Raw genomic sequence first — 115343 nt, forward strand, 5'->3', positions numbered from 1 at the left:
TGGGTTGCCGACCAGGCCGCAATCGTGCGCGATGAGCTCCGCGCCGCCCGCCACGCGCGCCAGCATCTCGGGAATCGGACGGGTGTCGCCGGTGTAGGCAAAGCTGCCGGCCAGCGCCACGCCATACGAGGTGCCGGCCATGTGATGGCGCGTGGCGAATACGTCGAACCACTGCCCGTCCAGCCAGAAGCCGCGCGTGCACGGCACCAGTTGGAAGGCCTCCCAGAAATTCGCGCCGCCTTCGGCCAGCACGTTCGGGTAATCCGCCACCCGCGCCTGCAACCAGGTCATCAGGCCCGCATGGATGAACACGCGCGTGCGGCCCCGCCACCGCTCGTCGAACCACAGGCGGAAAAACAGCCGCTCCATGCCACCCACGTGGTCCATATGGGTGTGGGTGATGTAGAGCGCGCGCGGCGGCTCGCCATAGGCGGCCAGATAGCGGTCCAAGGTGTCCGGGCCGCAGTCGATCAGCAGCACCGGCGCGCCATCGCGCTCCAGCACCACCGCCGACGAACCCAGCTCCACCGCATGCGCGGCACCGACACCAAGAAAATGCAGAGTCCAGTTCATGCGCGCAGGGTACGCTCGTAGCGGTACATCAGGGGCTTCCAAAGGGTTTCCTCGAACACCGCCTCGCCCTGTGCCGCCGCGCCCAGCTTGACCAGCGAGCGGCGCAAACGCTGCAGGTTGGCCAGCTGCCACGCCTCGCCAGGCCGACGCTGGCGCCCGCGATCGAAGTCGATCAGGTAAAGCGCCTCGGCCGCCACCAGCACATTGTGCGCATTGAGATCGGCGTGCCAGATGCCCGCACGGTGGAAACGCGCCACCAGCGCGCCCACCAGTTCGGCCATCTCGCCATCGAGCAGGCCGGCGGCCAGGCATTCGGCCAGCGTTCGCGTGCCGGCAATGCGACGGGTGATCAGGTCGGCGGTATAAAACAGGCCCTCGCGCCGATAGCGACACGCCACCGCCTGCGGCCCCGGCAAGCCCAGCGAGGCGATGAGCCCAAGCAGCCGGAATTCGGCGAAGCAGCGCGTGCGGTCGGCGCCAGTCCACAGATAACGGTCACCCATCAGCGTGGCCACCAGGCCGCCGCGGCGGTAATGCCGCAGCACGCACTCGCCGGCAGGCGTGGCGATCACCGCGATGCCGCCACGGCCCCCGCTCTGCTGACGCAGCGCCCCCAGCACCCGCCAGGTTTCGGGCTCGAACCAATCGGCCTCGACTTGTGGCGACACTGCGGCGTCGAACAGAATCGCACCGGCGGTGTCCTCGCGGATTCGTTCCTGCATCGCCATGTCGCGTTCCGACGCCCTGCCTCAGCCAACCAGTCCTGCGATTCTAGCCCAATGACCCAACCCGCCTCGATCTGCCTGCTGCGCACCTCCGCCATCGGCGATGTCACCCATGTGGTGCCGCTGGTGCGCACGCTGCAGGCGGCATGGCCACAGACCGAGCTGACCTGGATCGTGGGCAAGCTGGAGCGTCGCCTGGTCGGCGACCTGCCCGGCGTGAACTTCGTGACCTTCGACAAAAGCGCCGGCCTGGCCGGCATGCGCGCGGTGGGCCAGGCACTGCACGGCCAGCGTTTCGACGCCCTGCTGCAGATGCAGGTGGCGCTGCGTTCCAACCTGCTGAGCCTGTTCATCCGTGCGCGCCAGCGCATCGGCTACGACAAGGCACGCGCCAAGGACGGCCATGGGCTGGTCATCAACCAGCGCATTCCCGCACGCACCGGCGAGCACGTGCTCGATGCGATGGGCAGCTTCTGCGAACCGCTGGGCCTGAAGCAGACCCAGGTGCGCTGGGACATCCCGATTCCCGAGCAAGCCCATGCCTGGGCCGCCGAACAACTACCCGGCGAACAACCCACCCTGCTGGTCAGCCCTACCTCCAGTCACGTGCTGCGCAACTGGCGCCCCGAGCGCTACGCAGCCGTGATGGACCATGCCGCCGCGCGCGGCTGGCGTGTGGCGCTGGTGGGCGGCCCCTCGCCGCTGGAGCGCGAGATGGCCGATGCCGTGCTGGCCGCCTGCCGCCGCGCTCCCATCGACCTCACCGGCAAGGACACGCTCAAGCAGCTGATGGCGATGCTGGCGCGCGCGCCCATGCTGCTGACCCCCGACTCCGGCCCCATGCACATGGGCAACACGGTGGGCTGCAAGGTGCTGGGCCTGCACGCCGCCAGCAACCCCCACCGTTCCGGCCCCTACTCCGACCGCCGCTGGTGCGTCGACAAATACGACGAAGCCTCGCGCAAATATTTCGGCAAGCCCGCCAGCGAGATTCCCTGGGGCAGCAAGATCGAACGGCCCGGCGTGATGGACCTGATCGGCGTGGATGAAGTGATCGATCGCTTCGAGGCGTGCGCGGCCCACTTGGGCCTGTAGCAACGCACCGGGTGCGCTCCCACAGGGATGCTTACGGCGCCCGGTAATCCTGGTACGACTTCTCTTCCACCAGCTGCGAGCCCAGCTTGAGGTTGATCTCGCGTTTCACGGCGGCGCGTTCGTCATTGCGGAAGTAGACCGCGCGGGCCAGCTCGATGAACTCGGCGTCGAAGGCCTGCGCTTTTTCCTTCAGGCGGATGCGGTCTTCGATGTCCCACAGGGCCTCGTTGACGGCGAGCAGGCGGGCGCGCTCATCGGCGATGTCGGTTTGCGAGGCGGGATGGGCGGACCAGGTCGCGTTGAGCAGGTCCAGCTCGGTGCGCACGTTGGCCAGCTTGGCCGGATCGGAGATCTGCTGCGACTTGATTTCAAGAATGGTGATCTTGTCGATCAGCTCGCCGTAGGAAACCGGAACTTGGATAAGGCTCATGGGAACTCCGCAGGGCCGGGGCACGCCATGACGGGTTTGTCACTGCGCCGGGCCGATAAAACGCACATGATAAGCGCTGTCTTGTCCCATGGTTCAGTCGGTCCCATTAGACTGATGCCGCAGCCGATCCCCAAGGAGAGAGAGTCCATGCTTAATTCACGTTTTCTCATGTTGCCGCTGGCCGCCCTGCTCGCCGTCAGCTCGTTTGGCGCCAGCGCCCAGCAGACCCGCAGCAACGGTAACGTACTGATTCGCAACGATGGCATTTTCATTCGCTGTGACCAGTGCGGCACCGTCGAGGCCATCGACCAGAACATCAGCCAGGGCAGCGACCACAGCGTGGCCGGCACCATCATCGGCGGCATCGCCGGCGGCGTGCTGGGCAACCAGGTGGGCAGGGGCAAGGGCAATACGCTGGCCACCGTGGCCGGTGCCGTCGGCGGCGGCTACGCCGGCAACCGTATCGGCGCCAACAGCGGCGGCGCCAACCAGAGCTTTACCCTGCGCATCCGCATGGGCAACGGCGGCTATGCCAACGTCACCGTGCCGGACGCCAGCGCCATCCGCGTGGGCGACCTGGTGCAGATCGACCCGAAGGGCAATATCACCCGCATCCAGTAAGCGCGTTGCCTGGCGACGTCGAAGAGCCGATCCGCAAGGGTCGGCTTTTTTATGGGCGCGCGGGCGAGGTCCGCAACCGCGACGCCAGTTCATTGAAGAATGCCGCCGGCAAGATGGCTCTTACCGGCACCGTCCACCAGTGGGGCTGGGCGAACGCGAGGCATTTGACGGCGTCCTTCTCGGTCATCAGCACCGGCCTGCCATCGGCGAATGCCAGATCGGCGGGCACGAACGCGTGATGGTCGGGGAACGCATGCTCGATCACCTGCATGCCCTGCGAGCGCAGGCTGGCGAAGAAGCGTTGCGGATGCCCAATGGCCGCCACGGCGTGCACGGTCTGTCCGGCAAAGTCCGCCAGCGGCTTGACCGCGTCGTTGACCAGCGCGCGTGCCAGCGCTCCCTGCAATTGCATCGGCACGTCGCCCGGCGCGAGCACGCCGCCGTTGCAGATGCGAAAGTCCACCTGCTGCAGCCGGGACAGCGGTTCGCGCAATGGGCCAGCCGGCAACAAGCGGCTGTTGCCGAAGCGACGCACGCCGTCGATCACGCATAGTTCGATATTCCGCGCCAACGCGTAATGTTGCAGGCCATCGTCGGCGATGATCACGTCGCAACCCGCCTCGATCAGCAGCTTCGCCGCCTGCGGACGCTTGCGCCCCACGGCGACAGGCACGCCGCTGGCATGGATAAGGCAAGGCTCGTCACCCACCACGGCGGGATCGGGCGACAGGCCCAACAGCACGGGCTGTTTTTGGGTTCCGCCATAGCCGCGGCTCACCACCCCTGGCGTATAACCGCGTCGGCGCAAGGCCTCGGCCACGGCGATGGTCAGCGGCGTCTTGCCGGTACCGCCCACGCTGAGGTTGCCGATCACTACCACCGGCACGGGCAGGCGCACGCTGCGCAGTACGCCGCTTCGGTATAGCCCACGCCGCAGCGAAGTCGCCGCGCCGTAAAGCAGGGCCAGCGGCTTCGTCCACCAGGGCGCCCGGCTCGCGCCGTACCAGGCCGATTCGAGGCGGTCGGCCAAGGCCATCGTGCCGCCTCAGTCGCCGCTGTGGCTGTGGAACTGCATGCGATGCAGGGCGGCGTAGTGACCGTCCCGGGCCAGCAGCTCGGCATGCGTGCCGCGTTCCACGATGCGGCCCTGGTCCATCACCGCGATCTGGTCGGCATGCTCGATGGTGGACAGGCGATGCGCGATCACCAGCGTCGTGCGATCGCGCATCAGGCGTTGCAGTGCCTGCTGGATCAGGCGCTCGGACTCGGTATCGAGCGCGCTGGTCGCTTCGTCCAGCACCAGGATCGGCGCGTTCTTGAGGATCGCGCGGGCAATCGCCAGGCGCTGGCGTTGGCCCCCCGAAAGCAGATTACCGCCCTGCCCGATCTGGCTGTGGATGCCCTGCGGCATGCGCTGGATGAATTCCATCGCATTGGCGGCCTCGGCAGCGGCGACGATCTGCGCCTCGCTCGCGCCCGCCAGCTCGCCATAGGCAATGTTCTCGGCCACGCTGCCGTCGAACAGCACCACGCTCTGCCCCACCCAGGCGATCTGCCGGCGCAGCGACGGCAGCGTGAAGCTCTCATAGTCGAAACCGTCCAGCAGGATGCGGCCGCTGGTCGGCGCATTGAAGCGCGGCAGCAGGCTGACCAGACTGCTCTTGCCGCTGCCGGAACGCCCCACCAGGGCAGTCACCGTACCGGGGGCGCAGTACAGGTCGACGCCGCGCAGCGCCTCGAACGAATTGCGCGGATACACCAGGCGCACGTCCTCGAAGCGAAGGTCGCCCTTGGCGCGCTCCAGCACCCGTGTGCCGGTATCCACCTCGGGAGGAAGGTCCATGATCTCGAACAGGTTCTCGGCGGCGGAAATGCCGCTCTGGATATTCGACTGGATATTGGCCAGGCGCTTGAGCGAGGGCATCATGCCGCCCATCGCGGTCAGCACGGCGATGAATACACCGGCGGAGATCTTGTCGATCTCGCCCGGGCGGGTCGCCAGAAACACCATCACCGCCAACGCCAGCGCAGCCACCGTCTGGATGGCCGAACTGGAGGTGGCGTTGGTCGCCGCCACCTTCAGGTTGAGGCGGCGCGTGCGATTGGTGACATCGTCGAAACGCGACTTGGCGTAGTCCTGGCCGCCGTAGATGCGGATCTCCCGGTGCGCCTCGACCGACTCCTCCACCGTGCCGGTGACCGATCCCATCATGCTCTGGATGCGGCGGCTGATCGACCGGTAGCGCCGGCTCACCACGGAGGCGATGAGCGTGATCAGCGGCACCATGATGAACAACACCAGCGTCAGGTAGGGGCTGGTGCTGATCATCACGTACAGCATGCCCAGCACGGTGATGCCTTCGGTCACCACCACCTTCACCGCATCGGTGGACGCCGACGCCACCTGTTCGCTGGTGTAGGTAATGCGCGACACCTGGTGGCCGGAATGCTCTTCGCCGAAGAACGTCGCGGGCAGGCGCAGGTAAGCGGCAAACACGTCGCGCTGCATCGCCTGCACCACGTTGCGGCCGACATAGGAGACCCCGTAGCTGCTCGCGAAAGTGCCCAGGCCGCGCACCAGGAAAATCAGCACGATCCAGATCGGCATCCAGAAGATCAGGAACGGATCCTTCTCGGCGAACAGCTTGTCGATCATCGGAGGAAGCAGCTTGGTGAACGCCGCCAGGCCGCCGCCGTCGATGGCCATGCCGATCACGGCGATCACGCCGACCACCCAGAAGCGCTTGGTGTAGCCCAGCAAGCGCTTATAGATCTGCCTTGTATGTGCGTCCCAGATCGCGACTTTATTGCCGCTCATTGAGCCTTGTCCGCCTGGGTGGGCGTGGTCGCGATGGACAGCTTGGTGAAGCCCAGCTGGCCCAGCGCATCCATGGCGGTCACCACGTTCTGGTGCGGCGTCATGGCGTCGGCGCGAATGGTCACCTGGCGCTCGCGGTCGTCGCCGGCGACGTTGGCGATGGCCTGCTTGAGCGGCTCGACGCCCTGGCCCAGCACTTCATCGCTGCCCACGTAGAAATGGCCATCGCGGTCCACCACCACGGTGAGCGCCGGCGCCTGCATGTCGCGCTCCTCGGCGCTGGCCTTGGGCAGCGTCACCTGCATCCGCGAATGCTGGACGAAGGTGGTGGTGAGCACGAAGAACATCAGCAGGGTCAGCAGCACGTCGATCAGCGAGATCACGTTGATCTCGACATCGTCTTGCCGACGGTCGTTACCAATACGCATGCGTCAGCCCGCGCTCGACTCGGTCGGGGTGCGGCTGGCCGCACGCGGGCGCGCGGCCGGCTGCTGGGCCACGGTCAGTTCGTCGAGCAGCTCGGTGGCCTGCTTTTCCATTTCCACGCAATAGCCGGCCACCTTGGAACGGAAATAGCGATGCAGCACATAGGCGGGAATGGCCACGATCAGGCCGGTGGCGGTGCAGATCAGCGCTTCGCCGATGCCGCCGGCCATCTTCATCGGGTCGCCCACGCCGCCCTTCATCACGTCCATGAACATGCGGATCAGGCCGATCACCGTGCCCAGCAGGCCCAGCAGCGGGCCGATCAGGGCGATGGTGCCGAGCGTGTTGAGGTAGCGCTCCATGCGGTGCACCACATGACGGCCGGTGTCTTCGATGCGCTCTTTGATCAACTCGCGCGGACGGTTGCGCACGGCCAGCGCCGAGGCCAGCAGCTCGCCCAGCGGGGAACCATTGGCGAGCGCCGTGAGATGACTGGGATCGAGCTGGCCCGAACGGGCCCAGGTGCGCACTTCCTCGCCCAGGCCGGGCGGCAGCACCGAACGGCGGCGCAGGGTCCAGCAACGCTCCAGCACGATCGCCAGTGCGACCGCCGAACAGATCAGGATGGGCAGCATCGCCCAGCCACCAGCCATCAGGATTTCCAGCACAACGACTCCGCGCCACTTCGATCGTTAGGAAGGGCGCATCATAACAGTCTCGCCCGGCCGTTCCGCGGCACCGGTGGCAGTTGTGAAGCGCCCCGGATTCCTGGCTCGGGCACCCGCTTCATCCCGCTTGCCAACGTCTCATTCGCGCCAGTAGCGAGACTGGCGCAGGCGCCACTGGGCAGCCACCCGGGGCGGCCCATCCGGCGGGAAATCCACCTGGACGGCTCCTGCCGTCGCGGTGTCCAGCCACGGCACGCCAGCCTTTTCGTAGCGCTGCACGACCAAGGGATGGGGGTGGTGGAAACGGTTGCGCCAGCCTGCCGACACCAGGGCCAACACGGGCGAGCTGGACTGGATGAACGCGAGGCTGGACGACGTCCGGCTGCCATGGTGCGGGACGGATAGAACCAGCGGCGGTCCCGGCGGAATCGCCGCGGCCACCTTCGGTTCGATCGCGGCCGTGATATCGCCCGTCAGCAGCGCCCGGCCACCCTTGCCCTCCACCAGCAAGACGCAGGAACGGTCATTGGCCGGCCCGCCCGCCGAACCGGAGGGCAACACGCGCAAGGTGACGCCGTCCCATTGCCAGGCCCTGCCGGGCACGCAGGCGGCCATCGCGATGGGCAACCGTTCCGGCTCGCCCGAGATGCGCTCTGCGTCGGGAAAGGCGGCGGCCACCGCAGGTACGCCGCCCGCATGATCGTTGTCCGCATGGCTGGCGACCAGCAGGTCCACCCGCCCGATGCCCAGTGCATGCAGGGAGGGCAGCACGGCCGCCTCGCCCAGGTCGAAGTCCGAGGGATAACGCGCCCCGGCGTCGTACACGAGGGCGTGGTGCTCGGTCCGGACCACCACCGACAAACCCTGCCCCACGTCCAGCATCCACAACTGGAACCCGCCTTGCGCGGGAAGCACCCGCTGGGGCCACAACAGCGGCAGGAACAACAGGCCGCCCAGCCATCGCATAGGCACGCCACGCGGCGCGAATAGCCAGAGCGCGCCCAGCGTGGCGAACAGCAGCGCCCACCAGGTGACTTCGGGCAGGTACCAATGGGCGCCGGGCCAGCTCGCCATCCGTTCGAGCAACCACCATTGGGCATGCGCCAGCCACCCGGCGCAGCAGAACACCGGCTGCGCCAGCGGCGGACAGAGCCCCAGCAGGATCATGCCGACCAGCGTGACGGGCACGATGACGAAACTGACGAACGGCACGGCGATCAGGTTGGACAGCGCGCCCACCAGGGACGATTCGCCGAAGAACCACATGGTGAGCGGCAACAGCGAGAGCGTCATGACCAGCTGGCCCGCCGACAGCTCGTGCAGGAATCCGTACAGCCCCTTGCCTCGCTCGGTCATGCAGAGCATCAGGAAGGCCACGCCGATGAACGACAGCCAGAATCCCGCCGACAACACCGACAACGGATCGACCAGCAGCACAGCCATCAACGCCAGCGCCAGCGTCTGCGGCCCACCCGGATGACGCCGCGAGCAACGCGCCAACGCCACGACGCCGATCATCAGCAGGGTGCGCACCGTCGGCAGCCCAAACCCCGCCAGCGCGCTGTACGCACCCGCCACCCACAGGGCCGCCATGGCCTGTGCCTGCGATCTGGGCAGCCGCAAGCCCAGCCGTGGCGACAGCAGATAGACAAGCCGTACCAGCCAGATGCCAAACAGCGCCGCCACGCCCACGTGGAAACCCGAAATGGCGATAAGGTGCGGGATGCCGTTGGCGCGGGCGACCTCCCAATCGTGCTGACTGAGTCCGCGCGTGTCGCCCACCGAAAACGCCTGCAGCAAGGCGACATCGTGCGGATCGTCCACGCGCGCGGCGATGCCGCGGCTGATCGCCTGGCGAACGGCGTTGATGCAGAAGCCGGAGCTGCCAAGCAGCACATTGCCAGGCCCCTCGCGCACATAGCCCGTCGCCACGATGTGGCGTTCCAGCGCGCTTCGCTCGCTGTCGGTACCGCCGGGGTTGAGCAATCCACGCGGACGCTTCAGTCGCAGGTTGAGTTGCCAGCGGCTGCAAGGCGGAACATCGTCCGCCCGGTTGTACCAGTTCACCCGCACCCGGCCATGCAACGGCACGGCTGTCCGCTCAAGCGAAGCCTGTTCGATGCGCAGCAGGAAACCGGTGGCATCGCGGCGTGCCAGCGGCAGATCGGCTACATACCCGACGACGGTGAAATCCCGCCCTTCCTGCTCGCGCGGCAGGCGCGCATCCATGGCCGTGCCGCCACGCCAGCAGGCCCACGCGATGCCGAACAGGCACCACGCCAGCGCGCGCCCATAGGCACCCAGGCGAAGCACGATAAGCGCGACAGCCGCCAAGGCACCGCAGATCCACGCCTGCGGCAATACCACCAGCCACTGCACCGCCAGCACGCCGAGCAGCAGCATGACGGCGGGTACCAGCGCACCGTCCTTGCGCATCATCCATCCCCTCCTCGCCGGAAGGGGACAGGTTAGAGTCCACGGCGCAACGACGAGGCCGAAAAACGTGTAGGCGCCAGCGACATGCGCCGGCGCCTGCGATCAGGCGTGGACCTTCTCGACCAGGCTGCCGTTGTGCAGCTCCAGCGTGCGATCCATGCGCGCAGCCAGACGATTGTCGTGCGTGACCAGGATGAAGCTGGTGCCGATCTCACGATTGAGTTCCAGCATCAGGTCGTAGACCTGCGCGGCATTGCTTTCATCCAGATTGCCGGTGGGCTCGTCGCCCAGCACCACCGCCGGCCGGGTCACCAGGGCACGGGCCACCGCGCAACGCTGGCGCTCGCCGCCGGACAGCTCGCCGGGCTTGTGATGCAGTCGCTGGCTGAGCCCCACGCGACCGAGCAAGGCGGTGGCCTGGCGCTCCGCCTCGGCGATGCCCACGCCGCGGATCAGCAACGGCATGCACACGTTCTCCAACGCGGTGAACTCGGGCAGCAGATGGTGGAACTGGTAGATGAAACCCATCGAACGGTTGCGCACGCGGCCACGGTCGGCGTCGGACAGGCTCGAAAGGTTCTGCCCTTCCACCTCCACCTCGCCACGCGTCAGCGTATCGAGGCCGCCGATGATATGCAGCAAGGTGCTCTTGCCCGAACCGGACGCCCCCACGATGGCCAGCGTCTCGCCGCGCTTCAGCGTGAAGCTGACATCGGCGAGCACGTCGGTTTTCAGGTCGCCTTCGTCATACACCTTGGCGATGTGGCTGGCGCGCAGCACGATGTCGTTATGGGAATTCATGGGCTTACTCATAGCGCAGCGCCTGCGCCGGCTGCGTGCGCGAAGCGCGCCACGCGGGATAAAGGGTGGCCAGCAGCGAGAACAGGAAGGTGATCAGGGCCACCCAGCCCACATCGCCCATCTGCAGCTTGCTGGGCAGCTCGCTGATGTAATAGACGTCCGGCGACAGGAAGGTGACGCCGGTGACGTGCTCGATCCACTTGACGATGACGGGCAGCTTCCACGACAGCAGCGAACCCAGGCCCACGCCAAAGCCGATGCCGACGACACCCACCAGCACGCCCTGCACCATGAACATGCCCATGATGCTGCGCGGCGTGGAGCCGAGCGTGCGCAGGATGGCGATGTCGGCCTGCTTGTCGGTCACCAGCATCATCAACATGGAGATGAGGTTGATCACCGCCACCAGGATGATCAGCGAGAGGATGATGAACATCACCTTCTTCTCCATCGAGATGGCGGAGAAGAAGTTGGCATGGCTGTCCATCCAGGTATCCACGCGGTAGACCTGCCCCAACTGGTCGGCCAGTTCGTGAGCCACCTCGCGCGCGTTGAACATGTCGTCCAGGCGCAGGCGGATGCCGGTGGGGCCATCGAGTCCGTTGAGGCGTTCGGCATCGCCCATGTTGACCAGGGCCAGGCCGGAGTCGAACTCCTGCATGCCGATCTCGAACACGCCCGCCACCCGGAAGCTGCGCAGGCTCGGCACGCTCCCGGTGATCGGCGAGGACTTGAACGACGGTACCGCCACGATCACCTTGTCGCCCACCGCCACGCCGAGCGACATCGCCAGCTCGCGGCCCAGCACGATGTTCCAGCTACCCGGCGTCAGGTCGCTGAGCTTGCCCTCGACCATATGGCGATCGATGTCGGACACCTTCGGCTCCACCGACGGTTCGATGCCGCGCAGCAGGCCACCGGTGGATTGGCGGGCCTGGAAGAAGGCCTCCGATTCCACGTAGGGCGCCGCCCCCTTCACGTGCGGATTGGCCTCGGCGATCTTCACCGCGCGCGGCCATTCCTGCACGGCCTGGCCGGGCATGCCCGACACCGTGGCATGCGAAATGGCGCCGAGGATGCGCGAGCGCAACTCGTCGTCAAAGCCATTCATCACCGACATCACCGTGATCAGCGCAGTCACGCTGATGGCAATGCACACGATGGACACCGTGGAAATGAAGGAGATGAACTGGTTGCGACGCTTGGCGCGGGTGTAACGCAGGCCGATGAAAAGCTCGAGCGGTCTGAACATGAGGGGCGGGTCGCTTCTGTGATTCGAAAGGGCTAGCCGCCCCAGTGGCGCCAATTATCGCCTGATAACGGACTTAAACCGTAGGACCACGTTCAGCGGAAAGAGTGCCCCGGCTTTCGCGCGGCGTTTGCCGCCCGGTGGCCAGGCGCATGCGCAGGCGGCGACGGATATCGGCATCGCTATTGTCGGGCGCCAGCAAAAGCAGGACGGCGCCTCGTCCCGGTGTCTTCAAATGCAGCCAGATGGCCCACTGCCCCAGTATGCGAAAGGAGACGAGCGTGGCCGCGACATCCTCATGCGTGGTCATGCGCAGGCTCCACCCACCATCGTGGGCCCAGCCCGCCGCCACCACGTCCTGGCGCGCAAAACGGGCGATGGCACGCCGTGTCGCCAGCACCGCACCAACCGTCAGTGCGACTTTCAACCCGCTCGGGATGGCGCTCAGCCATGCGGCCACAATCGCCAGCGTCGAGAGCAACAGCAACACGCGAGCCGGCCAGCGCGATGGCCGGTATTCAAAGCCGATGGCGGGCGCGGATGTCATCGATGATGGCCTGCCAGTCGGGGCGCGATGCCTTGGCATGGCCCATCACCCAGTCCCACAGGTCCGGGTCCTGCACGTCGAGCAGTTCCTCGAAGGCCTGGCGCTGGGCTTCGTCGGCGCCGGCGAAGCGGTCGTCGAGCCAGCCGCCGAACAGCGCGTCCAGTTCTCGGGTGCCGCGACGGGTGCGCCAACGGAGGCGTTTGATGCGGGCTTCTTCCATAAACGCGCGGGGCGCCTCCTACTCGATACGCCCCGCTCCCCCGATGAGGGAGCGGGAACAAGCGCTTAAGTCCGGCGCTCGACGATCAGCTTCTTGATCTCCGCGATCGCCTTGGCGGGATTGAGACCCTTCGGGCAGGTGCGCGCGCAGTTCATGATGGTGTGGCAGCGGTACAGCTTGAACGGATCTTCCAGATCGTCCAGGCGGGCACCGGTGTCCTCGTCGCGGCTGTCCACGATCCAGCGGTAGGCCTGCAGCAGGATGGCCGGACCGAGGTAGCGGTCGCCGTTCCACCAGTAGCTCGGGCAACTGGTCGAGCAGCAGGCGCACAGGATGCACTCGTAGAGACCGTCGAGCTTCTTGCGGTCTTCCGGCGACTGCAGGCGCTCCTTGTCGGCCGGCGCCGGGCTCTGCGTGCGCAGCCAGGGCTTGATCGAGGCGAACTGCGCGTAGAAGTGCGTCAGGTCGGGCACCAGATCCTTCACCACCGGCATGTGCGGCAGCGGGTAGATCTTGACGTCGCCCGAGGCGCAATCCTCGATGGCCTTGGTGCAGGCCAGCGTGTTGGTGCCGTCGATGTTCATGGCGCACGAGCCGCAGATGCCCTCGCGGCACGAACGGCGCAGCGTGAGCGTCGAATCGATCTCGTTCTTGATCTTCAGCAGCGCGTCCAGAACCATCGGGCCGCACGCGGCCAGGTCGACCTCGTAGGTGTCGATGCGCGGGTTCTGACCATCATCCGGCGACCAGCGATAGATGCGGAACGTGCGCGGCTTCTTGGCGTCCTTGGCCGGGAAATGCTTGCCCGGCTGGACCTTGGAATTCTTGGGTAGCGAAAACTCTGCCACGTTTGCCTCACTGATCTCGTGCTTGTCGTAACAGCTCGCCTTGCGAGCGCCGGTACAACGTTGAAAGAACCTCGAGGGTTCCGAACCTGATTAGTAAACGCGCTTCTTGGGCGGCACGACTTCGACATCCGAGGTCATGGTGTACATATGCACCGGACGGAAATCGAAATTGGTCTTGCCTGCCTCGTCGACGGACACCAGGGTGTGCTTCTGCCAGTTCGCGTCGTCACGATCCGGGAAGTCCTCGCGGGCATGCGCACCACGGCTCTCGTGGCGCTGTGCCGCCGAGTACATGGTGGCCACGGCCTGGTCCAGCAGGTTGGCCAGTTCCAGCGTCTCGATGAGGTCGGAGTTCCACACCAGCGAACGGTCGCTGACGCCCACGTCCTTGAACGACTCGCGGACCTTGGAAATCTTTTCGCAGCCTTCCTGCAGCGATTCGCCGGTACGGAACACGGCCGCGTCGGACTGCATCGTGCGCTGCATTTCGGCACGGATCTTCGCGGTCGGCAGGCTGCCCTTGGCGTTGCGCAGGCCATCGAAGCGGGCGAGCGCCTTGTCCAGCACGTTGGCCGGCAGGTCCTTGTGCGGCGTGTCCGGCTTGATGATCTCGGCGCAACGGTGCGACACCGCACGGCCGAACACCACCAGGTCGAGCAGCGAGTTCGAGCCCAGGCGATTGGCGCCATGCACCGACACACAGGCCGCCTCGCCGATGGCGAACAGGCCCGGCACCACGGCGTCGACATCGTCGCCCTTCTTCTGCACCACCTCACCGTGATAGTTGGTGGGGATGCCGCCCATGTTGTAGTGCACGGTGGGGATGACCGGGATCGGCTCCTTGGTCACGTCCACGCCGGCGAAGATGCGCGCCGACTCGGCGATGCCCGGCAGGCGCTCGTGGATCACGTCCGCGCCCAGGTGCATCAGGTTGATGTAGATGTGGTCCTTGTGCTCGCCCACGCCGCGGCCTTCGCGGATCTCCATCGTCATGGCGCGGCTGACCACGTCACGCGAGGCGAGATCCTTGGCGTTGGGCGCGTAGCGCTCCATGAAGCGCTCGCCGTTGGAGTTGGTGAGGTAGCCACCCTCGCCACGCACGCCTTCGGTGATCAGGCAGCCCGAACCGTAGATGCCGGTGGGGTGGAACTGCACGAACTCCATGTCCTGCAGCGCCAGGCCCGCGCGCAGCACCATGCCGCCGCCGTCGCCGGTGCAGGTATGCGCCGAGGTAGCGCTGAAGTAGGCGCGGCCGTAGCCGCCGGTGGCCAGCACCACCGCGTGGCCGCGGAAGAAATGCAGGGTGCCTTCGTTCATGTCCAGCGCAAGCACGCCGCGGCACACGCCCTCTTCGTCGAAGATGAGGTCGATGGCGAAGTACTCGATGAAGAACGTGGCGTCATGCGCCAGCGCCTGCTGGTACAGCGTGTGCAGGATGGCGTGGCCGGTACGGTCGGCCGCGGCGCAGGTGCGCTGCGCGGTGCCCTTGCCGTAGTGGGTGGTCATGCCGCCGAACGGGCGCTGGTAGATCTTGCCTTCCTCGGTACGCGAGAACGGCACGCCGTAGTGTTCCAGCTCGATGATGGCCGGAATCGCCTCGCGGCACATGTACTCGATGGCGTCCTGGTCGCCCAGCCAATCCGAACCCTTGATGGTGTCGTAGAAGTGGAAGCGCCAGTCGTCCTCGCCCATGTTGCCCAGCGCGGCGGAGATGCCACCCTGCGCCGCCACCGTGTGCGAGCGGGTCGGGAACACCTTGGTGATGCACGCGGCCTTGAGGCCCTTCTCGGCCAGGCCGAAGGTGGCGCGCAGGCCCGCGCCGCCGGCGCCGACCACGATCACGTCATACTTATGCTGTTGGATCTTGTAGCTTTCCATCGAATCAGGCTCCCAGCGCCACGCGCAGCACGGCCATCAAGGTGGCCAACGTGCCGAGCACTGCAATGAACTTCACCAGCACCAGGAGGACGACCTCCTTCCAGCGCGTATGCACGTAGTCCTCGATCACGACCTGCAGGCCCAGCACGGCGTGCCAGCACACGGCGAGCACGAAGGCCACCAGCAGCAGCGCGTTCCATGGCTTGGCAACGATGCTGCGCGCCGTGGCGTAGTCGGCATGCAGGGCGCCGAGCACGGTCAGCACGAACCAGATGGCCAGGAACACCAGCGCCGCGGCGGTGACGCGCTGGGTCCACCAGTGGCCGACGCCCGACTGCGCCGAGCCAAGGCCGCGAGCGCGCTTGAGCGGATTGCGCAGCTCGCTGCGCACGTCGTGGGCACTGTGATTGTTCGTGCTCATGCGGCACCTCCCGAGGTCAGCACGTAGGCCCACACGACGACGGTCAGCACGATGCTGACGATGATCGACAGCCAGCTGGAGCGGACGAACTGGGGAATGGCATAGCCCATGCCGCCATCCTGGAGCAGGTGACGGATGCCGTTGCACAAGTGATAGAACAGCGCCCAGCTCCAGCCGAACAGCAGCACCAGGCCAATCGGGCTGCCGACGCAGGTCCTGAACTGGTTATAGCTGTCCTCGCCATGGGCCAGGGAGAACACCCCCCACAGCACCAGCAGGGTACCTACGGACAGGGCGATGCCGGTGGCGCGATGCAGGATGGAGGTCACCATCTGCACTTGCCACTTATATATGCCCATGTGGGGAGAGAGCGGTCGTTGCGTATCTGCCATGGCGGCTATCCTGAGTGGAATCGCTTATGCCCGGTACCGCCCTTCCCTGTTTCCAACAACGCCGGCCAGCAGCCGGCGCAGCGGATCAGAAGTCGATACAGCGCCCGTTCTTTTCCCAATCGCCGTAGCGCGTGGGATCCGGAGCTGGCCGCTCAACCGGAATCTTGCCCGTAGCCGGAACACCGGGCACGGTCGCTTGCTCCGCGGGAACGGAAGCCGGCTTGGACTCTGATTGGGAGGACGTATCGGACATGGTATGTGAAAGCCGAGAAAGCGTAATACTTGCGTAAATTCAGCACAACCTTGACGGCCGGGCGATCGTCTGTCACTAGGGATGCCCTGACATCCAAAAAGCTGTCGCTTGTTTCACCGACACCCCGCCCTCACCTCGCCCGGCGTATGACTACCGATCACTCCGCACAGACCCTGTCGATCGAAGGCGCCGATGCCATCGCTTTCGCGCAATCCCAATTTAGCAGCAACGTCCAGGCGCTGGGCGTGGGGCAATGGCAGTTCAGCGCGTGGCTCAATGCGAAAGGGCGCGCGCAGGCCCTGTTTCACCTGGCCCGTGTTGCCGATGACGCGCTGCTGCTTCTGTTGCGCGGCGGCGATGCGGCGACGCTCGCGCAATCGCTGCAACGTTTCGTATTCCGCGCCAAAGTCAAACTCACCGCGCACCCGCCGCGCCCGCTGGGCACCGGGCCAACCCGCGACACTTACGCCTTTGATCGTGAAGGCGATGCCTACACGTTCGGCTGTGGCACGCACAGCCTGGTAGTGGGCGCATCGTCCGATCATGCCTGGCAGGCGCTACAGATTCGTGCAGGTTGGCCCTGGCTTCCCGATGACACGCTCGGCGAGTTGCTGCCTCCCTCCCTGTCACTCGAACGCCTGCAGGCGGTTGCGCTGGACAAGGGCTGTTATCCCGGCCAGGAAATCGTGGCGCGCCTGCACTATCGCGGCGGCAACAAGCGGCATATGCATTGCGTCGTATTGTCGCAACCCTTGCCTGGGGGCACCGTGCTGCGCCATGACGACAAGGAGATCGGCCAACTGCTCGATGTAGCAGCCGACGAACCGGATGTCATGGCGCTCGCAGTGATTGACGATGACGTCGTCAAACAACTGATCGATGGCACGCAAGGCGTTGTCGACGAAGGCATCTCGTTGCGCGTCGTGGCGAGTTGGCCCGCGTAAAAAAATATCTGCGCAAGGACTCGCGACGACATCACGCCAATGTGAGCGCGACGTGAACCTGAACGGCCAGGCACTTGCCAGATGTGAAATGCGCCACTAGGCTCCGCCGACCAATTGAATGACGCCCCACGCCCATGGGTGTCGATATACGCGACGAACCGGAAGGGTCCGGATCAGCGCGACCCGACAGAAATGTCGGAGTACATGCCGCCAATAGCGCGGATGAAGTTGCAGGCAACGTGGTCGTCAGTACCCGAGCAATGCCTTGGCAGCACAACAAGTTGAGAGTGGCACCGGATCAGCCGCTCGACTGGCCACAATCCCGTGGCAAACCACCTGACCACAGTTTCGGTTCGGTGTGATCAATCCAGGTGGAACGGCCTGCCCGCCCGTCCACCGCAACGGCGTATGAAGTCAGCAGCACCGACCTCATGCGTACAGCACGTTGGAGGCAGACAATGAAACTTTCCATGCTGTTGTGGCTTGCGTCCGTGCTGCCACAGCCCCTCGCGGACCAGACCTGCCTGGCCACGACGGTGTATCTCGAGGCACGCAGTGAGTCGACCATCGGGCAGTATGCCGTGGCCGAAGTAGCCCTTCGACGTCGCGACCGCGGCACCTGGGGCGGTAGCGTTTGTGAGGTCGTCAATTCACCGCGCCAGTTCGCGCTGACAACGACCGCACGCAATTTCGAAGTGACCGACCTGAACTCCTGGACCAAGGCGTGGAAGATCGCCGGCGATTCCATCAGCAACTGGAGCCTGCCCAAGGGCGAGCGCACCGTGTATGTGCCGCAGGCAGATCATTTCGCAACGCTCGCAGTCGCCCCCACCTGGTCGACTCGACGCATCGTAAAAACCATCGGCGACCATGCGTTCTACGCGGTCAACTGAAGATAACTAAAGCATAAAAAAAGGCCCTCGCAAGAGGGCCTTTTCATTTGGACGTCTATACGTCTATAACGTCACAACCGATAGACGAGGTTGTTGCGTATCTGCACGTAATCACCAGGGCGGACCTGCGGATCGGCCGCCTGGGTCACCGTGGCATAACGACCGTCATCAAGCTTGATGGTCACCTGCCAGGCAATGTCCGGACCGCCACTGTTCTTGCCGACCTGGTTGCCCACGGCGCCGCCAGCCACGGCACCGGCAACGGTTGCCAGGGTCCGGCCGCTACCGCTGCCGATCTGGTTGCCGATCAGGCCACCAGCCACGCCACCAATGACCATACCCAGCGGCGACGAATCCCTTTGGGTCTGTATCTGGCGCACATCACTCACCACGCCGCATTGCTCACAACGATTGGACGCGCCGCTGTACACCACCTGTCGCTGGGGTGGCGGCACGCATCCGGCCGTCAGCGCAATAACGGAAACCAATCCCACGACTGCCAAACGTCTAAGCAATGTATGCATGGCGTGAATCCTCAGTGAGCGTCGGAAACGGCTACCACACCTTCCTGTACCTGCAGCCTGTCACCCGGATCGTGATCCATTCGTACAGTGCGGGTGACGCCGTTGTACTCATAACTGACGTCGTACGCCACTACCTTGTCGCCCGCGCTGCCGGCGACCGTGGTACAGCGGCGCTGCGTGGTGGAAACCGTGGCGTTCTGCTGATGGTTCTGCTGGATCTCGTGACCCGCGTAACCGCCGCCCACCGCGCCTGCCACGGTGGCCAGGGTGCGGCCCTTGCCGCTGCCGATCTGGTTGCCCAGCAGGCCGCCCGCCACGGCACCGATGGCCGTGCCAGCAATCTGATGGGTATCCTGCACCGGCTTGTGCTGGGTGACGACCTCGTCGTGACACACCTGCTGGGGCGCACTGGGGGCCTCATGGACCGGCGTCACGCTGACCACGCGGGCGTACTTGGGGCCGTCCTGGGACTGCGCCGCGGCGCCCACGCCACCATCGGCATTCGCATCGCGATTGCATGCCGACAAACCAAAAACCAGCGCCGCGCCAAGTCCGAGATTCAGCGCTGAAACGACCAACCTGTTCATAATGCTCTCCTGTCTGGATCGGCGGAGCACCCCGCGTCCGCCTGATTCGATCCGAACGTGCCTCCATTGAACCCGCGAGTCACTGAATATTCGCTTAGACCGAAGCCGCTTATTTTCCCGGGACAGGACCCCGCAATCTGTGCTCGAACTCACCGACAGCCATGCACATATCGATGACGCCAGCTTCGATGCCGACCGCGACGCCATGTTCACGCGCGCGTCCCAGGCTGGCGTCGGGCACATCGTCGTGCCCGCGATCGACCTCGCATCGTGGGGCCGCATTGCCGCCATCTGCGCGAACCATCCCCAAGCGCATCCCGCCTACGGGCTGCACCCGATCTACCTTGACCAGCATCGGCCGGAGCACATCGACGCGCTGATCACGCAGCTGCAGACCCACCCGGCGGTCGCCGTGGGCGAAATCGGCCTCGACTACTTCCTGCCCGAACTGGATCAGCAACGGCAGCGCGAGTACTTCCAGCAGCAACTTCGCATTGCGTGCGACTTCGATCTCCCGGTCATCGTGCATGCGCGCCGCGCCATGGACGAAGTCACCTCCACCATGCGCCGTATCGGCGGCCTGCGCGGGGTGGTGCACAGCTTCTCCGGCAGCGTGCAACAGGCGCAGCAGCTCTGGGACATGGGCTTCCACATCGGCATCGGCGGCCCGGTGACCTACGAACGGGCACAACGTCTTCGTCATATCGTCGCGACCATGCCCATCGAACGCTTGCTGCTGGAAACCGACGCACCGGACCAGCCCGGCGCGGGCCATCGCGGCGAGCGCAATGAGCCGGCTCGATTGACCGACGTGCTGGGCGTGGTGGCAGCGCTTCGCGGCGAGAGCGAGGCGTCCATCGCCCAAGCCACCACCGCGAACGCTCGCCGCCTTTTCAGGTTCGGCTGACCCCTTACCCAGGGCGACGCGCGGAGACTTGTGCCCCGCGCCGGGCGGGTGCTAGCCTAATTACTTCACTGGCGAACTATCCTCTGATGAAATGAAGCAGATGCACGAATGCCTCGCGCGCATGGACGAGGGGATAACCCGCGTTCGCGAGTTCATTCCGGAGCTTCCCTTGCAGGAGGTCATGCTCACCCGGCTGCTGTTGCTGGTGGGCGGCAATCTGCTCGACGAGCTGGAGTTCAATCTCAAGCCCTACGACTTGAATGACAGTGACTTCCGCACGCTGATGATGATCTACAGCAGCCCATCCGGCAGCGCGAGCCCGACCGAGCTGTGCGAGTACGCGCAACAGAGCGCGACCAACATGACGCGTATCGCCAATGTGCTGGTGAAGGCAGGCCTGGTCACCCGCGCCGCCAGCGCCGAGGACCGCCGCCGCGTCGTGCTCAGCATTACCACGGCGGGCAAGCGCCTGGTGCGAAAGATCCTTCCGCCGCTGTTCCCGCAAGTGCTGGGCGCTTTCGCCTCGCTCAGCGCCAGCGACAAGCGCACGCTCGATCGCCTGCTACGGCAGATTGCCCTCAACATCGATTCGCTCACCCACACGGACCGTCGTCCATGACCCCACTATTTTCGATCCGTCGCGGACTCGGCTATCGCGCGGCGCTCGCCGGCGCGGTGGCCCTTGCCGTCGCGGGTTGTTCGATCCCGGCCAGGCTCGGCCATCCGGCCGTTCGCGACGACGTACCGCTGGCAGGGCTCGATGTCGCCACGCGCGCCGGCTGGCCGGAAGCGGAATGGTGGCGCCAGTACAACGATCCGCAACTCGATACGCTGATCGCGATGGCGATGAAGGGCTCGCCCGATATCGCGCAGGCGCGTTCGCGGGTGGAGTCGGCCGAGCAGTCGATCCGCGCCACCACGGCGCAGGCCGGGCTCAACGTCAACGGCAGTGCCCAGGTCGAACGCCAGCGCCTGAGTGAATACGGCCTGATCCCGCCGAAGTTCCTCGGCTTCACCTGGTACAACCAGGGCGACCTCGGGGTGCAGGCGCAATACGATTTCGACTGGTGGGGCAAGAAGCGCGCGACCATCGAGGCGGCCGTGGACCAGGCCCACGCGGCCCAGGCGCAACACAGCGCCGCCGCGCTGGCGATCCAGAGCACCGTGGCCGACACCTATTTCGGCTGGCTCGCGGACGAAGCGCGCATCGGCATCGCCCAGCAGGCGGTACAGACGCAGGAGCAGCTGACGCGCATCGCCGAGCTGCGCGTGCGCCAGGGCGTGGACCTGCCCGATACGCTGGAATCGGCCAAGGCACAGCTCGCCGCCGCCCGCCAGATGCAGGTGACCATCGAGAGTTCCGCCAGGATCCGCGTGGCCGCGCTCGCCAGCCTGCTTGGCGTGGCGCCGGCGGACATGCCCGCGCTGCAGCCGCGTGAACTGCCCACCATCAACAGCGGCCTGCCCGACAACGTGGGCGTCGACCTGATCGCACGCCGCCCCGACATCGCCGCCAGCCGCTGGCAGGTGGAGTCGGCCTTGCGCCAGACGGACGTGGCGCGCGCGGAGTTTTTCCCCGATATCAGCATCAGCGCCATGGCGGGGCTGTCCAGCATCGACCTGGACAGGTTCTTCCATTCCGGCAGCCGCGTGTTCGGGCTGACGCCTGCCCTGCATCTGCCGATCTTCACCGGCGGCCTGCTCGAAGCCAACTACGGCATCAGCAAGGCCCAGCTCAACGCCGCCGTGGCGCAGTACAACAGCACCGTGCTCACCGCCGCGCGGGACGTCGCCACGCAGAGCCTCACCGCGCAACAGCTCGCCGGCCGCCGCCAGCAACAGCTCGCGCAGATCGACGCCAACGAACGCCTGCTCAGCAACGCGCAGGCGCGTGCCCGACGCGGCGTGCGCGACATTCGCGAAACCCTCAGCGCCAAGGCCCAGCTGCTGCAGCAGCAGGACGACGCGGTCAGCCTGCATGCGCAGGCGGTCTCCACCGATATCTCGCTGATCAAGGCCCTGGGTGGCGGCTATCGCGCCCCTGCGCCCGGTCAGGCCTCCAACGACACCTCCCCTTCTTCTTCGAACCTTGCCGGAGACGCCACGCATGAGCGCCACTGATTCCGCCGCCAGACCGCAGGACAACGACAGTGGCATGGCCGCTAAGAATCCGGCCAAGCGCCGTCGCGCACTGCTGATCGTCACGTCGGTATTCGTCCTCGCCGCCGCGGCGTGGGTGCTGTTGTGGGTGTTCGTGTTCTCCACCCGCGAGAAGACCGACAACGCCTACGTGGGCGGCAACCAGGTGGCGATCTCGGCCCAGGTGCCGGGCACGGTGGTGGCCATCCTCGCCGACGACACCCAGCGCGTCGAAGCGGGCCAGGTGTTGGTGAAGCTCGACAGCACCGATGCAGATGTACGCCTGCAGCAGGTCAGCAGCGCACTGGCGCAAACGGTGCGCCAGGTGCGCGAACAGACCGAGTCGGCCTCCAGCGCCGATGCGCAGGTGGCCAAGGCGCGCGTCGACCTGAAGAAGGCCCAGGCCGATCTGGCCCGCCGCCTGCCGCTGATCGCCGAGCAGGCCGAGGCCCCGGAGAACGTGCAGCATCTGCGCGATGCCGTCGACCAGGCGCAGGCGTCGCTCACCGCCGCCGAGGCCCAGGCCGCCGCCGCGCATGCCGCCATCGAGGGCACCGACGTGCCCAACAACCCGGCCGTGGTGCAGGCTCGCGCCAACTTCCGCGCCGCCTGGGTGGCAGCGCAGCGCAATGCGATCTATGCGCCGGTGACCGGCTATGTCGCGCAGCGCAGCGTGCAGGTGGGCAACAGCGTGCAGGCGGGCCAGCAGCTGATGACGGTGGTGCCGCTGCACAACCTGTGGGTGGATGCGAACTTCAAGGAAAACCAGCTGCGCCACATCCGCGTGGGCCAGCCGGCCAGGATCGAGACCGACGTCTATGGCGGCGGGGTGGAGTACCACGGCAAGGTGATCGGCCTGGGCGCAGGCACCGGCAGCGTGTTCTCGCTGCTGCCCGCGCAGAACGCCACCGGCAACTGGATCAAGGTGGTGCAGCGCGTGCCGGTGCGCATCGCGCTGGACGACAAGGAACTCGACCAGCACCCGCTGCGCGTGGGCCTGTCCACCGAGGTCACCGTCGACATCACCGACGACAAGGGTCCGGTGCTGGCCTCCACCAACAACGGCCAGCCGGTGGCGCAGACGGACGTCTATGACCAGATGGCCAGCAAGGCCGATGCGGAAGCCGAGAAGATCATCCAGGCCAACCTGAGCCAGCACAGCGCCAACTGACGAGCTGAACAGCCATGGCCTCCACACCCAACGACGCCCTGCCGCTCAAGCCGCTGCAGGGCAGCGCGCTCGTCCTGCTGACCATCGCCGTCGCGTTCAGCACCTTCATGGAGGTGCTGGACATGACCATCGTCAACGTCGCCGTGCCCCATATCGCCGGCAGCCTGGGCGTGAGTTCCAGCGAGGGCACCTGGACGATCAGCTCCTATTCGCTCGCCAGCGCCATCATGCAGCCGCTGACCGGCTGGATCGCGCGACGCTTCGGCGAAGTGAAGACCTTCGTCTTCTCGGTGATGCTGTTCGTGGTGTTCTCCATGCTGTGCGGCCTGGCCACGTCCATGCCGATGCTGGTGATCGCCCGCCTGATGCAGGGCGCCGGCTCCGGCCCGATGGTGGCGCTGTCGCTGACCCTGCTGCTGTCGAGCTACCCCAAGACCAAGCAGGGCATCGCGCTGGCGCTATGGGCGATGACCGTGGTGGTGGCGCCGATCTTCGGCCCGATCCTGGGCGGCTGGCTGACCGACAACTTCTCCTGGCCGTGGATCTTCTACATCAACGTGCCGGTGGGCCTGGCGGCCGGCATCATCACCTGGACCCTGCTGCGCAAGCGCGAAACCAAGACGCGCCAGACGCCGATCGACGTGATCGGCCTGGCGCTGCTGGTGGTGGGTGTGGGCTCCCTGCAGTTCATGCTGGACAACGGCAACGACAACGACTGGTTCGCCTCGCCGATGATCACCACGCTGGGCCTGATCGCGCTGGTCTGCATCAGTTTCCTGGTCGTGTGGGAGTTGAACGCCAAGCACCCGGTGGTGGACCTGGGCCTGTTCCGGCGCCGCAACTTCAGCGTGGGCGTCACGGCGCAGTCGCTGGGCATGTTCGCGTTCTTCGGCATCAACGTGGTGTTCCCGCTGTGGCTGCAGACCACGCTGGGCTATACCGCCACCTGGGCCGGCCTGGCCACGGCGCCGGTAGGCATCCTGGCCTTCCTGCTCTCGCCCATCCTGGGACGCAACCTGCAGCGGCTGGAACTGCGCGCGGTGGTGACCTTTGCCTTCATCGTGTTCGCCGGCACCTCGTACTGGTTCTCCACCTTCGACAGCTCGGCCTCGTTCGCCTCGCTGATCCTGCCGCGCTTCGTGATGGGCATTGCCATCCCCTGCTTCTTCATCCCGCTCAACCAGATCTACCTGGCGGGGCTGCCCGCGGAGGAGATCGCCAGCGCCACCGGCCTGGCCAATTTCTTCCGCACCCTGGGCTCCAGCGTTTCCACCGCGGTGACGGTGACGCTGTGGGAGCACCGCGGCATCTGGCACCACGCCACCCTCGCCGAAAGCGTGGCCCCGTCCAACCCGGCGGCCACCCAGGTGGTGCAGCAGCTGACTCGCGGCGGCATGAGCCAGATGCAGGCCCTGGGGGTGACCGACCAACTGGTGAACAAGGAGGCGTTGACGCTGGCGGTCAACGACGTCTTCTGGCTCTGCATGGTGCTCTTCATCCTGCTGATCCCGGTGCTGTGGTTCGCCCGGCCGCCGTTCGGCAGCGCGGGCGGCGCTGCGGCAGGCCACTGATCCATAAAGATTGCTGCATCCCCCGGTGCAGCAATTGAATACCACTTGGGCGACTGGTGCGGCGCAATACCTTCTGCTAGTTTGTGTCGCATGGCACAAACTATCCGCACCATCAAGAAGTACCCGAACCGCCGGCTCTATGACACGGAGATCTCCAGCTACATCACGCTGGAAGAGGTCCGCCAGCTGGTCCTGGACGGCGAAACCTTCGAGGTTCGCGACGCCAAGAGCGGCGAGGACCTGACCCGTTCGGTCCTGCTGCAGATCATCTCCGAGCACGAGGAAAAGGGGCAGCCGATGCTGTCGCCCCAGCTGCTCAGCCAGATCATCCGCTTCTACGGCGACTCGCTGCAGGGCTTCATGGGGCCCTATCTGGAACGCAGCCTGCAGGTCTTCCTGGACCAGCAGCAACAGTTCCGCACGCAGCTCAACAGCCTGCTCGGCCAGACCCCCTGGTCGATGCTCAACGAGCTGACCGAGCGCAACATGGAAGCCTGGCGCAACATGCAGCGCGGCCTGCTCGATACCGCCACGCAGGCGCAGACGCCGCCACGCGGCGGCAAGAAGCCCGGCTAAGCCCGCCTGGCCGGCGCGCGCAGCGCCGGCCGCTCCGTTCATCCGACCGCTGCAGCACAACATGTGCTGCCCTGCGGCATGTGCACGAGTCCTTCACATGAATGCTTCCGCCCGTATCCCGCGTGTTGCCGTCGTGACCGGAGGCATTGGCGGCCTCGGCACCGAGATCTGCCGCCAGCTGGCGCAGGCCGGCCGCCAGGTGATCGCCGTGGACCTGCCCGCCCGCGCGGAAAGGCTGGAGGCGTTTCGCCACGAGCTTGCCGACCTCGATGGCGCGGTGCGCTTCGAACCGGCCGATGTCAGCCAGTTCGACCGTTGTGCCGAGCTGATCGGTCGCATCGAAGCCGAGCACGGCAGCGTGGACATCCTGGTCAACGCCGCCGGCATCACCCGCGACACCAGCCTGCGCAAGATGACCCCGCAGCAATGGCACGAGCTGATGCGGGTGAACCTGGACGGCGTGTTCAACATGTGCCGCAACGTGGTCGAAGGCATGAGCGGGCGCGGCTTCGGCCGCATCGTCAATCTCAGCTCGGTGAACGGCCAGACCGGCCAGTTCGGCCAGACCAACTACTCCGCCGCGAAAGCCGGCGTGCACGGCTTCGGCATGGCGCTGGCCCGCGAAACGGCACGCAAGGGCATCACCGTGAACACCGTTTCGCCCGGCTATTGCGATACCGCGCTGGTGGCCGCGGTGCCGGCGGATATCCGCGAACAGATCATCGCCGACATTCCGGTCGGCCGCCTCGGCTCGCCGGGCGACATCGCCCGCGCCGTGCGGTTTCTTGCCTCAGACGATGCCGGCTATATCACCGGCGCGAATTTGCCGGTGAATGGCGGCTACTTCATGAGCTTCTGAACCGGGCGCGGCCGTTCCTCCTCGCGCTTCCAACCCGCTACTCTTGGCGGACAACGGACCTCAAAGCGGAGCCTCATGGCGCAGCAAATCACCCTCATCGGCGGCGGCCTGGTCGGCGCCCTGCTCGCCCAGCAACTGGCGGGGCGCGGTTTCGCGGTGGATGTGTTCGAGAAGCGGCCCGACCCACGGGTGGCCGGCTTTAGCGGGGGGCGCTCGATCAACCTGGCCCTGGCCGAACGCGGCCTGCACGCGCTGCGCCAGGCAGGCCTGGCCGATGACGTGCTGCAACGCGCGGTGATGATGCGCGGCCGCATGGTGCATACGCGCGACGGGCGCTCCGGCCTGCAGCGTTACGGCGTCGACGACAGCGAAGTGATCTGGTCGGTATCGCGTGGCGCGCTGAACATGCTGCTGCTGGACGCCGCCGAGGCGGCCGGCGTGCGCTTTCATTTCGGCCAATCGCTGGCCGGCGCGGACTTCGACGCGCACCGCATCCGCCTGGCCGATGAGCAAGGCGTGGAGCGGGACATCGATGCCCCGGTGGTGATCGGTGCCGACGGCGCCGGCTCGGCCTTGCGCGCCGCGATGAATGCCTATGCGCCGCTGGGCGAACGCGTGGAATCGCTGGGCCACGCCTATAAGGAACTGGAGATTCCGCCCGGCGGCACGCTGCCGGCGGCGCTGGTCGGCGACAGTGGCGGCCACGACCAGTTCGCGCTGGAACCGCACGCCCTGCATATCTGGCCGCGTGGCGGCTATATGTGCATCGCCCTGCCCAACACCGAGGGCAGCTTCACGGTCACCCTGTTCCTGCCTGCCCAGGGCGCGCACCCGAGTTTCGCCACGCTGCCGGACGCCACCGCCGCGCGGGCGTTCTTCCAGCATGACTTCCCCGACCTGCTGCCGTTGATTCCGGATTTCGCCGCGGACTACGACGGCCACCCGGTCGGCACGCTCTCCACGCTTTACCTGCAGCGCTGGCACCTGGATGGCCGGGCGCTGCTGGTGGGGGACGCGGCCCATGCCATCGTGCCGTTCCACGGCCAGGGCATGAACTGCGGTTTCGAGGACACCGTGGTGCTGGCTTCGCTGCTGGCCGAGGCCCCCGGCGATACCGCCGAGGTGTTCGCCGAATTCCAGCGCATCCGCCAGCCCAATGCCGACGCCATCGCCGCCATGGCGCTGGAGAACTACGTGGAAATGCGCGACTCGGTGGCCGACCCGCATTACCTGGCCAAGCGCGAACTGGGCGCCTTGCTGGCCGGGCGCGCGCCGCAGCATTTCATGGCGCGCTACCGCATGGTCACCTTCACCCACCTGCCGTATGCCTACGCCTATGAGCGGGGACGCGCGCAGGATCTGCTGCTGGAACAACTGCTGCGCGGCTCGACCCAGGCCGCCTCGGTCGACCTGGACGCCGCGGTCGCCGCACTCCACGCCACCCTTCCCCCGCTGCCCGATCCGCTGCATGGATGAACTGATCGCCGCGTACCAGGCCACCGACTACCGCGTGCGCCTGGCTCGCGGCGGCTACGCCAGCATCAGCATCGACCAGCCCTTGCCGGCCGATCTGGTGTCCCTGGTCGGCGACCACGCCTGGGGATTCATCACAGCGTGGAATCCCGCATCGCAACCCCACTCGCGACAATCCAATCGTCAAGCGCAGCAAGGGCTGCTCCGTGCCCTGCGGGGTGGCCCAGGCACGGTGGCGGTGCACGCGGCCATGGGCGTAGGCGGCGACGGTCGATGGCGCGAGCCCAGCCTCTTTGTGGTCGGCCCGGATGTCCGGCAACTCGATCCGCTGGCCTTGCGCTTCGGGCAGAACGCCTATCTGCACGGGCGCGGCGACGGCCTCGCCCGGCTACGCTGGATGCGGGAGCGGCTTTAGCTTCGATGGCGACCCGCACGCTGGTTGGCGGCACTGCGCCGCATAGACAAGGCTGTCAGCCATTGCGGACAATCGGACGATGACTGCCCCGCCCGCCGCCGCCCCGATCCTGTTGGAAGCCCGGGCGCTCTCCTTCTATCGCCAGGACGAGCCCGTGTTCGGTCCGCTGGACTTTCGCCTGCATGCCGGCGAAGTGGCCCTGGTCGAAGGCGACAACGGCAGCGGCAAGACGACTTTGCTGCGCATCCTGGCGGGCCTGCTGCACATCGACGAAGGCGAGCTGCGCTGGCGTGACCAGCCCTGGCGGCGCGAAGAGCACCTCGGCGACACGCTGTTCCTCGGCCATCACCTGGGCCTGAAAGCCGATCTCAGCGCACGCGAGAACCTTTCCGTGGCGACTGGCCTGTATGGCGTGCGCGATGGCCGCAAGGTGGCCGATGTACTGCTCGACATCGGGCTGGCCGGTTATGAGGACGAACCGGTGCGCCGCCTGTCCGCCGGCCAGAAGAAACGCGCCGCGCTGGCGCGCCTGCTGTTGCTGCCGGCCACGCTGTGGTTGCTGGACGAGCCCTACGCCAACCTGGACCGCACCGGCATCGAGCTGGTCAACCGCCTGCTGGCCGAACACGCGGCGCGTGGCGGCGCGGCGCTGGTGACCAGCCATGGCGCGGTGAGCTTCCTGGGTGGCGCGCCGAAACGGGTGCGCATGCATGCGTAGACCCCGTGGCTCGACCATGAAACCCCTCCCCCCGCACGCAGGGGGAGGCTGGGAGGGGGTGAGCTCTTTCGCCCGTTGGTGTTACCCCTCCCCAACCCTCCCCTGCAATGCAGGGGAGGGAGCGAAGGCATGGGGGTGCGCATGAGCAGAACACGGCTTTCCACCGCCTGCGTCGCCGTGCTGCGCCGCGATCTCACCCTGGCCTGGCGTCGCCGCGGCGACATCGTCATGCCGGTGCTGTACGCGCTGATCGTGATCACCCTGTTCCCGTTCGCGCTGGGCCCGGAAGACGCGCTGCTGCAGCGCATTGCCGGCGGCGTGGTGCTGGTGACCATGCTGCTGGCCATGCTGCTGGCGCTGGACGCGATGTTCCGCAGCGATATCGAGGACGGCTCGCTGGAGCAGCTGATGCTGTCGCCGCAACCGTTGGCGCTGATGCTGGGCATGAAGATCCTCGCGCACTGGATCACCACCGCGCTGCCACTGATCCTTATCGCGCCGTTGCTGGCCGGCATGCTGCACCTGCCCGCGCCGGTGATGCCGGTGCTGGTCTATGCGCTGCTGCTGGCCACGCCATTGCTGAGCCTGCTTGGCGCCGTGCTGGTGGCGCTGACGGCCGGCACCCGACGCTCTGGTATGCTGCTGGCGTTGATGCTGCTGCCACTGTGCGTGCCGGTAGTGATCTTCGCCGCTGGCGCCGTCGCCGCGGCACAACAGGGGCTGCCGTGGCTTGCGCCCATGGCCTGGCTGGGCGCCGCGCTGGTCATGGCCCTGGTGCTGGCGCCGCTGGCCTGCGCCGCCGCCCTCCGCATTGCCTTGGACGCCTGAACGCTATGGCCAACTGGATCCCCTTGTGGGTGCACAAGCTCAGCTCGCCGCCGAACTTCTATCGCTTCGCCGGCACGTTGCGCCCCTGGGCCCTGGGCCTGGCGCTGCTGCTGGGCGCCATCGCCCTGTACGGCGGCTTGGTGCTGGCGCCGGCCGATTACCAGCAGGGTGATGCCTACCGCATCATCTTCATCCACGTGCCGTGTGCCTGGATGGGCTTGTTCGTCTATGGCGTGATGGCCATCGCCTCATTTATCTCGCTGGTCTGGCGCATCAAGCTGGCCGAGGTGGTGGCGATGGAATCCGCCCCCATCGGCGCGGCCTTCACCTTCATCACCCTGTGTACCGGCTCGCTGTGGGGCAAGCCGATGTGGGGCACTTGGTGGACCTGGGACGCGCGGCTCACCTCCGAGCTGGTGCTGCTGTTTCTGTACCTGGGCGTGATCGGCCTGTATCACTCGTTCGAGGACCGCCGCCAGGGCGCGCGCGCCGCCGCCTTCCTCGCCATCATCGGCATCATCAACGTGCCGATCGTGCATTTCTCGGTGAACTGGTGGAACACGCTGCACCAGGGTTCCACCGTGCGCCTCCTTGGCCCTTCGAAGATGAGCGGCGACATGCTGTGGCCGCTGCTGACCATGATGGCCGCCACCAAGTTCTATTACATCGCCAGCCTGTTCGGCCGGGTGCGCACTGATCTGCTGTCGCTGGAAAGCGGCAAGGACTGGGTACGCCAGATCGCCGAAGCCCAAGGGCACGCGGCAGCCAAGCAGGAGGGCCGTCGGTGAGCGCGTTTTCCTGGGACAGCTTCATCGCCATGGGCGGCTATGCCGCCTATGTGTGGCCGGCGTATGCGGTGTTCTTCATCGTGCTGATCGCCGACTACGTCAGCCCCACGCTGCGTCGCCGCCGCGACCTGCGCGAGCTGCGTGCGCGCATGGCGCGGCAGAGCGCGCGCCAGCAACGCCCCCCTTCAGCGTCCTAAGCAACGCGCACCGAGTCGCCATGAATCCCACCCGCAAGCGCAGGCTCACCATCGTTCTCCTCGTGATCGCGGCAGCCGCCGTGGCGATCGGGCTGATCGTGTTCGCCCTGCAGCAGAACATGAACTACCTGTTCACGCCGAGCCAGGTGCAGACGGGCCAGGCGGGCAGCTACAAGACCTTCCGCCTCGGCGGCATGGTCAAGGCCGGCTCCATCCAGCGCAGCAACGACTCGCTCAAGGTCACCTTCACCGTGGTCGATGCCAGCGGCTCGATGCCGGTGGAATACACCGGCATCCTGCCCGACCTGTTCCGCGACAATCAGTCGGTGATCGCCACCGGCCACATGGACAACGCGCGCTTCATCGCCACCGAAGTGCTGGCCAAGCATGACGAAACCTACATGCCCAAGGAGCTGAAGGACGCCATGGCCAAGGCCCACGAAGGCAAGCAGGTGAACGAGGCCGCCGGCCAGGACAAACCGCAATGACCCCCGAACTCGGTCAACTCGCCCTGATCCTCGCCCTGCTGCTGGCACTCGCGCAGGGCGTGCTGCCGCTGATCGGCGCGTGGCGCGGCAACCGCGCGCTGATGGCGGTGGCGCGTCCGGCCGCCGCCGGCCAGGCAGTGTTCGTGATGCTGGCCTTCGTGCTGCTGGTGTGGGCGTTCCTGCGGTTCGATTTCTCGGTGCAGTACGTGGCCGACAATTCCAACCTCGCACTGCCCTGGTACTACCGCATCGCCGCGGTGTGGGGCGCGCACGAGGGTTCGCTGCTGCTGTGGATTTTCATCCTCAACCTGTGGACGCTGACGCTGGCCATATTGAGCCGCAACCTGCCCGAGGTTTTCGTGGCCCGCGTGCTGGGCGTGCTCGGGCTCGTCGCCGTGGGCTTCCTGGCCTTCATCATCTTCACCTCCAATCCGTTCGCGCGACTGCTGCCGATGCCGGCCGACGGCGGTGACCTCAACCCGGTGCTGCAAGACCCGGGCATGACCTTCCATCCGCCCGTGCTGTACATGGGCTACGTGGGCTTCTCGGTGGCGTTCGCGTTCTCCATCGCCGCACTGCTCGGCGGTGAACTGGAACAGGCCTGGGTGCGCTGGGCGCGGCCGTGGACCAACGTGGCATGGGCGTTTCTTTCCGCGGGCATCGTGGCCGGCAGCTGGTGGGCGTATGCCGAGCTGGGCTGGGGCGGCTGGTGGTTCTGGGACCCGGTGGAAAACGCCAGCTTCATGCCGTGGCTGGTGGGCGCGGCGCTGATCCATGCGCAGGCGGTGACCGAGAAGCGCGGCGGCCTGCGCGCGTGGACCATTCTGCTGTCCATCTTCGCGTTCTCGCTGTCGCTGCTGGGTACCTTCCTGGTGCGCTCGGGCGTGCTCACTTCGGTGCATGCGTTCGCCTCCGACCCGAAGCGCGGCCTGTTCATTCTCTGCTTCCTCGCCGTGGTGGTCGGCGGCTCGCTGCTGCTGTATGCACTGCGAGCGCCCAAGGTGGCCGGCGGCAAGCCGTTCAGCGTGGTCTCGCGCGAAACGGCGATCCTGATCGGCAACCTGATGCTCACCGTGGCCGCCGCGATGGTGCTGCTGGGCACGCTGTTCCCGCTGATCGGCGATGCGCTGAACCTGGGCAAGATTTCGGTGGGGCCACCATATTTCGGCTTCCTGTTCACCCTGCTGATGTTGCCGGTGGTGTTGCTGCTGCCGTTTGGTCCTTACCTGCGCTGGGGCAAAGGCGAAGCATCGCTGCTCAGGGGCGTGTTGTGGCGCGCGGGCCTGGCCACGGTGGCCTGCGCCATCGTGGCTGCCGTGCTCACCGATGGCACCGGCAAGGCCATCGCTGGCACGGCCGCCGCGGTGTGGTGCGGCTTCGGCACCCTGCTCTATGTGGTCAAGCGCTGGCGCGAGATGCCGGCGGGCCGACGCTATCCCGCCGAGATGGCCGGCATGCTGCTGGCCCACTTCGGCGTGGGTGTGTTTCTCGCTGGCGTGCTGCTCACCAATGCGCTGAGTGTCGAGCGCGACGTGCGCCTGGCGCCGGGCCAGACCGAGAGCATCGGCGGCTATCAGTTCCGCTTCGATGGCGTGCAGGAAACCCAGGGGCCCAACTGGCAGGGCGACCAGGGCACCGTCACGGTGATGCGCGATGGACGCGAGGTGGCCGTGATGCACCCGCAGAAACGCACCTATACGCGCGGCCAGGTGCAGACCGAATCGGCGATCAACCCGGGCATCACACGCGACCTCTACGTCGCCCTGGGTGAGCCGATGGATCGCAATCAGCCTGATGGCGCCTGGGCGCTGCGCCTGTACGACAAGCCGTTCGTGCGCTGGATCTGGGCCGGCGGCCTGCTCATGATGCTGGGCGGCTTCTTTGCCGCTGCCGATCGGCGTTTTCGTACCCGGCGCGCCACCGAGACGGCGATGGTTGCCGTCGCCGCGATGCAGGAGTCACGCGCGTGAGTCGCCTGTTGCCCTTCTTCGGTTTCCTGCTGCTGGTCGCGCTGTTCGGTTTCGGCATCTGGTGGAACACCCAGCACGACCAGCGCGAAGTGCCATCGCCGCTGATCAACAAGCCCGCCCCGGCATTCGTGCTGCCCCAGCTGGACGACCCGACGCAGACGGTCAGCCGCGACGCGCTGCTGGGCAAACCCTATCTCATCAATGTGTTCGCCAGCTGGTGTGTTGCCTGCGGCGAAGAGCATCCGGTGCTGATGGCCGACGGCAAGTCCATCGGCGTGCCGATCATCGGCTACAACTACAAGGATGCGCCCGACGATGCCAAGGCGTGGCTTGCACAGCACGGCAACCCGTACGACATGGTCATCGTCGACCAGCAGGGCCGCACGGCGATCGACTTTGGCGTGTACGGTGCGCCGGAGAGCTTCCTGGTCGATGGCAAGGGCATCATCCGCTACAAGCGCATCGGCCCGCTGACGCCGGAAGTGATCGAGCAGGAACTCAAGCCCGCCATCGCCGCGCTCAAGAAGGAGGCGCCGTGATGCGTACGCTGTTGCGCTCGCTGCTGCTTGGCCTGCTGATGTTTGCCGGCGTGGTGGCGGCCCAGGCGATCGACCCGCTGCCGTTCAAGGACCACGCCGAGGAAGTGCGCTTCCAGAGCCTTACGCGTGAACTGCGTTGCCTGGTCTGCCAGAACGAGAACCTCGCCGACTCCAACGCCGACCTCGCCCGCGACCTGCGCCACGAAGTGTTCGAGCTGATGCAGCAGGGCAAGAGCGACGAGGAGATCAAGCAATACCTGGTCGAGCGCTATTCGGACTTCGTGCTGTACGACCCGCCGGTGAAATCCAGCACGTTGCTGCTGTGGTTCGGCCCGCTGGCGATTTTGCTTGCCGGTGCGGTAGTGGTGGTGGTCACGGTGCGCCGGCGCAGCCGCGTGGTGCCGGCAACGGTCGCGGATGACAAGTCGACCGACGAAGGGGACGACTGGTGAAGCTTGCTTTCTTTCTGATCGCGGCGGCCATGATCGCCGTGGCGCTGGCGCTGTTGCTGCTGCCGCTGGTGCGTCATGGCCGCCAGCAGGGCCGCTCGCGCGGCGTCTTCGCGCTGGCCCTGATCATCGCCTTCGCGCTGCCGCTGGCTGCCGTTGGCCTTTACCTCGGCATCGGCACGCCCGTTGCGCTGAACGACGTGCCTCGCGCCGATGCAGGCATGAGCATCGGCCAGGCGGTGGAGGAGTTGAAGGCGCACCTCGCGCAGAAGCCGGACGACCTGCAGGGCTGGATGCTGCTGGCGCAGACCTACGGCGCCATGCATCGCCAGGCCGAAGCGCGTGATGCCTACGAACAGGCCTTGCGCATCGACGCCAACAACAGCGTGGCCATGGTGGGCTGGGCCGAAGCCGACTCGCTGCTGCGTGACGACCACCTGATCGAAGGCCGCTCGCTGGAACTGCTGCAACGCGCCGTCAAGCTCGACCCGCAAAGCCAGCACGGCCTGTGGCTGCTGGGCATCAGCCAGTTCCAGCACGACGAATACGCCGAAGCCGCCGCCACCTGGCGCCAGCTGCAGCCGATGCTTGATCCCGATTCCAATGTCGCCAGGGCGGTGGCCGAGCAGATCGCCGTCGCCGATGCACGCGCAGGCAAGGCGGGCACGCCCGCGGCGGCCGATCCCGAGGGGCCGGCCCTGCAAGTGCAGGTGGCGCTGTCACCCACGCTCAAGAACAAGCTGTCGCCCGGCGACACGCTGTTCGTCTATGCGCGCGCCGAGCAAGGCCCGCCGATGCCGCTGGCCGTGGCCAGGATGGATGCCGCCGCCCTGCCCGCCACGGTCACGCTTACCGACGCCATGGGCATGACACCCCAGCTCAAACTATCCTCGGCACCGCGCGTGTTCGTCGGCGCCCGCATCAGCAAGCATGGCCAGGCCATCGCCCAGCCAGGCGACCTGGAAGGCGACGCCGGCGTGGTGGACGTGAACACGCATACTCCCGTCAAGATCAGCATCGACAAGGTTCATTGATGAGCGGCGACGCGCGCCAGTATTTCGCCCTACCCTCGCCGTTTGCGATGAAGCGTGGCGGCGAGCTTCGCGGCGCCCGCGTCGCCTATGAAACCTGGGGTGAGCTGACTGCGTCGCGCGACAACGCGGTGCTGATCCTCACCGGCCTGTCGCCCAGCGCGCACGCGGCCTCCAACGCCGAAGATCCCTCGCCCGGCTGGTGGGAGGCCATGATCGGCCCGGGCAAGGCCATCGATACTTCGCGCTGGTTCGTCATTTGCGTGAACTCGCTGGGCAGCGACAAGGGCTCCACCTGTGCGGCCTCGATCAACCCCGCCACCGGCGAGCCCTACCGACTCGATTTTCCCGAACTGTCGCTGGAAGACGTGGCCAACGCCGCGCACGCCGCAGTCAGCAGCCTGGGCATCGAGCAACTGGCCTGCCTGATCGGCTGCTCGATGGGCGGCATGGGTGCGCTGGCCTACATGATGTTGCATCCGGGCAGCGTGCGGGCGCACATCAGCGTGGATACGGCGCCGCAGGCGCAGCCGTTCGCCATCGCCATCCGTTCGCTGCAGCGCGAGGCGATCCGGCTCGATCCGCGCTGGAACAACGGGCACTACAGCGCCGACAGCTATCCCGAGGACGGCATGAGCATCGCGCGCAAGCTCGGTGTCATCACCTACCGCTCGGCGATGGAATGGAATGGCCGCTTCGCGCGCATCCGGCTCGACCCGGAGCAGCGCGACGACAATCCGTTCGGGCTGGAATTCGAAGTGGAGTCCTACCTGGAAGGTCACGCGCAGCGCTTCGTGCGCACCTTCGACCCCAACAGCTACCTCTATCTCTCGCGCGCCAGCGACTGGTTCGACATCGCCGAATACGGTGATGGCAACGTGATGGAAGGCCTGCGGCGCATCCATATCGAAAAAGCCATGGTCATCGGCGTCAGCACCGACATCCTGTTCCCGCTGGAGCAGCAGGAGCAGATTGCCGACGGCCTGCGTGCCGCCGGCGCCGCCGTGGATTTCGTGGCGCTCGACTCGCCCCAGGGCCACGACGCCTTCCTGGTCGACATACCCAACTACAGCCGCGCCATTGGCGGCTTTCTCAGCCGACTCTGAACGCCGAACCGCCCCGCCAGCCCCACGCTGCTAAGATGGCCGGGCAGTACCGCAAACCGAGAACGTCATGCTCACCCTTCAATTCCCCGGCTCCCGCCAATTGATCGACGCGATCGACGCCGCCGTCGCCCACGACAGCACCCGCGCCGTCACCGACAGCCTGCGCAACAGCCTGTGCGACCTGATCCGCGGCCAGCAAGTGAAGCTGCCCGAGTGCGTGTTCGAAACCGCCGAAGGCCGCTACGCCCGCCGCGAGCTGTACCGCAGCGAAGAGCACGGCTACTGCGTGGTCGCCATGACCTGGGGCCCCGGCCAAGGCACCCCCATCCATGACCACTGCGGCATGTGGTGCGTGGAAGGCGTCTGGAGCGGCGCACTGGAAGTCGTCCAGTACGAGCGCCTCGCCGACGAGGACGGCCACTACCGCTTCCAGCCCGTCGGCTCCATCCAGGCCGGCCCCGGCTCCGCCGGCAGCCTGATCCCGCCCCACGAATACCACACCATCCGCAACCCCAGCGGCGACACCGTGGCGGTCAGCCTGCACATCTACTCCGGCCCGATGACCCACTGCGCCGTCTTCCAGCCCCTAGGCCACGACCAGTACCTGCGCTCCGATCGCCAACTGGGACTCGACCCGGTCCATTGAACACGGCATAATTGCCGCTTGCAGTGCCGGTGTGGCGGAATGGTAGACGCGGTGGACTCAAAATCCACTGGCAGCGATGTCGTGTAGGTTCGAGTCCTATCACCGGTACCAAGCAAACGTTTCAGGACGTCCCATAGAGTCCAAGGAACGTAGGAAAAGCCCGCAAATATGCGGGTTTTTTTATGCCCGCTCGCTCCATGGTGTCCATACCGTACCATGGAATCTCACCCTCTTTGGGGGTATATCTAGGGGTATCAGGGGCATGCAGCCCTCTCCTTGATTACCGGATACCCCCACATGCCGCCGATCACCGACATCGCGCTGCGCAAAGCAAAACCTCGGGACAAGCCCTACAAGATGGCGGTGGGCAATGGCCTCTATCTGCTCATCAACCCAACCGGGTCGAAGCTCTGGCGCTGGAAGTACCGCGTTGCCGGCAAAGAGAAACTGCTGGCGCTCAGCGCCTATCCCACCTTTTCTCTGCAGGACGCCCGCCAGCGCTGCGAGGAAGAGCGCCGACGCCTGGCGCTGGGCGAAGACCCCAGTGAAACGCGCAAGGCACAGAAGATGGCCAAGACGCGCGCCGACGTGATCGCAGCAGATACCTTCGAACGCGTCGCACGCGAATGGATGGCGTGGCGGGAGTCCCGGGGCGATACCGCGGAGACCACAGCATCGAAGGACCGCTGGCGCCTGGAGTCGTACCTCTTCCCTCACATCGGCCAGCGCCCCATCACCGAGATCACCGCCCTCGAGCTTCGCGACGTGCTGAAGAAGGCCGAGGACGCCGGCAAGCGCGAGACCGCCAGCCGAGTGAAGATCAACGCAGGCCAGGTGTTCCGCTGGGCCGTCCTCGAGGGACGCACACATAGCGACATCACCGCCAGCCTGCGTGGCCTCTTCACGACGCCCAAGCCGACCCACCGCGCCACCATCACCGACCCTAAGCAGATCGGCGAGCTCCTGCGCGCGATCGAGGGCTACACCGGGCAATTTGTCACCCTGTCCGCACTGAAGCTCGCGCCGCTCGTGTTCGTGCGCCCGGGGGAGCTGCGCCAGGCAGCGTGGAGCGAGTTCGATCTCGATCAGGCAATGTGGCGCATCCCCGGCGAGCGCATGAAGATGAAGGCCGCTCACCTGGTTCCGCTGTCGACACAGGCAGTCGAGGTGCTGCGCGAGCTACACAAGCTCACGGGCCACGGCCATTACGTGTTCCCCGGCGTTCGCACCGCCACCCGCCCGATGTCCGAGAACACCGTGAATGCTGCCCTCCGCGGTCTGGGCTACACGACAGAGCAGATGACTGGCCACGGCTTCCGCAGCATGGCAGCCACCCGCCTCAATGAGATGGGCTGGAACGCGGATGCGATCGAGCGCCAGCTCGCGCACGCTGAGTCCAACAAGGTCCGCGAGGCCTACACGCATGCCGCGCAGTATCTGGATGAACGTCGAGACATGATGCAGGCGTGGGCCGACTACCTGGATGGCTTGCGTGCTGGTGGTAACGTTGTGCCAATCCGTGCTCAGGCCGGATGACCAGCAACGCAACAGGGGACAATCAGGATGAATATTCCTTCTGATCGGCAGATCTTTGAGGCCGTCTACGCCATGTATGTCAGTGACTACCTGGTGCAAGAGCACGAACAGACGCAACGCAGGGTGTATTTCCCAATCGACGTCGCGGCAGTAGCGAAGAAGCTACGCTGCAGTACGCATATCCTGTTCGGTCGGCTCTACCACGACCTTGCGAAAAGGTACGACCCCGCAACAGAGCCAAATGTCAGCGGCGCCGTATTCCTGATCCAAGCAGGTTCTGACAGGCACTGCATCCACTTCCCCTACATGGTTGCCATCCTCGCAGGCCTACGAGAGCAACGTAGGGTCCAGGTATATACGTGGGCCATATCGCTCGCGGCCCTTGCCCTTTCGGCAGCCAGCCTTCTGGTCAGCCTGGCCAATAGGCATTGATGCAGTGTCAGGGCGAGCGGCTGCAATTCGCAGGGCGAAATTCCCGGCTGCATTTGAGGAGGGCGAATTTCCCTGAATTTATCGTGTTCTGACAATGGCAGTTGTCAGAGGTCGATAAATTCCCTGTTTTAATCGTCGCCGGGGGCTCCCCCCAAAAAACCGACCGCGCCAACCCTTTGGAATTGCAGCGAAACTTCAGTGGCGAGTAGCAAATGGCGCTGTTAGGCTGAAACCACCGACCCAAACGGAGGTAACAGACATGCGCAACCGCATCAGAGAACTGACGAGAGGCGACAAGGTGCTCTGCCTGATCGAGATCTCGCACGACGCCTATCCGGAGAATCGCCAGTACGTGACCGAGGTTCATCAGATCCTCCCCGGCGGGAAAAGAACGCGGGGGGTTTGGGACAGCAGCACTTCGTACGCCGATCCCGAGGAAGCGTGGCGCAAGGGCCAGCAGCATTTCGACGATCACTGACGCCGTGGCGCCGTACCGCTGCTTGCGTGGTGCGACCTATGGTTCGACCATTGGTCACTATAAGGTCGGGGAGACCACGCATGGCAAAGGCTCCTGTAGACGCGCGTGATCGGACGCTCGGCCTCTATTCGATCGACGACTTGTACAAGAAGTTGTTGTGGGAGTTCGGCGAATTTGAGCGACTGTCCCAGGGAGACCTGTCGCCCAATCTCCCTGCCTGTTATATGGCCCAGAATGCGGCCGCGACAGCGTGGCATATGGGTGACTGGCTTTCGGCCGAGATCGACGCGCTCGGGCTTTGGGTTTCGGTTTCCACGCTCACTGGGAGGTCGCTGAAGAGGCGGCAAGATCTCCAGAGCTGGATGAGGGAGAACCTTGGACTTCTCGCCTGCGAGCAGATTGCCGATGCGACGAAGCATGCCCAGCTCTTTGCCTGGGTACATCTCCCTGGCTTTTCCACCGAAACCAAGTTCTACAACTTCTATGGCGAAGTCGATGCCGGCGGAGTCGTCACGGCCGTGCATCACTACGAAGAAGCCACCACGCCGATACCGAAAGTGGTTCTCATGGAGGGGACTCACCGCGGCATCTATGAACTTGCACCGCTACTTGAGAGCTCCATCTCTTGGTGGAACGATCTACTTGGCACCATACGTTACTCGCAGGGCAAGTGAGATCGGGCTACCTCCGTGACCAGCGCAACCCCATCACCTACGCTGGTTCATCGCCCACTGGTCGACCTCGGACTTTTTCCACGAACGGGTAATCGGGTTCTGCTTCGGGAAGTCCGGCCTGCAGGCCACGCGCTCGAGGAAGCCACGGCGGTTTGGTGCACCCTTCGGCGTCACCATGCCCAGAAAGACCGCGCAAGCGTCGGCGCTCAACCAGCGGTCGCCGGCGACCAGGGCGGCGACCATCGTTATCGTTTCGGCATCCGCCATTGCACGTCCGCGCTGCCCACCAGCGTCATGGCCACCTCGATCCATCTCGCCACCCCGGCTTGTAATCGGAGACTCTTTCTTCACCGCAGCAATCGCTTCACGCGCAGCCCGTTCCGCCGCCAGATACTCATCCACCGCCACTTCCGCCAACGCACGTACGAGTCGCTCCATAGCGATCGACGGCATATTCGAACCCGGCTTCATCGCGCTACCTCACCAGCCCACTCCCCGCAGATCTTCGAATGGTGGGCACAACCGCCACTGAAGCGTATAGGCCAAAAGCAAAGGCCGCTTGACGGCGCTCCCCACCGGGCGCATTCTCCTGCAGTCGCCGCAAAATCGGCGACCAGGCGTGAGAACCTGATACCTACTAGGCGCAACGGCGCCTATGGCGCTTTTTTTGTGCCCGTTGCGTTATGCCCGCTTTATGGTGGGCGTGCAGGGCAGCCATGCGCTGGCCGGTTTCCTAGTAGGCCGGTTTCTCACCCCTGCACGTCCGCCACCCTGCCGTAATGGCGCGGTGGACAACCAACTGCGGAGGGCTGCATATGAATGCTCGTTCGAATACTGCCATCGCCGATGAGTTCTTCACGCTCAATGGGCGCTATCTCATCGATCCCTCGTCCGCGGCCAAAGATCTGGCGATTGATGCTTCATGCTTGCTGGACGGTGTGATTCACACGGTACACGCGATCATTGACGGTCTCTCGGACAAAGGGAGCGACATGACCGCCAACGTACAGCGACAAGTGCCTGCGATGCTGTACGGGTTGGTCTACCAGCTCGAGATGGCCCAGCGCATCACTGGATCGCTCGAGCGCGCCACATTCGCCGATCAATCCAGTGGCCCGTCTTCACTGGAGGTGCATCATGAGTAAGAGGCCAGAGAACATTGGTACTGCAGCCGCCATCCCGACCGAGGTTTTCATGAACGCTCCTGAGAACTCAGCTTGCGCGCTTACCGTGCTTGGCAACACGGTGAACAACATGGGTTACGCGGGGCACGGCATCAGTCATCCCCACTCTCCGCACCGCATCAAGGCCTTTACCGTGCGCGGCAACTCCATGGCCCCGCGCCTCTGCGAAGGTGACACGGTGTATGTAGACATCGAGGACACGGCACCCGCGGATGGTGAGATCTTTGCCGTGATCGTCCATGGGGAAACGCAGATAAAGCAGATCGAGCTACGTATGGACGGGCTCCACATCGTGAGCCTGGCCTATCCGAATCGACCGGACATCGTTCCGCCGGATAGGATGCATACGCTCCATATCGCTGGCCGCGTGGCTGGCGCCATCAAGCTCAGGAAGACTCAAGACCTGTAGCCATCGGCGACCACACCGCCAGCTGATCACTCATGCCGCGCCTAGGACGGCCATCCGAAAACCGGGCACCTTCCCCGGCTGGCGCGGCACCTTATCGAAGGGCGCAAAGGTGTGCGCATGGCAGTCCAATCGCTCTCCGATTACTTGTCTCTCGCGGAGACATTGGAAGCCCTCGGTGTAACGAAAGGCAACTTCTGTCGAGCCATTGAAGAGGGAAAGGTGACTCTACCCGCCTATCTTCGCTCAGGCCTCCAGCCGTTTCTTGCCGACTTCCTGTCTGGCCTCTTTCACGAGCCGGACAGCGACAAGATGAACTTCGAGGTAGCGGAATACCTAGGTCGTGACAGGACCCGCGGCGGTCACCAGCTGCTGTCCGACCTCTTGGATACCCGCAAGGATGGAAAGGAGTGGAGTAGCCGCCACGGTCTTCGCGCGAAGCTCCACCTGCTCAAGCCTTGGGAAGGTTGGTTCATTGCCTTCCCTCACAGTCCGCCATGGAGCGATTGGCGGAACACTGCAGGGCTCAGTGGCACCGAGTGCGTGATTCACCCTGAGCAGCTCGGTGACGACGATGTGTCTGTCGAAGGCTTGCTGCTGAATCACATGCAGCCAGTTGGCCCAGATGACCCGCACTTTCCACACTTTGCGCTCTCCGGCACGGTCCGCCTGACGCCCGACACATTGCTCCGCTGGGCACGATCTGGACGCTTTGCCAGCCCCGTACGAGTGACGCCGCCATCGTGGTGGGCCAGCGAGGGCACGCTTATCCCGTGGACGCCTCAGGGCACCCCCAAGAACTACTTCGCCCTGCGGTACCCAACGACCGAGGGCTATACGGACATGCCCGCCACCAGCCTCCAGGTCGTACCTATCCATGGCTGGCATGACACACCTGCCGATGATGACCTGCTATTCCGCAGAGAAGACGTCGAGGTCTTGCAGGGTGGGACGACAGGGGTTGCAATGGCCGGAGCCTTGTCGATCGCGGACAGTCGGCCTACCGACGCAACCGTCCTTCCCGGACATAGCGGGCGCAGACAGGACGCTATAGCCCGAGAGATCGAGGTCGCTATTGCGCGCATGGAGAACGGTGGTACGCGCGCGAGCATTAATCAGCACACCGTGATGGCCGAACTCGTCCAGCGCGCGGGCACAACGGGTTGCTGCATCACTGAAGTGGCGGACGGCGGTAAGGCTGTCATTTGGCTAGACGATGAAGGGCAACAGCAAAAGCTGACCAAGGAAGCACTGAAGAAGCGCCTGCAACGCCGTCCCTGAGGGACGCGATTGGGTCGCGAAGGGACACGACCGGGACGCCATCGGGACACGACAGGGACGCTTGTTGCGCGATCTCGAATGTGTGGCATTTGGTTCATCCACATCACAACTGACGTGGAGCGCCACCATGCAAACCCATGCCGTCTCACAGCCCGCCGTAACGTCTCCTCCCCCGCCCAGCCTGCTTCGCATCAGCGACGTGCAACGCCGTACCGGCCTCAGCCGCGGCACGATCTATCGCTTGGTGGCCGCCGGCGAGTTCCCGCGTCAGATCCGCCTCACCGAAGCGACTACGGCCTGGGTCGAGTCCGAAGTGACGTTCTGGATCGAAAGCCGCATCGCCGCCAGCAAGGCGGCGCAGTGATGAGCTGCCGCCAGAAACGCCAACGCCCGGCTGGCACCGGGCGTCAGGGCAAAGCTAAGGATCTTCCGTCACTCAACGATACCACCGCTAGCGCCCAGCGTGCGCGATTGCTGGCGGCATTGAAGCACAAAGCTATCGACACCATCACTATCCGCCGACATCTATCCATCCTTATGCCGGCAGCGCGCATAAAGGAGCTGCGGGATCAGGGGCACCGCATCGTCACGGCGCGTGTCGGCCGATACGACGATCAAGGACGCCCGCACCGCAACGTTGCGCTGTACACGCTTGTTGGGGGCGCGAAATGAACCGCCTCACCGCTCTCTTCCAGTCCAAGCGCAAGGCCGCCAGCGAAAACACTTATGACCGTGCACGCCGGCGCTATCTACGGAACGGCATGACCGCAGACATGGCAGACCTTCTGGTCACTATGGCCAAGGTCCTGGACATGCCGCCTGACGAACGCAACACGTCCCAGGCTGGGCTGGCGCTGCAGGCCCGCTACCGTGCGTACTACCTCATGGCGGAAAACGACTTCGCTGCCATTGCGGACAACCGCGCCTTTGCCACGTTCAAGCGGGAGCTCGATCGGCTCAACCAGAAGGCAGTGGCCGCGGCAATGGAGCTGCAGGCATGAGCCGCTCGTCCAGCGCCCACATGCCCAAGAACTGGCGCGATCGGTTGCCCGACGTGGCTACCTATTACGCTCGGCACGTCCAGAACCTCAGCAAGCCCAACGCGACAGGCTGGGCCACGGGCGCATGCCCCTTCCACGTCGACCGGAATGCCAGCCTGTCCGTGCACGTCGCAGGCGATCGAGGCCACTGGCGGTGCAGCGCTTCGTGCGGTGGTGGCGACCTCGTGGGCTTCCACATGCGCCTGCACCGCATGGACTTCAAAACTGCTGTCCGGGACCTGGTTGGACTGGGAGTAGCCGCATGAGTGCCCTACGCAGCCAAGCCTCCTACAACCCGATCGATGTCCTGCTGCCGCGCCTGGATGGTTTGATGCAGACCGGCAAAGGCTGGCGCGCACGCTGTCCATCGCACGGCGGCAAAACGCGCACCCTCTCGATCTGCGAGGGCAATGACGGACGCCTTCTGCTGCACTGCTTCGCTGGGTGTCAGGTGATCGATGTGCTCACCGCCATCGGCCTCGATGTTGGCGACCTCTTCATCCGGCGCGATCTGCGCACGATGACACCGCAACAGCAGCGTGAACTGCAGCAGGCCGCGCGCATCCCGAAATGGTCGTCTGCCGTCGACGTGCTCTCGATAGAAGCGTCCATTTTGCTGATCGCAGCTACTCAGCTTGGCGAAGGTCAGTCGCTCCACGCAGAGGATCTGAGCCGCCTGAGGATGGCTGCGATGCGCATCTTCGACGCCCAGGAGGTGCTCCGTGCACGCTGACACCAATGCTACGCATGCGGACTTCGATGCATATGCCGACGGCCACGCGGATCACTCCCGGATGCACCTGGTGACACAGGACGTCATCGAGGACGACACCCCACCGGAACGCCCGCTAGCGGCGGCGATGGCGCGCGCGATGCGGCCCTTCACTGCAGATGAGCTGGAGAATGCCCAAGGAGCTCACCCGCACGCCTTCATGGCAGGAGACGCTGGCCTATTCCCGATCGGGGAAGTGGCCGTCGTGGCCGCCCCGGGGCGTGAGGGCAAGACCTTTGCCCTCATGGCGATCGCTGCAGCCTACGCCCGCGGGAAGCGCCTCCATGGACTTACACCGGTGCCTGACCAGCAGGCAATCATCTACAGCGCGGAAGACGACCGGGTGCAGTACGCCCGCAAACTCGCGGCTCTGCGCTGGAAGCACGGCGAGGTCACAGACGGTGCTACCTGGTGGGAACACATCATCGTCCCCGATCTTGAGAGTCCCGAGCTCGTGGAGTGGCGCGAACTGGTCAAGGTCATGGATCGACGCCCCTGCGCCGGGCCGGCCGTGAACGCGATCATCAATGCGCTGCAGCCGTCGATGAACTCTTCGGTGCCGCCCGGCCTGCTGATCTTCGAGACCGCCAGCACGCTCAATGAGGCGGACGAGGACAATGCTGGGCTGAAGGTACTGGTGGGTGCACTGAAGAAGATCGCCAAGGCACTCGACGTCGCGGTCGTGCTCGTCCATCACACCAGCCAGGCCGCAGGCTCCAACCTCTCCACCCTCAGCATCGGCACCGCCGATATCCGAGGCGCCACCGCGCTGGTGTACAACGCGCGGCAATGCTTCCTCCTGGTCAACCTGGGCAGCGACGACAATCCGCACCCGGACGCCGATGCCAGAACGTTGCTGCGGAAGATGGTGTCGCCCGGAGTTCCTACACGCGTCTCTGCCCTGATTTGCCTGGACAGCAGCAAGGCCCTCGACCCTCCCCCGATCTATCTCCGATGGATATCCACGCCGTACGGGCCGGCACTCGAGGAGATCACGCCGCCGGCATCACTGAGCGGTCTGCGCTGGCGCAAAGTGCTCGCCGCGCTCAACGGGAAGCGTGCAGAGGTTCGCGAGGACGCCAAGGGCGCCAAGGAGCAGGCGAAGGTCGCGGAAGCCGTGGCGGCCGTCAGGAAGCTCAACAGCAAGGATGTTCCCGCCAGCGCCAAACAAGTGTCGCTCGCTGCCGGGCATACCAAAGCCTGGGCGAAGCCTTACCTCGACTTGGCCGAGGAACAGGGCCTGGTCACCACGTCCATGGCAAAGATCGCCAACACCGGTAGCGACACCGTTGTGTATCACGCAAAGCAGTGGGCAGATGGAGATAGCGAGTGAATCTGCCTAGTGCTCTCACAAACCGCATAACCAAGCGCCCTGGACTAGGCAGACGACTAGGCAGATTGTTTTCTGCTCACTGCTACAGGAAGGGACGAGGCGGAAAAGGTGCGCCTGCAAGGGCACTTTCCGTCCGTTCCTCCGCACCTGTACGACTGGGTGGTAGGCAGATTTCTATAGGGGTGTGGGGGATCTGCCTACCCAGTCAGGGGCGCCTTCGGCATCCACTCCTGCGCTGCATTTCACGACTCGAACGACATACCCAGACGGCGGCGGCCATCGGGACGCAGCCAATCATCTACGGAGCCACTTCATGACCACCGTTGTGGAAGCGCTGTTCATCACGCTCGGGCTCGACACCCGGGACTTTGACAAGAAGAAGGAAGGCGTCACCACGTCACTGACGAAGCTGGGCGAGGCCTCGGACAAACAGACTAAGACCATTACCGAGAGCGGTAAGAAGGCGGCCAATGCCTTCTCCATGCTCAAGATCGAGGTGCTTGGCGCGCTGGCGGCCTTCGGCATGACCACCAGCTTCAAGGACTTCATCACCACCAACATCAACGGGCAGGCGGCGCTCGGCCGCCTCTCGGCGAACCTCGGCATGTCTACGCAGAAACTCGAGGCGTGGAAGCTGGCGGCGAAGGAAATGGGCCAGTCCGGCGAGGACGCCGTCGGCGCGCTACAGTCGGTGGCTAAGGGCGTGGCAGAGGCGCGCATTACCGGGCACTCGGCGCTGACCGATGCTTCCCGACGCTTCGGCTTCGCGATCGACACCAAGGACAACGAGCAGACGCTGATCAACATAAGCCGGCGCATGGCGCAAACCCATGACCGGCAGCAGGCGCTGATGATCGCCGAGGCCGCCGGCGTTGGGAACATCGCCAACCTGCTCCTGCAAGGTCCGGACAAGCTCCAGGCGCAGCTCGCGCACACCATGAGCCTGACGGGCGCGGCCACCAAGGAAAGCACGGAGCAGGCGGCCAAGCTTCAGGCGCAATGGGCGGACCTGCAGGAACGCTTCCAGCAGGTCGGTGAGCGCGTCTTTGCGCGACTTGAGCCGGTGCTCGCCCGGCTCGGTGAACGCCTGGCCAACTGGCTGGACAAGGTGGATTGGCAGAAGGTCATCGATGGCATCAGTCGGTTCATCGACAAGGTCAACGAGGTGGTCAAGGAGATGGGCGGGTGGAAGACTATCGCCGAGATCCTCGGCGGCGTGCTGGCGCTGAAGCTCTTGTCTCCCCTATTAAATCTGGTCGGCGTCTTCGGCCGGCTGATTCCCTTGCTCGGCTCCGCCACCGCCGGCGCCACCGCAATGGCCGGGGCCTTCTCGACGATCGGCGCTACGGTTGGCCTGGCGGCCGCAGCCTTCGCTGGCTGGAAGCTGGGCGAATGGATCTCCAACAACATGTCCCCGCAGCTGCAAGAACAGGTCGGCCGATTCACGGCCACCCTGGCAGCACTGGCGGGGGACAAGGATGCGCAACAAGCCATCAACCAGGAGAAGAAGTCCAGCGCAATCGACGCAGCGCGTAACGACCCAAACGTCAGCGACGATGTGAAGCGGGCCGCGGCGGGAAAGTCGAGCCTGAGCGATCCGGCCATCATCCGTCTCCTGGCCATGCACGAGCGAGCACGAGCCAAGGCATCTGGGCAGCCTGAGGCGGGTCCACTGATCGGCTCGGACTTCATGGGCAAGTTCGACCCGATGCATTCGCGCACCTTCACGGGGCCAAATGGCAACGCCACGTTGTTCGGCATGCTGGAGAACAAGTATGGCTTGCCGGCGGGAATGCTGGCCAAGAAGTTCGAGACGGAATCGGGCAATGGCACGCACCTTATCTCTAGAGCTGGCGCGCTCGGACCCATGCAGTTCATGCCGGCGACAGCAACAGAGTTCGGCCTGACCACCGGCCTCAATGGCACGGTCATGGACTTGGACAAGAGCGCAGAAGCCGCAGCGAAGTACATGGCACAGCTCCACAAGCAGTTCGGCGACTGGGACAAGGCACAGGCGGCCTACAACTGGGGCGGTAGCAACCTCAGCAGGGCGATCGCTGCGTACGGCGACAAGTGGCTGGAGCACGCGCCATCCGAGACGCAGGCCTACGTCAACAAGGGCTATCTGAAGTCGGTGCCGATGTCGCCTCAGACGCCGGCCATGTCGGCCGCGCAGCGCTCGGGCGGCAACACGGACAACAGCAGCTCAGTGTCGATTGGCACGCTCAACGTGAACGCGCCGAAAGCGACTGACGCCAATGGTGTCGCCAAGGGCATGCAGTCTGCACTGCGCTCGAACTCACTCGTTAACCCCTTCACCAAGGGGCTTACCTGATATGCGGGTCCCCCACTCGCTTTCTTCGCGCCAGATAGACGATTCGCGCCCGTCCACGCATCTGCCCGCCATCAACAGGAACTGACCTCATGAGCTTCACCAAGCGAAACCTCACCTTTGAGATCCAACTCAATAAGGGTCCCGATTTCAAGCCAGGAGAGGACATCCCACTGACCTTCGACAACGGCGCCACGAAACTCTCTCTTTTAGGCTTGCGCAGCCGCGTGACGGCACAGTCCTGCATTGGTGGCGACGTCGCATATGCCGGGCGCGCCCTTATCCAGATCTGGGGTATGAAGCCCGCGGACATGGCGAAGCTGTCCACCGTGGGTTTTGACCAGGCCAAGATTGGCTGGAACAACATCAAGATATTTGCTTCCGATGATGGATCTCTGGCGCCGTCCACTGTTTTCGACGGCGGGATCTTCGACGCCCGGATCAACTACAACGCCATGCCGGACGTCTCGCTCGAGCTGGAATGCTGGTCTTCGATGAACGAACAAATTCAGGCCATTCCCGGAACCAGCGCGCCTGGCGCTTCTGACGTAGCAGCCATGCTTCGTGGCATCAGCGCCGCCTGCGTTCCACCGCTGGACTTCCTCGGCCCGGGCACCGATGCAGTGCTGGCTAACCATGCGGTCGGAGGCTCGCCCGCAGACCAGATCGAGGACATCTGCATAGCCGCCGGCATCTGCTACACGCTACAGGGCGGCAAGCTAACGGTATGGCCTAAAGAGCAAGCCATCGATGACTTGGTTATAACGACAGGCCCCGGCATGGGGTTGGTCGGGTTTCCGGAGTACAGGAGGCGCGCCATCGACATCACAATGGAGTTCAATCCCCAGGTCCAGCTCGGTCGACAGATCACCATCAACACCGCGCCACACGTCCCCTCCGTTCCAGGCCTGCCCGGTACCTTCTGGCTGAACATTGTGGAGCATGACCTGTCCTGCGAGCTTCCCGATGGCCCGTGGTTTACCCATGCCACTGTCAGCGATCGGCAGATCGTGGGGAGGGTGTGATGTCGGACAACAACGTCTTTTCCAACCTGGCTGCGTCAGGAAATGAGGCCGGCCAGTGGTCGTTCGCTTTCCGCGCCGCCATGGCGAAGATCCGCACCTGCATGCCAGTCCAGGTCATGGCCGTGCATGGTGGCGGCCTGGGTCCGGTAGGACGCGTCGACGTGCAGCCGCTGGTGCAGCAGACCGATAGCGCTGGCAACGTCGTATCGCTGCCGGTGCTATATGGGTTGCCCTATCTGCGCTGGCAGGGTGGTCAGAGTGCGGTGATTCTTGATCCTGCAGTGGGTGACGTCGGCCTGATGTGCTCTGCGGACCGCGATGTGTCTGCGGTCGTGGCCACGGCCAAGCTCTCGCCGCCCGGGTCCAATCGCCGCTTCAGCCTTGCCGATGGCTTCTACGTCGGTGCCACGCTCAATGGCGCACCCACGCAGTACCTGCAATTCGATCCCGCCGACGGCGTGACGCTGAACTCGCCGATGGCTATCAAAGCCCAGATCGGTACCGACGCGGACGCCGCGCGCCTGGTCATGAACGCCTTAGGCCTCGTGCTTAGCTTCGGCGGCCACTCCATCACGATCAACAGCAGCGGCATTGCGATTTCCGGTGCGGTGATAGGCGACAGCTCGGCCACGTTCCAAGGCGAAGGCACGTTCAACGGTGGCCACACAGTTTCGCAGCATGAACATCCCGTCTCTGGTGTTCAGACCGGCTCGTCCACCGTCACCTCGCAGAAGCCGACAGGGTGACTGGCCAGGCATGCCGACGATGATCCCCGACATCGCGCACGCGCGCGAAGACCTGGGGAAGGATGGAAGGCGCCATGATTACTCACATCGCGCGTACGCGCGTGCGCGCGAGCTTCCGTATAAAGGGAGGCCGCATGACTTTCCGCATCGCGCACGCGCGCGCGGGAACCGCCGCACCTGAGCTATTTGGAGCAATCAGCTACGCTCGTACAGCCGGAGGTTGATGGCTGCCCGCTGGCGGCCCCTTCTCTGTCAGACGTGGGTCCGGGGTTTACAGGCGCAGGAACAGTAGACGCCACACCGTACTTGGCACCGTCAAACTGCAGGAGCTGGGTTCTGTCCATGCTCTCCATGGACCCGTCGTCCTTTGCGTTGACTCCAGCAGATCTAAACTCGAGGTTTGGCCAGCCTTCGTGGCTCGCCTCGATTGCATGCAGCTCCCCCTTCCAGTTGGAGCATTTGTCCTTTTCGCAATAGCCGCTCCCCGTGGCATCGGTGCTAGTCGGCCCGTTCCATACGACCGCGACGCTACCGTTCACATCTGCGATAAGGGACCCATAGCTATCCACGACACCTTGACCGATGTCCGTTGCCGATAGGAATACCGCTGGGTGACTGCCCAAAGGAAAGAGCTCGGCAGTGCCTCCGAGCTTTCCATAAGCGCCAAACGTGGTGATGGCGTCACTCCAGGAGGTCATCACCCAATTGCCTTGCTGCTTGGTAAGCACGGCAGAACTCAAAGAAACACCACACGCGTGACAATCGCCCGAAAGCGCGTAACTGACCAAGACAAAGCGGGAACTGGACGAGCCCACTGCGTACGGCGCTGAGGTGTAGACCAACTCTGGCCTGACGGGCTTCCCATCGCCGTTCACGCCCGGAGGAAGTTGCCGCAGCACCGCATTGGCATCGAATGGGTCTGCGACAGCGACCTGCGGGGCCGCAGGACCCTGATGCGCCCCCGTCAGTCCCGAGTCGGTTGCCGCCTTACTCTGCGCACCAGCTGTCGGCTCCTCGTACGGAGGCCGAGAATCAGCTTGGGCCGATCCATCCGATTCCCCAACGTTCACGATGTCCATGGAGCAAACATCGCTCCATGAGGAACCCGGCGCTTCACAGGTCTTGCCCACCGCGATCGATACATCTCGCTGAGCCGTGTCGTTTGGCCATACCCGACCAGAACAAAGCGGTCCGCTGTTGGCCGAGCCGCCCGTCTGATTGACCAGCTTGACCACCACGCACTGCGACCCCGGCGTCCATCCCGTGTTGGTGAACTGGCATTGCCCGTGACCTAGGCCATTCACTTGGCAGCGCGCCTCAACGTGTTGGCCGATCTGAAGTGCGGGAACGAAGCACACCCCAAGCACCAGGCCAATAACCAAGACCGCGAACGACGATAGGGTGATGCTCACCGAACTCGACCGCTTCTTCTCCTCCCGATCCGCAGCAACCTTGAACGAACTCGGAGTGACCGCGATCGGCCGACCACACTTCGGGCAAGCCGGAGCCGCATCGCTAACGTCAGTCCCGCAATCAGGACACTTGATCAGAGCCATTTTCCCTCACCCCCTGTTGGTAGAACGGTCGTTACAAATCATCCGGCATAGTCTTCATCACTGACAGCCGGCGTTCCATCCACCATTCGGGCACTCCAGTGAGGGCGTGTAGCGGCCGTTCGGGACGATGTCAGTTGGCCAATAACTGGCACTTATTAGCTAAGTCGCGTGGCAAGCGCCAGCGCGCCGGGGGTATATCTGGGGGTACATCCTCGAAAGCCCTCTACAAACCTCATCAGATAAGACTTTTCGCGACCTATCACCTACCAAGGATTTACGAGGTTTTTGAAGTTCCAAGTCTGGTCCGCAAAACAGGATTTGGTCCGCAGTTACCGTAGATCCCGATGTAAATGAAGGCCGCCGACAGGCGGCTTTTTCATTTCCGTCATCCCGCCAGGTGCGGTGGTTCTGGAGTACACGTACCCACGCGCAACCATCCGCCCAAGAAAAAGGCGCCAGTTACCCCGGCGCCTTTTTCCGCGATATCGCAACGAAGCCTCAGGCAGCTTCGAGCGACGGATAGTCCGTATAGCCTTCGGCGCCCTTCGCGTAGAAGGTCTGCGGCACCCACGGGTTGAGCGGCGCATCGCGTTCGAGGCGCAGCGGCAGGTCGGGGTTCGAGATGAACAGCTTGCCGAAGGCGACGGCATCGGCATCGCCGCGGTCGAGCAGTTGCTGGGCCGTCTCCTTGGTCAACGATTCATTGGCGACGTACGGGCCGCCGAAGAGCTTCTTGAGTTGCGGTCCGAGACTGTCCTCGCCGATGGCTTCGCGTGCGCAGATGAAGGCGATCTTGCGCTTGCCGAGTTCCCTGGCGACATAGCCGAACGTGGCGAGCGGGTCCGAATCGCCCATCGAATGGGCATCGCGGCGCGGTGCCAGGTGCATGCCCACGCGGTCGGCGCCCCATACCTCGATGCACGCATCGGTCACTTCGAGCATCAGGCGCGCGCGGTTCTCGATCGGGCCACCATAGATGTCGGTGCGCTTGTTGGTGCTGTCCTGGAGGAACTGGTCCAGCAGGTAGCCGTTCGCACCATGAATCTCCACGCCGTCAAAGCCGGCGGCCTTCGCGTTTTCGGCGCCCTTCTTGTAGGCCGCGACGATGCCGCCGATTTCGCTGGTGTCGAGCGCGCGCGGGGTCACGTAGGGGCGCTCCGGGCGAACCAGGCTTACATGGCCCTGCGCCGCGATCGCGCTGGGCGCCACGGGCAATTCACCGTTGAGGAACATCGGGTCCGAGATGCGGCCCACGTGCCACAGCTGCAGGAAGATCCGGCCACCGGCTTCATGCACCGCCTGCGTCACCAGCTTCCAGCCTTCGACTTGTTCGTCGGACCAGATGCCTGGCGTGTCAGCATAGCCCACACCCTGCGGCGTGACCGAGGTCGCTTCGGACAGGATCAGTCCGGCCGACGCGCGTTCGCGGTAGTAGCTCGCCATCAACGCGTTGGGCACGCGTTCCTCGCCGGCGCGCGAGCGCGTGAGCGGCGCCATGAACACGCGGTTCTTCAACGTCAGGTCGCCGATCTGGATAGGGTCGAAAAGATTTGCCATGTGTCGTTTCCAGTGAATGCGGGGAAATACCCGGTCTCGCGAACAGCGCCTCAGAGGCCGGTGTTGATGTGTGCCAGGAAGGCCTGGATCACGTCTTCGTTACGCTTGAAATACACCCATTGCCCGATGTTGCGGGTCGTCACGAGTTCCGCGCGCTGCAACGTCGCCAGATGCGCCGACACGGTCGACTGCGACAGCCCGCAGCGACCATGGAGCTGACCCGCGCAGACGCCATTCGCAATCGGATGCGCCTGCTCCGGGAAATAGCGCTCAGGCTCCTTGAGCCATTGCAGGATTTCCCGTCGGATCGGGTTTGCCAGTGCCTTGTGGATTGCGTCGATGTCCATGGAGGTCAGCCAAGCGCTCGGGGGCGATAGCGCATATCGTCAGGGTTCGAATTATATATCGTAAAAATACGATATGCACGCATGGATTGATCCGAAGCTCAGGCGATTTCGGCCAGGGACCGTCACGCGGTCAAGCCGGCCAGGTGCCCTCTATGGCGGACCGCATCGCCGGACGGCATTGGCGACAGATGGACGGCAGCCTCCCTGGCGTTGTCGTTGGAAACCCGGCAATGGCAATCACTTGCTCCCAAGGGCATCTAGCCGGATGCTTGCGCCCTCGCCGCCGGCCGGCGCTGATGCGGACTGCCCATGGAACTGCCGATTACCATGATCATCAAGGCGCTCTGGGTCCTGTTCGTGCTCTATTGGCTGTGGGGCTGGCGGAGGGTCAAGGGCGCCAGTCGCAGCGAGCCGTTGCTACCGCGCCTGTTCAAGTACTGGTTGCCCCTGGCGGTGGCTATCTGGCTGCTATTTCCCAGTGAGGAAGCCGAAGGCTGGATGATGACGGCGCGGATGTATCCGCATTCGCAGGCCATCGCCGTGCTTGGCATGCTGATGGTGATCGTCGGCATCGGTTTCGCCTGCTGGGCGCGCCACGTGATCGGCAGTAACTGGAGCTCGGAGGTCCAGGTAAAGCAGGACCATGAGCTGGTCGAGCGAGGGCCGTATGGCCTGGTGCGTCATCCGATCTATACAGGACTGCTGCTGGCCTTTCTCGGCACGGCGGTGGCTGTCGGCGAGTGGCATGGGCTGGTCGCCGTGGCCATCATCGCGGTGTCATTCTGGTTCAAGCTGCGGCTGGAAGAGCGCTGGATGCGTGAAAGCTTCGGCGAGACGTACGTGAATTACATGCGCCGGGTGAAGGCCTTGATCCCCGGCGTGCTTTGAAACCCGCTGCCGCGTCGGTATCCGGGCGATGAAGCGATGCGTCGAACCCGCCATAAAAAAGCCCCGCACAGGGCGGGGCTTTTGTCTTCCCTTACGCCGGAATGGCCAGCATGGGATTGAGGGCTGGAGTGGTATCGAGCCGGCTCCGATAGGTTGCCTCGGTCTCCTGATATAGACCCGACCATGGGTTCAACACATAACCGTCCCTGGGCTCATGAGAGACACGCCTGTCGTCATGTCCTTGCGCCGCGTTGGCAAACAGCGCATCAAGGGTCGTCGAATCCATATGCACTCCTCGTTTGTTCGTGGCGGGGAGTTCAGCCTATCGTGACGATTGTTGGCGACCAGTTAAAGGAATCGCCCTTTTCGGCCAACACGAAATTTATGAGTCTGGCTCGCTATCCGGCGACGCCAGGAATCCGCGCAAGGCATGACGGACGTCCATACCGCTTGAGACAGCTCGGCCGCCTGGCCAAGCACGACGCATCGCCTCAAGGGTTGAGGTCGTAGCGCAAGGTGGTCTGCACGCGCTGCCCCTGCCCGCGCAAATCCGTCAGCGCGATGTTCTGGCCCCACAGGTACTCGATGCCCAGCATGGCTCGCTGGCTGAACTGCCAGGCGAGATTGACCGATGCGAACTTGGTGCTCTTGGGCAGATCCTGATCGAGCTGCAAAGCGGAACCCGGACTGATGCGCAGGTAGCCATAGGATGCGCTGGAACTCAGCGAATCGGTCCAGCCATGCGTATAGCCGACACCCCAGCCGCGCGCCCTGATCGCCCGTAACTGGCCGCTATTGGTGAAGGCGGCATCCAACCCCAGGCCGGAAATGTCCTGCAGGAAATTGGCATACCCTCTGCCACTGCTTACCCACCCCTGTGCGCTGTCACGCTCGAACACCTTGGTGCTGCCGGTCAATTGCGTTGCATAGGCGCTGGTGCGCACGGTCTTTCCGTCGGTCGAATCCTGCATGCCGAGATCGCGCAACAGGTTGGCCCACTGGACATGCCAGTCGGGCGCCTCCCAGCGTAGCCCCAAGGTGAAATCGGCCAGGCGCGAATATGGCGAAAAACCGTTGGTCGAGGTGATATCCGCATTGGGCTTCTCCATCGATAACGGCAAGGTCAGCGTGCCTGCTTCGGACTTGTAGAGCACCGGCGAGAAACGCAGCTGCGGGCCGTACTTGAAGGTAAACGAGTTAGGCCCTTCGTAGTCGAGCGTATTGGGGAATACGTCGATGTCGGTAAACGCAGAGATGTTGTAGCCGGCGAGCAAGGTGTAATGCTCGTTGTCCAGCTCGCCGTAGAAGTACTGCAGGTTGTACGGCATGTCACCGGTGCCGCTGCCGAAGAAGTTGTTCTTGTAGACCACCTTCAAGGTGCCGTAATCGGTATCGCGCCGGAAATCCATGCGGAAAATACTCTGCCTGGCGCTGAGGTTGGTCCGCCAGCCGCTGCCGTAGAACGGCTGTCCGCGCACGGGAATGGATGAAGGCACGAACAAATCCTGCGACCCCATGTAGGTGTTGTCGAGCATGGTGTCGAGCTGGGCCACCAGGTCCAGCTTGAGAAGGTTGCCGGTATTGCCCAATGACACATAGCCTTCGGGCAACGGCTCGGCCACGCCCGCCGGCGCCGATGGCGGGCGATACGGCGCAGGCACCGCAGGCTGCGGTGCCGTCGCCGACGCCAGTGACGCGGCGGGCGTCTGCGGCGCGGCGACCGCCGCAGGTGTCGATGAGGCCGTCTTCTCCTGCGACGACGCCTTGGCTTCCAGCTCGTCGAGGCGCTGTTGCATCTTCTGCATCACCTGCTGCTGCGCCTGCATCTGTTGGCGCATCTGCAGGATCTGCGCTTTCAGGTCATCCGTTGAATCGGTCGACTGCGCCAACAACGCCTGTGTCGGCGCCAGCAGGGTGCAACCAAGGATAACGGCGCTCAAGGCATGCTTCCGACCTACCAGTCCTTGTCGTAGCCGCATCGGGTCACTCCTGTTTGAACAGCAACCGCCGGCCCCACCTGTCATGCTGCGCGCCAGTTGCCTTGTCCCATCAGCGTGGAACGTCGGCCATCTGGCACGGCTATAACCCGCTACGAGCGGGATTCGCTGCATGAAAACGGCCATTGCCCGCTAACGGCAAGACACTGAGATACCACGGCTTTCCCTGCATCGATTAGAGCCGAGAATTTGTAGAAGTGCCGTGAACCCGCGGGGCACGTCAAGGCATCAAAATCGATGGCGGCGATGAGATCGATAACGCCAACACGAGAGCGCGACAAGCGTACGAATGCAGGCCTGTCCCGATGTTGCGCGCCATGCCCGTCGACGGAGTCGTCCCCTGCACGTCAACCGGCGGTACCGGCCAGGAACAGGCATGCGGATAAAAAAGCCCAGCGTTTGCTGGGCTGGAAATTGGTGACCCCGGCGCGATTCGAACGCGCGACCTGCCGCTTAGGAGGCGACCGCTCTATCCAGCTGAGCTACGGGGCCAGCCGCATAAGGATAGCGGGGACCTGGCCAAAGCGAAACCGAAAGGCCCAACCTGCCGCTCGACCCACGACGCATCGCCGGCCTGCGCGCAGGACACCACCGGGCCATCGGCTGGGGGCCCAGTGACATGAGCACGTAAATATCGCCGCGCTTGTCTTTCTGGTTCCCCCGGAAGCGGCTACAGTCAACCTCGAAGGACGAGCCGTGGTCAGCCGGGTTGTCTGCAGCTTCCCGGTCGCCATGAACGCCTCGCCATCACCCACCCGATGGATATCGTGTTGCAAGACTGGGGCCAGTGAAAATGAGCGACTTGCACGCCGATCTTGACGCTATTCTCCGGCCCGCGCTGGAGCAGTCCAGCATATCGGTTGTCCTTGTCGACGAAGCCAACAGGATCCTGTTTTTCAATCAGGCCGCCGAGCACCTGTGGGGCTACCGGCGCGACGAAGTGCTTGGCCAAGACATGCAACTGCTGCTGCCGCCAGACCTGCACGTGACGCATGACGATTACGTGCGCAAGAACCGGGCCGGTGGCGAAAACCGGCTCGATGGCTCAACCCGCGAAGTGCTGATGGAGCACAGGGATGGCCGACAGCTATGGGCCTCGCTCTCCCTGTCGAAGGTCGACCTCGGCGGGCGTATCCACTACATGGCGTTCGCACGTGATGTGTCGGCCGAAGTGGCCACGCGCGAGCAGAACCGATTGCTGCTGATGGCTGTCGACCACACCGACAAAGTGGTGTTCGTGCTCGACGAAGAACGACGCATCGTCCAGACCAATCGCGCATTCACCAAGCTATTCGGCTATACGAAAAGCGAGGCGATCGGCAAGGTCCCCAGCCAGTTCCTCGCCAGCCCGAGGGCGGACGAGACCGCGCTGGCTCGCCTGCGCAGCAGTGCATGGGGCGCCACCCCGTTTCACGAGGAGATCCTGGCCGTGGACAAGCATGGCCGGGACGTGTGGCTGCAGGTTTCGGTCAACCCCGTTTTTGACGACGCGAATGGCCATCGGGTCAGAAACCTGGTGGTGGCCTTGTCCGACATCACCGAGGACCGACGGATCCGGGATCTGGAACGGGACATGCTGGCGGCGCTGACCAGCAACCTGTCCTTCATGGAGCTGGGGGAATACCTGTGCCGGCGCATCGAGTTGATCACGCCCGGTGTCGTGGCGACGCTCACCCGCGTCGCCGATGGCCGGATCCATCACTGGGCCGCGCCCCATTTTTCGTCCGTCTACACCACGGCGCTGGATGGCATGCGCATCGGAGAGGGCGTAGCGAGTTGTGGCACCGCGGCCCACCGTGGTGAGCCGGTGATGGTCTACGACATCGACACCGACCCGCTGTGGGCATCCTATAAGCATTTCGTCCTGCCCCTTGGCCTGCATGCGTGCTGGTCGTATCCGGTCAAGCGACGCAATGGCAGTGTCGCCGCCACGTTTGCGTTTTACTTCCGCGAAGGCGGCACGCCCGATGTCTACCTGGAACGCATTGCCCACGCCAGCGTGCATTTGTGCGCGCTGGCGATAGAGCGTGAGGAGAACCGGCAGCGATTGACCCAATTGGTGCAGTTCGACACGCTGACGGGCTTGCCGAACCGGAACCAGTTGCACCACCTCATCGACGAACGGCTGACGTCCAGCGCCGCGCAAGGAATTTTCTTCTTCTGCATCGACGTGGATCGCTTCAAGGACATCAATGACACGCTAGGCCACGCGGCCGGCGATCGCGCGCTGGTGGCGATAGCCAATCGGATCCAGAAACATCTGGTGCCCGGTCAAATCCTTTGCCGGGCCGAAGGCGATCTGTTCGTCATCGTGGCGCCTGGCGGCGACGTCAACGGGGCATCGCTGATGGCTGAGCGCCTGCAAAATACCATCAGCGCGCCAATTGAAATCGACGGCCATCAGTTGAGCCTGTCGGCCAGCGTGGGTATCAGCCACTACCCTGGGGACGATGATGGCCGGGACATTTTGCTGGCCAAGGCCAAGCAGGCCATGTACCAGGCCAAGAAATCCGGTGGCGGCGGCTATCGGTTCTTCGATTCCGAAATGAACCTGATGGCCCATGACCGGCTGTTGATCGGTGCCGCACTCAAGCGCGCCATTGCCCATCGCGAGCTGTATATGTGTTACCAGCCGCAAGTACGCTCGGATACGGGCGAACTCTACGGCGTCGAGGCGCTGGTGCGTTGGCACGACGCCGAATTCGGCGAAATATCGCCCGAAAAACTTATCGGATTGGCGGAAGAGATCGGCGAAATCGAGCCTATCGGCCTATGGGCGCTGCACGAGGTTTGCCGACAAAGGGCCGCCTGGCGCGATGCCGGCGTGCCGGTACCGCTGGTGTCGGTGAACCTGTCGCCATTGAGCTTTCGCAACCGCGACCTGCCGACGTACATCGCGGGCCTGCTGCGCGACCATGACATGCCTGGGACCAGCCTGACCATCGAGATCACTGAAAGCGCAGCGATGACGCTAACCAGGGACATGCTGGAAATCGTGCACAAGATCCGCGCGCTGGGCGTCGGCCTATCGATGGACGATTTCGGCACGGGCTTTTCCAACCTGTCCAATCTCGCCAACCTGCCGGTCACCGAGATCAAGATCGATCGCAGCTTCATCGCTCAATGCCTGCAAGAAAGCCGCCTGCAGTCCTTGGTGATGGCGGTCATCGATATCGGCAAGAGCCTGGGCTTGACGGTCGTTGCCGAAGGCGTGGAAACCGAGGCGCAATGGGACTTGCTCAAGAAGCACCATTGCCCGGTCGTGCAGGGCTACTTTTTTTCCCGCCCGCTGGCTCCACGGGATATCCCTGCCTGGATTGATCACCGCAACAAGTCGCTCGCCCCGGGTCCGATCGCCTGACCGCCATGCGGGCAACCTGGCGGCGCATGGGAAAGGGGCACGTGGGGCATCGCCCGCGACATGGCCAACACCGGGGCAAACGGCTGAAATCCGCAGTGTAGCGCCCGCCGGCGCGATCCGGTTCCAGGGGACTGCTAGAATGACCGTTTACATCCCGGCGCCCTCCCCCGCGCCCCGGTCTTGGAGCCAAGCATGTCCCATGAAATCCTCACCGCACTCGGTCTCGGCAGCACGCAGTCGGGTACGTACCTCGGCCAAGGCGAATGGTCCAAGACCATCGACGCCGGTACCCTGCAGCCGGTCAATCCGGCTACCGGCGAAGTGATCGCTTCGGTGCATGCCTCCAGTGCGGCGGACTACGACGTCATCGTCAAGCGTGCGCAGGAAGCGTTCAAGGTGTGGCGCACCACGCCGGCCCCGCGTCGCGGCGAAGCCGTGCGCCTGTGTGGCGAGGCGCTGCGCAAGCACAAGGATGCGCTCGGCTCGCTGGTCGCGCTGGAAATGGGCAAGATCAAGCCCGAGGGCGACGGCGAAGTGCAGGAGATGATCGACATCGCCGACTTCGCAGTGGGCCAGAGCCGCATGCTGTATGGCTATACCATGCACTCGGAGCGCCCGGGCCATCGCATGTACGACCAGTACCACCCGCTGGGCCTGGTCGGCATCATCAGCGCGTTCAACTTCCCGGTCGCGGTGTGGGCGTGGAATGCGTTCCTCGCTGCCATTGCCGGCGATATCTGCATCTGGAAGCCGTCGCCGAAGACCCCGCTGTCGGCCATCGCCACCATGAAGATCGTCAACGAGGCGCTGAAGGAAGGCGGCTTCCCGGACATCTTCTTCCTGTTCAACGACGCCGGTGTCGAGCTGTCGCAGGCCTTCGTGGACGATCACCGCATTCCACTGATCAGCTTCACCGGCTCGACCAAGGTGGGCCGCCACGTGGGCGAGCGCGTGGCCAAGCGCATGGGCCGTTCGCTGCTGGAGCTGGGCGGCAACAACGCCATCATCCTGGACGAGAGCGCGGACCTGAAGCTGGCCATCCCGGCCATCGTGTTCGGCGCCGTCGGCACCGCCGGCCAGCGCTGCACCACCACGCGCCGCCTGTTCGTGCACGAGTCGATCATCAAGGACGTCACCGACAAGCTGGTCACTGCCTACAAGCAGGTGGAAGGCAAGATCGGCGACCCGACCCTCGCCACCACGCTGATGGGCCCGCTCAACAGCAAGGAGGCCGTGCAGGCCTATCTGGCTGCGGTGGAGAAGGCCAAGGCCGCCGGCGGCAGCGTGCTCACCGGCGGCGCCGCGCTCAGCGACCGCCCCGGCAACTTCGTGCTGCCGACCATCGTCACCGGCGTGAAGAACAGCGACGAGGTGGTGCAGACGGAAACCTTCGCGCCGATCCTCTACGTGATGCCGTTCAAGACGCTGGACGAAGCCATCGAGCTGCAGAACAGCGTGCCGCAGGGCCTGTCCTCGGCCATCTTCACGCAGAACCTGAAGTCGGCCGAGCAGTATCTGTCGGCGGCCGGCTCGGACTGCGGCATCGCCAACGTCAACATCGGCACCTCCGGTGCGGAAATCGGCGGCGCCTTCGGTGGCGAAAAGGAAACCGGCGGCGGCCGCGAGTCCGGCTCGGATGCGTGGAAGGTCTATATGCGTCGCCAGACCAACACCATCAACTACTCCAATTCGTTGCCGCTGGCGCAGGGCATCAAGTTCGATCTGTAAGACTGACGGCGGCCGGATTGGCTATGCCGGCCGCCTTTCTACACCGCTACGCTGCGCAGGACGTGCAACGCCATGAGCTACCAGCCTTCCGTTTACCGAAGCACCAATACGCTCTCCATCGCAAGCCTGGTATTCGGCATCACGGCATGGTGCGCCCTGCCTATGCTGGGTGCCGTGGTAGCCATCGTGTGCGGCCACCTGGCGCGCGCTGAAATCCGCCGCGCGCCGGCAGGTTCGATGGATGGCGATGGCATGGCCGTGGCCGGCCTGTTGCTTGGCTATCTGCAGCTGGCCTTTATCGCCTTGGCGATGCTGTTCGTGTTCGGCGCCCTGTTGCTCGGATTCGGCATCGCCTCCCACTTCCTGCACTGGTAAGCACTCATGAATACGACGCGGAATGGGACGGCCGAGTGTTCTTCGCCTTTCGATTTCCGCAGCTGTCGCATCGTCGCCGCTACTGGCCAGACGCTGCGGGTGGATAGTGGCCAGATCCTGACGAGGTGAACGCATGAGCGATCTCAAGCCTACCGAGCGCTTCAGTGATCGCGTCGCCGATTACGTGCGTTATCGCCCGGACTACCCCCAGGCCATGCTGGCGTGGTTGCAGGACGAGCATGGCGTGAACCCGCACGAATGGGTGGCCGACATCGGCGCGGGCACCGGCATTTCCAGCAAGCTGTTCCTCGATGGCGGCTACCACGTAATCGCGGTGGAACCCAATGCACCCATGCGTGCCGCCGCCGAGCAATGGCTGGGCGACCACGAGCGCTTCCGCATCGTCGACGGCCGCGCCACCGCCACCGGCCTGGATGACGCCAGCGTCGACCTGGTCATCGTGGCGCAGGCTTTCCACTGGTTCGACCAGAACGCGGCGCGGCGCGAGTTCCAGCGCATCCTGCGGCCGAATGGCCTGGTCGCCATCATCTGGAATTCGCGCCGGCTGGTGGGCACGCCGTTTCTTGAAGGCTACGAAGCGTTGCTGAAGACCTACGGCACGGATTACACCAGCGTCGCCGAGCGTTACGGCGATGAACCCCAGATGCGCGCATGGTTCGGCGAAGGTTATCTCGGCATGGGTCGTTTCGATCACGGCCAGAAGCTGGATTTCGAGGCCTTGAGTGGCCGCCTGATGTCTTCGTCGTATGCGCCGCGCGCCGGCCATCCTTCCCATGAGCCGATGATGCAGGCCCTGCGCGAGCTGTTCGACCGCTGCGCCGTCGACGGCCGCATCGGCTTTGACTATGACACTGTCGTTTATGTGGGCAAGGTGCCCTGACCATGTATGACCTGATCCGCCCCTTGTTGTTTGCGCTCGATGCGGAAAACGCCCATCGCCTGACGTTGTACGGGCTCGATGTGGCCCAGCGCAGCAACTTCATCCACCTGATCGCCAAGCCGCCGGCCGAGCTACCGACCACCGCGTTTGGCATCCGCTTCCCCAACCCGGTGGGGCTGGCGGCGGGCCTGGACAAGAATGCCGACCATCTCGACGCGCTGGGCGCGCTGGGTTTCGGCTTTGTCGAAGTGGGTACCACCACGCCGCGTCCGCAGCCCGGCAACGACAAGCCGCGCATGTTCCGCCTGCCCCGCCACGAGGCGGTGATCAACCGGCTGGGCTTCAACAACGACGGCGTCGATGCGCTGGTGCGCAACGTGCGGCAGTCGAGTTATCGCGGCGTGCTGGGCATCAATATCGGCAAGAACAAGGACACCCCCAACGACCAGGCGGTGGACGACTACCTGTTCTGCCTGCAGCGCGTGTATGCGCTCGCCAGCTACGTCACGGTCAACATCTCCTCGCCCAACACCCAGGGCCTGCGCGACCTGCAGGAGGAAGCCACGCTGCGCCGTTTCATCGAAACGCTGCGCGAGGCGCAGGAGCGTCTCGGTTCACAGGCGGGCGCGCGCAAGCCGATGCTGCTGAAGATCGCCCCCGACCTGAGCGAGACCGAACTCGACGCCATTGCCGAGGTGTTGCTTGCCGCTGGCGTGGACGGCGTGATCTGCACCAATACCACCATCGATCATTCGTCCGTGGCCAGCGATCCGCACGGCCATGAGATGGGCGGACTTTCCGGCAAGCCGCTGTTCGCACGCTCCACCGCGGTGTTGCGCGGCATGCGCAGGCGCGTGGGCGACCGCATCGGCATCATCGGCGTGGGTGGCATCCTGGATGGCAACGACGCAGCGGAGAAGATCGATGCCGGCGCCGCGCTGGTGCAACTGTATTCGGGCATGGTCTATCGCGGCCCGGCGCTGATCGCCGAATGCGTGGAAGAAATCCGTCGCCAGCGAGAGGACACCCAGGGTGGTTGAGCGCATTGACATGGGTGGCTATACGCTGATCGAGAACGCTTCGCTGGCAAACCGCAATACGCTGCGCGTGGATGCGCGGGCCAGGCTGCTGGCCGAAGTGCGCGATGCCTCCAAGCTGCCCGAACTGCTGGACTTTCCCGCCGTGCGCAACGGTCGCCTGCTGGTGCTGGGCGAAGGCAGCAACATGCTGTTCACCGGTGACGTCGACGGTACCGTGCTGGCGATGGCCACCAGCGGCGTCCAGGTAGAACACGATGGCGACGTCGCGCGCATCGCGGTGGCCGCGGGCGAGCGCTGGGACGACTTCGTGCGCTGGACGCTGGGCCAGGGTTTCGCCGGGCTGGAAAACCTGATCCTGATTCCCGGCACCGTCGGCGCCGCCCCCATCCAGAACATCGGCGCCTACGGCACCGAAGTGGCCGAATTCATCGAAAGCGTGGAAGCATGGGATACGCAGGAGCGCCGCGTGGCGACACTCGACCGCACGGCCTGCGCGTTCGCCTACCGCGACTCGCTGTTCAAGCAGCAGCCGGGCCGCTACATCGTCACCGCCGTGCGCTTTGCCCTGCCCCGCACGCGCGAGCTGCGGCTGGACTACGCCGGCATCCGCGAAGAACTCGCCCGCATGGGCGTGGCCAAGCCGGCGCCGTTCCATGTGGCCGAAGCGGTGGTGCACCTGCGCACGCGCAAGCTGCCCGACCCTGCCGTGATCGGCAATGCCGGCAGTTTCTTCAAGAATCCCATTGTCGACGCCAGCATCGGTGAGGCGCTCAAGCGCGAACATCCAGAGCTGGTCGCCTGGGTTGGCAACGATGGTCGCTGGAAACTGTCAGCCGCGTGGCTGATCGAAACCAGCGGCTTCAAGGGCCAGCGCGATGGCGACGCCGGCATTTCCAACCGGCATGCGCTGGTGCTGGTCAATCATGGCCGCGCCACCGGCGCCGAGCTGTGGGCGTTCGCCCAGCGCGTGATCGAAGGCGTGCAGGCAAGGTTCGGCGTGCGGCTGGAGCCCGAACCGATCGTGGTCTAACCGGCGGCGCGCTTCGGCTCGCGCCGCCCCGCGGCTTCAGGCCTTCGCCCGTGCGGCCACGCGCGGGCCATCCAGCGATGGCAGGAACACCGTGATCACGCCGATCAGCGGCAGGTACGCGCACAACCCGTAGACGTACTCGATGCCACGCGCATCGGCGATGTGCCCCAGCACGGCGGCGCCGATGCCGCCCATGCCGAAGGCGAAGCCGAAGAACAGGCCCGAGATCATGCCCACGCGGCCGGGAATCAGCTCCTGCGCGTAGACCAGGATGGCCGAGAACGCGGAGGACAGGATCAGGCCGATGATCACCGTAAGCACGCCGGTCCAGAACAGGCTGGCATGCGGCAGCAGCAGCGTGAACGGCGCCACGCCGAGGATCGACGCCCAGATCACCCACTTCCTGCCGACGCGGTCGCCGATGGGGCCGCCGAACAGCGAACCGGCCGCTACCGCGAACAGGAACACGAACAGATGGGCCTGTGCGTTCTGCACCGACACGCCGAACTTGTGGATCAGGTAGAAGGTGAAATAGCTGCTGAGGCTCGCCAGGTAGAAGTACTTGGAGAAGATCAGCAGGCCGAGGATCAGCAGCGACCAGGCCACCTTGGCGCGGGTCAGCACCACTGCCGAGGCATGCCGCGCCTTCGCTTTGCCGCGCACCGCGTGGTGAGTGCCGTACCAGCGACTCACCTGCAGCAGCACCACGATGGCCAGCAACGCGGCCAGCGAGAACCACGCCACGCTGCCGCGCCCATGCGGCACGATGATCCACGCCGCCAGCAACGGCCCCAGCGAGGCGCCCGCATTGCCGCCCACCTGGAACAGTGACTGGGCCAGGCCGTGCCGCCCGCCGGATGCCATGCGCGCCACGCGCGACGACTCGGGATGGAACACCGACGAACCGGTGCCCACCAGGGCGGCCGCCGCCAGCAGCACGGGGAAGTTCGGCGCCACCGCCAGCAACAGCAGGCCGCATAGCGAGAAGCCCATGCCCACCGGCAGGGAATACGGCATCGGCTTCTTGTCGGTGATCATGCCGACCGCCGGCTGCAGCAGCGAGGCGGTGAGCTGGTAGGTCAGCGTGATCAGGCCGATCTGGCCGAAACTCAGCGAAAAATCGCTCTTGAGCACCGGATAGATCGCCAGGATCAGCGACTGGATCATGTCGTTGAGCAGGTGCGAAAAGCTGATGGCACCCAGGATGCGAAATTCGGTACCGGACTCGGCGCGGGCAGCGGGAGCCGACGACAGCGGCAGGTCTTCAACGCGGGTTTGCATGGGGACGTGGGGGCTCAGTGACTGGGGGATGCGGCAGAGCGTCGCGGTTGCTTCGCCAAGGCGGCCACCTTAAAGTGAGGTTGGCCGGCCCGCACACGTCAGCGGGTCAATTTCTATTGAATTTGGGCCAACCCATGCGTAACGCCCGTGCCGACGCTTTCGAAAACACTCCACGCGACGTCATCGCGACCGGCAACGATTACCCACCCCACTACGTGCTGGCCACCCACTCGCATCGGCGTGGCCAATTGCTCTACGCCTCCACCGGCGTGCTGACCACCATCACCAGCGAGGGCAGCTGGGTGGTGCCGCCGCGTCGCGCGCTGTGGATTCCGGCGGGCATCGCGCACGAGGTGCACATGGGCGGCCCGGTCGCCACGCGCAGCGTCTATGTGACCCCCGACGCCGCGCTGGCCGCCGGCCTGCCCGGGCGCTGCCAAGTGATCGCCGTCTCGCCACTGCTGCACGAACTGCTGCAGGAAGCGGTGGATTTGCCCGCCGAGTACGACCTGGACGGCCGCGACGGGCGCGTCATGACGCTGTTGCTGGAAGAAATCCGCCGCATGCCGACGCTGCCGCTCAGCGCGCCGCTGCCGCACGAAAAGCGCCTGGCCAGCCTGTGCCGGGAACTGCTCGACCGGCCATCGCAGGAAGTGAAGATCGACGACATGGCGCGGCATGCCGGCATGAGCCGCCGCCACTTCACGCGCACGTTCCGCGATGAAACCGGCATGAGCTTCACCGCGTGGCGCCAGCAGGCGTGTCTGCTGGCCGCGCTGACCCGCCTGGGCAACGGCGAGCCGATCACCCAGGTGGCGGTGGAGCTGGGCTACGGCAGTCCCAGCGCATTCACCGCCGCCTTCCGCCGCGTGCTGGGTGCCGCGCCCAGCCGTTATCTCGCCACGCCGACAGCATGAACGCGCGCATCAGCGGCCGATGACGCATCGTTGGGCGTTGTCATGGGAATGACAGGCTTGTTGCGCACTATGTCCGGCAGGTAACAGCGCGAGTCGTGCTGCGCTGCCATGGCCCGGTCTTCATCGGCGCCGTACTACTATGCTATTTCGCGGATCAGCGCGGTTCCCTCGCGCCCGCCCATCGAACGGTGAACCGATGAGTACTGATGTCGTTCGTCCCAGCGCCCTGCCCGACGCCGAAGCCACCGGAATCGCACCCGTGGCGCCCGCCGCCGGAAAGGCTGAAAAAGTTGCCGCGCCCACGCCGGCAGCGGCACCGGACCTCAACGACCCCAGCCTGTACATCAATCGCGAACTGTCACAGCTGCAGTTCAATATCCGCGTGCTGGAACAGGCACTGGATGAGCGCAAGCCGATCCTCGAACGTCTCAAGTTCCTGCTGATCTTCTCCAGCAACATGGACGAGTTCTTCGAGATCCGCGTGGCGGGTCTCAAGAGCCAGATTGCGTTCGATCATGAAATCGTCGGTCCCGATGGCCTGGCGCCGCGTCGTGCGCTGGCCGAGATCAGCGAGATCACGCACAAGCAGATCGAGCGGCAGTACACGATACTCAACGACCGCATCCTGCCTGAGCTGGCACGGCACGGCATCCGCATCGTGCGCCGCAACGAGTGGTCGAATAAGCAGAAGCTGTGGGTGCGCCGCTATTTCCGCCATGAGGTCGCGCCGCTGGTGACGCCGATCGGCCTGGATCCGACCCACCCGTTTCCGTTGCTGGTCAACAAGAGCCTCAACTTCATCGTGCAGTTGGAAGGCACCGATGCGTTCGGCCGCGATTCGGGCCTGGCCATCGTGCCGGCGCCGCGCGTGCTGCCGCGCCTGATCCGGCTGCCCGACGATGTCAGCGAGGGCGGCGAAAACTTCGTGCTGCTCTCCTCGATCATCCACGCCCATGCGGAAGAACTGTTCCCCGGCATGTCGGTGCGCGGTTGCTACCAGTTCCGCCTGACCCGCAACGCGGACCTCACCATCGATCCGGAAGACGTCGAGGATCTCGCGCGCGCCTTGCGCGGCGAGCTGTATTCGCGTCGCTTCGGCGATGCGGTGCGCCTGGAAGTGGCCGACAACTGCCCGCCCGAGCTCACCGGCTACCTGCTGCGCCAGTTCGGCCTGGCCGCCGCCGAGATGTACGAGGTGAACGGCCCGGTGAACCTGGCACGCTTGTTCGGCCTGGCCAGCAAGACGCATCGCCCGGAACTGGAATATCCGCCGTTCACGCCGTCGATCCCCAAGGCGCTGAAGAAGGCCGAGGACCTGTTCCAGGTGATCGGCCGGCAGGACGTGCTGCTGCTGCACCCCTACGAGTCGTTCGCGCCGGTGGTCGACCTGCTGCACCAGGCCGCCAAGGACCCCAGCGTGCTGGCGATCAAGCAGACGCTGTATCGCAGCGGCGCCAACTCCGAGATCGTCGATGCGCTGGTGGACGCCGCGCGCGCGGGCAAGGAAGTGACCGTGGTGATCGAGCTGCGCGCACGCTTCGACGAGGAATCCAACCTCACCCTCGCCTCGCGCCTGCAGCAGGCCGGCGCCATGGTGATCTACGGCGTGGTGGGCGTGAAGACGCACGCCAAGCTCATGCTGATCCAGCGCCGCGAAGGCGAGGAACTGGTGCGCTATGCGCACCTGGGCACCGGCAACTATCACACCGGCAACGCGCGCCTGTACACCGACTACAGCCTGCTCACCTCCGACCAGGCGTTGTGCGAAGACGTGCACAAGCTGTTCAGCCAGCTCACCGGCATGGGCAAGCTGCTGCAGATGAAGAAGCTGCTGCATGCGCCCTTCACGCTGAAGAAGACGCTGCTGGAACTGATCGCCCGCGAGACGGCGCACGCGGTGGCCGGCCGCCCGGCGCAGATCATCATCAAGGTCAACGCGGTCACCGACGCCAAGATGATCAAGGCGCTGTACAAGGCCAGCATCGCCGGCGTGAAGGTGGACCTGATCGTGCGCGGCATGTGCTGCCTGCGCCCGGGTGTGCCGGGCGTGTCGCACAATATCCGCGTGCGCTCGATCGTCGGGCGCTTCCTGGAACACAGCCGCGTGTACTGGTTCGCCAACAACGGCGAGGAGAAGTTCTATCTCGCCAGCGCCGACCTGATGGAACGCAACCTGGACCGCCGCGTGGAAACCGGCTTCCCGATCGAGGGCAAGAAGCTGCAGGCGCGCCTGAAGAAGGAGCTGGACCTGTACCTCAGCGACAACTCCAGCGCATGGCTGCTGCAACCCAATGGACGCTATGTGCGCACGCAGCCCGGATCGAACCAGAGCGTGCGCAATGTGCAAGCGCAATTGCTGGAGAAGCTGTGCGGCACGGGATTGACGACTGACGCGTAACCGGCGCGTCGATCCCGCCCGCGCCGGATAACGGGCATCAGGCCTTTACGAACCGCTTCACCCACGCCACGTACCGGTCCACAAAGCCCTGCAGGAATTTCTGCGTCCCTTCGTTGCCGATATGGCCCTCGGCGTCGAACAGGCCTTCCTTGTTCTGGATGAACACTTCCGGCTGATCCAGCGTGGGCACGTCCAGGTAGGCCAGCACGTTGCGCAGATGCTGCTGGGCCAGCGCGGTGCCGGTGGCGCCTATGGAGACACCGATCAGCGCGCCCGGCTTGCCGGCAAACGAGTTGGTGCCCCAGGGGCGCGAGCCGATGTCGATGGCGTTCTTCAGCACCCCGGGAATCGAGCGGTTGTATTCGGGGGTGACGAAGAGCAGCGCATCGGCGGCCTCCACTTGCTGCTTGAGCCGCTGGCACTCGGCCGGATAGGCGGCATCGAAGTCCTGGTTGTAGAGCGGCAGGTTGTCGATGCGCACGTGATCGAAGCTGAAGTCGGCCGGCGCCAGCCGCTCGACCGCCCGTGCCAGGTGCCGGTTCAACGAGTCCTTCCGAAGGCTGCCTACGAATACGGCGACGCGGATCTTGCTCATGCCTGTGCGCTCCTGCGGTGGGGAGTGGGAGGGGGATCTCAAAGCAGTGGAGTGCAAGCATGACAGCGCAGGCGGTTAAACCCTCGTGATCGCCAGCCCCGGCCACAGGACGGCTGGGGGCAACCTGTCGTGTAGCCTTCTATGCCTTTTGACGTAAAGAAGCGCGGCTGCCCGTCCGGCATCATGGATACCCGGTACGCATGGATGACGCATCCCCGGCGCTTCTGATGCGCCAGGGATGACCGGAACGACCAGGGAAATACGCACCTGCCCATGCAGCGGGAGTGCGTCGAAACAGGGGCACGGCGAATGGGTGGGCGGATCGCATCGACAGCGAGGCGTGGCCGATGGCGGGTGCTCTGCATCCTCGCCCTGGCTGTGCTCGTGCCGTTGGCGCATGCCGGCACGGCCATGACCGGCGCCTCGCGCGAGGTACGACCCGGCGACACGCCCCAGGGCGTGCTGGAGGCATTCCGGCGGGGCGAGCTGGCGGGCTTCGATCCGTATCTGCTGCAGCGCTTTTCGCGGCAAGGCCAGGGCACCTGGGTGGTACTGCTGCCGCAACCGCCGCTGACCGGCGAGGAGCGCGTGCTGTCCATCTACCCGCCGCCCCTGGCCGCGGTGACCATGCTGGCCCCGGACGGCACCGCGCTCACCCAATCGCTGGACGATTTCGGCGCCACCGCCCACGGCAACGGGCGGCTGGCGTACCGCATCAGCGAGACCACCCCGGCCTCGGCCCCCATCCTGCTCAGGTTCGAGCCGGCAGCGGTGCACGCCTCGCCGGTGAGCTTCCAGCTGCAGTCATGGAGCGAGTACCTGCAGGCGGATGCACGCTGGCTGGTGTTTGCCAGCGCCTGCTTCGCGATCATGCTGGCGATGTCATTGATGGCGCTGTGCATGGCGATGATGCTGCGCGACGGCACCTTCGCCTGGTACGCCGGCTACGTGCTCTGCTATGCGCTGATCCAGGGCATCCAGACCGGCTACCTGTTCCACCCGCTCGGGCTGACTTGGCTGGCCGGCACGGCCGCGCTGGTCAGCTCGTCGGCCATGGCGCTGTCGCTGGCCTTCGCCGCGATGTTCCTGGCGCGCTTCTGCGAGCTGCCGCGCTATGCTCCGCTGCTGCATACCCCCACGCTTACGCTGGCCGTGGGCATGCCGCTGGTGGTGTTGCTGCGCAGCTGCCAGATTCCCCTGTTGCAACAGACTGCCCAGGTGCTGATCGGCCCGCTGCTGCTGATCGGCACCCTGCTGCTGTTGCTGGCGGCGGTGACAGCGGCGGTACGCGGTGCGCGGCCGGCCTGGTTTTTCCTGGTGGGCTGGACGCCGCTGCTGGTGCTCACCGCCTTGTCCAGCAGCCAGACCAACGGCATGCTGGCCGACGTCATCTGGCTCAGCGACGCCTGCCTTGGCGCCGGGGCCTTCGAAGCGATCGTGCTGTCGCTGGGCCTGGCCGATCGCGCCCTGCTCATGCGCCACGATCGCGACCTGGTGCAGGAGCTGGCCGACAACGACGCACTGACCAACGTGCTCAATCGCCGGGCCTGGAGCGAAAGCGTCAGCAAGGTGCTGGCGAGCGGCAGCGCGCAGCCGGTGGCGCTGCTGTTTCTCGACCTGGATCACTTCAAGCTGCTCAACGACCGCCAGGGCCACGCCGCTGGCGATCGCGCCCTGGTGGCGGTGGCGGAGGCATTGCGCCATGAGTTGCGTCCCCACGACCTGCTGGGTCGCTACGGTGGCGAGGAGTTCGTCGCCATGCTCTATGGCATCGAGCAAGCCCAGGCCATGCAGGTGGCCACGCGCCTGTGCCGTCGGGTGTATCGCCTGGAGATTCCGGTCAACGACAAGGGCCTGATACTCAGCGTGAGCATCGGCATCGCCATGCGCATGCCCGAGGACACGGTGGAATCGCTGGTCGAGCGCTCCGACCACGCCATGTACCGGGCCAAGCTGGCCGGCCGCAACCGCGCGCGCCTGGACGAGGCGCTGGAGACCCCCGTGCGTCGCCCCTGGCCAAGGGCCGTCGAAAGCGATCGCCGCGCCTGAGTCCCTGCGCGCCAGGCACGGGCGAAAAATCGACAAGCCCATGCCAACCGCCGGGTTACGCTGGGCGCTCCAACGCATGGGAGCAAGCCTCATGACGACCCCTACCGTTTCCGGCAGCACCATCATTCCCTGCCTGCGCTACCGCGACGCCCACGCGGCCATCGAATGGCTGTGCAAGGCGTTCGGCTTCACCCGGCAGGCCGTCTACGACGATGACCAGGGCGGCGTGGCGCACGCGCAGCTGGCCTATGGCAGCGGCCTGCTGATGCTGGGCTCGGCACGCGACGACGCGTTCGGACGACGCATGGTGCAGCCGGACCAGGTGGGCGGCCGCGAGACCCAATGCGCCTACGTCGTCGTGAAGGACTGCAAGGCGCACTACGAGCAGGCCAAGGCAGCCGGCGCGGTGATCGTCGACGAGTATGCCGAGAAGGACTACGGCGGCGCCGGATACAGCTGTCGCGATGTGGAAGGCCATCTGTGGTCGTTCGGCAGCTACGATCCATGGGCCGAGGTCGCTGGCGCATAGGCTGGAAGTCACGCTGGGAGCCGGCGGGCCACTCGCTTAAAGTCAGGCGACGCTCCCATCACCCGCTTCACCCATCAGCCCGGACCGGCCCGCGCAGGCGGCCCGTCCGCTTGGAGGATTCATGCGCATCCGCCGTACCCTGCTCGCCGCCGCCACGCTGGTGGCATTCACCGCCAGCTTCGCCCAGGCGCAGACCGCGCCACTGACGCCCGACGTGCCGCAGACCGCGTTCGCGCCGTCGACCGCGGGCTATGACTACGTCAAGCGCGAAGTGATGATCCCCATGCGCGACGGCGTGAAGCTGCATACGGTGATCGTGATCCCCAAGGGCGCCAGCCATGCGCCGATCCTGCTCACCCGCACGCCCTACGATGCCAGTGGCCGCGCCGCGCGCTACGAATCACCGCAGATGGACGCGACCCTGCCCCAGGGCGACGAGGTGTTCGTGCATAGCGGCTACATCCGTGTGTTCCAGGATATCCGCGGCAAGTACGGCTCCGAGGGCGACTATGTGATGACGCGCCCGCTGCGCGGCCCGCTCAATGCCAGCGAGGTGGACCACTCCACCGATGCCTACGACACCATCGACTGGCTGGTGAAGAACCTGCCCGAGTCCAACGGCAAGGTCGGCATGCTCGGTTCCTCCTATGAAGGCTTCACCGTGGTGATGGCGCTGATCCATCCGCACCCGGCACTCAAGGTGGCCGCGCCGGAAAGCCCGATGGTCGATGGCTGGATGGGCGATGACTGGTTCCATTACGGCGCCTTCCGCCAGACCAACTTCGACTACATCTACGGTCAGACCGCGCAGAGGGGCAAAGGCAACAGCGTGCCGCGCGTGGGCTATGACGACTACAGCAACTTCCTCAATGCCGGCTCGGCCGGCGACTACGCGCGCGCCCATGGCTTCGAGCAGTTGCCGTTCTGGCGCAAGCTCGACGAGCACCCGGCCTATGACGCGTTCTGGCAGAACCAGGCGCTGGACAAGATCATGGCCGGGCAGCCGCTGAGCGTGCCGACCATGTGGCTGCAAGGCCTGTGGGACCAGGAAGACATGTGGGGCGCCATCCACAGCTACGAAGCCACCGAACCCAAGGACAAGGGCAACGACAAGAATTTCCTGGTGATGGGCCCATGGCGGCACAGCCAGGTGAACTACGACGGCTCCGCGCTGGGGCCGCTGCAGTGGGACGGCGACACCGCGCTGCAGTTCCGCCGCGACGTGCTCAAGCCGTTCTTCGACCAGTACCTGGTGGACGGCGCGCCCAAGGCCAACACGCCGCCGGTGTTGATCTACAACACCGGCGAGAACCACTGGGATCGCTACAAGTCGTGGCCGCTGAGCTGCGACCAGGGCTGCGCCAACAAGCCCAGGGCGTTGTATCTCGCCGCCGCCGGCAAGCTGTCGTTCAACGCGCCGGGCACCAGCGCGGCCAAGTACGACGAATACGTCTCCGACCCGGCCAAGCCGGTGCCTTACCAGCCGCGGCCGGTGCATTTCGCCGACCATGACGCCTGGACCCGCTGGCTGGTCAACGACCAGCGTTTCGTGGATGGACGTCCAGACGTCCTCACCTATGTCAGCGAATCGCTGACCGCGCCCGTGCACATCGGTGGCGCGCCGCAGGTGAATCTGTACGCCTCCACCAGCGGCAGCGACAGCGACTGGGTGGTGAAGCTGATCGACGTCTACCCCGACACGGTGCCGTCCAACCCGCCGATGGGCGGCTACGAGCTGGCCGTGTCGCTGGACATCTTCCGTGGCCGCTACCGCACCAGCTTCGAGCATCCGCAGGCCATCACGCCCGACCAGCCGCTGCTGTACAGCTTCGGCCTGCCCACCACCAACCATGTGTTCCAGCCCGGCCACCGCATCATGGTGCAGGTGCAGTCCAGCCTGTTCCCGCTGTACGACCGCAACCCGCAGACCTACGTGCCCAACATCTTCGACGCCAAACCGGCGGACTACCAGAAGGCCACGCAGCGCGTGTGGCATGCGCCGGGCACCGCAAGCTTTATCAGCTTGCCGGTGGTGCCGAACGGCTGAGTCTCGCCTGCCCTCGCCCTCCGTCATTCCCGCGAAAGCGGGAATGACGGGAGCATTGAGCGATCGCGTGCTACGGCTTCGGTGCCGGCCCCTTCACCGCCGTGACGAAACCATCCAGGCGGATGTGGCTGGCATAAGCCTGCTGCACTTGCGGCGCGGTCAGCTCCAGATAGTGTTTGGCCGCGACAAGGCCCTGGTCCAGCGGCTGGCCCCGCTCGGCGTAGGTCAGCAGCTGATTGCCGATGCTGTCGAAACTCGCCTCGCTCAACGGAACGCGCCGCAGCAGGATGCCCTTGGCGCGCTGCAGGTCGGTGTCGGCCACCGGCTCGCCCTGCATCTGCTTGAGATCCTTCAGCACCACCGCGCGGGCCGCCTCGACCTTGCCCGGGTCGGCGCCGAAGGACACCGTATAGCGACCCCGGTGCTTTTCCAGGTCGAAATCCGTGTCGACGGTGTACACCAGGCCCGAGGTGTCGCGCAGATCGCGGTACAGCCTTGACGCATAGAAGCCGCCGCCCAGCACTTCGTTACCCAGGTTCAGGGCGAAGCGGGCATCGTCGTCGCGCGTGACATCGATCATCTGCGACATGCGCACGCTGTCCTGCACGGCGCTGCTGTCGGGCGTATGCAGCTGGGCAGCCTTGTTGGCGGGCACGGCCGGATAGTCTACCTCCGGCTTGGCGCCTTGCGCCTTCCATGCGCCAAAGGCTTCTTCGACGACACGCTTGGCCTCGGCCGGCTCCACCTTGCCGACGACGACCAGCGTGGTCATGTCCGGCCGGAACGTGCGGGCGTAATAGTCCTTCACGTTGTCGTAGGTCAGGCTCATCACGCTTTGCGGCGTGGCGTGGCGCAGCTGCGGATCGGTCGCCGGCAGCAGCGCCTTGTACATGCCCAGTTCGTCGAGGAAATCCGGCGACTGGATGGTGCCGCTCCAGATGCCCGCCTGCTGGCGCTGCACCAGCACGAACGCCTGCCGCGGCAACGCCGGATGCAGTTCGTTGTCGGCCAGCAGCTTCATGCCCTGCGCGAAATTGCCCGAGGGCACGCGCAAGGAGAAATTCGCGCCGGCCGTCTCATCCGCGCTGATGGCATCGAGCGCCTGCTGGAACTGCATGCGATCGAGCTCGGTGCTGCCGAACTGGAACAGGCCCTCCAGCACTTCGCCCACGCCATCCTGGCCCTTGGGGGTTTGCAGGTCGGCATTGGTCTGCACGCGGCCCATGACCTCCACCGTGTCGCTCACCGATTCGGGCTGCACGATCAAGCGCATGCCATTGGCCAAGGTGTAGCTCACCGGATGCAGCATCGAACGCGGCATGTCGAGCTTGGCAAACGCCTGCTCGGCCCACGCCGGCAGCGCCACTGGCTTGTCCGGACTGCCGGCGAGACTCTCCGCGCCACCGAAGCCCTTGCCCTCCGCCGGCTTGCCCGACTTCTCCGGCGTGAGGATGGCGGTGATCGCATGCGCGGGGTCGAAGCTGGCCTTGGCCAGCGCATTGACCTGCGCCGGCGTCACCGCCTCGATCGCTTGTTTCATCGCGTCGGGCGAGGCCAGGCCATGCATCACCAGCGCATCGGACCAGGCGTTGGCCAGGCCCTCCACCGAGTTCTTCTTGAACTCCAGTTCGGCGATGGCCTTGCGCTTGGCCGCGTCCACCAGGGCCGGATCGATGCCCTTGCTGGCCGCGTCGGCGAGAATCGACTGCATGCGCTTGAGCACCGGCTGCGCATCGCCGCCGGCGGGGAACACCCCCACCGCCATGCCGATGCCCGCCTCCGGCAACGGGTCCTGGAAGAAGCCACCGAACAGCGCCGTGCCGTCCACGCCCATGCCGAACAGGCCGGCGCGCTGCGAACCCAGTGCGCCGGACAACACCAGCGAGGTGGCGTAATCCTTCGAGCGCGCGCCCGGCAGGCGGTAGCCCAGATACACCGAACCATAGGGACTATCGGTCGGCAGACGCACCGTCCTGGCCTGTACCGGCGTGAAGCTGAAGCTGGCGCGTGCGGGGAGATCCTTGCGCGGCAAGTCGCCGAACTGCGCCTTGACCTTCGCCACCGTCTCCTGCGGATCCACGTCGCCGACGATCACCATGATCGCGTTGTTGGGCGCGTACCAGGTGTCGTGGAATTGCTTGAGCATCGCCGCCGACGTCTTGTCGAACGATTCGCGCGTGCCCAGCGGCGAATGCGCATAGGGCGTGCCGGCGAACATCTGCCCCAGCATCTGGGTGTAGAACTTGAAGTCGGGGCTGGAAAGATCCCGCGACACTTCCTGCTCGATCGCGCCGCGCTCCTTGTCCCACTCCGCGTCGGCGACGTCGATGCCGCGCATGCGCAGGGCTTCGACGCGCAAGGCCACGTCCAGGTCCTGCGTCGGCGTGACGAAGTAGTACTGCGTGGCGCTCTGCATGGTCTGCGCGTTGAAGGCGCCGCCCATGTTCGCCGCAATCGCCGCCAGCTGGTCCTTCGACAAGCCCGGACCACCGCGAAACATCATGTGCTCCACCGCATGGGCGGTGCCCGGAAACGCGGCGGGCACTTCGTCCGAACCGGCGAGATAGTTGACCTCGGTGGTCACCACCGGGGCCAGCGCATCACGCACCACCACCACGCGCAGGCCATTGTCGAGCGTGACGCGGGCCACCTGGGCGTCGTCCGCCTTCGCGCCGCTTGCAACCGCCATGGCGCATACGATGGATGCGGCCAGATACTTCCACTGCGTTCCCACAGAAACCTCCGCTACGACGAAAACCATTTCGATGACGATGCGCGCGTCCATCGTGAAGACCGCGGCCGCCGGCAATGCGTTCCCGGCAGCCCCGCACGCAAAAAGGGCCGACCCATGTCGGCCCTTCCGGAAGCAGGACGTGGAAGCGTGTGGTTACTGCGTACACGCCTTGCCGTGATCGGCATGATAGCCCTTGGCCTTGGCATCGGCCTCGCTCATATAGGAACCCGCCTTGGTCTTGCCGTACCACTTGTCACCCTGACAGTGGTAGACCTTGCTGCTGTCGTTGACCCACACCAGGCCAGGACCACCACCGGGGGCCGCATTGGCCGGCGGCTGCCAGGACGACTTGCTGCCCGTCGCAGGAGCGGCGGTCTTCGACGTGGTGGCTGCCGGCGTAGCGGCAGGCGCCGCTGCCGGGGCAGCAGCCGGTGCGGCCGCTGCAGCAGGCGCTGCCGTGGTCGCGGCGGCGTACCACTCCTTCACACCCTTGTGGCCCGAGCAGGCACCTTTCTTGGTGGCATTGCTCGTATACGAACCGTCCTTGCACTGTCCGGTCGAACCCGCAGGCGCGGCGGCCTGTTGGGCGTATACGGCCGGGCCGGCCAAAAGACCTGCGAGCAAGACTGCGATCAAACCATACGATTTCATCTTCGATCCCTCCAGCGCGAACTCGTCTGTCCCATGGGAAACCGCCCCGCGTGCGGGACGTGATCCCCTTCGCATCATCGCGAATCGATGGCGTGGCCACCTGTCGCGTGACGCTCCCCAAGCGCCGTGACGCTTGCGGCATTGACTATGCACCAAGCGCGTGACGCTTCGGCACACTGCATCGGGACACGTTCACGTACCGTGAGGACATTTCGCAACTTCATGCGAACCATCCTTGTCCCGCGCAGGCACCACCGGTGAACGGAGCCGCATCGACCCGTCGGGCCGTGCGGCTCCCTGGCCGTCAGTGACTCAATATGATGTCGGCGATGATGCCGGTGGAGATGGCCACCAACAGGAATTCACCGTTGTCGCTGCGCACCCACTGGTAATCGCGCGGCGGCGGCGCCAGGCGGTACTCGTGCCAGTTCTCGACCACATAGCGGTGATCGCGATATTCATCGGGGACGCGACCACCCTTGCGATACCAGCCTTCATGCGCGCCACGATCGTGCACCACCGCGTAGTCGTGATGGTCGCGGTCATTGGGGCGGCCATGATCCTGATCGTATTGATCATGGTGCTCCTCGTACTGGAACGGCGCGGCGGTGGCCACGGTGGATACCAGGGCGGCGCCAAGGGCCAGGGCGAACAGTGATTTCTTCATCAAACAATCTCCATCGGGATAGCGTCGTTGGCAATACCCTGCCCGGCGGGCAGGCAAACACTTTCGACGGCATCATGATGTGTCGCGACATCCTGTGCGATGAGTGAACGCGGTCGCAGGATCACTCGCAAATGACGCGCAATATTTTGCGTTGACCGGGCGTTTGGTTTTGCAGCATGACGCGAGCCCGTTGCGGATGAGGCATGACGCGGGCGCCGTGCATCATCCGCCATGCTCTGGTCTAGTGTGCGGCGACTTTCGACGTCGACGGCGGCCGGGCCACGGCATACATCTCCCAGGCGATCTGCTTGAGCAAGGCCATGCGGTCGCTGCCCACCGCGTACAGATCGAAATGCGTCTTGCCCGGCAGGAAGCGGATATCCGACTGCGCATGCAGGCCGTCGAGCACCGCCTTCAAACGATGCGCCGCGCCATCCAGGTAGAACGTGTCGGCGGTGCCCACGATGAGATGGATCTTGCCGTCCAGGTCAGGCGCCAGCTGCGGCCAGTTCGCCTGCAGCAGGTGGGCGATGTCGTAATGGTCGCGCCAGTAGGCCACCACATTGGCGTCGACATCGCCGGTGTCGCGATCGAAGAACGGCACCGGCCGGCCATCCTCGCCGCGCGGCGAGAACACCCACTCGAACGAGGCGATCTGTCCGCCATAGCTGCCCAGCGTCCGCTCCATCTGCGAAAACTGCTGGAACGTGGCCACCACGGCGCCCTTGTCGCGCACCAGCGGGTACGGCGAACCGTCCGCCTTGCGATAGACGTTGGCATGCGGCGCATACAAATCCACGCCGGTGAAGTCGTGAAAGTCACTCGGGTCGGGCGAGGTGGACCAGGTGCCGCCGAATACTTTCGGATAGCGCGTCTGCAGCCACAGCGTGGCCCAGCCGCCGGACGAATGGCCGTTGAGGAAGCGACCGCTGGCCTTGCCATCCATCAGATAGGTCGACTCCAGCTGGGGAATCAACTCCTCGGTGAGTGCCAGGCCCCAGGGTCCGTTGTTCACCGAATCGGCGAACTCGTGCGTGCCGGTGGGGCTGGCTTCGTCCAGGTAGACCCAGATCATCGGCGGCATCTCGCCCTTGCTCATGGCCAGCCAGGTGCTGGCAATGCCCTTGGCGAAGTGATCCCGCCCACCACCGAAGCCATGCGTGAAGTAGACCACCGGATAGCGAGCCGTGCCCTTGGGATCGTAGCCCGGCGGCAGCAGTACGAAACCACGCATATGGATGGGGCGCCCCCAGAACGCGGACAACGCCGGGCTGACGAAATCCAGGTCATCGGTGTGACGACGCGCCTCGGGCAAGGCATCGCGCAGCTCCGGCGGGGTCGACGAAGGCAATGCCCATGCGTCTGGCGCCGGCAGCGTCGTGGTGAGCTTCAAGCTGGGCGTGCGGGTCGCGGGCAGGTGCAGTTTCACCACTTCGCTGAGCAGATCGCCCGCGCCACGGCCGGTGTAGTTGTAGCTGTGATTCGTATCGAGCACCGCTTGCACGTAGTAGTCGCCGGGCGGAAGTTGCGCGAGCGGATGCGGATACGCCATGGCATCGGCGCCGATATCAACGCCCTGCCCCGGCACCAGGCGACTCACCTCCTCGCCCACGATGCTGACCTGGTCGGGCGCCAGGGGACTGGCATCCACCTCGGTGACCTTGCCATCCTTCGCGGAAGCTTCGGCCGTCTTGGCGTCCACCGCAAATACCAGCAGGCGGCCGGATACCGGCTGGCCATGAGGCTCGGCGACATCCACGTGAAATCCATGGGCCGCCGACGATGCCTCGCGGCACGTACAGCCCGTGCCCAGCGCCAGTCCAAGACCCAGCAATGCGGCCAGGGTGATTCGATACGTCCGCATAATGGCTACCCCTTGTGTGGTCGAGTCCGCTTGGCGCGGGCTTACTCTGCCTTGGCGGCGTGGTCACCGGTCACCGGCGACAGCCGCAGATCCTGGAAGTCGAAGCTGAAATCGGTCAGCGGCGACACCGGCTGCATGCGCACCTCGCGCACCTTGCCATCCGCGTCGAGCGCATAGCTGACGAATGCATCGGCGTTGAGCGCGCGATCATCCCAGCGCACGATGAAGGTGTCGTGCTGCCACGGTTCCATCGTGCCTACCAGCTGCGCCGTCTTGGCGAAACGCAAGCGCAGCTTGCCGCCCTGCTGGCTGACCACGATGTCGCCGTACCAGGGATCGCGGAAGGTGCCGGCATAGCCGGCCAGCGGCAACGATGGCTTGCCGCTCTTGTCGCGCACGGCCTGATGTTGCTTCCAGCTGTCGTCGGCGTTGGCCTCGGATTTCTTCACCGCGGCGGCATAGGCAGCCACCCAGTCCTTCTTGTCCTTGCCCAGGTAGGCATCGAGCACGCGGTAGGTCACGGCATTGAATGCCGCGCCCGATTCCTGGTTGGTCAGCACCACCACGCCCAGATGCAGCTCGGGCACCAGGGTGACGCGCGACACCATGCCCGGCCAACCGCCGGTGTGCCACACCAGGCGCTGGCCGCGATAGTCGGACAGGAACCAGCCCTCGCCATAGCCGGCAAAGTTCGGCCTGGATTCCTTCAATTCCGGCACCGGCGGTTCGGCAATCTTCATCGGCGTGAGCATGGACCACATCTGCTTCTGGCTGTCCTCGGAGAACAGCGGCTTGCCGTTCGGCAGTTTTCCGGCAGCCAGTTGCACGTTCATCCACCTGGCCATGTCATGCACGCTGGCATAGATGCCACCGGCGCCGGAGTTGTTCGACCAGGCCATCGGTGGCACCGGCTTGAGTTCGCTGAAGTTGAACTTGGCGTGCCCCATCGCCGTGTCCATGCCGGGCTTCAGCGCGGTCATGTCGACCAGCGACTCGTCCATGCCCACCGGCTTGAAGATGCGCTCGCGAATGAAGTCCGCATAGCTCTGCCCGGACACCTGCTCGATCACCAGCGTGGCCACGGCAAACAGGATGTTGTCGTAGGCGTAGGCGCTGCGGAAACTGGTGGCGAGCGGCACGTTGCGCAAGCGCTGCACCACTTCCTTGGTGGAATACGACGTCGGCGGCCAGTACAGCAGGTCGCCCGCGCCCAGGCCCAGGCCGCTGCGATGCGCCAGCAGGTCACGGATGCGCATCTCGCGCGTCACGTACGGGTCGGACATCTGGAACCACGGCAAATGGTCGATCACCCGATCGTCCATGTTGAGCTTGCCTTCCTCGGCCAGCATCTGCAGCGAGGCGGCGGTAAAGGCCTTGGTGTTGGAGGCGATGGCAAACAGCGTGTGCGCATCCACCGCGTCGGGCTTGCCCAGTTCGCGCACGCCGTAGCCCTGCTCCAGCACCACCTGCCCGTCCTTGACGATGGCTACGGCGATGCCGGGCACGTCGAACTGCTTGCGGGCGCTGTCCACATACGCGGCGAAATCCTGCAGCTGGGCCGGCAACGCTGGCTGTGCACTGCTGGCCGCCGCTGCGGGCGTCGGCACGGAAGCCGACGTCTGCGCCCACGCCGGTGCCGCAAGAACAAGCAGTACAAGACAACCCGCCAGGCGCGGGGACAGGGTTCGCTGGGACATCGATCGGCTCCTGGGCAGCAAGGCCCAACACTATCGCGGCAAAGCCGCGCCAGGGCCAGCACTGGAAGTCATGTCCCGCGCCGCGCGCTCGACGGATACCCCATCGATGGAGATCATGTGGCGCTGACACGAGGACAAGCATGAACGACTGGGTGGAATGGATCGCGACACACGCGCTGTCGCTATGGGCGGCACTGCTGGTGCTGGCGCTGCTGGCGGGTGATCTCGCCTGGCACTGGAACCGGCGCCAGCGCGAAGCCGCGCTCGCGGACGGACGTCACCCGGTGGTGATCCGTGGACGCACGGCGGCCATGCTGCTGCTCGCCATGGGCCTGCTGTTTGCCGCGATTGCGCTGGCCATCGGCGCCCAGGCGGGTGACTGGCTGCCCAGCTTCGACACTGCATTGGCGCAGGACATCAGGGCCGGCATGTCCCCCGCCGTCCTGCGTGTCGTCGCGGCGGTTTCGCATCTGGGTGACCTGTGGTCGGTGGCTGCCGCCGCCGTGGTGGTGCTGGCCATCCTGCTGCTGCGCCGCCAGCTGCCGTTGGCGGCCAGCTGGACCATCGCGATGGCCGGCATCGTGCCGATCAACAGCGCACTCAAGGCATGGTTCCAGCGCCCGCGACCGCTGCACGACCACGGCTTCATCATGGAAAAAGGCTGGAGCTTCCCCAGTGGCCACGCCTTCGGCGCCATGGTGTTCTACGGCATGCTGGCCTATGTATTGCTGCGCCTGCTGCCGCTGCGCTGGCATCGCGCGGTGATTGCGGCGGCCGTCGCGATGGTCACGGTGATCGGGGTGAGTCGCATCCTGCTGCAGGTGCACTACTTCAGCGATGTGCTGGCCGGTTATGCGAGCGGGCTGGCTTGGCTGGTGGTGTGCCTGGGCGCGGCGGAGTGGTGGCGGTTACGGCGCAAGGCCTGAGAGCACACCCTGCGCGCGAACACGGCATCGTCGTTGCGCAGGGCTGGCGCGCACAGGGTGCGGGACTCGCCGTTATTCGGATGAATGGCGTGGCGCGCCGGAACCGGCCGGCGTCGCCACACCGTCGATCAGGCCAGTTTGCGCGCCGCCGCGACCACGTCCGCTTCGCCCGGCAATACCAGCAGCGCCGCACCAGCCAGCGGCGTATAGGTGTCGGCGCCGACCACGCGCTGCAGCGGCGTGGCGCCGCTGCCGCCTTCCACGATGGCCGTGATGATGCCCTCGCCCACGCCTGCGCTGCGACGGCCTTCGTCCAGCACGATGATGCGTTGGGCCGACCTGGCCTGCTCGGCGATGAAGGCATCGTTGAGCGGCGCCAGCCAGCGCAGATCGATCACGCGCACTTTCCAGCCCAGCTCGGCCTCGATGGTTCGTGCCGCACGCAATGCCATCGGCACGCCATTGCCGAAGGTGAACACCACCAGGTCGTTCGCGCCTTCGTTGTACACGCGCCCCTCGCCCAGCGTCATCGCCTCGCCGGGTGCCGGGTACTCGAACTGCCACTGGCCGTCGCCGGCTTCGTACAAGTCCTTGGTCATGTACAGCGCGATGGGTTCGAGGAAGGCGCAGACGCGGCCATCCACCTTCGCCAGCGCGGTCAGCGTGCGCAGCATGTTGGCGGCGTCATCGCCACGGCTGGGACAGCCCACCACCAGCCCCGGGATATCGCGCAGCGCGGCGATGGAGTTGTCGTTGTGGAAATGCCCGCCAAACCCCTTCTGGTAGCCCAGGCTGGCCACGCGCATCACGATGGGGTTGCGGTACTGGTCGTTGGAGAAGAACTGCAGCGAGGCCGCCTCGCCGCGGATCTGGTCGCAGGCGTTGTGGAAATACGCCAGGTACTGGATTTCCGGAATCGGCAGCATGCCCATGTTGGCGTAGCCCTGGGCCAGGCCGAGGATGATCGTCTCGTCCAGCAGCGTGTTGAACACGCGGCTGTTCTTGAACGCCTTGTGCAGGCCCTTGGTGACCGTATACACGCCGCCCTTCTGCGCCACGTCCTCGCCGAACAGCAGCGACTCGGGATACTTCGCCATCACGTCGTGCAGCGCCTGCCCGATCTGGATGGCGAGGTGACGCGGCGGCTGTTTTTCCGGCAGCTTGTCTTCGCCACCGAAGGCGGCCACGCGGCGTTCGTGATAATCCGTACGCTGCGCCTCGGCCTTCACCGCGGCGGGGGTGTACGGCGCCAGCGGCTTCATCACTTCCGCCAGCGTGGACAGGCGCGGACGACGATCGGCGTCCTCGGCGGCTTCGAAGCAACGCTTGCGCGTGGCCTCGTACAGCGCGAGCAGCGATTCGCGCGTGTACAGGCCCGAGGCCAAGGCGATCTCGGCCGAACGCAGCAGCGGGTCGCTCGCTTCCACCGCGAACAGTTCTTCCACGCTGCGCCACTCGATTTCGAAATCGGTACCGGCGTGGCCCATCACGCGAGTGGTGCGCAAATGCAGGAAGGTGGGGCGACGCGTGCGGCGGCAATGCTCCACCGCTGCCTGCACCTGGGCATAGCCGGTGGCGAGGTCGAGGCCATCGGCAAAGAAATAATCGAGATCGGCACGATGACGGAAGTTGTTGGCTACCCAGCCGTTCGGCGTCTTCACCGAGATGCCGATGCCGTTGTCCTCGCACACGTAAAGCACCGGCGCGGGCAGCTTCTGGTAAGCCGTCCACGCGGCGGCATTGAACGCGGTCTGCGCGGTGGCGTGGTTGGACGAAGCGTCGCCGAACGAGCACACGGTGATGCTGTCATCGGGAATCGGCAGCGCGTGCCCGATGCGGCGTGCCTGCTCGATGGCAATGGCGGTACCCAGCGCCTTGGGCAGGTGCGAGGCGATGGTGGAGGTTTGCGGCAACACCCACAACGGCTTGCTGCCCCACACCTTGTGGCGGCCGCCGGAGGCGGGATCTTCCATGCTGGCGGCGAACGACAGCGCCGAATCCATCACCGGGTCCATGCCGGGCAGCTTGCGGAAGCGCTCGGCCATGAAGCCGCCGGAGCGGTAATGCAGGAACGCCGGATCGGTATGCCGGGTAAGCCGCGCCACCATCGCGTTGCCTTCATGACCGCTGGAGCCGATGGTGTAGAACACCTTGTTCTGCACGCGCAGCACGCGCGCCATCAGGTCGAGGTGACGGCTGATCAGCTGCGATTCGAGCAACTCGCGGAAGCCCTGCGCATCGAGCGTGCTGCCGGGCAACACCGGCGCATGATCGCCCTGCGGCGCATGCACTTCGCCCTGCCACAGCTGCACGAACTCGGTGAAGTTCTGGTCGACGATCTCGGCGCGATTGAAGCCTTTGTGGCGGGCCGTGAGGGCATACGGAATGGCGGTCATGGTGTCTCGTCAACGAACAGCCGCGGTGGCGGCAATCAGGGAATTATCGAGTTGGGGACAACAAACGCGCCAGTATGGAGCGCGTGCATCCCCTCCCCACGGGGAGAGGGTCGGAATGAGGGGTGGATACTCAACGTCACCTTGCCTCCCGTCATCCCGCGAACACAACAAAAGGGGGCAAGAGCGAAGATGACGCTGCGGTATGCACAGCGTTCCCGCGAATATCTGCCCTTCACCTCAGTGTTCTCCCCGGTGGGGAGAGGAAGCCAAAGCGCGCAGCGATGCGGCGCGGCGTCGATCCTTGTCGCGCCCGAAGCTTTCCAGCAGGCGAATCTGGTCGGGAATCGAAGGCACCGGCACCGCCAGGCCATTCAAGCCGACCAGCGTCAGCCGTCCCGCCTTTACCGGTTGCCAGCCGTTGCCGGCATGGAGCTGCAGCCCCCCCATCACCTCGACCGGCAGGCCGGGAAAACGGAAGCGCGCGAAGTGCGAGCGAAAACGATCGGCATCGGCCGGCTCGTGCGTGGACTCGCGCCGCGATGCCCATAGCAGCATCAGGCGCTCGGCATCGTCGCGCGATACCAGCACATCCACGTCCGCCACGCCCACCTCGGCGCCGACCAGCAACGCCGCCGCACTGCCCAGCAGGCACCATGGCTCGACGCAATGCACATGCAGCTCGGGCACGATCTCGGCCAGCGTGGCATACAGCGCGGGCGTGACGTGGCTCATGCGTGGCGGCTCCGCCACTCGTCGCGGGTCTGGCCCCAGATGTCGATGGGCACGGTTTCGAACGGCGGCGGCAAACGACCTGAGCCACGGAACCGCGAACCGAGCTTGCTTGCCAGGGCCTGCGAAGGTGCATTGGCGGGGTCGATGCTGTGGATCACCTCGTCCCAGCCCAGCCGGTCGAAGGCGAAGTCCATGCATGCGATGGCGCCTTCCAGCGCATAGCCCTTGCCCCAGGCATGCCGCGCCAAGCCCCAGCCGACTTCGCGGCCGGGCCAGCCGTCGGGAAACCACGGCCCCATGCGACCGATCCAGCGGCCGCTGCTTTTCTCGATCACCGAAAACATGCCAAAGCCCTGGACGGCCCAGGCGCCGACCATGGTGAGAAAGCCGCGCCAGGCTACCGCGCGTGGCTGCACGCCGCCGATGAAGCGCGCGGATGCCTCATCGGCCATGTTGGCCGCCCACCCGTCGAAATCCTCGCCTTGCGGCGGGCGCAGGATGAGACGATCGGTTTCGATGCGGATGTCTTGCCAGCTCATGCCGTGCAACCCTCGTCACGCACCCCACGCATCGTCATCCCGGCAAAAGACGGAATGACGATGCGTGGATGCCGTGAGTCACCAAGGAGGTTCAGAACGCGTTGATGCCCGTCAGCTCGCGACCCACCACCAGCTGATGCACCGTCTCGGTGCCTTCGTAGGTGATGACCGATTCCAGGTTCAGCGCATGGCGAATGGCCACGTGTTCGGTGGTGATGCCGGCGCCGCCAAGGATGTCGCGGCATTCGCGCGCGATGTCGATGGCCATGCGGCAGTTGTTCCACTTGGCCAGCGACACCTGGGTGGGCTGCATGGTGCCGGCGTCCTTGAGGCGACCCAGCTGCAGCGAGAGCAGCTGGGCCATGGTGATGCGGCGTGCCATGTCGGCCATCTTCAGCTGCACCGCCTGATTCGAGGCCAGCGGGCGACCGAACAGGATGCGCTCCTGGGTGTAGTCGAGCACTTCCTTCAGGCACGCCTGGGCCGCGCCGATCGGGCCCCAGGTGATGCCGTAGCGCGCCTGGGTCAAGCAGCCCAGCGGACCCTTCAGGCCCTTTACGTTCGGCAGGCGGTTGGCCTCCGGCACGCGCACGTTGTCGAAGAACAGCGCGGAGGTGACCGACGCGCGCAGGCTCATCTTCTTGTGCACTTCCTGCGCGGTGAAACCCTGGGTGTCGGTGGGCACGATGAAGCCCTGGATGCCGTCCTCGGTCTGCGCCCACACAATGGCGATGTGCGCGAGGTTGCCGTTGGTGATCCACATCTTGGCGCCGTTGATGACCCAGTCGCCGCCGTCCTTCTTCGCATGGGTCTTCATGTTGGCCGGGTCCGAACCGCCGTGCGGCTCGGTGAGGCCGAAGCAGCCGATGATCTCGCCCGCCGCCATCTTGGGCAGGTAGTGCAGCTTCTGCGCCTCGGTGCCGTAGGCGTAGATGGGATACATGCACAGCGAGCTCTGCACCGAGGCGAAGCTGCGCAGGCCCGAGTCGCCGCGCTCCAGCTCCTGGCAGATCAGGCCGTAGCTCACGCCATTCATGCCGGCGCAGCCGTACTTCTCGGGCAAGGTGGCGCCCAGCAGGCCCAGGCTCGCGATCTCCGGCACCAGTTCCTTGGGGAAGCGGCCCTGGTCAAAGCAATCGCCGATGATCGGCAGCACTTTCTCATCGACAAAGCGACCGACGGTGTCCTGCACCATGCGCTCCTCATCGGAAAGCAGCGAGCGGACGTCGTAGAGATCGAGGGGATTCAGGCGAGCGGACATGCTTGAAGTTCCGTGGCGGGGGCAAACGTGCATTCTAGCCACCCTTCCGGGGCCGGGTCATGGCGGGGTGCAACAGGCCCCGGGTAGGCGACGGCGGCGCGCTATGGGACCATGCGCCTTCCCCGGCGGAATCCCCCATGCTCAAAGGTGTCCTCCTCGGCTTCGCCTGTTACGCGGCCTACGCGATCAGCGACGCCTTCGTGAAATCGCTGCACGGCACCCTGCCGGCCTACGAAGCGGTGTTCTTCGGTGCCGTGCTGATGCTCAGCGCCCTGCCCTTCATCCGCAAGCCGGGCGACCGCTATCTGGATGTGCTGACGGCGCGCAAGCCGCGGCTGTGGTGGATCCGCGCCATCACCGGCGCCATCTGCAATATCTCGGCAGTGATGGCCTTCACCGCGTTGCCGATGGCCGAGGCCTTCGCCTTGATCTTCCTGCTGCCGATCTTCGTCACCCTGCTTTCGGTGATGTTCCTGAAGGAACACGTGGGCTGGCGGCGCTGGTCGGCGGTGGTCGTGGGCTTCGTCGGCGTGCTGGTGGTATTGCGGCCGGGCTTTCGCGAACTGGGCGCCGGCCACCTGGCCGCCATGACTTGTGGCCTATCCGGCGCGGTATCGGTGGTGGCGCTGCGCATGGCCGGCCCCCATGAGAAGCGCATCAGCCTGTATGGCGCCGGCGTGATCGGCCCGCTGGTCAGCGGCGGGCTGTTGATGCTGCCTGCGTTCGTGTGGCCCAGCCTGCACCAATGGATGCTGCTCGCCGGCTACGGATTGCTGGCCGGGCTGGCTGGCGTGCTGCTGATGCTGGCGACCCACCACGCCCCGGCCAACCGCGTCGCGCCCACCCAGTACAGCCAGATGCTGTGGGCGATCGGCTTCGGCTATTGGCTGTTTGGTGACCGGCTCGACTGGCCGATGCTGGTCGGCATCGTCCTGATCCTCGGCTCGGGATTGTTCACGCTGGTGCGGGAAGAGAAAGTTACCGGCTGGTGGAAGCGCGCCCGGATGGTTTGATCCACCCTGCCTTGGCCTGCATGACGCGACAGCGATCGCCTTGCCAGACAACGCGACCTGGCTGCGAGCGCGCCGTCGGGAATCACCGGCCAATGACGATACTTGTGCGATCTGTCGGCCGATGCCGGGAGTCATGGAACCCCGGACTGAACCCAGCTCGACAGCGATGTTTCGCCGATGAAGAAATGGCTGCCATCGCGGTCAACCACATCGACAAAGAGTCGTTAAAGATGTCTTGGCAGGTTTCCTGCCTCCAGCATCTGTCCCCCCTTGCCGATGCTGCTTCGATCAATGAATGCCTTTGTTTCTCTTGTGAACGACGGATTGAACCACTGGGAGATGTTGTATGAGCGCCGAGGCCCCGAAGACCACCGGGCACGTTCACAAGCGACGCGGCTGGCTGATCGCCAGCGTCGTTATCGTCGCACTGGTTGCGCTGGTGGTGGTTCACCTGCTCACCGGCACCAAGACCAAGACCGGTACCCCGGCGCAGGTGGTGAGCGCCGCCACCGCCACCCTGGGTGACATGCCGGAAACCCTGAGCGCGCTGGGCACGGTGACGCCCATCGCCACGGTCAATGTGCTGCCGCAGCTGAGCGGCTACCTGACCGCCGTGGGCTACCAGGAAGGCCAGGACGTGGAGAAGGGCCAGTTCCTCGCCCAGATCGACCCGCGCCAGTACGAGATCGACAAGCAGCAGGCCGAGGCCCAGTTGGCCAAGGATCAGGCGAGCCTCGACCAGGCGCGCGCCGATCTCGCCCGCTATACGCAGTTGCACGAACAGAAGTCGATTGCCGAGCAGACCTACGCCGACCAGAAGTTCACGGTCCAGCAGGACGAAGCGGCGGTGCAGGCCGACAAGGCCAATATCGCGCAGTACGAACTCGACCTCACCTATTGCCACATCACCGCCCCGGTAGCCGGGCGCGTTGGCCTGCGCCTGGTCGATCCCGGCAACTACGTCACGCAGTCGAGCTCGCCGGGCATCGTCACCATTACCACCATGAAGCCGACCACGGTGCAGTTCACCGTGCCGCAGAACTCGCTGGCCAAGGTGCTGCAACGGATGAACGCCGGCGCCAAGCTGCCGGTGACCGTGTACAACAGCGACAACAGCAAGCAGATTGCCGTCGGCTCGCTGTACGCGCTGAGCAATCAGATGGCCACCAGCACCGGCACGGTGACCCTGCGCGCCACCTTCCCCAACGACGACGAGGCGCTGTTCCCGAACGAATTCGTCAACGCCAAGCTGCTGGTCGACACGCTGCACAACGCCGTGCTGGTGCCCACCCCGGCCGTGCTGAGCGGTGCGCCCGGCGACTATGTCTACCTGGTCAATGCCGACCTGACCGTCTCGGTGCACAAGGTGACCCCGGGTCCCAGCGACGGCAAACATACCGTCATCCTGAGCGGCCTCACGGCCGGCCAGCAGGTGGTGACCGACGGCATGGACCGCTTGAGCGACGGCGCCAAGATCAAGCTGGCCGGGGCCAAGCCCGCCGCCGGCACGGCGCCCGCAACGGCGGCGTCCACGGGAGGCAAGCACCCGCACGGCAACGCCTCCGCCTCCTCAGCGCAGTAACGGCGGGCACGCGATCCGATGAATATTTCCCGCCTGTTCGTACTCAGGCCGGTGGCTACGTCGCTGCTGATGATCGCCCTTGTGCTGGTGGGCCTCGTTGCCATGCGTTTCCTGCCGGTATCGTCCCTGCCCAACGTCGACTACCCGACGATCCAGGTGCAGACGTTCTATCCCGGCGCCAGCCCCACGGTGATGGCGACCACGGTGACCGCGCCGCTGGAAGTGCAACTGGGCGAGATTCCCGGCCTGCAGCAGATGACCTCGAACAGCTCCGCCGGGGCATCCATCATTACCTTGCAGTTCGACCTGTCGCTCAACGTCGACGTGGCCGAACAGAACGTGCAGGAGGCGATCAACGCGGCCAACAGCCTGCTGCCTTCGGGCCTGCCGGCACCGCCGACGTATGCCAAGGTCAACCCGGCCGACCGGCCCATCCTCACCCTGGCGGTCACCTCCCACTCGATGTCGCTGCCGCAATTGCAGGACGTCGCCAACAACCGCCTGGGCGCCAAGATTTCGCAGGTGTCAGGCGTGGGCCTGGTCACGCCTTCGGGCGGCAACGTGCCGGCCATCCGCATCGAGGCAGACCCGAAAAAGCTGGCGGGCTACGGGCTCAATATCGACGACCTGCGCTCGTTGATCGCCAACGTCAACGTGAGCCAGCCCAAGGGCAACTTCGACGGCCCCGATCTCGACTACACCATCAACGGCAACGACCAGATCCAGGACCCGGCCGATTACCTCAACACGGTGATCTCGTACCAGAACGGTGCGCCCGTCTACCTGCGCGATGTGGCCAGGGTCAGCCAGTCGGCACAGAACACCGAGCAAGGCGCGTGGTTCGGCAAGACCCAGGCGATCGTGCTCAACGTGCAGCGCCAGCCCGGCGCCAACGTGATCGCCACGGTGGACCAGATCATGAAGGTGCTGCCGCAGCTGGAATCGACGCTGCCGGCGGGCATGACGGTACAGGTGGTGTCCGACAGCACCGGGGTGATCCGCTCGTCGGTGTCCGATGCGGCGTTCGAGCTGATCCTGGCCATCGTGCTGGTGGTGCTGGTGATCTTCGTGTTCCTGCGCAACATCCCGGCCACCATCATCCCCAGCATTTCCGTGCCGGTGTCGCTGGTCGGCACGCTGGCGCTGATGTACCAGCTCAACTATTCGATCGACAACCTCTCGCTGATGGCGCTGATCATCGCCACCGGCTTCGTGGTCGATGACTCGATCGTGATGATCGAGAACATCGTGCGCTATCTCGAAGAGGGCAAGACACCGCTGGAAGCCGCCCTGGAAGGCGCGGGACAGATCGGCTTCACCATCCTGTCGCTGACCGTCTCGCTGATCGCGGTACTGATCCCGCTGCTGTTCATGGGCGGCGTGATCGGCCGCCTGTTCAGCGAATTCGCGGTGACGCTGGCCATCACCATCGTGCTGTCGGCGGTGGTCTCGCTGACCCTGGTGCCGATGCTCTGCGCGCGTTTGCTGCGGGCCCAGGCCGAACGGCATCCGAGCCGCTTCGAGCGCATCAGCGAGCATCTGTTCGACCAGACGCTGGCCGCCTACAAGCGCGGCCTGAACTTCGTGATGGCACGCCAGACGGCCACCCTGCTGGTCTTCATCGCGACCCTGGTGCTGACCATCGTCCTGTACGTCATCATTCCCAAGGGCCTGTTCCCGGTCCAGGACGTGGGCGTGCTGCAAGGCATCAGCGTGGCCGACAATTCCGTGTCCTATGGCGCGATGGTGGATCGGCAGGCGGCCTTGGCCGACGCGATCCTCAAGGACCCGGACGTCGTCAACCTCACCTCGTATGTCGGCATCGACGGCATCAATACCACGCTCAACAACGGCCGCTTCCTGATCAACCTGAAGGCCCGCGACGACCGCTCGTCGACGGCCGCCGAAATCGCCCGCCGCCTGCAGACCGAAGTGGCGAACGTGCCGGGCGTGAAGCTGTACGTGCAGCCCGAGCAGGACCTGACCCTGGACACCACGGTGTCGCCCAACCAGTACCAGTTCGTACTGCGCGGCCCGAGCCAGCAGGCCTTCATGCAGTACGTGCCCGAGCTGATCGAGCGCATGAAGAAGATCAGCTCGATCACCGACGTCACCAGCGACTTGAACAACGACGGCCTCAGCGTGAACGTCGAGGTCAACCGCCAGCTGGCCGCGCGCTACGGCATTACCGCCGCCACCATCGACAATGCGCTGTACGACGCCCTGGGCCAGCGTATCGTCTCGACCATCTTCGAGCAGTCCAGCCAGTACCGCGTGATCCTGGTGGCCAAGCCGGAAAGCCTGCCCACGGTGGAATCGCTGGGCGACCTGTACCTGCCCAGCCAGACCAGCAGCACCGGCCAGGTGCCGCTCAAGGGCATCGCCACCATCAAGATCACCAAGTCGCCGCTGGTAATCAGCCATCTGGCGCAGTTCCCCGCGGTGACCATTTCGTTCAACCTGGCCAAGGACGCTTCGCTCAGCAAGGCGGTGGAAGAAGTGAACCAGGCCGAGAAGGCGGTGAATTTGCCTTCTTCCATCACGTCCTCGTTCCAGGGCGCCGCCCAGGCGTTCCAGGATTCGCTGTCCAGCGAGGTGTACCTGCTGATTGCCGCGCTGGTCGCGGTCTACATCGTGCTGGGCGTGCTGTACGAAAGCTTCATCCATCCGGTGACGATTCTCTCCACGCTGCCCTCGGCCGGCATCGGTGCGCTGCTGGCGCTGATGATCGCCGGCAGCGACCTGGATGTGATCGGCATCATCGGCATCGTGCTGTTGATCGGCATCGTGAAGAAGAACGCGATCATGATCGTGGACTTCGCCCTCGAAGCCGAACGCGTGCATGGCAAGCCGCCGGAAGAAGCCATCTTCGAGGCATCGCTGCTGCGCTTCCGCCCGATCCTGATGACGACGCTGGCGGCGATGCTCGGCGCGCTGCCGATGCTGCTCGGCAGCGGCACCGGTTCGGAGCTGCGCCGGCCGCTGGGCCTGGCCATCATCGGCGGCCTGGCGCTGAGCCAGATGCTGACGCTGTTCACCACGCCGGTGATCTACCTGTTCTTTGACCGCCTCGCCCAGCGTTTCCAGCGCAAGCAGCCGGCGCAGGCCAGCGAGAGCACGCCGTGAACATCCCCGGTGTCTTCATCAAGCGACCGGTAGCGACCACCCTGCTGGCGGTCGCCATCCTGCTGTCCGGTCTGCTGGCGTATGTCCATCTGCCGGTGGCGCCACTGCCCAACATCACTTTCCCGGTCATCGTGGTGCAGGCGAACATGGCCGGCGCCAGCCCGGACATCATGGCCTCGACCGTGGCCGCGCCGCTGGAGCGGCGCCTGGGCACGATTGCCGATGTCACCGAGCTGACCTCGCAGAGTTCGGTGGGCACGGCGATGATCGTGGTGCAGTTCGGACTGAACCGCGACATCAACGGCGCGGCGCGCGACGTGCAGGCGGCCATCCAGGCCGCACGCGCCGACCTGCCCACCACGCTGCGCAACAACCCGACCTATCGCGAGTACAACCCCGCCGATTCGCCGATCATGGTGCTGGCGCTCACCTCGCGCACGCTGACCCGCGCCCAGCTCTACGACTCGGCCGACTCGGTGATCCAGCAGCAGCTGTCGCAGGTGGATGGCGTGGGCCAGATCACCCTGGGCGGCAGTGCCCTGCCGTCGGTGCGCGTGGAACTGCAGCCCGACCAGCTCAACAGCTACGGCATTGGGCTGGAAGACGTGCGCGCCTCCATCAGCGCCGCCAACGCGGACAGCGTCAAGGGCCATATCGATGAGAATGGCCAGCGCTACGAAGTGCTTTCCAACGACCAGATCAGCAAGGCCGCGCCGTACCGCGACCTGGTGGTGGCCTACCGCAACAACGCGCCGGTGCTATTGCGCGACGTGGCCGACGTGCAGGACTCGGCCGAAAACATCCGCAATGCCGGCCTCTACAACGGCCAGGACGCGGTGCTGGTCATCGTCTACCCGTTGCCGGGCAGCAACATCGTCAAGACCGTGGCGCAGATCCGCCAGGTGCTGCCCTCGATCGAGGCCACCCTGCCGCACAATGTGCATGTCGGCATTGCGGTGGACCGTTCGCAATCGGTGAACGCGGCAGTCAACGATACCGAGCGCACGCTGTTTATCGCCGTGCTGCTGGTGATCGGCGTGGTCTATATTTTCCTGCAGTCGCCGCGCGCCATCCTGGTGCCCGCGGTGGCGCTGCCGCTGTCCATCGTCGGCACCTTCGGGCCGATGTACCTGCTGGGCTACAGCATCGACAACCTCTCGCTGATGGCGTTGACCATCGGCACCGGCTTCGTGGTGGACGACGCGGTGGTGGTGCTGGAGAACATCGTGCGCCATGTCGAGTCGGGCATGGACGTGCGCGAGGCGGCCATGCTCGGCAGCAAGGAGGTCAGCTTCACCGTGATCTCGATGAGCCTGTCGCTGATCGCGGTGTTCCTGCCGATATTGCTGATGCCGGGCATCGTCGGCCTGCTGTTCCACGAGTTCGCCGTGACGCTGTCGATCGCCATCCTGCTGTCGCTGCTGATCTCGCTCACGGTGACGCCGACCATGGCCGCCTACGTGCTGAACCGCCGGACGCTGCACTCCAAGGCGCGCTGGGCGATCTGGTACGAGCGCCAGTTCGAGCGCTTCAAGCAGGCCTACTCGCGCTCGCTCACCGCCGTGATCGATCACGCCCTGCTGGTGGCGCTGACCCTGATCGGCCTGATCGTGCTCAACGTGTTCATGGTCAAGCTGCTGCCGTCGACGTTCTTCCCGGAACAGGACAATGGCATCCTGATGGGCCAGATCATCGCCGACCAGAGCATCTCGTTCCAGGCGATGGAAAAGAAGCTGGCTCAGCTGCAGTCCATCGTGCAGAAGGACCCTGCCGTCGCTTCGGTGGCGGGCTTCACCGGCGGCCGCGCGCTCAACACCGCCAACGTCTTCATCGAGCTCAAACCGCTGGCCGAACGAAAGCTGTCGGCCGCCGAAGTGGTCGATCGCCTGCGGCCCAAGCTCAATGCGGTCTCTGGCGCCAAGCTGTTCCTGCAGGCCGCGCAGGACCTGCACATCGGCGGCCGGCAGTCGGCGGCCGAATACCAGTACACGCTGACCAGCGACGATGCCAACGCACTGTTCACCTGGGTGCCCAGGCTGGTGACGGCGCTGGGCAAATACCACAACGTGCTGACCGACGTGAATTCGGACCTGCAGCAGAACGGCCTGCAGATCTACGTCAACATCGACCGCGCCACCGCGGCACGCTACGGCTTTGCGCCGAACCAGATCGACAGCGTGCTGTACGACGCGTTCGGCCAGCGCACCGTGTCGACCGTCTACAACCAGCTCAACCAGTATTTCGTGGTGATGGAGGTGGCGCCGAAGTACTGGCAATACCCGCAGATGCTCGACCGCATCCGCTTCAGCACGGCGGCAGGCAACCCCAGCGGCACCCAGCAGACCCAGATGTCGAGCGCCATCGTCAAGGGCGTGACGCCACTCATGGCGGTGACCGCCGCGGGCGGTGCGTCGTCCAACACCAACGCGCTCAACGCCGACGCCGAAGCCAACCAGCTCACCAATGCCATCGCCAATTCCAAGGGCGGCAGCTCCAGCGGCAGTGCGGACAGCACCGCCGCCGAGACCATGGTGCCGTTCCCCGCGCTGGCGACGTACATCAGCAACCACACCGCCACCCAGGTCAGTCACCAGGGCGGACTGGTGGCCGGCACCATCTCCTTCAATCTTCCGCCGGGCGGCTCGTTGAGCAGCGCGCTGGCGGCGATCAGCCAGGCCGGGCAGGAGCTGGGCATGCCCGCTTCCATCCATGGCGGCTCGGCCGGCGCGGCGCAGGTGTATGCGCAGTCGATGTCGACCATGCCGTTGTTGATACTGGCGGCGCTGGCGGCGGTGTATATCGTGCTGGGCATTCTCTACGAGAACACCGTGCACCCGATCACCATCCTTTCCACGCTGCCCTCGGCGGGCATCGGCGCCACCCTGGCGCTGCTGATCTTCGGCACGCCGTTCTCGGTGATCGCGATGATCGGCATCATCCTGCTGATCGGCATCGTCAAGAAAAACGCGATCATGATGATCGACGTGGCCATTCACCTGCAGCGCGACGAAGGCATGGAGCCGAAGCTGGCCATCCACCAGGCCGCCGTGGTGCGTCTGCGCCCCATCATGATGACCACCGCGGCCGCCGTACTCGGCGCGGTGCCGCTGGCCATCGGCATCGGCCAGGGCGCATCGCTGCGCCAGCCGCTGGGCATCACCGTCATGGGCGGCCTGATCCTCAGCCAGGTATTCACCCTCTACACCACGCCGGTGATCTACCTCTACCTCGACCGCCTGCGCGCCAGGCTCGCAACGTGGTCGGAAAGCCTGCCGTGGAATCGATCGGACGCGAGCGCATGAACATGAATATTCCCCGCAAAGCCCTGGCCGCCTCGCTGGCGCTGCTGCTCGGCGGCTGCATGGTCGGCCCCGACTATCACCGGCCCGACGTCAGCGTACCCACCCAGTACAAGGAGCTGCCCGGCTGGACCGCCGCCGCGCCGGCGCAGGCCGAAGCGCCCAAGGGCGACTGGTGGACCGGTTTCAACGATCCGCTGCTCAACGAACTCGAACCGCAGGTGTCGGTGTCCAACCAGACCGTGCGCGCGGACTATGCCAACTACCAGGCCGCGCTGGCCGAGGTGCAGGTGGCGCGCAGCGCGCTGTTCCCCACTATCGGCATCAGCGGCTCGGCCAGCAAGCAACGCACGGCGGCAGGCAGTGCGGGCAGTGGTGTCGAGCACTTCAGCCCGGTGAGCACGTCGGGTTCGCTGGAAGGCAATGTCAGCTGGGCTCCGGATCTGTGGGGCAAGGTTCGCCGCACCATCGAAGAGAACAAGGCGTCCGCCCAGGCCAGCCAGGCCACCCTGGCCAATGCCACCTTGTCGGAGCAGACCGCGCTGGCCACTGCCGTGATCGAGTTGCGCGTCACCGATGCCAATATCGACCTGCTGCAGAAGACCGTCGCGGCCTACCAGGAATACCTGCGCGTGGTGGCCAACCAGGGCGAGGCCGGCACGGTGCCGCCTTCGGACGTGATCACCGCACGCACCCAGCTGGAGAACGCGAAATCCAGCCTGATTGCGCTGGGTGTCGCCCGCGCGCAATACGCGCACGCGATCGCCGTGCTGGTCGGCAAGAATCCCGAAGAGCTGGATATACCGCACAGCACCACGCTGCCGACGCTGCCTAGCGTTCCCACTGGAGTGCCCTCCACGCTGCTGCAGCGTCGTCCGGATATCGCGGTGGCCGAACGCCAGATGGCGGCGCAGAACGCGGCCGTCGGCGTCGCTGTCGCCGCCTACTACCCCAGCTTCTCGCTGTCGGCGGCGGATGGTTTCTCGCAGTCGCCACTGGCCGGCCTGCTGCATGTGGCCAACCACGTGTGGTCGCTGGGCGCCAATGCCAGTGAAACCGTATTCGATTTCGGGCAACGCCATGGCGAAGTCGCCGCCGCCAAGGCGACGTATGAGGCCACCGTCGCCAATTATCGCGGCACCGTGCTGAGCGCATTCCAGAACGTGGAGGACGACCTGTCCGGCCTGAAGATCCTCGCCCAGCAGGCCGAGGTATTGGACTCGGCGGTGCGCGACGCCACCCGTGGCGCGGAGATCGCCTTCAACGAGTACCAGGCCGGCACGGTCGACTACACCACCGCGGCCGTCGCCCAGGCGACCCAGCTGAGCACGCAGCAGAGCGCGCTGAATGTGCAGCAGCAACGCCTGCTCGATGCGGTGTCGTTGATTGGCGACCTCGGCGGCGGCTGGTCCGCCGACCAGTTGGGCGATGGCAAGTCGGTGGCAACTTCCACGCCGGCGCAGTAGCGCCGGTCGGGCGGGCTTGGCACACTGCCTGCCCCCTTTACCTCGTGCCCTGCCATGTCGCCTGCTTCTTTCGCACTTTCCCCCATCGTTGCCGGCCTGTGGCGCATCACCAGCTGGAACCTCAGCGTGGCCGAACGCGTGCGCTGGATCGAACAGGCGCTGGAGCTGGGCATCCGTTCGTTCGATCACGCGGATATCTACGGTGACTACCAGGCGGAGGCCGCGTTCGGCGAAGCGCTGAAAGCAGCCCCGGCGTTGCGGCAACGCATGCAACTGGTGAGCAAATGCGGCATTCGCCTGCGCTCGGCGCAACGCCCCTATCGCATCAACTACTACGACACCTGCGCGACTTACGTTCGCGCGCAGGTGGAACAGTCGCTGCGCAACCTGCATACCGAACAACTGGACCTGGTGCTGATCCATCGCCCCGACTACCTGATGGATGCCGCCGGGCTGGCCGATACCTTCGCCACGCTCACCCGCGAAGGCAAGGTGGCGCATTGGGGCGTCTCCAACCACAGCGCCAGCCAGTTCGCCCTGCTGCAGCAACACCATCCGCTGGTGACCAACCAGCTCGAACTCTCGCCCCTGCACATGGCTGCGCTGGACAATGGCACGCTGGATCAGGCACAGCAGTTGGGCCTGCGCCCGATGATCTGGTCACCGCTGGGCGGCGGCCGCCTGTTCACCGGCGACGACGAGCAGGCCGTGCGCGTGCGCGCCGAGATGACGTCTATCGCCAACCGTTATGGCATCAGCCTCGCCACGCTGGCGTTCGCCTGGGTGCTGCGCCATCCCTCGCGGCCGCATCCGATTACCGGCAGCGGCCGCATCGACGGCCTGCGCGAAGCGGTCGCAGCGTTGGACGTACCGCTCGATGCCGAAGACTGGTATGCCATCTGGACCGCCAGCAAGGGACATCCGGTACCGTAACGACGCCTCACAGATCGAGGGATCGGAAGTAGGCTCTGTTCATCGCCGTCGGAGCGGCGAGTTGCTGCAGAAGCCGTTCGGCTTTCGCCCTAATCGGTACCCATGAAGGGTGAAGCATGTCGACGAGATTCGAATGGAGTCTTCCTTCCGCTTGCACTTCACGGCCAGAGTGCGAGAGAAACGGTAAGCCATTCAACGCCTCAATGAAATCTCTGACAGCATGCTCCTGATCTTCGGACAGGTAACCGCTAGGATTGTGTATCAGATATTCCCCTGCTCTCGCCTCGTGGATCAGTTCGAAAGCCGTGTTGTAATTGCCGTTTAACATCACTTGCTGGGCCGGTTTTTTCGAAAGTGCTGCAACCGCCTCAATGAAGAGTCGGTATGTATATTCGAACGCTTCTTGCGAGGAGACATGGTCGTGATCTGATTCCATCGACTGCCCGCCCGATCAGCGGTTGCTCACGCCATGCGGCACGTGCCCGGTCGCCACGTGCTTGCGCGCCGACTCCACGTTGGCCGGGGAATCGTCGAAGAAGATGTCGGCGCCGAACGCATCGAGAAACGGCCCCTTGTCGCGCCCACCGAGGAACAGCGCCTCGTCGATGCGCACGCCCCAGCGACGCAAGGTGAGGATCACGCGCTTGTGCGCAGGCGCGGAACGGGCGGTGACCAGCGCCGTGCGGATCGGCGAATCCTCGGCGGGAAACGCGGCCTGCAATCGATGCACGGCACTGAGGAAGCCGCGGAACGGCCCCACCGACAGCGGTTCGTCGGCCAGCTCGCGCTCGCTGCGATGGAAGGCTTCGAGCCCTTCCTCGCGCGACACCCGCTCGCCTTCGTCGCCAAAGATCACCGCATCGCCGTCGAAGGCGATGCGCAGCTGCTCGGTAGCGCGCGGCGGTGCGGTGGACGGCAGGATGGTGGCGGCGGCCACGCCGGCGGCGAGCGCGCGGCCCACGTCCTCGGCATTGGCGGACAGAAACAGGTCGGCCTTGAACGGCGCGATGTAGTCGGAGGTGGGCGCGCCGCTGGTGAACGCGGCGCGGCTGATCTCCAAGCCGTAGTGCTGGATGGCGTTGAAGATGCGCAGCCCCGTGTCGCCCGAATTGCGCGACAGCAGGATCACCTCCACCGGCGGCACATCGCCGGCCAGCTTGTTCAGGTCGAGCAGCTTCTGCACCAGCGGAAAGGCCACGCCCGGCTTGAGGATCTCGTCCTCGTGCTCGATCTGGAACGAACGGTAAGCGTCCAGCCCATCGCGCTCGAACAAGGCATGGCTATCGCCCAGGTCGAACAGGGCGCGCGAGGAAATGGCCACCACCAGCCGGTTGTCACCGACGGCGTTGGGATCGTGGGCGTCTTGGGCGGGGCGGTTCATGGCGGTCAATCTAGCGCAAACGAATGGCGGTGGGTGCGGGCCATGACGCCGCGCCTGCTCGCTCCAATGCACCGTCATCCCCACGAACCCCGCAAAAGGGGGCAAGAGCGGGGATGACGATCAAAAGCGCGAGATGCCGAACCAGACCATCCTTTGTCTTTCAATCCGGCGCGAACTGCTCATCCAGAATGCGCTGCTCCAGGTTGTGCTCCGGATCGAACAGCAGGCGCACGCCCTGCCCGGCCGACTGGCGGATTTCCACCTCGCGCACATCGCGAACCTCGTGGAAATCGGCGGTGGCGCTCACCGGGCGCTTGCCGGGATCGAGCACGCGCAAGGTCACCAGGGTGCGATGCGGCAGGATCGCGCCGCGCCAGCGACGCGGCCGGAACGGACTGATCGGCGTCAGCGCCAGCACATTGGCATCCAGCGGCAGGATCGGCCCGTGCGCCGACAGGTTATAGGCGGTGGACCCCGCTGGCGTGGACACCAGGATGCCATCGCACACCAGCGTGGTGAGCTTCACCGTATCGTTGAGCTTCACTTCCAGGTGCGCTGCCTGGTTGCTCTGGCGCAGCAACGACACCTCGTTGAAGGCCAGTGCGTGATGCACCAGGCCGGCGGCATCGGTGGTGCGCATTTCCAACGGGTAGAGCACGGACGCATGCGCCCGCTCCACCCGCTCATCGAGGGCATCGACGCGGTGCTTGTTCATCAGGAAACCGACGCGCCCGAGCTTCATGCCATACACCGGCGCCGGCAGCGCACGATAGGCATGCAGCGTGCGCAGCATGAAGCCATCGCCGCCCAGGGCCACGATCACATCGGCCTGCTCGGGCGGCACATCGCCATAGCGGTCGATGAACTTGCGTTGGGCCTGCTGGGCGACGTTGGTATCGCTGGCGACAAAGGCGAAGCGCATAGGGCCGGACTTCGGTCAGTGGGCGAGACCGCCAGTTGAGCGTAGATGGACGAAGGGCGCAAGACCGTCGCCGGCCTGCGCCCTTCCTCGACCATCCGTCTTCCCCGGCGTGCGCCGGGGCGACGACGCTTACTGGTTCACCGGCACCTGCGCCAGCTGGGCCAGGCGACGGACCGCGACCGAGGCGATCGGGTAGTCCGCGTTCTGGGTAAGGATTTCCGCCAGCATGTTGCGGGTGTACTTGAGCGTGGCATCGTCACGCTGCAGCCATGCCTGCACCGGCGAGACGTCCTTGGAGCCGCCGGTCAGCGACAGCACCTGCAGGGCCAGCGCACGATGCTGGTGGTTGAGCTCGTCCAGCAGCGAACCGCGTGCCTGCGCGTGCCATGCGCCCTCGACCGGCAGCGCCTCGATCTGGCTGCGCAGCCACTCCAGGTCGAGCGCCTCGCCCAGCTCGTAGAACACGCTGGCCACCTTGTCGATCGGCTGGCCGCTCTGCTGCGCCACCTCGACGATGTCGAGCACGGCGCGCATCTCGGGGACACGTGCCAGTCGCAGCGCCAGTTCCGGCGGCAGGCCCAGGCCTTCCCACTTTTCCTGGCTGGCGGCGAAATCCGCCTTGCCGGTTTCGGTAAGCGCAGTCGGCAACGCCGCACGCAGGGCCGATACACCGGCCTGGTAGCGCGCCACGTTGGCGTTGATGTCCAGCGTGCCGCCCGGGCGGTTGAGCAGCCAGCGCGTCATGTGGCGCAGCAGCGACCAGATCTGCAGGATGGCGTCGATCTGGGTGTTCTCGGCCACCTTGCTGTCCAGCGCCTCGATCTCCGACCAGAACTGGCGTGCGCCGAAAATCTCGCGCGCCGCCGTATAGGCCTTGGCGATGGCCGCCGGGCCCTGTCCGGTGTCCTCCTGCATGCGCATCATGAAGGTGGCGCCCATGCGGTTGATGGTGGAGTTGGTCACCGCCGTGGCGATGATTTCGCGCTTCAGGCGATGGCGCTGCATGTGCTCGGCGTACTTGTCGTGCAGCGGCTCGGGGAAGTAGCGCACCAGCTCCTTGGACAGGTACGGGTCTTCCGGCACGTCGGAATCCAGCAGCTGCTGGTACAGCTTGATCTTGTCGTAGGACAGCAGCACCGACAGTTCCGGACGCGTCATGCCCATGCCGCGCGTCTTGCGCTCGATCAGCTCGGCCTCGCTCGGCAGGTTTTCCACCTGGCGATCGAGCAGGCCCTCGCTTTCCAGCATGCGGATGAAGTGCGCCATCGAGCCGATGCGATGCGCCGACTGGCGCTCCATCAAGGTGATGGCCTGGTTCTGGCGGTAGTTGTCCCACAGCACCAGCTCGCCCACTTCGTCGGTCATGCTGGCCAGCAGCGTGTTGCGCTGCTCGGTGGTCAGCTCGTTGCGCTGCACCGCGTCGCCCAGCAGGATCTTGATGTTCACCTCGTGGTCGGAGGTGTCCACGCCGGCGGAGTTGTCGATGAAGTCGGTATTGAGCAGCACGCCATGCTGGGCGGCCTCGATGCGACCCTTCTGGGTGAAGCCCAGGTTGCCGCCTTCGCCTACCACCTTGCAACGCAGCTCCGCACCGTTCACACGCAACGCGTTGTTGGCGCGATCGCCCACGTCGGCATGCGTCTCGGTGCTGGCCTTCACATAGGTGCCGATGCCGCCGTTCCACAGCAGGTCCACCGGCGCCTTGAGGATGGCGCTGAGCAGGTCGGCCGGCGCCAGCTGCGTCACCTCGGGCTTGAGGCCCAGCGCGGCGCGCACTTCCGGCGAGATCGGGATGGACTTCAGCGTGCGCGAATACACGCCGCCGCCGGCCGAGATCAGCGACTTGTCGTAGTCGTCCCAGCTCGAACGCGGCAGCTTGAACATGCGCTCGCGCTCGGCGAACGAACGCTCGGTATCCGGGTTCGGATCGAGGAAGATGTGGCGATGGTCGAACGCGGCCAGCAGGCGGATATGGCGCGACAGCAGCATGCCGTTGCCGAACACGTCGCCCGACATGTCGCCGATGCCCACGCAGGTGAAGTCCTGCGTCTGGCTGTCGCGGCCCAGCGCGCGGAAGTGGCGCTTGACCGACTCCCACGCGCCCTTGGCGGTAATGCCCATGCCCTTGTGGTCGTAGCCGTTGGAGCCGCCCGAGGCGAACGCGTCGCCCAGCCAGAAGCCGTGCTCGATCGAAATCGCGTTGGCGATATCGGAGAACGTGGCCGTGCCCTTGTCGGCGGCCACCACCAGGTACGGATCATCGGCGTCATGGCGAACCACGTCGTGCGGCGCCACCACCTTGCCTTCCACCAGATTGTCGGTGATGTCGAGCAGGCCGCTGATGAACATGCGGTAGCAGGCGATGCCCTCGGCCAGCTGCGCGTCGCGGTCGCCATTCACCGGCGGACGCTTCACGAAGAAGCCGCCCTTGGAACCGACCGGCACGATGACGGTGTTCTTCACCATCTGCGCCTTCACCAGGCCCAGCACCTCGGTGCGGAAGTCTTCGCGTCGATCGGACCAGCGCAGGCCGCCGCGCGCCACCGAGCCGAAGCGCAGGTGGATGCCTTCCACGCGCGGCGCACTCACGAAGATCTCGCGGTACGGCACCGGCTTGGGCAGCTCCGGCACGCGGTGCGAATCGAACTTGTAGCTGATGTAGCTGCGATACGCGCCCTGCCACTGCTGGAAGAAGCTGGTACGCAGGGTGGCGCGGATCAACGACATGAAGCTGCGCAGGATGCGGTCGTCGTCCAGGCTGGAGACGGTTTCCAGCAGCGTGCCGATGGCCTCTTCCACCACCGCGACCTGCTCGGCGCGCGGCTTGGACAGCGCACCGATCAGGCCGTCGATGATGCCCGGATGCGCCGTGCGCACCGATTCGGGAATCAGCGTCTTCATCTCGCCGGACAGGGCGGCCGCGGCCTGCCGCAGCTCATCGGCCGACAGCTGCTCGCGACGCGGGTCGAACTTGGCAAGGAACAGCTCCACCAGCAGCCCCGCGATGGCCGGGTAGCGGTTGAACGCATCTTCCATATAGCTCTGCGAAAATGCCACGCCGGTCTGCAACAGGTACTTGCAATAGCCGCGCAGCATGGCCACCTGGCGCCAGCTCAATTTGGCGCCCAGCACCAGGCGGTTGAAGCCGTCGTTCTCGGCATTGCCGCGCCAGATCTGCTCGAAGGCGTCCTCGAACAGCGTGCCCACCTGCTCTACGCTGAAAGCGAGGCTGCCGGCGGTCTGCACTTCGAAGTCCTGGATGTACAGCGTCGAGCCGTCCACGTTCACCTCGTAGAGGTGCTCGGTCAGCACGCGCAGGCCCAGGTTCTCCAGCTGCGGCAGCACTTCGGACAGGGCGATGTCGCCGCCGCTGCGGTAGATCTTGAAGCGCAGCTCTTCCGGGCGCGCCTCCGGGTGATAGAAGGACATGCGCACCGCATCGTCGCCCTTGAGCAGCGAGAGCTGGCGCACGTCCTCGGCCGCGGCCTTCGGCGTCACGTCCTCGACATAGCCGGCCGGCAGCGACTTGGCGTAGCGGTTGGCCAGCACCACGCCGTCACGGTCACCCAGCGTGTCGACCAGGGCATCGCGCAGGTCGTCGTGCCAGTTGCGCACGATGGACGCCACGCCCTTTTCCAGCTCGGCCACGTCGTACTGCGCCTGGTCGCCGATCTTGGGGCGAACCACCACATGCAGGCGCACCAGCGCGGCCTCGCCCATCAGCACCGACGAGTCGATGTGCTCGCCGCGCATCGCGTCGCGCAGCATCGTCTCGATGCGTTCGCGCACCGTGGTATTGAAGCGCTCGCGCGGCACGAACACCATGCAGGTGACGAAGCGGCCGTAGCGGTCGCGGCGCACGAACAGGCGCGTGCGTGCGCGCTGGCGCAGCTCCAGGATGCCCATGGCCGTGTGGTAGAGCTCTTCCTCGCTGCTCTGGAACATCTCGTCGCGCGGCAACGTTTCCAGGATGTGGCGCAGCGCCTTGCCCGAATGCGAGTCGCGCTTGAGCCCGGAACGTTCCATCACGTACTCGTACTTCTGGCGAACCAGCGGCACGTCCTGCGGGCGCGCCATGTAGGCGTTGGAGGTGAACAGGCCCAGGAAGCGCTGCTCGGCCACCGGCTTGCCATTGGCGCCGAACTTGAGCACGCCCACGTAATCCATGTAGCCGGGGCGGTGCGCGTGCGAGCGCGCGTTGGTCTTGGTCAGGATGATGGCGTCGGTGGAGCCGGACTGCGGCAGGTCGTGCGCCACCAGCGTGCGCAACGAACGCGGCGCCAGCGAGCGCTCGCTCTTGTGCAGGATGCCCATGCCGGAGGTTTCGTTGGCGCGCAGCACTTCCTCGCCATCGGCCTCGGTCACTTCATATTCGCGGTAGCCGAGGAAGGTGAAGTTGTCGTCGGCGAGCCAGTGCAGGAAGGCCGAGGCCTCCTTGACCGAGGCCTCATCCAGCGGCAGCTGGCGCGTGGGCAGGTCGGCGGCGATGGCCAGCGCCTTGTCGCGCATCTTCGGCCAGTCGTTGACGGCGATGCGCACGTCTTCCAGCGCGCCTTCGAGCTGCGACTTGAGCTGCGCCATCTGGGCGTCGTCCGCCACGCGGTCGACCTCGAAGTGCATCACCGATTCCGGCTGCGCATCCTCGGCACCGAGCTTGAGCAGCTTGCCGGAGGCGTCACGGGTGGCATTGAGCACCGGGTGGATCACCGCATGGATCTGCAGGTGTTCGGCCGCCACCATGGTGACCGTGTCGACCAGGAAGGGCATGTCGTCGGTGACGACCTGGATATAGCTGCGGCCGGCGTGGCCGGTGACCGGGTTGACCACGCGCACCGACGCATGGCCCGGCTGGCGCTGCTGCATGAAGCCGAGCAGGTCGGCGATCAGGTCGGCCCATTCGCGGGCACTGTGAAGCTCGAGATCGCCATCGCCGATGCGCGCAAAAAAGGCACCGATAAAAAATTGCGCCTCATCAAGGCGCTGGGTGGGGAATCCGCTTTGCTTCAGTTCTTCGAAAACAACAGTGGGGAATGAGCTGTTGCTAGCCGCACGAATCGCGTTCATGGCATCTACTGTTTTGGGGAGACGGAATGAGGCAAAAAAAGCCCTAAAAGAATACGCCTCGTGTCAGGCCTTATCCACCATCGCGACCAGACCACTTCAGCGGGCAGCAGGCCATGACGCCCATGCAGCAAAGCGGCCGCGCATCGGCGGCGCATGCGCGAAGGCACCATCGACGCGCGGTACGTCGCCCATCCATCGAGCGGAAAAGTCCATCGCTCTCGTGTGTTGCCCGCCATACTCCTGCGTGCGTGCGACATTCGCGTGACCGCAATACCAGTGCGTATGTCGCCAGCATGCCTCCATCAGGCGTTGCGACGCAGCAATCGGAGTGGTCGACCTCGCTGCCCTCCAACTGCATGAGTCGACGCGCGGATCCACACCAGTCCGATCGGCTTGGCCTGCGCCACTTGCTATCAACCGGGGCCGACCAGGCAATCGGACCATCGGCACGGGCCAGTCCCGGCGATTGCTGGCAAGCTTGGGCGTATGCCTATGCAAACGCAGACACCCTTCCTTCACGGGTTTCAGACAAAATAGGTAGCCTTGGATCAGATACGGGGATAGCCGGTGCCGTAGACGACCTTGCCCAGCGATCCCCACCGATGGCTGCTGGTATGCCTTTGCCGGGTACGTCAATGGCTCTACAAATTTTAAACTGTACGGTATAGTCCAAGCTCGTACGCCTACAACGAGCCATGACTGACACGCCCCGCCCTCGCCCAGGCACGACTCGGGCCAAGGCATGCGGGGCGGTCGTGTGTTCGATGCAGGCTCGATCCTATTTGCCGACGCCCGGAGTGGCGATGGCGCGCAGCATCCCCGACCACATTAAGAAGAATGGAGCCCACATGAAGTCCTCGTCACTGCGCACGCCCCTGCTGTGCCTTGGCCTGCTCTCACTGGCCGCCTGTGGCAAAGGCAAGGATCAAGGACCGCCGCAGATGCCGCCGCCGGAAGTCGGCGTGGTCAAGGTGCAGCCGCAGACCGAGCCGCTGCACAAGAGCCTGGTGGGCCGCCTTTCCCCTTACCGCAGCGCCGATGTGCGCGCCCGCGTGTCCGGCCTGCTGCTCAAGCGCGCCTATACCGAAGGTAGCGACGTCAAGCAGGGCCAGCTGATGTTCCAGATCGACCCGGCGCCGTACAAGGCCGCACTGAATGCCAACCTGGCCGTGCTGGCCTCGGCCCAGGCGACGTATGCCAACGCCCATGTGGTGGCCGAGCGCGACCGCGCGCTGGCGCCCAAGGGCTATATCTCCAGGGCCCAGCTGGACGCCGATGAAGCCGCCGAGCGCAGCGCCGCCGCCTCCGTCAAGCAGGCCGAGGCCGATGTGCAGAGCGCCCGGGTCAACCTCAGCTATACCGATGTGGTCTCCCCCATCGACGGCCGCTCCGGCCAGCAGCAGGTGACCGAAGGCGCCATCGTCGGCAACGGCACGGCCGACAGCGGTGCCAGCTCGACCCTGCTGACCACGGTCGACCAGCTCGACCCGCTCTATGTGAACTTCACCATGAGCGTGTCCGACCTCGACCAGCTGCGTCGCGCCCAGACGGCCGGCAACGTCACCCTGACCGAGCAGAACAAGGCCACCGTGGCGGTGACCCTGCCGGACGGCAGCGTTTACGGCCAGCAAGGCACGCTCGACTTCTCCGACGCAGCGGTCAACCCGGCCACCGGCGCGGTGAACCTGCGCGCCAAGCTGCCCAATCCTGATCGCACCCTGCTCCCGGGCCAGTACGTCACCATCAACGCCAACCTGGGCGAGCAGCACAACGTGTTCCTGGTGCCCCAGGCCGCGCTGCTGCGCGACACCGCAGGTGCCTACACCATGGTGGTCGGCGCCGACGGCAAGGTGGTGCGCAAGAACGTTACCGCCGACGACACCAGCGGCAGCAACTGGGTGGTGACCAGCGGCCTGCACGCGGGTGACCAGGTGATCGTGTCCGGCCTGCAGCGAGTCAAGGAAGGCGCACCGGCCAAGGCCTCGCCATGGCAGCCCGACCAGGCCGCGCCGGGTGCCGCCAAGCCGGGCGCTGCCCAGGGTGCCGGCAAGCCGGCCAACGGGCAGTAAGGGAGTAGACCATGCCCAGTTTCTTTATTGACCGCCCGATTTTTGCGTGGGTGGTGGCGATCTTGATCAGCCTGTGCGGCACCATTGCGGTGCTGAACATGGGTATCGAGTCGTACCCGAATATCGCTCCGCCCCAGGTGACGGTCACCGCGACCTATCCCGGCGCCAGCGCGGACACCACCGAGAAAACCGTCACCCAGGTGATCGAGCAGCAGCTCACCGGCATCGACCACCTGCTGTACTTCAGCTCGTCGTCCAGCTCCAGCGGTTCGGCCACGATCACGCTGACCTTCGAAACCGGCACCGATCCTGACATTGCCCAGGTGCAGGTGCAGAACAAGGTGGCACTGGCCACGCCACGCCTGCCCACCGAGGTGAACCAGCAGGGCGTCGTGGTGGCCAAGAGCAACCCGGACTTCCTGATGTTCGTGGCGCTGACCTCGGACAACCCCAGCATCGACGGCGACAAGCTGACCGACATCGTGTCCTCGCAGGTGCTCGACCAGATCGGCCGCATCCCCGGCGTGGGCAGCACCCGCCAGCTCGGTGCCGAGTACGCCATGCGCGTCTGGCTCAACCCGGACAAGCTGCAGGGCTATAGCTTGTCGGCCACCGATGTATTCAATGCGCTGAGCGCCCAGAACGTGCAGTTCGCCGCCGGCTCGCTGGGTTCGGACCCCGCGGTCAATGGCCAGGGCTTCAGCGTGACGGTGTCGGCCGAGGGCCGCTTCACCACGCCGGAAGAGTTCAACAACATCATCCTGCGCGCCAACCCCGATGGCACGATAGTGAAGCTCAGCGACGTGGCCCGCATCGACTTCGGTCCGCAGGCTTACGGCTTCGCCGCCACCTGGAACTCCACCGCCACCGGTTCGTTCGGCGTGCAGCTGCTGCCCGGCGCCAACGCGCTGGACGTGGCCACCGCCGTGCGCGCCAAGATGGAAGACCTGGCCAAGAGCTTCCCGCAGGGCGTGACGTGGTTTGCCCCGTACGACTCCACCACCTTCGTGAAGATCTCGATCAAGGAAGTGGTGCACACCCTGGTCGAGGCGATCATCCTGGTGTTCCTGGTGATGCTGCTGTTCCTGCAGAACTTCCGGGCCACCATCATCCCCACCATGGTGATTCCGGTGGCACTGCTGGGCACCTTCCTGGGCCTGCTGCCGCTGGGCTTCACGATCAACCAGCTGACCTTGTTCGGCATGGTGCTGGCCATCGGCATCGTGGTGGACGACGCGATCGTGGTGATCGAGAACGTCGAGCGCATCATGACCGAGGAAGGTCTGTCGCCGAAGGAATCCACCCGCAAGGCCATGGGCCAGATCACCGGCGCCGTGGTGGCGATCACCGTGGTGCTGGCGGCGGTTTTCGTGCCGTCGTCCCTGCAGCCCGGCGCCTCGGGCGTGATCTACAAGCAGTTCGCGTTGACCATTGCCGTGTCGATGGGCTTCTCGGCGTTCCTCGCGCTGTCGTTCACGCCGGCGCTGTGCGCCACCATCCTGAAGCCCACGCACACGCACAAGAAGAACATCGTCTACCGCAAGTTCAACGATGTGTTCGACTGGGTGACGCACACCTATACCGGGCACATCGGCAGCGCGATCAAGCATGCGCCGCGCTGGATGATCGTGTTCGTGCTGGTGGCGCTGCTGTGCGGCTTCCTGTTCACCCGCCTGCCCACCAGTTTCGTGCCCGATGAAGACCAGGGCTATGCGTTGGCGATCGTCTCGCTGCCGCCCGGCGCCAGCCTGCAGCGCACGCAGCACGTGATGGAAGAGATCCGTGGCGTGCTGCTGAAGGACCCGGCCGTCGACGGCGTGTTCCAGATCTCCGGCTTCAGCTTCGTGGGCCAGGGCGAAAACACCGGCATGAACTTCATCCGGCTGAAGGACTGGGACGCGCGCGATGTAACGGCGACGCAGTTCATCCAGCAGGCCAACATGAAGCTGCACTCGATCCGTGACGCGCAGATCTTCGTGGTCAACCTGCCGACCATCCGCGGCCTGAGCCAGTTCGGCGGCATCGACATGTACCTGCAGGCGCGTGCGGGCCAGTCGCGCGACGAGCTGACCCAGGCGCGCAACATCCTGCTCGGCAAGGCGGCGCAGAGCCCGGCCCTGGTAGGCGTGCGTCCGAACACGCTGGAAAGCGCCCCGCAGCTGGACCTGAGCGTGGATCGCCAGCAGGCGCAGTCGATGGGCCTGTCGGTCAGCGACATCTACAACGCGATCCAGCTGACGCTGGCGCCGGTGTACGTCAACGACTTCTCCTACGGCGGCCGCGTGAAGCGCGTGATGGTGCAGGCCGATGCGCCCTACCGCATGGGCCCGGAGGCACTGCAGCACATCTACACCCCGAGCACGCTGGCCACGGCAAGCAGCTCGGCCACCGCCAACAACATGATTCCGCTGGCCAGCGTGGTGCACGCGAAGTGGGACTTTGCCGCGCCGGCACTGACCCGCTACAACGGCTACTCCGCCGTGGAAATCGTGGGCAACGAAGGCCCGGGCTATTCCACCGGCCAGGCCATGGGCGTGCTCGAAGGCATCATCAACGACAACCTGCCCAAGGGCTTCGGCTTTGACTGGACGGGCCAGTCGTACCAGGAAATCCTGGCGGGCAACGCAGCCACGCTGCTGATGGTGCTGTCCATCTTCATCGTGTTCCTGTGCCTGTCGGCGCTGTACGAGAGCTGGTCGATCCCGGTGTCGGTGCTGCTGGTGGTGCCGCTGGGCGTGCTGGGCGCGGTGGTGTTCACCATGCTGCGCGGCCTGCCCAACGACATCTACTTCAAGATCGGCATGATCACGGTGATCGGCCTGGCCGCGAAGAACGCGATCCTGATCGTGGAGTTCGCGGTGGAGCAGCAGCAGGAAGGCAGGACGCTGCGCGAAGGCGTCATCCAGGCCGCCCGCCTGCGACTGCGCCCGATCCTGATGACCTCGATGGCGTTCATCCTGGGCGTGTTCCCGCTGTTCATCTCCACCGGTGCCGGCGCCAACGCCCGCCACGCCATCGGCACCGGCGTGATCGGCGGCATGCTGTTCGCCACCTTCCTGGGCCTGCTGCTGATCCCGGTGTTCTACGTGTCGGTGCGCCGCCTGCTGGGCGACAAGATGGACGAGGCCTCGAACTCGATCCGCGGCGGCCATGGTGCGCCGGCAGCCGAAGCTGGTCCTGCCGATGGCACGCCACCACCGAACGGCATGCAGCCCTTCGACTCGGACCCGCGCCGCGGCGCCTGATCCGAGCACGGCACCAAAGAAAAGCCCCGGCCATGCGCCGGGGCTTTTTCTTGGCGGCTTGGGTGCATAACGTCAGTCGTTCGCGACGACGGTATTGCTGCCCGGCCTGGTCATGACAACGCCCGGCAACAGGGTTGCCGGGCGTTGCTCAAATCACGGCGATGGGCTTAGCGCAGACCGGTTTCCGCGCGCGCGATCACCATCCGCTGGATTTCGCTGGTGCCCTCGTAGATCTCAGTGATCTTGGCATCGCGGAAGTAGCGCTCCAGCGGCATCTCCTTGGAATAGCCCATGCCGCCATGGATCTGCACCGCCTGGTGGGCGATCCACATGGCCGCTTCCGACGCGGTGAGCTTGGCCACCGACGCCTCGGTGCCGAAGCGGCCGCCGTTCTTCTCGGCCTCGCCCTTGGCCCACGCGGCACGCAGCGTCAGCAGCGTGGCGGCATCGAGCTTGCACTTCATGTCGGCGATCTTGGCCTGGGTCATCTGGAAGGTGCCGATCGGATGGCCAAACGCCTTGCGGTCACGCGACCACTGCAGCGTGGCTTCGTACGCGGCGCGGCCAATGCCCACCGCCTGCGAGGCGATGCCGATGCGGCCGGCATCGAGCACGCCCATGGCGATGGAGAAGCCCTTGCCCTCGTCGCCCAGCAGGTGATCCTTCGGACACACGTAGTCGGTGAATTCGATCTCGCAGGTGGCCGAGGCGCGGATGCCCAGCTTGGGCTCGCTCTTGCCGGCGTGGAAGCCCGGCAGCTGGGTGTCGATGATGAAGGCCGACACGCCCTTGGCGCCGATACCCGGCGTGGTGATGGCAAACAGGATGATGTAGCGGGCCACCGGGCCGGAGGTGATCCAGCTCTTCTTGCCGTTGATCACCCAATCGCCGTCGGCATTCTTGGCGGCGCGGGTGTGCATGGCCGAAGCGTCGGAACCGGACTGCGGCTCGGTCAGCGCATAGGCGCCGATGGCTTCGCCCTGGGCGATGGCGCGCACGTACTTCTGCTTCTGCGCTTCCGTACCGTGCTTGAGGATGCCGTTGCAGAACAGCGAGTTGTTCACCGACATGATGGTCGAGGTGGCGGCATCGGCCGCGGCGATCTCGATCATCGCCAGCACATAGGCGATCGGGTCCATGCCCGCGCCGCCGTACTCGGTCGGCACCTCGATGCCCATCAGGCCCAGCTGGCCCATCTCGCGGATATTGTCCAGCGGGAACTCACCCTTGGCGTCCAGCTCGGCGGCCACCGGCACGATGCGCTTCTGCGCGAAGTCACGCGCAATGGACTGGATGGACAGCTGGTCTTCGGTGAAACGGAAATCCATGAACGGCTCCAAGGGGAAGGAGAAAGCCGCTTATTTTAGCCCGCCGGGCGCCCTGACCTCTGTGCGGTCGCAGCACGCGCCGCCACGGCGGCCGGGACCGCACCTTGACGCCAGCCCCGGCCAGGCCTAGCCTTAGGCATCTCTGTATCGCGATATAAGGATGCTCGATGGATCTGGCGACCGCCTCCAGCATATTGCGTCTGCTGGCGGACCCCACCCGCGTGCGCCTGCTGGCCCTGCTCGAACGCGAGGAACTCACCGTGGCCGAGCTGGCCGCCGTGCTGCACCTGGCACAACCCCGCGTGTCGACGCACCTGGCCAAGCTCAAGGAGGCGGAACTGGTCCGTGACCGCCGCGCCGGTGTGTCTGCCTATTATCGCGCCAACAGCGAAAGCGACGAACACCAGCAGACCCTGCTGCGTTCGCTGCGCGACAGCATCGACGACGCCCTGCTGCGCGAAGATGCCGCCCGCCTGCCCGGCGTGCTGGCCCAGCGCGCCCGCGAGGAAGGCTGGGCCGACACCGTGGCCGGCGACATGGAACGCCACTACTCGCCCGGCCGTACCTGGGAGACGCTGGCCCGCTCGCTGCTGCAGTTGCTGGAAACCGGCGACGTGCTGGACATCGCCTCCGGCGACGGCATCACCGCCGAACTGCTGGCGCCGCACGCGCGCTCCATCGTCTGCGTGGACAGCAGCGAGCGTGTGGTGGAAGCCGCCGCGCAGCGCCTCAAGCCGTTCGATAATGTCGACGTGCGCCTGGGCGACATGCATGCGCTGGACCTGGGCGATCGCCGTTTCGACCTTGTACTGATGCTGCACGCCCTTACCTATGCGGAACGCCCCGCCGAGGCGGTGGCGCAGGCGGCCAGCCTGCTGCGCAGCGGCGGCCGGCTGCTCGCGGTGACGCTGGGCAAGCACGACCATCGCGCCGTGGTGGAGCCGTTCGACCACCGCAACCTCGGCTTCTCTTCCGATCAGCTGGACGGCTTCGCCAAGGCGGCGGGGCTGGACGTAATGAGCTGTACCCGGCTCAGCCGCGAGCGCAAGGCACCGCACTTCGAAGTGATCAGCCTGCTCGCACGCAAACCCTGAGGTTCCATCGATGAGCGCCCTGCCCTGGCTGCACCCCGACCGCGTCGCCCTGCTGGAACGCCTGCTGCGCGAACGCATCCTCATCATCGATGGCGCCATGGGCACCATGCTGCAGCAACACCAGCTGGACGAAACCCAATTCCGCGGCGAGCGTTTCGCACACGGCCACGACAACGCGCATGCGCACGACCATCCAGGCAGCTGCGATCTCAAGGGCAACAACGACCTGCTCACGCTGACCCGCCCGGACCTCATCCGCGGCGTGCACGAGGCCTACCTCGACGCCGGCGCCGACCTGA

The 115343-nt window shown here is 65.2% G+C and carries 103 protein-coding genes, 2 tRNA genes and 1 pseudogene (2 of these 106 running past the window's edge); 64 read left to right on the plus strand and 42 right to left on the minus strand.

The genetic code is table 11. The features are described 5' to 3' along the window. Window positions 1-573 carry the 5' portion of an MBL fold metallo-hydrolase gene (locus MJ606_RS09545; protein ID WP_243049293.1) on the minus strand. 186 nt of this gene lie to the left of the window's left edge, so only the first 573 of its 759 coding nucleotides appear in the window; it begins with the start codon at window positions 571-573; the stop codon falls past the left edge of the window. Continuing rightward, a complete protein-coding gene (locus tag MJ606_RS09550; protein WP_243049294.1) occupies window positions 570-1301 on the minus strand; it encodes a 3-deoxy-D-manno-octulosonic acid kinase in 732 nt (243 codons plus the stop codon). The genes MJ606_RS09545 and MJ606_RS09550 overlap by 4 nt, the downstream gene beginning before the upstream one ends. Window positions 1302-1352: 51 nt before the next feature. Between MJ606_RS09550 and MJ606_RS09555 the strand changes: the two genes are divergently transcribed. After that, window positions 1353-2393, plus strand: coding sequence for a glycosyltransferase family 9 protein (locus MJ606_RS09555; protein WP_243049295.1), 1041 nt, complete (start codon window positions 1353-1355; stop codon window positions 2391-2393). A gap of 31 nt (window positions 2394-2424) precedes the next feature. Here MJ606_RS09555 and MJ606_RS09560 read toward each other — a convergent pair whose 3' ends face one another. Further along, window positions 2425-2823 (minus strand): DUF6165 family protein, encoded by a 399-nt coding sequence (locus MJ606_RS09560; protein WP_243049296.1) that lies wholly within the window; start codon window positions 2821-2823, stop codon window positions 2425-2427. Between the two features lie 147 nt (window positions 2824-2970). Between MJ606_RS09560 and MJ606_RS18405 the strand changes: the two are divergent. Beyond that, window positions 2971-3279, plus strand: a pseudogene (locus MJ606_RS18405) (glycine zipper 2TM domain-containing protein); the annotation flags it as partial. Between the two features lie 214 nt (window positions 3280-3493). Here MJ606_RS18405 and lpxK read toward each other — a convergent pair. The 14 genes from lpxK to MJ606_RS09635 all read right to left on the minus strand — a co-directional run bounded on the left by lpxK (window position 3494) and on the right by MJ606_RS09635 (window position 16401). Further along, window positions 3494-4480: a tetraacyldisaccharide 4'-kinase gene (lpxK, locus tag MJ606_RS09570; protein ID WP_243049297.1), complete on the minus strand. Its 987-nt coding sequence runs from the start codon at window positions 4478-4480 to the stop codon at window positions 3494-3496. Window positions 4481-4489: 9 nt separating this feature from the next. Next, window positions 4490-6262: a lipid A export permease/ATP-binding protein MsbA gene (msbA, locus tag MJ606_RS09575; protein WP_243049298.1), complete on the minus strand. Its 1773-nt coding sequence runs from the start codon at window positions 6260-6262 to the stop codon at window positions 4490-4492. Continuing rightward, entirely contained in the window at window positions 6259-6690 is a 432-nt protein-coding gene (locus MJ606_RS09580) for a biopolymer transporter ExbD (protein ID WP_243049299.1), read from the minus strand. Before MJ606_RS09580 ends, msbA begins: the two co-directional genes overlap by 4 nt. 3 nt (window positions 6691-6693) lie before the next feature. After that, on the minus strand, window positions 6694-7341 hold the full coding sequence (locus tag MJ606_RS09585; protein ID WP_243049569.1) for a MotA/TolQ/ExbB proton channel family protein: 648 nt from the start codon (window positions 7339-7341) through the stop codon (window positions 6694-6696). A gap of 153 nt (window positions 7342-7494) precedes the next feature. After that, window positions 7495-9792 (minus strand): DNA internalization-related competence protein ComEC/Rec2, encoded by a 2298-nt coding sequence (locus MJ606_RS09590; protein WP_243049570.1) that lies wholly within the window; start codon window positions 9790-9792, stop codon window positions 7495-7497. A gap of 102 nt (window positions 9793-9894) precedes the next feature. Beyond that, window positions 9895-10593: a lipoprotein-releasing ABC transporter ATP-binding protein LolD gene (lolD, locus tag MJ606_RS09595; protein WP_243049300.1), complete on the minus strand. Its 699-nt coding sequence runs from the start codon at window positions 10591-10593 to the stop codon at window positions 9895-9897. Window positions 10594-10597: 4 nt separating this feature from the next. Next, complete coding sequence (locus MJ606_RS09600) at window positions 10598-11845, minus strand: lipoprotein-releasing ABC transporter permease subunit (RefSeq protein ID WP_243049301.1); 1248 nt, start codon at window positions 11843-11845, stop codon at window positions 10598-10600. Between the two features lie 73 nt (window positions 11846-11918). Continuing rightward, window positions 11919-12389 (minus strand): protein YgfX, encoded by a 471-nt coding sequence (locus tag MJ606_RS09605; protein WP_243049302.1) that lies wholly within the window; start codon window positions 12387-12389, stop codon window positions 11919-11921. After that, entirely contained in the window at window positions 12361-12609 is a 249-nt protein-coding gene (locus MJ606_RS09610) for a succinate dehydrogenase assembly factor 2 (RefSeq protein WP_243049303.1), read from the minus strand. The genes MJ606_RS09605 and MJ606_RS09610 overlap by 29 nt, the downstream gene beginning before the upstream one ends. A gap of 65 nt (window positions 12610-12674) precedes the next feature. Beyond that, window positions 12675-13457, minus strand: a complete 783-nt coding sequence (locus tag MJ606_RS09615) for a succinate dehydrogenase iron-sulfur subunit (protein WP_243049304.1) — start codon at window positions 13455-13457, stop codon at window positions 12675-12677. A 90-nt stretch (window positions 13458-13547) separates the two neighbouring features. Next, on the minus strand, window positions 13548-15335 hold the full coding sequence (gene sdhA / locus MJ606_RS09620; protein WP_243049305.1) for a succinate dehydrogenase flavoprotein subunit: 1788 nt from the start codon (window positions 15333-15335) through the stop codon (window positions 13548-13550). A gap of 4 nt (window positions 15336-15339) precedes the next feature. Continuing rightward, a complete protein-coding gene (gene sdhD, locus MJ606_RS09625; protein WP_243049306.1) occupies window positions 15340-15756 on the minus strand; it encodes a succinate dehydrogenase, hydrophobic membrane anchor protein in 417 nt (138 codons plus the stop codon). Beyond that, a complete protein-coding gene (gene sdhC, locus MJ606_RS09630; protein WP_243049307.1) occupies window positions 15753-16148 on the minus strand; it encodes a succinate dehydrogenase, cytochrome b556 subunit in 396 nt (131 codons plus the stop codon). The genes sdhD and sdhC overlap by 4 nt, the downstream gene beginning before the upstream one ends. 85 nt (window positions 16149-16233) lie before the next feature. Beyond that, window positions 16234-16401 (minus strand): DUF1674 domain-containing protein, encoded by a 168-nt coding sequence (locus MJ606_RS09635; RefSeq protein ID WP_243049308.1) that lies wholly within the window; start codon window positions 16399-16401, stop codon window positions 16234-16236. A gap of 146 nt (window positions 16402-16547) precedes the next feature. Here MJ606_RS09635 and MJ606_RS09640 point away from each other — a divergent pair, with 146 nt between their 5' ends. Then, a complete protein-coding gene (locus tag MJ606_RS09640; protein WP_243049309.1) occupies window positions 16548-17345 on the plus strand; it encodes a folate-binding protein in 798 nt (265 codons plus the stop codon). A gap of 458 nt (window positions 17346-17803) precedes the next feature. Beyond that, a complete protein-coding gene (locus MJ606_RS09645; RefSeq protein WP_243049310.1) occupies window positions 17804-18238 on the plus strand; it encodes a cell wall hydrolase in 435 nt (144 codons plus the stop codon). Between the two features lie 71 nt (window positions 18239-18309). On the opposite strand, the gene MJ606_RS09650 is transcribed toward MJ606_RS09645, so the two are convergent. Both MJ606_RS09650 and MJ606_RS09655 read right to left on the minus strand, forming a co-directional pair. Beyond that, window positions 18310-18762, minus strand: coding sequence for a glycine zipper 2TM domain-containing protein (locus MJ606_RS09650; protein ID WP_243049311.1), 453 nt, complete (start codon window positions 18760-18762; stop codon window positions 18310-18312). Window positions 18763-18773: 11 nt separating this feature from the next. Continuing rightward, complete coding sequence (locus tag MJ606_RS09655) at window positions 18774-19349, minus strand: glycine zipper 2TM domain-containing protein (protein ID WP_243049312.1); 576 nt, start codon at window positions 19347-19349, stop codon at window positions 18774-18776. A 139-nt stretch (window positions 19350-19488) separates the two neighbouring features. Between MJ606_RS09655 and MJ606_RS09660 the strand changes: the two genes are divergently transcribed. From MJ606_RS09660 to MJ606_RS09780, 25 genes are all read left to right on the plus strand, one after another. Next, on the plus strand, window positions 19489-20256 hold the full coding sequence (locus MJ606_RS09660) for a TatD family hydrolase (protein WP_243049313.1): 768 nt from the start codon (window positions 19489-19491) through the stop codon (window positions 20254-20256). A 100-nt stretch (window positions 20257-20356) separates the two neighbouring features. Next, a complete protein-coding gene (locus MJ606_RS09665) occupies window positions 20357-20875 on the plus strand; it encodes a MarR family transcriptional regulator (protein WP_343214808.1) in 519 nt (172 codons plus the stop codon). Next, window positions 20872-22377, plus strand: coding sequence for an efflux transporter outer membrane subunit (locus MJ606_RS09670; RefSeq protein WP_243049315.1), 1506 nt, complete (start codon window positions 20872-20874; stop codon window positions 22375-22377). The genes MJ606_RS09665 and MJ606_RS09670 overlap by 4 nt, the downstream gene beginning before the upstream one ends. Beyond that, a complete protein-coding gene (locus MJ606_RS09675) occupies window positions 22364-23566 on the plus strand; it encodes an efflux RND transporter periplasmic adaptor subunit (RefSeq protein WP_243049316.1) in 1203 nt (400 codons plus the stop codon). The genes MJ606_RS09670 and MJ606_RS09675 overlap by 14 nt, the downstream gene beginning before the upstream one ends. Before the next feature lie 14 nt (window positions 23567-23580). Then, window positions 23581-25137: a DHA2 family efflux MFS transporter permease subunit gene (locus tag MJ606_RS09680; protein ID WP_243049317.1), complete on the plus strand. Its 1557-nt coding sequence runs from the start codon at window positions 23581-23583 to the stop codon at window positions 25135-25137. A gap of 90 nt (window positions 25138-25227) precedes the next feature. After that, on the plus strand, window positions 25228-25713 hold the full coding sequence (gene phaR / locus MJ606_RS09685) for a polyhydroxyalkanoate synthesis repressor PhaR (protein ID WP_243049318.1): 486 nt from the start codon (window positions 25228-25230) through the stop codon (window positions 25711-25713). 97 nt (window positions 25714-25810) lie between these two features. Beyond that, on the plus strand, window positions 25811-26572 hold the full coding sequence (phbB, locus tag MJ606_RS09690) for an acetoacetyl-CoA reductase (RefSeq protein ID WP_243049319.1): 762 nt from the start codon (window positions 25811-25813) through the stop codon (window positions 26570-26572). Between the two features lie 75 nt (window positions 26573-26647). Beyond that, window positions 26648-28048 carry an NAD(P)/FAD-dependent oxidoreductase gene (locus tag MJ606_RS09695; protein WP_243049320.1) on the plus strand — a complete coding sequence of 467 codons (1401 nt, stop codon included), beginning with the start codon at window positions 26648-26650 and terminating at the stop codon, window positions 28046-28048. Continuing rightward, complete coding sequence (locus MJ606_RS09700) at window positions 28041-28460, plus strand: DUF3293 domain-containing protein (RefSeq protein ID WP_243049321.1); 420 nt, start codon at window positions 28041-28043, stop codon at window positions 28458-28460. The genes MJ606_RS09695 and MJ606_RS09700 overlap by 8 nt, the downstream gene beginning before the upstream one ends. A gap of 79 nt (window positions 28461-28539) precedes the next feature. After that, the gene (gene ccmA / locus MJ606_RS09705) at window positions 28540-29178 is read left to right on the plus strand and encodes a cytochrome c biogenesis heme-transporting ATPase CcmA (protein ID WP_243049322.1); all 639 of its coding nucleotides are present in this window, start codon (window positions 28540-28542) and stop codon (window positions 29176-29178) included. A 141-nt stretch (window positions 29179-29319) separates the two neighbouring features. Then, on the plus strand, window positions 29320-30006 hold the full coding sequence (ccmB, locus tag MJ606_RS09710; protein WP_243049323.1) for a heme exporter protein CcmB: 687 nt from the start codon (window positions 29320-29322) through the stop codon (window positions 30004-30006). A gap of 5 nt (window positions 30007-30011) precedes the next feature. Continuing rightward, complete coding sequence (locus tag MJ606_RS09715; RefSeq protein WP_243049324.1) at window positions 30012-30794, plus strand: heme ABC transporter permease; 783 nt, start codon at window positions 30012-30014, stop codon at window positions 30792-30794. A gap of 29 nt (window positions 30795-30823) precedes the next feature. After that, window positions 30824-30991, plus strand: a complete 168-nt coding sequence (gene ccmD, locus MJ606_RS09720) for a heme exporter protein CcmD (protein WP_243049571.1) — start codon at window positions 30824-30826, stop codon at window positions 30989-30991. Window positions 30992-31011: 20 nt separating this feature from the next. After that, entirely contained in the window at window positions 31012-31479 is a 468-nt protein-coding gene (ccmE, locus tag MJ606_RS09725; RefSeq protein WP_243049325.1) for a cytochrome c maturation protein CcmE, read from the plus strand. Further along, window positions 31476-33449 carry a heme lyase CcmF/NrfE family subunit gene (locus MJ606_RS09730; protein WP_243049326.1) on the plus strand — a complete coding sequence of 658 codons (1974 nt, stop codon included), beginning with the start codon at window positions 31476-31478 and terminating at the stop codon, window positions 33447-33449. Before ccmE ends, MJ606_RS09730 begins: the two co-directional genes overlap by 4 nt. Then, entirely contained in the window at window positions 33446-33988 is a 543-nt protein-coding gene (locus MJ606_RS09735) for a DsbE family thiol:disulfide interchange protein (RefSeq protein WP_243049327.1), read from the plus strand. Before MJ606_RS09730 ends, MJ606_RS09735 begins: the two co-directional genes overlap by 4 nt. Further along, the gene (locus MJ606_RS09740) at window positions 33988-34440 is read left to right on the plus strand and encodes a cytochrome c-type biogenesis protein (protein ID WP_243049328.1); all 453 of its coding nucleotides are present in this window, start codon (window positions 33988-33990) and stop codon (window positions 34438-34440) included. Before MJ606_RS09735 ends, MJ606_RS09740 begins: the two co-directional genes overlap by 1 nt. Beyond that, window positions 34437-35471, plus strand: coding sequence for a hypothetical protein (locus MJ606_RS09745; RefSeq protein ID WP_243049329.1), 1035 nt, complete (start codon window positions 34437-34439; stop codon window positions 35469-35471). The genes MJ606_RS09740 and MJ606_RS09745 overlap by 4 nt, the downstream gene beginning before the upstream one ends. Then, window positions 35471-36574 carry a homoserine O-acetyltransferase gene (locus MJ606_RS09750; RefSeq protein ID WP_243049330.1) on the plus strand — a complete coding sequence of 368 codons (1104 nt, stop codon included), beginning with the start codon at window positions 35471-35473 and terminating at the stop codon, window positions 36572-36574. The genes MJ606_RS09745 and MJ606_RS09750 overlap by 1 nt, the downstream gene beginning before the upstream one ends. 67 nt (window positions 36575-36641) lie before the next feature. Then, window positions 36642-37220 (plus strand): cysteine dioxygenase family protein, encoded by a 579-nt coding sequence (locus tag MJ606_RS09755; protein ID WP_243049331.1) that lies wholly within the window; start codon window positions 36642-36644, stop codon window positions 37218-37220. A 25-nt stretch (window positions 37221-37245) separates the two neighbouring features. After that, window positions 37246-37331: transfer RNA gene (locus MJ606_RS09760), tRNA-Leu, on the plus strand. Between the two features lie 186 nt (window positions 37332-37517). Continuing rightward, window positions 37518-38756 carry a tyrosine-type recombinase/integrase gene (locus MJ606_RS09765; protein WP_243049332.1) on the plus strand — a complete coding sequence of 413 codons (1239 nt, stop codon included), beginning with the start codon at window positions 37518-37520 and terminating at the stop codon, window positions 38754-38756. Between the two features lie 27 nt (window positions 38757-38783). Continuing rightward, window positions 38784-39188 carry a hypothetical protein gene (locus tag MJ606_RS09770; RefSeq protein ID WP_243049333.1) on the plus strand — a complete coding sequence of 135 codons (405 nt, stop codon included), beginning with the start codon at window positions 38784-38786 and terminating at the stop codon, window positions 39186-39188. Window positions 39189-39447: 259 nt separating this feature from the next. Continuing rightward, a complete protein-coding gene (locus tag MJ606_RS09775; protein WP_243049334.1) occupies window positions 39448-39666 on the plus strand; it encodes a hypothetical protein in 219 nt (72 codons plus the stop codon). A gap of 80 nt (window positions 39667-39746) precedes the next feature. Next, entirely contained in the window at window positions 39747-40340 is a 594-nt protein-coding gene (locus MJ606_RS09780) for a hypothetical protein (protein ID WP_243049335.1), read from the plus strand. A gap of 33 nt (window positions 40341-40373) precedes the next feature. On the opposite strand, the gene MJ606_RS09785 is transcribed toward MJ606_RS09780, so the two are convergent. Continuing rightward, window positions 40374-40811 (minus strand): hypothetical protein, encoded by a 438-nt coding sequence (locus MJ606_RS09785; protein WP_243049336.1) that lies wholly within the window; start codon window positions 40809-40811, stop codon window positions 40374-40376. Window positions 40812-41155: 344 nt separating this feature from the next. Between MJ606_RS09785 and MJ606_RS09790 the strand changes: the two genes are divergently transcribed. From MJ606_RS09790 to MJ606_RS09840, 11 genes are all read left to right on the plus strand, one after another. Continuing rightward, window positions 41156-41485 (plus strand): hypothetical protein, encoded by a 330-nt coding sequence (locus MJ606_RS09790; protein ID WP_243049337.1) that lies wholly within the window; start codon window positions 41156-41158, stop codon window positions 41483-41485. Then, the gene (locus MJ606_RS09795; RefSeq protein WP_243049338.1) at window positions 41478-41933 is read left to right on the plus strand and encodes a S24 family peptidase; all 456 of its coding nucleotides are present in this window, start codon (window positions 41478-41480) and stop codon (window positions 41931-41933) included. Before MJ606_RS09790 ends, MJ606_RS09795 begins: the two co-directional genes overlap by 8 nt. 117 nt (window positions 41934-42050) lie before the next feature. Further along, complete coding sequence (locus MJ606_RS09800; RefSeq protein WP_243049339.1) at window positions 42051-43211, plus strand: hypothetical protein; 1161 nt, start codon at window positions 42051-42053, stop codon at window positions 43209-43211. 127 nt (window positions 43212-43338) lie between these two features. Beyond that, complete coding sequence (locus tag MJ606_RS09805; protein ID WP_243049340.1) at window positions 43339-43575, plus strand: AlpA family phage regulatory protein; 237 nt, start codon at window positions 43339-43341, stop codon at window positions 43573-43575. Continuing rightward, entirely contained in the window at window positions 43575-43883 is a 309-nt protein-coding gene (locus tag MJ606_RS09810) for a helix-turn-helix domain-containing protein (protein WP_243049341.1), read from the plus strand. Before MJ606_RS09805 ends, MJ606_RS09810 begins: the two co-directional genes overlap by 1 nt. After that, window positions 43880-44212, plus strand: coding sequence for a hypothetical protein (locus MJ606_RS09815; protein ID WP_243049342.1), 333 nt, complete (start codon window positions 43880-43882; stop codon window positions 44210-44212). The genes MJ606_RS09810 and MJ606_RS09815 overlap by 4 nt, the downstream gene beginning before the upstream one ends. Window positions 44213-44513: 301 nt before the next feature. After that, entirely contained in the window at window positions 44514-44984 is a 471-nt protein-coding gene (locus tag MJ606_RS09820; protein ID WP_243049343.1) for a hypothetical protein, read from the plus strand. Continuing rightward, a complete protein-coding gene (locus tag MJ606_RS09825; protein ID WP_243049344.1) occupies window positions 44974-46356 on the plus strand; it encodes an AAA family ATPase in 1383 nt (460 codons plus the stop codon). Before MJ606_RS09820 ends, MJ606_RS09825 begins: the two co-directional genes overlap by 11 nt. A gap of 313 nt (window positions 46357-46669) precedes the next feature. Beyond that, the gene (locus MJ606_RS09830) at window positions 46670-48691 is read left to right on the plus strand and encodes a transglycosylase SLT domain-containing protein (RefSeq protein WP_243049345.1); all 2022 of its coding nucleotides are present in this window, start codon (window positions 46670-46672) and stop codon (window positions 48689-48691) included. Window positions 48692-48780: 89 nt separating this feature from the next. Beyond that, window positions 48781-49713 (plus strand): hypothetical protein, encoded by a 933-nt coding sequence (locus tag MJ606_RS09835; RefSeq protein WP_243049346.1) that lies wholly within the window; start codon window positions 48781-48783, stop codon window positions 49711-49713. Next, on the plus strand, window positions 49713-50459 hold the full coding sequence (locus MJ606_RS09840) for a Gp138 family membrane-puncturing spike protein (RefSeq protein ID WP_243049347.1): 747 nt from the start codon (window positions 49713-49715) through the stop codon (window positions 50457-50459). Before MJ606_RS09835 ends, MJ606_RS09840 begins: the two co-directional genes overlap by 1 nt. 182 nt (window positions 50460-50641) lie before the next feature. On the opposite strand, the gene MJ606_RS09845 is transcribed toward MJ606_RS09840, so the two are convergent. The 3 genes from MJ606_RS09845 to MJ606_RS09855 all read right to left on the minus strand — a co-directional run bounded on the left by MJ606_RS09845 (window position 50642) and on the right by MJ606_RS09855 (window position 53919). Further along, entirely contained in the window at window positions 50642-52015 is a 1374-nt protein-coding gene (locus MJ606_RS09845; protein ID WP_243049348.1) for a zinc-ribbon domain-containing protein, read from the minus strand. A 498-nt stretch (window positions 52016-52513) separates the two neighbouring features. Continuing rightward, window positions 52514-53572: an alkene reductase gene (locus MJ606_RS09850; RefSeq protein WP_243049349.1), complete on the minus strand. Its 1059-nt coding sequence runs from the start codon at window positions 53570-53572 to the stop codon at window positions 52514-52516. A 50-nt stretch (window positions 53573-53622) separates the two neighbouring features. After that, window positions 53623-53919 carry a metalloregulator ArsR/SmtB family transcription factor gene (locus MJ606_RS09855; protein ID WP_243049350.1) on the minus strand — a complete coding sequence of 99 codons (297 nt, stop codon included), beginning with the start codon at window positions 53917-53919 and terminating at the stop codon, window positions 53623-53625. A gap of 309 nt (window positions 53920-54228) precedes the next feature. Here MJ606_RS09855 and MJ606_RS09860 point away from each other — a divergent pair, with 309 nt between their 5' ends. Next, window positions 54229-54807 carry an isoprenylcysteine carboxylmethyltransferase family protein gene (locus MJ606_RS09860; protein ID WP_243049351.1) on the plus strand — a complete coding sequence of 193 codons (579 nt, stop codon included), beginning with the start codon at window positions 54229-54231 and terminating at the stop codon, window positions 54805-54807. Between the two features lie 91 nt (window positions 54808-54898). Here the strand turns inward: MJ606_RS09860 and MJ606_RS09865 are convergent, their stop codons facing one another. The 3 genes from MJ606_RS09865 to MJ606_RS09875 all read right to left on the minus strand — a co-directional run bounded on the left by MJ606_RS09865 (window position 54899) and on the right by MJ606_RS09875 (window position 57296). Continuing rightward, entirely contained in the window at window positions 54899-55093 is a 195-nt protein-coding gene (locus tag MJ606_RS09865; RefSeq protein ID WP_243049352.1) for a hypothetical protein, read from the minus strand. 205 nt (window positions 55094-55298) lie between these two features. Further along, window positions 55299-56747, minus strand: coding sequence for a DcaP family trimeric outer membrane transporter (locus tag MJ606_RS09870; RefSeq protein ID WP_243049353.1), 1449 nt, complete (start codon window positions 56745-56747; stop codon window positions 55299-55301). A 472-nt stretch (window positions 56748-57219) separates the two neighbouring features. Continuing rightward, window positions 57220-57296, minus strand: a tRNA-Arg gene (locus tag MJ606_RS09875). A 301-nt stretch (window positions 57297-57597) separates the two neighbouring features. Here MJ606_RS09875 and dosP point away from each other — a divergent pair. From dosP to murB, 6 genes are all read left to right on the plus strand, one after another. Beyond that, the gene (gene dosP, locus MJ606_RS09880; protein ID WP_243049354.1) at window positions 57598-60165 is read left to right on the plus strand and encodes an oxygen-sensing cyclic-di-GMP phosphodiesterase DosP; all 2568 of its coding nucleotides are present in this window, start codon (window positions 57598-57600) and stop codon (window positions 60163-60165) included. A gap of 192 nt (window positions 60166-60357) precedes the next feature. Beyond that, the gene (locus tag MJ606_RS09885; RefSeq protein WP_243049355.1) at window positions 60358-61893 is read left to right on the plus strand and encodes an aldehyde dehydrogenase family protein; all 1536 of its coding nucleotides are present in this window, start codon (window positions 60358-60360) and stop codon (window positions 61891-61893) included. 72 nt (window positions 61894-61965) lie between these two features. Then, window positions 61966-62268: a DUF4190 domain-containing protein gene (locus MJ606_RS09890; protein WP_243049356.1), complete on the plus strand. Its 303-nt coding sequence runs from the start codon at window positions 61966-61968 to the stop codon at window positions 62266-62268. Between the two features lie 133 nt (window positions 62269-62401). Beyond that, window positions 62402-63169, plus strand: coding sequence for a class I SAM-dependent methyltransferase (locus tag MJ606_RS09895; RefSeq protein WP_243049357.1), 768 nt, complete (start codon window positions 62402-62404; stop codon window positions 63167-63169). 2 nt (window positions 63170-63171) lie between these two features. Further along, the gene (locus tag MJ606_RS09900; protein WP_243049358.1) at window positions 63172-64209 is read left to right on the plus strand and encodes a quinone-dependent dihydroorotate dehydrogenase; all 1038 of its coding nucleotides are present in this window, start codon (window positions 63172-63174) and stop codon (window positions 64207-64209) included. A 10-nt stretch (window positions 64210-64219) separates the two neighbouring features. Beyond that, window positions 64220-65239 (plus strand): UDP-N-acetylmuramate dehydrogenase, encoded by a 1020-nt coding sequence (gene murB, locus MJ606_RS09905; RefSeq protein ID WP_243049572.1) that lies wholly within the window; start codon window positions 64220-64222, stop codon window positions 65237-65239. A 36-nt stretch (window positions 65240-65275) separates the two neighbouring features. On the opposite strand, the gene MJ606_RS09910 is transcribed toward murB, so the two are convergent. Further along, a complete protein-coding gene (locus tag MJ606_RS09910) occupies window positions 65276-66520 on the minus strand; it encodes an MFS transporter (RefSeq protein ID WP_243049359.1) in 1245 nt (414 codons plus the stop codon). 134 nt (window positions 66521-66654) lie between these two features. On the opposite strand from MJ606_RS09910, the gene MJ606_RS09915 reads away from it, so the two are divergent. Both MJ606_RS09915 and ppk1 read left to right on the plus strand, forming a co-directional pair. After that, a complete protein-coding gene (locus tag MJ606_RS09915; RefSeq protein WP_243049360.1) occupies window positions 66655-67437 on the plus strand; it encodes a helix-turn-helix transcriptional regulator in 783 nt (260 codons plus the stop codon). 196 nt (window positions 67438-67633) lie between these two features. Further along, complete coding sequence (gene ppk1, locus MJ606_RS09920) at window positions 67634-69835, plus strand: polyphosphate kinase 1 (RefSeq protein WP_243049361.1); 2202 nt, start codon at window positions 67634-67636, stop codon at window positions 69833-69835. 37 nt (window positions 69836-69872) lie between these two features. On the opposite strand, the gene MJ606_RS09925 is transcribed toward ppk1, so the two are convergent. Next, window positions 69873-70430, minus strand: a complete 558-nt coding sequence (locus tag MJ606_RS09925) for an NAD(P)H-dependent oxidoreductase (protein WP_243049362.1) — start codon at window positions 70428-70430, stop codon at window positions 69873-69875. A 354-nt stretch (window positions 70431-70784) separates the two neighbouring features. Here MJ606_RS09925 and MJ606_RS09930 point away from each other — a divergent pair, with 354 nt between their 5' ends. From MJ606_RS09930 to MJ606_RS09940, 3 genes are all read left to right on the plus strand, one after another. Further along, window positions 70785-72479, plus strand: a complete 1695-nt coding sequence (locus tag MJ606_RS09930; protein WP_343214809.1) for a diguanylate cyclase — start codon at window positions 70785-70787, stop codon at window positions 72477-72479. Between the two features lie 91 nt (window positions 72480-72570). Continuing rightward, complete coding sequence (locus MJ606_RS09935) at window positions 72571-73008, plus strand: VOC family protein (RefSeq protein WP_243049363.1); 438 nt, start codon at window positions 72571-72573, stop codon at window positions 73006-73008. A 121-nt stretch (window positions 73009-73129) separates the two neighbouring features. Next, window positions 73130-75055, plus strand: a complete 1926-nt coding sequence (locus tag MJ606_RS09940) for a CocE/NonD family hydrolase (RefSeq protein WP_243049364.1) — start codon at window positions 73130-73132, stop codon at window positions 75053-75055. Between the two features lie 70 nt (window positions 75056-75125). On the opposite strand, the gene MJ606_RS09945 is transcribed toward MJ606_RS09940, so the two are convergent. From MJ606_RS09945 to MJ606_RS09965, 5 genes are all read right to left on the minus strand, one after another. After that, a complete protein-coding gene (locus MJ606_RS09945) occupies window positions 75126-77744 on the minus strand; it encodes a pitrilysin family protein (protein ID WP_243049365.1) in 2619 nt (872 codons plus the stop codon). A 198-nt stretch (window positions 77745-77942) separates the two neighbouring features. After that, the gene (locus MJ606_RS09950; protein WP_243049366.1) at window positions 77943-78440 is read right to left on the minus strand and encodes a DUF3761 domain-containing protein; all 498 of its coding nucleotides are present in this window, start codon (window positions 78438-78440) and stop codon (window positions 77943-77945) included. A 304-nt stretch (window positions 78441-78744) separates the two neighbouring features. Continuing rightward, window positions 78745-79107 (minus strand): RcnB family protein, encoded by a 363-nt coding sequence (locus MJ606_RS09955; RefSeq protein ID WP_243049367.1) that lies wholly within the window; start codon window positions 79105-79107, stop codon window positions 78745-78747. 241 nt (window positions 79108-79348) lie between these two features. Next, window positions 79349-80971 (minus strand): alpha/beta hydrolase-fold protein, encoded by a 1623-nt coding sequence (locus tag MJ606_RS09960; protein ID WP_243049368.1) that lies wholly within the window; start codon window positions 80969-80971, stop codon window positions 79349-79351. A gap of 41 nt (window positions 80972-81012) precedes the next feature. Next, window positions 81013-82668 carry a serine hydrolase gene (locus MJ606_RS09965; RefSeq protein ID WP_243049369.1) on the minus strand — a complete coding sequence of 552 codons (1656 nt, stop codon included), beginning with the start codon at window positions 82666-82668 and terminating at the stop codon, window positions 81013-81015. Between the two features lie 140 nt (window positions 82669-82808). Here MJ606_RS09965 and MJ606_RS09970 point away from each other — a divergent pair, with 140 nt between their 5' ends. Continuing rightward, entirely contained in the window at window positions 82809-83594 is a 786-nt protein-coding gene (locus tag MJ606_RS09970) for a phosphatase PAP2 family protein (protein WP_243049370.1), read from the plus strand. A gap of 128 nt (window positions 83595-83722) precedes the next feature. Here the strand turns inward: MJ606_RS09970 and MJ606_RS09975 are convergent, their stop codons facing one another. The 4 genes from MJ606_RS09975 to MJ606_RS09990 all read right to left on the minus strand — a co-directional run bounded on the left by MJ606_RS09975 (window position 83723) and on the right by MJ606_RS09990 (window position 88522). Further along, window positions 83723-85990, minus strand: a complete 2268-nt coding sequence (locus MJ606_RS09975) for a thiamine pyrophosphate-dependent enzyme (protein WP_243049371.1) — start codon at window positions 85988-85990, stop codon at window positions 83723-83725. 237 nt (window positions 85991-86227) lie between these two features. Beyond that, a complete protein-coding gene (locus MJ606_RS09980; protein WP_243049372.1) occupies window positions 86228-86722 on the minus strand; it encodes a hypothetical protein in 495 nt (164 codons plus the stop codon). Then, a complete protein-coding gene (locus tag MJ606_RS09985) occupies window positions 86719-87261 on the minus strand; it encodes a GNAT family N-acetyltransferase (RefSeq protein WP_243049373.1) in 543 nt (180 codons plus the stop codon). The genes MJ606_RS09980 and MJ606_RS09985 overlap by 4 nt, the downstream gene beginning before the upstream one ends. 91 nt (window positions 87262-87352) lie before the next feature. Beyond that, a complete protein-coding gene (locus MJ606_RS09990; protein ID WP_243049374.1) occupies window positions 87353-88522 on the minus strand; it encodes an acyl-CoA dehydrogenase family protein in 1170 nt (389 codons plus the stop codon). Between the two features lie 137 nt (window positions 88523-88659). Here MJ606_RS09990 and MJ606_RS09995 point away from each other — a divergent pair, with 137 nt between their 5' ends. The 6 genes from MJ606_RS09995 to MJ606_RS10020 all read left to right on the plus strand — a co-directional run bounded on the left by MJ606_RS09995 (window position 88660) and on the right by MJ606_RS10020 (window position 99941). Next, window positions 88660-89535, plus strand: a complete 876-nt coding sequence (locus MJ606_RS09995) for a DMT family transporter (protein ID WP_243049375.1) — start codon at window positions 88660-88662, stop codon at window positions 89533-89535. Window positions 89536-89881: 346 nt separating this feature from the next. After that, window positions 89882-91117 (plus strand): efflux RND transporter periplasmic adaptor subunit, encoded by a 1236-nt coding sequence (locus MJ606_RS10000; protein WP_243049376.1) that lies wholly within the window; start codon window positions 89882-89884, stop codon window positions 91115-91117. Between the two features lie 18 nt (window positions 91118-91135). Further along, window positions 91136-94243 (plus strand): efflux RND transporter permease subunit, encoded by a 3108-nt coding sequence (locus tag MJ606_RS10005; RefSeq protein WP_243049377.1) that lies wholly within the window; start codon window positions 91136-91138, stop codon window positions 94241-94243. After that, on the plus strand, window positions 94240-97545 hold the full coding sequence (locus MJ606_RS10010) for an efflux RND transporter permease subunit (RefSeq protein ID WP_243049378.1): 3306 nt from the start codon (window positions 94240-94242) through the stop codon (window positions 97543-97545). Before MJ606_RS10005 ends, MJ606_RS10010 begins: the two co-directional genes overlap by 4 nt. Continuing rightward, window positions 97518-99008 carry an efflux transporter outer membrane subunit gene (locus MJ606_RS10015; RefSeq protein WP_243049379.1) on the plus strand — a complete coding sequence of 497 codons (1491 nt, stop codon included), beginning with the start codon at window positions 97518-97520 and terminating at the stop codon, window positions 99006-99008. Before MJ606_RS10010 ends, MJ606_RS10015 begins: the two co-directional genes overlap by 28 nt. 54 nt (window positions 99009-99062) lie before the next feature. Next, window positions 99063-99941, plus strand: a complete 879-nt coding sequence (locus MJ606_RS10020; RefSeq protein WP_243049380.1) for an aldo/keto reductase — start codon at window positions 99063-99065, stop codon at window positions 99939-99941. A gap of 7 nt (window positions 99942-99948) precedes the next feature. Here the strand turns inward: MJ606_RS10020 and MJ606_RS10025 are convergent, their stop codons facing one another. The 4 genes from MJ606_RS10025 to MJ606_RS10040 form a co-directional block, all read right to left on the minus strand. Continuing rightward, entirely contained in the window at window positions 99949-100377 is a 429-nt protein-coding gene (locus MJ606_RS10025; protein WP_243049381.1) for a hypothetical protein, read from the minus strand. Between the two features lie 15 nt (window positions 100378-100392). Continuing rightward, the gene (locus tag MJ606_RS10030; RefSeq protein ID WP_243049382.1) at window positions 100393-101322 is read right to left on the minus strand and encodes a 5'-nucleotidase; all 930 of its coding nucleotides are present in this window, start codon (window positions 101320-101322) and stop codon (window positions 100393-100395) included. 160 nt (window positions 101323-101482) lie between these two features. Beyond that, window positions 101483-102244, minus strand: coding sequence for an NAD kinase (locus MJ606_RS10035; protein WP_243049383.1), 762 nt, complete (start codon window positions 102242-102244; stop codon window positions 101483-101485). Window positions 102245-102373: 129 nt separating this feature from the next. After that, window positions 102374-107179 (minus strand): NAD-glutamate dehydrogenase, encoded by a 4806-nt coding sequence (locus tag MJ606_RS10040; protein WP_343214815.1) that lies wholly within the window; start codon window positions 107177-107179, stop codon window positions 102374-102376. Between MJ606_RS10040 and MJ606_RS18410 the strand changes: the two genes are divergently transcribed. From MJ606_RS18410 to MJ606_RS10050, 3 genes are all read left to right on the plus strand, one after another. Beyond that, window positions 107084-107278, plus strand: coding sequence for a hypothetical protein (locus MJ606_RS18410; protein WP_343214816.1), 195 nt, complete (start codon window positions 107084-107086; stop codon window positions 107276-107278). The genes MJ606_RS10040 and MJ606_RS18410 overlap by 96 nt on opposite strands. 878 nt (window positions 107279-108156) lie before the next feature. Continuing rightward, complete coding sequence (locus MJ606_RS10045; RefSeq protein WP_243049385.1) at window positions 108157-109377, plus strand: efflux RND transporter periplasmic adaptor subunit; 1221 nt, start codon at window positions 108157-108159, stop codon at window positions 109375-109377. Between the two features lie 11 nt (window positions 109378-109388). Beyond that, a complete protein-coding gene (locus MJ606_RS10050) occupies window positions 109389-112622 on the plus strand; it encodes a multidrug efflux RND transporter permease subunit (RefSeq protein ID WP_243049386.1) in 3234 nt (1077 codons plus the stop codon). A gap of 167 nt (window positions 112623-112789) precedes the next feature. On the opposite strand, the gene MJ606_RS10055 is transcribed toward MJ606_RS10050, so the two are convergent. Beyond that, window positions 112790-113950 carry an acyl-CoA dehydrogenase family protein gene (locus tag MJ606_RS10055; RefSeq protein ID WP_243049387.1) on the minus strand — a complete coding sequence of 387 codons (1161 nt, stop codon included), beginning with the start codon at window positions 113948-113950 and terminating at the stop codon, window positions 112790-112792. 167 nt (window positions 113951-114117) lie between these two features. Here MJ606_RS10055 and MJ606_RS10060 point away from each other — a divergent pair, with 167 nt between their 5' ends. Together MJ606_RS10060 and MJ606_RS10065 are read left to right on the plus strand one after the other, a co-directional pair. Next, complete coding sequence (locus MJ606_RS10060; RefSeq protein ID WP_243049388.1) at window positions 114118-115044, plus strand: metalloregulator ArsR/SmtB family transcription factor; 927 nt, start codon at window positions 114118-114120, stop codon at window positions 115042-115044. A gap of 10 nt (window positions 115045-115054) precedes the next feature. Further along, a protein-coding gene (locus MJ606_RS10065; RefSeq protein WP_243049389.1) for a homocysteine S-methyltransferase family protein crosses the window boundary here: on the plus strand, window positions 115055-115343 show its beginning. The gene runs 791 nt beyond the window's last position; 289 of the gene's 1080 nt are visible here — the first part of the coding sequence; the start codon lies at window positions 115055-115057; the stop codon falls past the right edge of the window.

Source organism: Dyella sp. RRB7 (genome assembly GCF_022761115.1).
In the GTDB taxonomy this organism is placed as follows: domain Bacteria; phylum Pseudomonadota; class Gammaproteobacteria; order Xanthomonadales; family Rhodanobacteraceae; genus Dyella.

What these genes read in the sequence shown, in the direction of transcription:
- MJ606_RS09550 (WP_243049294.1), bottom strand. Translation starts at nt 1,301, where the DNA reads ATGGCGATGCAGGAACGAATCCGCGAGGACACCGCCGGTGCGATTCTG.
- MJ606_RS09555 (WP_243049295.1), top strand. Translation starts at nt 1,353, where the DNA reads ATGACCCAACCCGCCTCGATCTGCCTGCTGCGCACCTCCGCCATCGGC.
- MJ606_RS09560 (WP_243049296.1), bottom strand. Translation starts at nt 2,823, where the DNA reads ATGAGCCTTATCCAAGTTCCGGTTTCCTACGGCGAGCTGATCGACAAG.
- lpxK (WP_243049297.1), bottom strand. Translation starts at nt 4,480, where the DNA reads ATGGCCTTGGCCGACCGCCTCGAATCGGCCTGGTACGGCGCGAGCCGG.
- msbA (WP_243049298.1), bottom strand. Translation starts at nt 6,262, where the DNA reads ATGAGCGGCAATAAAGTCGCGATCTGGGACGCACATACAAGGCAGATC.
- MJ606_RS09580 (WP_243049299.1), bottom strand. Translation starts at nt 6,690, where the DNA reads ATGCGTATTGGTAACGACCGTCGGCAAGACGATGTCGAGATCAACGTG.
- MJ606_RS09585 (WP_243049569.1), bottom strand. Translation starts at nt 7,341, where the DNA reads ATGGCTGGTGGCTGGGCGATGCTGCCCATCCTGATCTGTTCGGCGGTC.
- MJ606_RS09590 (WP_243049570.1), bottom strand. Translation starts at nt 9,792, where the DNA reads ATGCGCAAGGACGGTGCGCTGGTACCCGCCGTCATGCTGCTGCTCGGC.
- lolD (WP_243049300.1), bottom strand. Translation starts at nt 10,593, where the DNA reads ATGAATTCCCATAACGACATCGTGCTGCGCGCCAGCCACATCGCCAAG.
- MJ606_RS09600 (WP_243049301.1), bottom strand. Translation starts at nt 11,845, where the DNA reads ATGTTCAGACCGCTCGAGCTTTTCATCGGCCTGCGTTACACCCGCGCC.
- MJ606_RS09605 (WP_243049302.1), bottom strand. Translation starts at nt 12,389, where the DNA reads ATGACATCCGCGCCCGCCATCGGCTTTGAATACCGGCCATCGCGCTGG.
- MJ606_RS09610 (WP_243049303.1), bottom strand. Translation starts at nt 12,609, where the DNA reads ATGGAAGAAGCCCGCATCAAACGCCTCCGTTGGCGCACCCGTCGCGGC.
- sdhA (WP_243049305.1), bottom strand. Translation starts at nt 15,335, where the DNA reads ATGGAAAGCTACAAGATCCAACAGCATAAGTATGACGTGATCGTGGTC.
- sdhD (WP_243049306.1), bottom strand. Translation starts at nt 15,756, where the DNA reads ATGAGCACGAACAATCACAGTGCCCACGACGTGCGCAGCGAGCTGCGC.
- sdhC (WP_243049307.1), bottom strand. Translation starts at nt 16,148, where the DNA reads ATGGCAGATACGCAACGACCGCTCTCTCCCCACATGGGCATATATAAG.
- MJ606_RS09635 (WP_243049308.1), bottom strand. Translation starts at nt 16,401, where the DNA reads ATGTCCGATACGTCCTCCCAATCAGAGTCCAAGCCGGCTTCCGTTCCC.
- MJ606_RS09640 (WP_243049309.1), top strand. Translation starts at nt 16,548, where the DNA reads ATGACTACCGATCACTCCGCACAGACCCTGTCGATCGAAGGCGCCGAT.
- MJ606_RS09645 (WP_243049310.1), top strand. Translation starts at nt 17,804, where the DNA reads ATGAAACTTTCCATGCTGTTGTGGCTTGCGTCCGTGCTGCCACAGCCC.
- MJ606_RS09650 (WP_243049311.1), bottom strand. Translation starts at nt 18,762, where the DNA reads ATGCATACATTGCTTAGACGTTTGGCAGTCGTGGGATTGGTTTCCGTT.
- MJ606_RS09655 (WP_243049312.1), bottom strand. Translation starts at nt 19,349, where the DNA reads ATGAACAGGTTGGTCGTTTCAGCGCTGAATCTCGGACTTGGCGCGGCG.
- MJ606_RS09665 (WP_343214808.1), top strand. Translation starts at nt 20,357, where the DNA reads ATGCACGAATGCCTCGCGCGCATGGACGAGGGGATAACCCGCGTTCGC.
- MJ606_RS09670 (WP_243049315.1), top strand. Translation starts at nt 20,872, where the DNA reads ATGACCCCACTATTTTCGATCCGTCGCGGACTCGGCTATCGCGCGGCG.
- MJ606_RS09675 (WP_243049316.1), top strand. Translation starts at nt 22,364, where the DNA reads ATGAGCGCCACTGATTCCGCCGCCAGACCGCAGGACAACGACAGTGGC.
- MJ606_RS09680 (WP_243049317.1), top strand. Translation starts at nt 23,581, where the DNA reads ATGGCCTCCACACCCAACGACGCCCTGCCGCTCAAGCCGCTGCAGGGC.
- phaR (WP_243049318.1), top strand. Translation starts at nt 25,228, where the DNA reads ATGGCACAAACTATCCGCACCATCAAGAAGTACCCGAACCGCCGGCTC.
- phbB (WP_243049319.1), top strand. Translation starts at nt 25,811, where the DNA reads ATGAATGCTTCCGCCCGTATCCCGCGTGTTGCCGTCGTGACCGGAGGC.
- MJ606_RS09695 (WP_243049320.1), top strand. Translation starts at nt 26,648, where the DNA reads ATGGCGCAGCAAATCACCCTCATCGGCGGCGGCCTGGTCGGCGCCCTG.
- MJ606_RS09700 (WP_243049321.1), top strand. Translation starts at nt 28,041, where the DNA reads ATGGATGAACTGATCGCCGCGTACCAGGCCACCGACTACCGCGTGCGC.
- ccmA (WP_243049322.1), top strand. Translation starts at nt 28,540, where the DNA reads ATGACTGCCCCGCCCGCCGCCGCCCCGATCCTGTTGGAAGCCCGGGCG.
- ccmB (WP_243049323.1), top strand. Translation starts at nt 29,320, where the DNA reads ATGAGCAGAACACGGCTTTCCACCGCCTGCGTCGCCGTGCTGCGCCGC.
- MJ606_RS09715 (WP_243049324.1), top strand. Translation starts at nt 30,012, where the DNA reads ATGGCCAACTGGATCCCCTTGTGGGTGCACAAGCTCAGCTCGCCGCCG.
- ccmD (WP_243049571.1), top strand. Translation starts at nt 30,824, where the DNA reads ATGGGCGGCTATGCCGCCTATGTGTGGCCGGCGTATGCGGTGTTCTTC.
- ccmE (WP_243049325.1), top strand. Translation starts at nt 31,012, where the DNA reads ATGAATCCCACCCGCAAGCGCAGGCTCACCATCGTTCTCCTCGTGATC.
- MJ606_RS09730 (WP_243049326.1), top strand. Translation starts at nt 31,476, where the DNA reads ATGACCCCCGAACTCGGTCAACTCGCCCTGATCCTCGCCCTGCTGCTG.
- MJ606_RS09740 (WP_243049328.1), top strand. Translation starts at nt 33,988, where the DNA reads ATGCGTACGCTGTTGCGCTCGCTGCTGCTTGGCCTGCTGATGTTTGCC.
- MJ606_RS09750 (WP_243049330.1), top strand. Translation starts at nt 35,471, where the DNA reads ATGAGCGGCGACGCGCGCCAGTATTTCGCCCTACCCTCGCCGTTTGCG.
- MJ606_RS09755 (WP_243049331.1), top strand. Translation starts at nt 36,642, where the DNA reads ATGCTCACCCTTCAATTCCCCGGCTCCCGCCAATTGATCGACGCGATC.
- MJ606_RS09765 (WP_243049332.1), top strand. Translation starts at nt 37,518, where the DNA reads ATGCCGCCGATCACCGACATCGCGCTGCGCAAAGCAAAACCTCGGGAC.
- MJ606_RS09770 (WP_243049333.1), top strand. Translation starts at nt 38,784, where the DNA reads ATGAATATTCCTTCTGATCGGCAGATCTTTGAGGCCGTCTACGCCATG.
- MJ606_RS09775 (WP_243049334.1), top strand. Translation starts at nt 39,448, where the DNA reads ATGCGCAACCGCATCAGAGAACTGACGAGAGGCGACAAGGTGCTCTGC.
- MJ606_RS09780 (WP_243049335.1), top strand. Translation starts at nt 39,747, where the DNA reads ATGGCAAAGGCTCCTGTAGACGCGCGTGATCGGACGCTCGGCCTCTAT.
- MJ606_RS09785 (WP_243049336.1), bottom strand. Translation starts at nt 40,811, where the DNA reads ATGAAGCCGGGTTCGAATATGCCGTCGATCGCTATGGAGCGACTCGTA.
- MJ606_RS09790 (WP_243049337.1), top strand. Translation starts at nt 41,156, where the DNA reads ATGAATGCTCGTTCGAATACTGCCATCGCCGATGAGTTCTTCACGCTC.
- MJ606_RS09795 (WP_243049338.1), top strand. Translation starts at nt 41,478, where the DNA reads ATGAGTAAGAGGCCAGAGAACATTGGTACTGCAGCCGCCATCCCGACC.
- MJ606_RS09800 (WP_243049339.1), top strand. Translation starts at nt 42,051, where the DNA reads ATGGCAGTCCAATCGCTCTCCGATTACTTGTCTCTCGCGGAGACATTG.
- MJ606_RS09805 (WP_243049340.1), top strand. Translation starts at nt 43,339, where the DNA reads ATGCAAACCCATGCCGTCTCACAGCCCGCCGTAACGTCTCCTCCCCCG.
- MJ606_RS09810 (WP_243049341.1), top strand. Translation starts at nt 43,575, where the DNA reads ATGAGCTGCCGCCAGAAACGCCAACGCCCGGCTGGCACCGGGCGTCAG.
- MJ606_RS09815 (WP_243049342.1), top strand. Translation starts at nt 43,880, where the DNA reads ATGAACCGCCTCACCGCTCTCTTCCAGTCCAAGCGCAAGGCCGCCAGC.
- MJ606_RS09820 (WP_243049343.1), top strand. Translation starts at nt 44,514, where the DNA reads ATGAGTGCCCTACGCAGCCAAGCCTCCTACAACCCGATCGATGTCCTG.
- MJ606_RS09830 (WP_243049345.1), top strand. Translation starts at nt 46,670, where the DNA reads ATGACCACCGTTGTGGAAGCGCTGTTCATCACGCTCGGGCTCGACACC.
- MJ606_RS09835 (WP_243049346.1), top strand. Translation starts at nt 48,781, where the DNA reads ATGAGCTTCACCAAGCGAAACCTCACCTTTGAGATCCAACTCAATAAG.
- MJ606_RS09840 (WP_243049347.1), top strand. Translation starts at nt 49,713, where the DNA reads ATGTCGGACAACAACGTCTTTTCCAACCTGGCTGCGTCAGGAAATGAG.
- MJ606_RS09845 (WP_243049348.1), bottom strand. Translation starts at nt 52,015, where the DNA reads ATGGCTCTGATCAAGTGTCCTGATTGCGGGACTGACGTTAGCGATGCG.
- MJ606_RS09850 (WP_243049349.1), bottom strand. Translation starts at nt 53,572, where the DNA reads ATGGCAAATCTTTTCGACCCTATCCAGATCGGCGACCTGACGTTGAAG.
- MJ606_RS09855 (WP_243049350.1), bottom strand. Translation starts at nt 53,919, where the DNA reads ATGGACATCGACGCAATCCACAAGGCACTGGCAAACCCGATCCGACGG.
- MJ606_RS09860 (WP_243049351.1), top strand. Translation starts at nt 54,229, where the DNA reads ATGGAACTGCCGATTACCATGATCATCAAGGCGCTCTGGGTCCTGTTC.
- MJ606_RS09865 (WP_243049352.1), bottom strand. Translation starts at nt 55,093, where the DNA reads ATGGATTCGACGACCCTTGATGCGCTGTTTGCCAACGCGGCGCAAGGA.
- dosP (WP_243049354.1), top strand. Translation starts at nt 57,598, where the DNA reads ATGAGCGACTTGCACGCCGATCTTGACGCTATTCTCCGGCCCGCGCTG.
- MJ606_RS09885 (WP_243049355.1), top strand. Translation starts at nt 60,358, where the DNA reads ATGTCCCATGAAATCCTCACCGCACTCGGTCTCGGCAGCACGCAGTCG.
- MJ606_RS09890 (WP_243049356.1), top strand. Translation starts at nt 61,966, where the DNA reads ATGAGCTACCAGCCTTCCGTTTACCGAAGCACCAATACGCTCTCCATC.
- MJ606_RS09895 (WP_243049357.1), top strand. Translation starts at nt 62,402, where the DNA reads ATGAGCGATCTCAAGCCTACCGAGCGCTTCAGTGATCGCGTCGCCGAT.
- MJ606_RS09900 (WP_243049358.1), top strand. Translation starts at nt 63,172, where the DNA reads ATGTATGACCTGATCCGCCCCTTGTTGTTTGCGCTCGATGCGGAAAAC.
- murB (WP_243049572.1), top strand. Translation starts at nt 64,220, where the DNA reads ATGGGTGGCTATACGCTGATCGAGAACGCTTCGCTGGCAAACCGCAAT.
- MJ606_RS09910 (WP_243049359.1), bottom strand. Translation starts at nt 66,520, where the DNA reads ATGCAAACCCGCGTTGAAGACCTGCCGCTGTCGTCGGCTCCCGCTGCC.
- MJ606_RS09915 (WP_243049360.1), top strand. Translation starts at nt 66,655, where the DNA reads ATGCGTAACGCCCGTGCCGACGCTTTCGAAAACACTCCACGCGACGTC.
- ppk1 (WP_243049361.1), top strand. Translation starts at nt 67,634, where the DNA reads ATGAGTACTGATGTCGTTCGTCCCAGCGCCCTGCCCGACGCCGAAGCC.
- MJ606_RS09925 (WP_243049362.1), bottom strand. Translation starts at nt 70,430, where the DNA reads ATGAGCAAGATCCGCGTCGCCGTATTCGTAGGCAGCCTTCGGAAGGAC.
- MJ606_RS09935 (WP_243049363.1), top strand. Translation starts at nt 72,571, where the DNA reads ATGACGACCCCTACCGTTTCCGGCAGCACCATCATTCCCTGCCTGCGC.
- MJ606_RS09940 (WP_243049364.1), top strand. Translation starts at nt 73,130, where the DNA reads ATGCGCATCCGCCGTACCCTGCTCGCCGCCGCCACGCTGGTGGCATTC.
- MJ606_RS09945 (WP_243049365.1), bottom strand. Translation starts at nt 77,744, where the DNA reads ATGGCGGTTGCAAGCGGCGCGAAGGCGGACGACGCCCAGGTGGCCCGC.
- MJ606_RS09950 (WP_243049366.1), bottom strand. Translation starts at nt 78,440, where the DNA reads ATGAAATCGTATGGTTTGATCGCAGTCTTGCTCGCAGGTCTTTTGGCC.
- MJ606_RS09955 (WP_243049367.1), bottom strand. Translation starts at nt 79,107, where the DNA reads ATGAAGAAATCACTGTTCGCCCTGGCCCTTGGCGCCGCCCTGGTATCC.
- MJ606_RS09960 (WP_243049368.1), bottom strand. Translation starts at nt 80,971, where the DNA reads ATGCGGACGTATCGAATCACCCTGGCCGCATTGCTGGGTCTTGGACTG.
- MJ606_RS09965 (WP_243049369.1), bottom strand. Translation starts at nt 82,668, where the DNA reads ATGTCCCAGCGAACCCTGTCCCCGCGCCTGGCGGGTTGTCTTGTACTG.
- MJ606_RS09970 (WP_243049370.1), top strand. Translation starts at nt 82,809, where the DNA reads ATGAACGACTGGGTGGAATGGATCGCGACACACGCGCTGTCGCTATGG.
- MJ606_RS09975 (WP_243049371.1), bottom strand. Translation starts at nt 85,990, where the DNA reads ATGACCGCCATTCCGTATGCCCTCACGGCCCGCCACAAAGGCTTCAAT.
- MJ606_RS09980 (WP_243049372.1), bottom strand. Translation starts at nt 86,722, where the DNA reads ATGAGCCACGTCACGCCCGCGCTGTATGCCACGCTGGCCGAGATCGTG.
- MJ606_RS09985 (WP_243049373.1), bottom strand. Translation starts at nt 87,261, where the DNA reads ATGAGCTGGCAAGACATCCGCATCGAAACCGATCGTCTCATCCTGCGC.
- MJ606_RS09990 (WP_243049374.1), bottom strand. Translation starts at nt 88,522, where the DNA reads ATGTCCGCTCGCCTGAATCCCCTCGATCTCTACGACGTCCGCTCGCTG.
- MJ606_RS09995 (WP_243049375.1), top strand. Translation starts at nt 88,660, where the DNA reads ATGCTCAAAGGTGTCCTCCTCGGCTTCGCCTGTTACGCGGCCTACGCG.
- MJ606_RS10000 (WP_243049376.1), top strand. Translation starts at nt 89,882, where the DNA reads ATGAGCGCCGAGGCCCCGAAGACCACCGGGCACGTTCACAAGCGACGC.
- MJ606_RS10005 (WP_243049377.1), top strand. Translation starts at nt 91,136, where the DNA reads ATGAATATTTCCCGCCTGTTCGTACTCAGGCCGGTGGCTACGTCGCTG.
- MJ606_RS10020 (WP_243049380.1), top strand. Translation starts at nt 99,063, where the DNA reads ATGTCGCCTGCTTCTTTCGCACTTTCCCCCATCGTTGCCGGCCTGTGG.
- MJ606_RS10025 (WP_243049381.1), bottom strand. Translation starts at nt 100,377, where the DNA reads ATGGAATCAGATCACGACCATGTCTCCTCGCAAGAAGCGTTCGAATAT.
- MJ606_RS10030 (WP_243049382.1), bottom strand. Translation starts at nt 101,322, where the DNA reads ATGAACCGCCCCGCCCAAGACGCCCACGATCCCAACGCCGTCGGTGAC.
- MJ606_RS10035 (WP_243049383.1), bottom strand. Translation starts at nt 102,244, where the DNA reads ATGCGCTTCGCCTTTGTCGCCAGCGATACCAACGTCGCCCAGCAGGCC.
- MJ606_RS18410 (WP_343214816.1), top strand. Translation starts at nt 107,084, where the DNA reads ATGGCCCGGCTGGCGCTGCTGCATGAAGCCGAGCAGGTCGGCGATCAG.
- MJ606_RS10045 (WP_243049385.1), top strand. Translation starts at nt 108,157, where the DNA reads ATGAAGTCCTCGTCACTGCGCACGCCCCTGCTGTGCCTTGGCCTGCTC.
- MJ606_RS10050 (WP_243049386.1), top strand. Translation starts at nt 109,389, where the DNA reads ATGCCCAGTTTCTTTATTGACCGCCCGATTTTTGCGTGGGTGGTGGCG.
- MJ606_RS10055 (WP_243049387.1), bottom strand. Translation starts at nt 113,950, where the DNA reads ATGGATTTCCGTTTCACCGAAGACCAGCTGTCCATCCAGTCCATTGCG.
- MJ606_RS10060 (WP_243049388.1), top strand. Translation starts at nt 114,118, where the DNA reads ATGGATCTGGCGACCGCCTCCAGCATATTGCGTCTGCTGGCGGACCCC.